Here is a 114,204-nt window from a genome sequence, read left to right as displayed (position 1 = left end):
AGCTGCTGCTCGCGATCATGACCAGTGGCGCAGAGAATCCGCGCGACATCACGCTTGCCACGATCAACGATGATGGCACGGGCATGCGCGTCTTCTTCAAGCAGAAAATTCCCGAGCGGGCCAAGGATAACGGGCTGCGCTACATGGTTTTCGCCGACAATCGGCGGATCTTTACCGGTGATTTCATCATCGAATGCCGCCGGAGCCTCGAACGCTGCCGGAATCCTGAAATCCTTCCCGTAACATTCCCGCCGGAAGTTGCCGACGGCCCGAACATCGCGCACCGATGGTCTGAAATTGTCGTTGCACCCGACAACCGCACGATTTCCTGGACGACCTTGCTGTCGAATTACGCGGCGGTTGTGATGACCGGCGAACTGGTGAAAACGGGCAAAGGCTATGTGATTTCCAAACCGCAAATCATCAGCACGCTCGAGCCTTTCAAGCCGGACCCGCAGCATCCAGATGGCGTGATTCCCGAACCGCTCCGCGGCGGGGAGGTCAAGCAATTCGTCAACGGAGGGGCCGCGTTGTCGTTCGCCGGTGGCCTCAATCGCGTTCTGGCCAATTCGACCATCCAGGATCTTGCGACCGGTGCCGTAAAGCCCGTCACCGACACGCCAAGCTACACTGAAACGACGATCTTTTCGCCCGACGAAAAGCTGGGCATCACCATGTCGACGCGCTTCTCGCCTGCAACCGATCTGGCGATACTGGGTCTGGTGCCGCGCCCGCATCCGGCAACGCTCAACATGGGCCTGAACATGTTCGCCTACACGCACAGCGTCACCGGTGTTCGCAAGGCGCGTGAGGGCAATGTCGGTCCCGCGCTGATCGATATCAAGACCTCGATGACGCAGCCGGGCTATCAGGGCACCAATCTGAATACGAGCCCTGACTGGGTATTTTATTCGCCCATGTCCTGGCATCCCGGCAGCAAACGCGCCTCTTGGGTGGAGGGCTTGAGAGGACGCACCGCCAAGCGCATCCAGATCGTCGAGTTGCCCGATTACCGCGCCGGCCCTGCCGTGCCGGCCAAGGCAACGCCAAGCGAACTGCCTTATGCATCGTCGGACATGTCGGTGATACCCGCGCTCGTCGGCCGCTCGCAGGATATCGATGTCAAGGTGTTCGGAAGGTCGTCCGGTCACATCACCTTCCGACGCACGGCGGCAAGGATCGAAAAGACCTATGTCGACTACAGCGACGACGGCCGCAATGTCTGGAGCGGCAGCGAAACCACGGACGTCAATCCGCGCGGAAATTCGACCTATTCCGCCAAGCTCACCCTGACCGGCGAGACAGCGGGCGCAATGGACCTGACCGTGACATTCGGGCCGCTGGGTGGCGACCACCCCGCAGGGCTGATCTTCGAACCCGACGCCGCCGGCAATCCGCAGACGCGCGGCTTTGCGGAATACCAGGGGCAGCGCCTGACGGTTGCCGGGCTCGTGCCCTAGCGCAGGAGCCTGCCCCCTCAACGATTACACAACAGCCATCCATTTTTTAGGAGAAGACCAAATGGCCGAAGCCAAATTTCCCAAGATCACCGAGCAAGGACTGGATGATTTGCGCACGCGTATCGGCGTGAAGATCGAAAACACCGTCGAGCCGTGGAACTATGAGGCAACGCGAGATGCTATTCGCCACTACGCCCATGGCATTGGCGACGACAATCCGCTGTGGTGCGACCCGAATTACGCCAAGACCACCAGATATGGCGATGTCGTCGCGCTTCCCAGCTTCCTGTTCACCACGAGCCGCCTAATATCGGGCTATTGTGGCGGCCTGTCGGGCGTGCATGCGATGTGGGCCGGAGCCGACTGGACCTGGCACAAGCCGGTGATGCGCAACGATACCATTCGCACCGAGGCGTATCTCAAGGACCTGATCGAGCATCAGACCAAATTTGCCGGACGTTCATTCCAGCAGATCTATCACGTCGATTTCTTCAACCAGCATGGCGACATGGTGGCAGAAGCCGACAGCTGGGTGTTTCGCACCGATCGTGATATCGCGCGCGAACAAGGCACCAAGTACACCGAAAGCCGCGGCCGCGTCGAACAGCTGAGCGACGAACAGCTTGCCGAGTGGGGCAAACTCTACGCCAACGAAGAAATCCGCGGCGCAAACCCGCGCTATTGGGAAGACGTCAAGGTCGGCGACGAACTGCCGCGCATGATGAAGGGGCCGATGACGGTCACCGGTTTCATCTGCTACGCGCAGGGCTGGGGCGGTCTTTACATCCGCGCCAACAAGCTCGCCTGGCAGATGCAGCAGGCGCACCCCGGCCTGGGGATCAAGAACCGCTTCAACGTGCCCGATTGCCCCGAGCGCGTGCACTGGGACGAAGCCTTCGCTCTCGAAGTGGGCGCTCCAGGTGCGTATGATTACGGCCCGGAACGCAATAGCTGGCTGACACACCACATTACCAACTGGATTGGCGATGATGGCTTCCTGCACAAATCCAAGTGCCAGATCCGCCGCCACAATCCCGATGGCGACGTAATCTTCATCGACGGTCAGGTGATCCGCAAATTCGAGGAAAACGGCAAGAAGTACGTCGAAATCCAGCAGCAGGCCGTTACGCATCGTGACGAGGTTTCAGCCTTTGGTACTGCTATCGCGGAACTGCCCAGCAAGCCTGCCTGAAATTGATCCGTCTGCAAAGAGCCAGTCCGGGCAAGCGCAAGGGCCGGGCTTTTACCCCAGACGCGCTACCCACAGTAAATGAAGAGGGCCGCAGCATCGACATGCTGCGGCCCTCTCCTGTTTGAGCGTGATGCCCCGCCTTTACCCCATGGTCGGGATGATGAACGCGTTGCTGGCATCATCACCGCCATCGGGCCACCTGGCGGTCACGGTCTTGACCTTGGTCCAGAAGCGGACGCCTTCCATTCCGTACTGGTTCTGATCCCCAAAGCCGGACCGTTTCCAACCGCCAAAGCTGTGATAGGCGACCGGAACGGGGATCGGCACATTGATGCCGACCATGCCGACATTCACACGCGCAGCGAACTCCCGCGCTACGTGGCCGTTTCGCGTAAAGGCTGCGACACCGTTGCCATATTGGTGCTGGCTTGGTAGCGCGAGCGCGGTTTCGAAATCCGGCGCGCGCACGATCTGCAAAACAGGTCCAAAAATCTCCTGCTTGTAGCTTTCCATATCTGCAGTGACATGGTCGAGCAGCGTCGGGCCGATGAAAAAGCCCTGCTCTTGCCCCTGCAGCACCAGATTGCGACCATCGATCACCAGCTCGGACCCCTCGTCCACCGCAGTCTGAATCCAGCCTTCGACCTTCGCCTTATGCTGCGCTGTGACGACTGGCCCGAAATGCGCATCGGCATCGGTCGAGATGCCGACCTTCAGCGCGTGGATGGCCGACACCAGCTTTTCGCGCAGCCGTTCGGCGGTTTCTTCGCCTACCGGGACGACCACGGGTAGCGCCATACAGCGCTCGCCCGCCGAACCGAATGCTGCGCCGCAGACGTCATTCACCACCTGATCCAGATCGGCATCGGGCATGACGATGCCATGGTTCTTCGCCCCGCCCATGGCCTGGACACGCTTGCCTGCCGCGACGCCCCGCGAATAGACATATTGGGCGATATCGGACGATCCCACGAAGCTGACTGCGGCGATGGCCGGGTGGTCCAGGATGGCGTCAACCATCTCCTTGTCGCCATGAACCACCTGGAAGATTCCGGCGGGAAGCCCTGCCTCCTGAAACAGTTCGGCAAGCCGATTGGGCACGCTGGGATCACGCTCGGAAGGCTTCAGGATGAACGCATTGCCGACAGCCACGGCGACCGCGCCCATCCATAGCGGGATCATTGCCGGGAAGTTGAACGGCGTGATCCCTGCCCCGATGCCGATGGGCTGGCGCATCGAATACACATCGATCCCCGGCCCCGCCCCTTGCGAGTATTCACCCTTGAGAGCGTGAGGAATGCCGCAGCAGAATTCCACCACCTCAAGGCCACGCTGGATGTCGCCGCGGGAATCGGCGATCACTTTCCCGTGCTCGGCTGACAGCATCTCCGCCAGTTCGTCGATGTGTCTTTCGATCAGCGCCTTGAAACGGAACATGACACGCGCACGGCGCTGCGGGTTAGTGGCTGCCCAGGCAGGCTGCGCAGCCTGCGCCGCCGAAACCGCCTGTGCCAGCACGGCAGCATCGCCCAGGCCTACCCGTGCTTGAACGCCGCCGTTGTTGGGATCAAGGACATCGCCAAAGCGCGCGGCCGGGGGCATTTTTCCGACGATGAAATGATCGATCTGCCGCATGTCTCTACCTCGCATAACCCACGTTACATGCCGCGTTGCACAATGCTTCGGCTCGCGTCCAGAAGGCTGGCGAAAGCATCGATAGGGCGATGCGGAGCGGTCGATTCATTCATGATCTCCGCCCGATGGTTAAAAAAAGGGGCCGATGGTTCACCATCGGCCCCTGGGCAGGAGAAAAGACTGAAGGCTGAGTGTCAGAATTTGCGGGAAACCCCGAGCTTGATAACTCGACCAAGGGTAAAGTTGTTGTAGCTCAGATTGTTGGTGTTGGCGCGGCGGATCGTCTGCGGCTCTTCCTCGAACACGTTGTCGACAATCAATCTGAACGACGTGCCATTAAGAACACCGCCCGACTCACCGATGTCGTAGCCAAAGAACAGGTTAGCTGTAACGAATGGATCGACCACTTCGACCTGCCCCAGATTATTGACCGCCTGGTCCCGGAACTTGCCAGAATAATTGAGCGTTACCCGAGCGGAAAACGCCCCGTTGTTCCATCCGACAAAGCCGGTTGCAGAAAATTCGGGCGATCCAATGCCAAGCTGGTTGGTAGTCACGCCACCAGTGGTCAAGATTGCCTTGGTCTGCTTGGTGCCGCTGACGCCAAACGCCAGGCGACCGATGCTGCTTTCGGTCTGGTAGGACAGATTGAAGTCGATTCCTTCAATCGTTGCGGCGTTCAGGTTGGTGATCCGGGTATCAACTACCAGACCGATATTGGAGGCCACTTGCTGAGCACCCAAAGCCGCCCCGTTCGTCAAACTATCCAGGATTGCTGCATACTGAGAAGCGGTAACATTGTAGGTATAGAGTTCAGGGTTGGTAGTATAGGTGCTCACGATAGAGGGATTGAGCGCACCAAGCGCGTTATCGAGATCGATCGAGTAGAACTGACCGCCGAAACGAAGCCCCTGCATCGGCGTGGCGTTGAAGCCAATCGCATAGCTTTCTGCGGTCTGTGGTCGCAGATTAGGGCGTGAACCCTGGAGCACCAGGGCGCAGGTGCCCTGTCGGCTTGTGTCGCGACCGAGCGGATCGACCGGCCGCTGCGCCGGGTTGGTGCTGCCCGCGACGTAGATGCCGCAAGCAAAACGGCCAGTTCCTATGGCCAGATTGTCAATCGCGGTTGGAGCATTGAATGACGTGTTCCAGTGTCCATAGATGCTCAGCCACGATACGGGTTTGAGGTCGAACCCGATGCTGGGGTTCGTCGTCGAACCGAAGTCGCTATAGTCGTCAAAGCGGAGCGAACCGTTTAGATCGATAAACGAGAAGACCGGCAGTGAAACTTCAGCAAACACCGATTTGGCGTTGCGCACGGACTTCATGAACGGCACCGCCGAAATCGATCCAAATGGCCCCTGCGACAGGCGGCTTTCGGCGTTGTTGTCCTGATATTCGATGCCGACGGCAAGCTTCGCATCTCCGCCGGGAAGAGCAAACAGAGGACCATCCGCAACAGTCCGGAACATGAAGAGTTCCTGCGTCGTCTCCTGGGCATTGGTGAAGTTGGTGATGCTGTTGATGACGTCCGCACTCGCCGCAGCGACGTTGCGCGGATTGAGCAAACCTGCGTTTACCGCAGCCTGCGCTCTCACCGTGTCAACATTGGGAAACGACTGATAGTTGGTCGAACGACCGAAATGCGCACTGGAGCGCACCAGCCACTCCCCACCGACGTCGAAGGTCAGTTCAGGTGTCACGCCCCACGTTTCAAAGCCGACCTCGTTCGGCGTGTTCTCATAGGCTGCATTCGGGCTAAACGAAAAGCTGGTGCCGCCCAGAATTGTAACGATCGTGCCGGGAGGCGGGTTGTTTGCCGGAGGGACAAACACCTGTGCCGCTGTGGTGAAGCCGCGCGGGAAAACCGCAATGTCGGTATCGCGCTTGGTGAAGTAGGCAGTGACACGAAGATCGATGTTGTCGGCAACCTGCTGGGACAACGCCGCAAAAACGCTCGTGCGCTCTTGCTTTGGCAGATACGTCGCACCAGCCGTCGCATCGCAAGGCGTTCCGATCGGGAAGGTCCCTGCTCCGGGAGCCGCAGGGTTGCTGGTAAACTGGTTGGCCGCAGGCCCGAACTTGAAGAAGCGGACTTCGGTACCGACCGGATTGGGACACTGGGTGAAGCTGAACCGCGCATTACCCTGGGCATCGAAAACCTGGCCGGATGCCCAATCGGTTTGTCCGTTGAGAATGCCATTGCGCTCAGAATGGGTCACCGAAACATAAGCATTGCCCGTTGCCCAGCTTTGCCCGGCCGTTATTGAGGCATCCCAGACGTCATAGGCATCGATTGTCGTGCCAAAGCCGTAGTTTGCATCGACCTTGATACCTTCAAACTTCCGCAGCGTACGGAAGTTGATGACACCGGCGACCGCATCGGCACCGTAAAGCGACGACCCGCCGTCGGTCACCACATCGAGACCTTCGATCACGGCAGCGGGGAGGACGTCAGGATCGATCGATGCCTGGTTTACACCCAGCGGCGTCGCGCGCATGCCGTCTATCAGCACAAGCGTAAGGCCGCCCGACGTCTGGTTGACCCCTGGCAGATTGCGCAGATTGGGGCGGTTGATCGACGTGCCCGAGCCAACGACGCCGCGTGGATCAACTTCGAAACGGCCGTTGAAGGCATTTGAGATTTGCGGGATGGCACCCAGCAGTTCGTTGGTGGAGCTTGCGCCGCGCTCGATGATTTCCTGGGAATCAACGCTGAGGGTCTGCGATCCGACGGCGGTGGTTCCGCGGATGAGTGTACCGACGACGACGATGTCTTCCTTCTTGCCGCCTTCGTCGGCGGCTTCGTCAGCTTCCTGTCCGAATGCAGGTATTGCCCATGCTGCGCACAACGCGGTTGCAGCATATAAAGACTGCCTGGCGCAAGATCCCCTCATCACACTCTCCCTTTTTGTCATCTTGCCGGAACTTGAACGACCGGATTTGAGGCCAGGCCTACTGGAGATATGGAGGATTTGCTATTGCCGCTGCGACGCTCATCGCCCCAGCGAAATGTTAAACGACACAGGTGTTGCTTAGCGCGCAGGTCTGTCGTGGATTCCGATCAATTATCAGCCATGTTTCTATAGCCTTAGTTCTGATTTGTGGGTGTTTTCGCAGGCTACTACGCCACAGCGATATGCGATTGCGAGCCTCGGTCCGCATGGACAGTATCCGGCGCAATCGTCAGGATTGCTGCATGAAAATGACGATCGAAGACATTATTGCCCGCGAGGAAATCCGGGCCTGCATTGCTCGTGTAGCCCGCGGCGAAGACAGGAGAGACGCCCTCATGATCGAGTCGTCCTTCTGTGCGAATGCGCGCCTTGATTTTGGCGTCTTTGCTGGTGCGTTCGCAGACTATCTGTCTTGGGTTATCCCAGGATCGGAGGCCATCAGCAATACCCAGCACCAGTTGGGCCAGAGCCATATCGAACTTTGCGGCGATACCGCGTTGGTTGAGACGCAGGTTACTTCCTACCACCGCATCGACTACGGCGCTGGTGAAGAACATGATGTAGTCATTGGCGGGCGCTATCTTGACCGGCTGACACTAAGGGAAGGTTTCTGGCGGATCGCAAGCCGGACGATGCTATACGACTGGCATCAAGACTGGGGTAAGTCCGTCGACTGGTCGCAAGGGCTCCTGGGTATGCAATTTAGCGCCCCGCATTTTTCCGGCCGCGCAAAGGGCGACTGGAGCATGGATTTTTTCAATGCAGATTGAGTGTCTTGACCTACAGAGTTGACATCATAGCCACATTTACGAGTGCCCAGGATAAGGTAACATGCCTGGCGATACGAACCAACGACCATGCCGAGAGTCATCTGGCTCAGCTTCCCAAGCCGTCGATAATGAAGGCGCGATAATCGCTGGCATTCAGGCGGTAAGGTAATGCGGCCTGATACTCTGCACTGTTATACCAGGCCCTGGCTTTCGCCATGCTCGGAAATTGCAGGATCACCGTCCCATCCGGTGCCTTCCCTTCCAAAGCCTCCGTCGCGCCATAAACAGCGAGCGGCTTGATACCAAAAGGCAAAGAGGAAGGCACGCTTTGCCGGTTCATCGCCTGATAAACCGACATTTGCTCAGGATCGTGCGGCGGCTGATCCCGGATGAACACAACATAGGCAGGCATCACATTATCCCTCTGCTCATACAAAGCTGGCAAGCGCTTGGACATCAAACGGGCAAAGCTCATCCACGCGGCCGTGCTGCACCTTGCTTGCCCAGTCAGGATCAACAATCAGCGCTCGTCCGACCGCAAAAAGGTCGAATTCTCCACGCTCCATCCGCGCGACCAGCCGATCAAGGCTGGCCGGTTCGGAACGCTCACCGGAAAAGACATTGATGAAATCGCCCGACAGGCCGACCGAGCCGACACTTATGGTGGCAGCGCCGGTCAGCTTTTTGGCCCAACCGGCAAAGTTGAGTCCTTCCGGGCCATCTATTTCGGGAAATTCCGGGGTCCAGAACCGTCGCTGCGAACAGTGCAGAACATCGACACCCGCTTCGACAAGCGGCAACAGCCAGTCGGCCATCTGCGCAGGGGTTTCGGCCAGACGCGCGGAGTAATCTTGCTGCTTCCACTGGCTGACGCGCAATATGATCGGGAAGTCCGGCCCGACCGCCACGCGAACAGCGGCAATCATCTCAGCAGCAAAGCGCGACCGCTGCTTCAGGGTCGCACCGCCATACCCGTCGTCTCTCAAATTGGTGCCACTCCAGAAAAACTGGTCGATCAGATAGCCATGCGCGCCATGCAGTTCGATGACGTCGAAGCCGAGCCGCTTTGCGTCCGCAGCGCCTTTTGCAAAGGCCGCGACGGTGTCGGCAATGGCCTCCTGGGTCATCGCAACGCCGCGCGGAAAGCCGGGAGCTGAAAGACCGGATGGGCTTTCAACCGGGCTCTCGGGTGCCCAATCGCTGGTCTTGCTTTCGACCGAAGACGCATGCCAGAGCTGCGGGCCGATGGCACCGCCTGCTCGATGAACTGCCTGGGCAACGGGCCGCCACTTTTCCAGTGCGGCGCCGTGAAAGAAGGGAATACCCGGCTCGTTGCGGGCAGCCGGTCGGTCAACCACTGTTCCTTCGGTCAGGATCAGGCCGACGCCACCCCTGGCCCGGCGCTCGTAATAATCAACATGCGCGGTGCCTGGCATGCCGCCTGTCGCGAAGCCTCGGGTCATCGGTGCCATGACAATACGGTTGCGCAGGGTCAGCTGACCCAAGCGCACCGGTTCGAACAGGACATCGGTGTTGCAATGTGTCATGTGCTTTTCTCGCTTATGTCTTTGCTACTTCCCCAAACCGGATATGCGCCGAGCGATATGATGAGCCCGCTGCTCACGATTGACGCGACAATGCCGATCACCAGGAACGGGTCATAAGAGCCATAGCTGTCGAATATCAGACCTGCAGCGACAGGCCCGAGCCCGGAACCCGCCGCGATCAGGCTGGCCATCACACCGAACATCGCGCCGAAGTTGCGCAAGCCCCCATAAGCTGAGGTGAGATAGCTTGCGACCTGAAGCTTGGTTCCGGCCGAATAGCCGTTCACCACCATTGCTGCGACGATGATTGGAGGGGAAAGATTCGGCAGCAGCAGCAGGGCGAACGCCACCGTCGTCATGCCCAAAGTGAGGCCGCCGACCCAGCGCACGTGATAGCGATCCAGCAATGCGCCGGTAATCAGCTTGCCCGCAATACCGGCAAAGCCTGCGATGCTGGAGTAATAAGCGGCAGCGGTGCGGGTTATGCCGGTTGCCCGCAAAATCTCGAACTGGTGGACGTTGAGCGCGATCGTTACGACCATCATGATGAATGTCGAAAGGCCGATGCGCCACAGTGCAGTATCACGCCATGCCTGCGCAATCGACAGGCCCGGCACATCGAGCAGCGGCCCCTTTGCCTTTTCTCCCGTCATTGCTTGCTTCGATCTGGCGATGGCATAGCCATCAATGAAGAAGAACAGGCAGATCACGAACGTGAATGCGCCCCCACCCAGCCCCAGCCCGATCCACGCGCCGCGCCAGCCGTAGGTGTTGATCAGCCAGTCGGTCAGCGGCGGGAATATGATCTGCGCAACCGCCGTACCCGATAACGTGAGGCCGAGCGCCATCCCCCGGCCTTCCTTGAAGACGCTGGAAATCGCGGCTGTCCATACGGTGGATTTTATCATCACCCCAGCAAAGGCATAGACCGCCCACAACATCATCCACTGAACGGGAGATCCGTTTGCCAGGCTGAAGCTGCAGATCACAAGACTGGCAAAGACGATGCCGACCAGTGCCATCCAGCGTGTTCCCCAGCGGTCAATGAGCATTCCGAAAAACGGCGACATCGCAAAGGTCAGCACCGCCGTGATCGACGCCCCCGATGCCTGAAGCGCCCGTCCCCAGCCAAATTCATTGCCCAGCGGCTCCATGAACAGGCCGGTGGTCACGGATACCATGGCGCTGAACCCGAAACCGGCGGAGGCCGCCATGACCAGCGGCCAGTGCTTGCGAAACTCTCCGGGTGAGACGTTAACTCGCTCAGCTATAGTCATCCTGCCGTTATCCCATTGTCCATCTGGATGATCGCCCCGTGGAACCCGCGCGCCGCATCGGATGCGAGATATGCGATCATTTCGGCCATATCCGCGACCTCGACCAGTCCCCTGATCGGGCGGAAACGCGCGAGCAATTCCGCATCGGCTTCGGCGGGCGGCACGAAACTCGCGCCGATTGGGGTGGCCATTCCGCCCGGAGAAATCGCGTTGATGCGGATCGGCTGCTTCAAGAATTCCATTGCCCTCGACTTTGTCATCTGCACCAGCCCTGCCTTTGACGCGCAATACGCCGCAGCATAGGCCTCGCCGATATGCGCCGCGAGCGACGCCACGTTGACGATTGCGCCGTTGGATTTCAGCAGGTGCGGAATGGCAGCCTGGCTGAGCAGGAACGGCGCGGTCAGATTGACGGCCAGTACCAGGTTCCAGTCCGCCAGCGGCATATCATGGCTGTTTGCCAGCCTGAGTATCCCGGCGACATTGCACAGCGCATCCAGTCTACCCAACCGGTCCACCGCTGCTGTCACGCAGGCAGCGCAATTTTCCGCGACGCCAAGATCGGCAATATGCACGACGGCTTGCCGACCCGATGTCTCGACGAGTGCGGCAGTCTGTGCAAGCCCATCGGCCTTGATATCGACGATGCACACATCGGCGCCAGCCCTCGCAAGCGCAACAGCTGTGGCTTGCCCCAGACCGCCGCCCGCACCCGTTACCAGCGCCGCCTTTCCTGTCATGTCCGATGGCATTCCCACAAACGCCTCCCAGTTGCATTTGTACGATGCCGCCATCGTCGCCAATTTCGCTGCTACCGAGCCATCGTCTTACAGAAGCAAGGGCCGGCGCAGGGGGATAGTTTGAGCAAAGGCTTCTAAATCGCCGGCGCGATGCGGCGCTGTCCCCGCATGCCAGTGCTTTACCGCACCGGCGATTTCACCCGCGCAAAAGGGCTTTCAGGTGGATTCGCCACCGCGCCCGATACATGACGATGCCCTGCATGAAAGACCGAGACACCAGATGACCTGCCAGCCAACCACCACCCCGCCAGCCGATGGAATCGATTTCGGCGCCTTGCGCGAGAAGTATCGCGTCGAGCGCGAGCGGCGGCTGCGCAGCGAGGGGCAGGCACAATATGTCCGGCCGACAGGCGCATTCGTGCCCGACTATTCGGTCGACCCCTACAAGCCGGTCGAACCGCGCGCACCCATCGACGAGGACATCGAGACGATCGTTCTGGGCGCCGGCTGGGGTGGCATCATGGCGGGCCATCATCTCACTAAACAGGGTGTTACGGACTTCCGGAACATCGATACCGCAGGCGACTTTGGCGGCGTGTGGTACTGGAACCAGTATCCCGGCGTGCAGTGCGACAACGATGCCTATTGCTACCTGCCGTTCCTCGAAGAAATGGGCTTCATGCCTTCGCGGAAGTTCACCGATGGCCACGAGATCCAGGCCTATGCCCGCCAGGTCGCCGAACGGTCGGGCTTTGCCGAACGGGCGCTTTTCCACACCCAGGTCACCTGCCTGACCTGGGACGATACTATCCAGCGCTGGCGGATCACCACCAATCGCGGCGACACCATCCGCGCGCGCTTCGTGATCGTCGCATCGGGCGTGCTCAACATGCCCAAGCTGCCCAATGTTCCTGGCATCGAGCAGTTCAAGGGCAAGATATTCCACACGTCGCGTTGGGACTATGGCTACACCGGCGGCAGCTACGGCAACCCGCAGCTGGACAGGCTTGGAGACAAGCGGGTCGCCATCGTCGGGACCGGGGCCACGGCAATCCAGACGGTTCCGCCACTGGCACGCCACGCCAAGCATCTCTACGTCATCCAGCGCACGCCCTCGACCGTCGACAAGCGCCCCAACCCGCCCACCGATGTGCAATGGGCCAGCTCGCTCCAGCCCGGCTGGCAGAAGGAACGGATCGCCAATTTCCACCGCGGTGCGCAGGAGGTTTTCCGCCCCGGCGAGGCCGACCTGATCTGCGATATCTGGACCGAAATAAACCGCAACCTCCAAGCGGAGGTCGCAGCTTTGGGCCGCGAGCTGACGATGGACGAATTCCTCGCCAAGCGCGAGGAGATGGATTTCCGTGTCATGGAGCGGCTGCGCGCGCGCTGCGACGAACTGGTCGATGACCCCGAAACGGCCGAGGCGTTGAAGCCTTACTACTACCACATGTGCAAGCGTCCGCTCTCCAGCGACGAATACTATCCCGCGTTCAACCGCCCCAACGTCACGCTTGTCGACGTGTCTGAGACGCAGGGGCTAGAGGCGATGACCGCGGAAGGCTTCATGGCTGGCGGGGTCGAGCACGCGGTCGACTGCATGATCTTTGCCAGCGGCTTTGAGGTGACGTCCGATCTCGAACGGCGCTGGAGCATCCCGGTTTTCGAGGGCCGCGACGGGCTGTCCATCTATGACCACTGGCGCAACGGCCCTTCGACGCTGCACGGAACGATGACCCACGGTTTCCCGAACATGGGCTTTATCGGGTACATCCAAGGCGGCATCAATTCATCTGTCACCGAGCATTTCGGCAGCCAGTGCGCCCATATTGCCTGGATCGTCGGCGAGGCAACACGACGCGGGGCGCGGGTGGTTGAGCCGACCAGCGAGGCACAAGCGGCCTATGTCAGGGCCTATACTGAAATCCGGATCGACGTTTCGGCGATGCAGGCGCGCTGCCCGCCTGGCTATTTCAACAACGAGGGTGAAACAATGCCCAAATGGGCGCTCTTCCCCGGCTGGGGCCATGGCTGGGATCATTTCGAGGCGATGCTGGCGCAATGGCGCGAGACTGGCGCGATGGAAGGGATGGCGTTGACGGCATGAGCATAAGCAACATCACGCCGGCAGATCTGGATGCCGAACGCGCCGTCACGTACGGGACCGAGCCGTTTCTCTCCGCCGACTACGCGCGGGCCGAGAAACAGCGGCTGTGGCCGCGCGTCTGGCAGATGGCGGGTCGCGAAGAAGACATTCCGACCGTCGGCGACTATATCACCTACGACATTTGCGATGACTCGATCATCATCATCCGCACCGCCCCAGACACCATCAAGGCATTCTATAACGTGTGCGCGCACCGGGGCCGCCAGCTGATCGACGTGCCAGAGGGCAGCAATGGCGTGCGCGGCCATGCCCGCAACTTCATCTGCGGGTTCCACGGCTGGACCTATGACATCGAGGGCCGCAACACCTACATCCTCGACGAGGATGACTGGCATGGTGCCCTCAACCCCGAATGCACCTCGCTCACGCCCGTGCGTGTCGATACCTGGGGTGGGTTCATTTACGTCGACCAGCGCGAGGAAGAGGCCGAGAGCCTTCAGGACTTCCTGGGCGATGCGGGCCGCATCCTGTCGCACTTCCAGTTCGAGAAGATGCGCTACAAATGGCGGCAGTGGTGCATCTATCCGGCCAACTGGAAGACCTCGATCGAGGCGTTCATGGAGCCATACCATACCACCGCAACCCACCACCAGCTGACCGCCTTTGCCGAATTCTACGCCTATTCCAAGCAGTACGGGCTGCACAGCGTATCCGGCTTCGACCAGCGCAAATCGGCTGAAACCACCAGTCAGGGCGGCTCGGTCAGCCGCGCCGGCAAGGGCGCCGACCCGCGCATCTCGACATACGAGCTGGCACACGAGAACTACACCACGATCAACTATGCCGCGTCCACCGACACGCTGATCAACGCTGCACGAAGATTGCAGGACGAGTTGCCCGAAGGATCCACCGTTGGCGAGGTGATGGCGCACTGGATGGCTTCGGCAAAGGCCGACGACGCCGCGCGTGGGGTCATCTGGCCCGAAATCCCGCCCGAAGTCATGGCAGAAGCTGGCCTCGCCTGGACGCTGTTTCCCAACCAGAACATCCTGCAGGGTGTGACATTCGCGCTGGCCTATCGGGCGCGGCCCTATGGCGACAACCCCGACCTGTGCATTTTCGAGGCTTATGCTCTCGAACGATTTCCCGATGGCGAAGAGCCTGCGACCGAATGGGTCATGGCCGAGCCGACCGAAGAGCAATGGGGCAAGGTCCTCGCCCAGGACTTTGCCAACATGAAATGGGTGCACAAGGGCATGAAGTCGCGCGGTTTCAAAGGCGCGCTACCCAACCCGCACCAGGAACAGAAGATTATCAACGCCCACCGCAACCTTGCCGAGTTCATGGGAACCGGCGGTCCGAGGATTATCACATGAGCTATGAAGACCCCCAGCCGGCTAACACCAAGCCCGTCACCGCAACGTCAGAACTGAAGGTCAAGGCAGGCGGAACGCCGGTCTACAAACGGATTCTGGATCTGCTGGAGGCCGAGGGCATCAAGACCCTGTTCGGCATTCCCGACCCCAATTTCGTCCATCTGTGCCTGGAGGCCGAAGCGCGGGGATGGACCGTGGTTTCGCCGCATCATGAGGCCGCAGCCGGCTTCATGGCAGAGGCAGCCTCACGGATCACAGGCAAGCCTGCGGTCTGCTTCGGCACATTGGGCCCGGGCCTCGCCAACATGATGCCCGCCATCCAGTGCTGCAAGGTCGAGAACTCGCCCGTGATCTTTCTGGGCGGCCAGCGCGCCCGCGTGACCGAACGCCGCGTCCGGCGCGGCCGCATCCAGTTCGTCCGGCAGGAGCCGATGATCGAGGACAGCGTCAAATACTCAGGCGCGATCGAATATGCAGACCAGACCGACGAAGTGATCCGCGAAGCGATCCGCGTTGCGATGTCCGGCACGCCGGGACCTACCTATGTTGAATACCCCTCGCACATCATCCTTGAAGAACTCGACGTACCCGAGGTGCTGCCGCCGCACCGCTATCGCCTGACCAACCAGGGCGCGGACGGTGACCGCATCGCGGAAGCCGCCGAGCTGATCCTGAAGGCTAAGAACCCGATCCTCCTGGTCGGGCACGCGGTCCACACCACCAAGTCCGGCGATGCCGTGCGCGAGCTAGCCCTGAAGATGAACTGCCCGGTCATCCAGACATCGGGCGGTACCAGCTATATCAAGGGCATCGAGGACCGCACGTTCCAGTACGTCTTTTCCGATGCATCAATCGAGGCGGTCGAGGCATCGGACCTTGTCGTTGCGCTGGCCACGGAGCTGGGCGAGCCGGTTCATTTCGGCAAATGGCGGCACTGGTATGCAGGCGAGGCCAACCGCAAGTGGATCTATGTCCAGCAGGATCCAACGGCGATCGGCGTCAACCGGCCGATCGACGTGCCGCTGGTCGGCGATGTCCGCGCGGTTGTGCCGCAGCTGACCCGCGCGCTGGGCGAAGGCCGCGCGGCGGGCGAGGATCTCGCCCGCTTCATGCACGATGGCCAGGCGGAGCTCGACGAACTCGCCGCAGAATCACTGACCAAGAGCGACGGAACCGGCAATGTTGCGGTCCACACATCGCGGTTCATCGTCGAGGCGACCAAGGCCTTCCCCAAGGATGGCATCATGATCCGCGATGGCGGGGCATCCGTGATCTTCGGATGGACCTATAACCAGTGCAAACCCAATGATGTCATCTGGAACCAGAATTACGGCCATATTGGCACCGGATTGCCCTATGCGACCGGCGCCATGCTGGCGGACATTGCCGAGACCGGCAAGACCCGCCCCGGTATGCTGGTGACATCCGACAGCTCCTTCCTGTTCCACATCGCAGAGCTGGAGGTTGCGGTTCGCCGTAACCTGCCATTGGTCTGCATTGTGGCGGTCGACTTCCAGTGGGGGCTGGAAGTCGGCGTCTACAAGCGCACCTTCGGTCAGGGCACGGCGGAGACCGGCACCCATTGGAGCGACAAGGTGCGGTTTGACAAGATTGCCGAAGGTCTGGGCGCCTATGGCGAGTACGTCGCGACGGCAGACGGGATCGGCCCTGCCATTGCCCGCGCCTATGCGCGCGGCGGGCCGACTGTCATCCACGTTCCCATCGATCCCAAGGCCAATTCCGAGGAAATGCCCAAATACGACAAGTTCCGCACCTGGTACGCCGAAGGAACCCAGTAAGCCGCTTCCGGCGGCTTTCCTGCCTCAATCCGGAGTAGGAAAGCCGCCAAAATCCTTGAGCATCGCGACAAACTGATCGACCTGCCGCGGCGAATAGCGACCAAGTTTCGACAGGATGTCGCGCGCCATGGCCGCGCGCGCCTCACCACAGACCCGCTCACCAGCCTCTGTCAGAACCAGGGCAGTGCGACGCTTGTCGTGCGGATCCTGCTCGGCGTGGATCAGGCCGGCGTCCTGCAACCGCGTGATTTCCTTGGTGATCAGGCTGCGGCTGACCTGCAGCGCCGATGCTAGTTCGACCGGATAGACCAGTCCGCCCTGTAGCAGGCTGAGGATGAAGGGGGATTGCTGGGAGATGCCATGCTTCTGCGCGACCTTCTGCGCGGCGGCGCGGATCGGCCGCTGGGCAAAGACCAGGCCCTCGATGATCGCGCGCAGGTCCTGCCACTGCGCATCGTCGAGCCCGGCGGCGGGTAGCGGGGCATGGCTTTCCTGTTCGTGCCTTGCCGAAAGGACACGCGCGAGTATCTTGTCCCTGGGTTCTTTTGTCACAGCCACAAGCCGTTGCTTACACTCCACGCGAGCAACACTGCAACCCCGGCGGCGAAAGTCGCGGCGACCATTTTCGAAGGACGTGGTTCTGCCATCGCCTCATCTATTTGCCGATCTCGTCCGCTGATCATGGGTGTCAGATAGTCCCTGCGCCTTGCCAACAAGTAGAACAGCACGGCAGCGACATGCAGGCCGGTGAGCCAAAGCAAGGCGTTGAAGGATGCCTCGTGCCAAGCAGCAGCGGCCCGGCCGGTATCGAACGAGACCAGGAAGGACAGCGGTCCCGATTCAAGCCCGTCGACATCGGTTGCAAACAGCCCCGTGCCAATTTGCGCACTCAGCGCCAGCAGCATCGCAACGACACTCAGCGCAGACAGCGGAGAGTGACCCACTGATGGCTGGTGCAGCCTGCCGCGCAATTGTGCCACCACTGCGCCGGGGCCCTTGACGAACGACGCGAACCGCGCGGTATCGCCGCCGATCAGACCCAGGATCAGGCGGAACGCGAGCAGTGCCAGCATGCACAGGCCAGACCTGTAGTGCAGGTCCATCCGCCCGTTTTCCGCGCTCCACCATGAGAAGGCGAAGCAGCCAACCGCCAGCCAATGGAAGCTTCTGACAGACAGGTCCCAGACGCGCACGCCCCTTGACATTGCCTTACCCGGGCTTCCGCGCAAACGACCCGCAGACACCGCCGGCAGCAACCGGACCCCCGGTCAACAGCTGGCACGTACCGCAGGCGCCGCTGCCGGCAGTGAAAAAGGCGCATTCGCGGCACTGCTTGCCCGCATCGCCCGACACGTCAACATAGCCGAGCGAGCGCCGCCGGTTGCGCTGACTAAGGCCGAGGGTTGCCGGGTCGTAGCATCTGGCTGGTGCGGCCTGTGCGAAGACGCTTGGCGACGTCGCAGCGAGCATCACGAGCCCGACCTGGGCGATCAGGCCGCGCCGTGCGATCAGAGGCATGTCACTCGCCACCGTCAAGCAACCAGTTCGCTGATGGTCTTGCTGGTCTCAAGGCTCTTGGTGCCCCAGCGGTCGAGAGGCACGCCCATCACCTGCTGCAGCGTCAAGCCGACGCGGCTGACCGGTGACCCCAGACCATCCACATAGATACCGGTCTTCAGCTTTCCACCGCCGCTGCCCGCCGTCATCATCGGGATGTTGTCGATAGTGTGGAACTTGGCAAACTCGGTCTCCGAATGGGCCAGCACCAGGGTATTGTCGAGCAGGGTCCGGTCGCCCTCCTTAACCTGATCGAGCGCGCCGACGAAGTAGACCCAGGCCTCCATGATCCTGGTGAGGAAGTAGGTCGCCTCGGGCTGATAGCCCAGCGTGTTGTCCAGCGGCTCCTCATGGGTCAGCTGGTGGTGGGTGATGGTGCTGCCTATCCGCGTCAGCGACGACGCGCCGTTGTTGAACATCATGTTGAACACCCGGGTCTGGTCGCAGGCTAGCGCCATTACCACCAGATCCGCCATCAGCTTGTGGTTGATCAGAACATTTTCGATCTCGGCATTAACCGCGCGATTGGGTGCGCCTTTGGGAACGGCGCACGATTGCAATGGTTCGGGCCTGGTCAGTTCGACCTCGAGCTGGTTTTCCAGCTGGCGCACAGAGGTGTAATACTGGTCGAGCTTGTGTCTATCTGCAGCCCCGACCATCTTTTCCAGGTCCTTGCGCTGATCAGTGACCGAGGACAGCACGCTCCGACGCGCCATGACCAGCGGATCGGGTGTGAACACGCTGTTGTTGGGGTCCTTGAAGCCAAGTCCGAAAATGCGCTCGTACAGCCCGGCAGCCGACACCTCCGACGGGTTGAGATTGCCGCCGCCCCGTCCGCTCAGCGAATTGCGCGGATCGCCGGACGATGACATCTCAAGGCTGCGGAAGCGGGTGCGGGTACCGATCAGGTCGCTAATCGTGACATCGAAGCTTTCGCCTGGAAGCCCGCGTTCGGCGGTCAGCGCTCGGCCGGTGCGGATCGCCGGGCCACCCGAGGAGTGCGGCAGATTGGGCGCACCATCGAGCGGCACGTTGAAATTGCCCAGAACGTTGATCTTGTGCGCATAGTCGCGGATCGGAGCCAGTTCGGGCTTCAGATCGTAATTCGGACCGGCGACATCGGGAAACCATCTGGTCGGATTGACGCCGAGCCCCCAGAACCACGTTCCGAAGCGCACCGGAACCGGCGCGCCGGTCGCTGCCAGCGCCGTGCCATTATTGTCGAGAAAGGCATCCAGCAGGGGCACGCCTACCGCCACCGCTGCGCCATTGAACATGCCCTTGAGTGCGGTACGCCGCGTCAGCCGCTGCTTCATCGCCTTTGCTCCTTCTTGGAAAAGTTCAGTGCAACGGTGGTCGCAGGCGTGCCCAAGGCCGGGTCCGGCCGGACCCGGAACGCCTCGGGCATCGTTGCGATCTTCAGGAAGAGGTTCCTGATGCGATAACCGCCTCCGGCAAAGCCGTTCATCAGCGATTCCACCTGCGCTTCGTCATCTGCGGGGTGCCCGGTAGCATATTCCAGCGCCCGCGAGGCAAGGCACATCGTGGTGTCGGGACTTTCTGCCAGCGCCTTGCCAAGGCCCGATGCGCCTTCGAACTGCGCGCCGTCCATGGCTCCTGAAATATCGATTGGCGTCGCGTTTTCGGCGGTACGGAAGGCACCGATGCCGTCGAAGCGCTCGAGCGTCAGGCCGATCGGGTCGGTTATCTTGTGGCAGGCGGCGCAGACCGGATCGGTGTTGTGCGTGGTGAGCCGGATGCGCGCGGTCGGCATCGCCTTGTTGGCAACGTCCTGCACGGCGGTGAAGTTGACGTTGCCTGGCGGATTGGGCACCGGCTGGCACATCAGCACCTCACGCACCGCACGCCCCCTGAGCGTCGGCGAACTGCGTCCGGAGTGTGAATAGATTGCCAGAAACCCGGCCTGGCCAAGCAAACCGGCGCGGTCGCTACCATTGAGAAATTCATACGGCTCCCAATCTCGGCCGGACTGTACCGGCACCTGGTACAGCGCGCCGAGCGCGCGGTTCATCACCGTGCGCGGCGTTGTGAACAGGGCGCGATAGTCGCCGTCGTCGACCAGCAGGTGGTTGGTAATCGTTCGCAGGGTCTGTTCGGGAAGGGCCTGGGCAACATCCGGCGTGAAATACGGATAGATCACCGGGTCCTTGGCCAGCTCGTCGAACTTCTCGAACAGCAGCATGTCGGCAAAGAATGCGCGGATGCCCTGTTCGAAGCGCGGCGAGTGCACCATCCGGCCTGCCAGCGCTTCCAGCTCCGCCTGGCTTTCCAAGCGCCCCTGCTCCGCTGCCTGCAGCAACATCTCGCCCGGCGTGGTGTTCCAAAGCACGAAGCTCAGCCGAGCGGCGCGCGAATAGCTGTCGAGCTGCCACGCACCGGGTTCGTCCGGGTCAGGGCGAGCGGTCTCGACAATATAGAGGAACCGTGGCGAGACCAGCATGGCAGCCAGTGCAAGCTCGAGCCCCTTGGTGAACGATCCCGTCGCCCGGCTGCTGCGTCCGGCGATGTCGACGAACAGCGCCTTTTCCGCTGCGCTGGGGGGGCGCCGGAACAGATAGCGCCCGATCGGCGTCAATATCCGCGCGGCACAGCCATCGTCGAACACCGCGCCATTGGCAGGCGTGCACGTGACGAACTGGGGACTATGCGCGGCGTCGAACACCTGTGCGGCGATGCCGCGGCCGATCGCATCGAACTGTTCAAGTCCCGCGGGCGAGATGCTGGCATCGCTGGCACCGCTCGCGATCAGCTCGTGCGCAGGGCGGACGATGGGCTCGAACCTGCCCGCCACCCGGATGTCGGGGCCGAAGATATCGGCAATCGTGTTGCGATACTGCGCCTCGGTCAGGCGGCGCATCCCGACGATGCGGGGGCCTTCAAAATCCGGTGCGCTGCTCGCCTGCGTCTCAGGGCCGGTCAGCGCCTGCAGGGCACTTCCAGCGCCAACGACGCCCGCTCCCAGCAGGGCGAGGGTCAATAGGGTCGAAAGTCTGATCTTCATGGCTGCATCCCTTGCCCAGACGTTGCCTCTGCCCCCGCCCCCGCCCCTGCCCCTGCCCCTGCCACGTCGTTGACATATGCAGGGATGGCATTGACTTGCATCGCGCTGGATACAGCGGTGCACTGCCCGGTCTTCGGGTCAGGAATGCCGTCGGCCAGCTTTTTGAGTGTCGCCAGATGCGACGCGCAATCGATACCTGCGCTCACCGCCGCCCCCAAGCCGCCGATCGCGGGACTCTGTATCTGTTCGAAAACCGGCCGGTAGCCACCGATCAGCCCGCTCAAGGACCCATCGGGTTTGAACTGCAGCTTCAATCTTCCTGCCCGGAAGGTGAATTTGGTGCGATGACCCCGGATGTCGCGGGCACCGCCCTGGCCCCAGGTCTGGGTCAGGATGATGTCCGCCGGGCGCGTGATCAGCACGCCATCGACAATGCTGCCCCTGAGGGCGTTGCGGTTGCGCGGTGCCACATCGCTGATGGTGAAGCTGGTTCCGCGCAGGAACTGCCCCTTGGTATCCAGTACCGGGCGATCGGGAGTGTTGCCATAAATCACTTCGACATCAGGATCGTTCTCGAGGCTGTCCACGCCGCGCAGCAGCAGCACCTGGGTCCATTCGCCCGATGCAAAGAACTGGCGGTGCCCCCGCACCAGCTCGCCTTCTGTGCCATCACGCGAGCGTCTTTGGGCGAGGCATCCCATGGCGCGGTATTCCTGGTTGTCGATGCCCGTCTCACCCGAAGGCGAGGTGAATTCCTCATGGGTACAGCTTGGCGCACCGCCATCCAGGTCAAGCCCCCAGCTGACCTTGCTCTGCACGGTCCTGAGCAACGGACGGTCGAAAAGGTCTGGCTGTGAGCAGATGTTGGTGCCATTTGGGCCAAAGGCCTCGGCCTGCCAGCGGTCCTTCAATTCGGCCTCGTTCTCCTGACGAAGCAGCCGCGTGCGCTCCTCGGGCGGGCGAGCTTCCAGATAGGCTTCGCGCATCGTGGGTGACAGGCCTTCCGGACAGGCGTCCATGCCCGGCACGATTGGCGCGTAGAACTGGTCCACGACGAAACCCATCGTGCCGTCTGCAGGCGGCCCGGGCAGGCGCGCCGAACCCTCGCCGGCTCCGTCCTGCGCGCCCAGATGGGCCGCACTGGAAATGCCGAAGACACCCAGCGCAAGAACGGTTGCCGCTTTATGGCGCAGGCGAATGGCGCCACCATGAAATGTTGAAACCATAAAGTCGATATTCCCCATCATGGCCGCAGCGCGGTCGCGCCCGGGGGCAGCGATCGTCCCGTTGCGCCGACAAACACCGGCTGTCCGGCGAACGTCCACTGCGGCTCGTCCCCCGATGCCTGCACTTTCCATTTGCCGATTCCCTGGCTTGCCAGGGCTGCGGCCAGCGGGGTCCAACCTGTGCAGGGGTCCTTGCAACTGCCGGTAAACAGCGGTCGCCCCGCAGCATCGGCCAACAGGTATCCGCCATCGGCATAAACGGCACTCACGCCTGGCGGGGCGACGACCTGCGGCGGTGGAGGCAGATATTTCAGCGTGTTCCACGTGAGGCCTTCGGCGCCCTCGAAGGCCGTCGAACCAGGCCTCTCCCCCTTGCGGATGAAGACCATGTGCCAGCCCTTGTAGACCCATTGCGGCCCCATTGGTCCGCGGATGACCGTCCAGTCGGGCGCCTTGCGGTTATCGATCATCGCTTTGGCATCATGGCCCGGCGCGTCGGGAAATCCGATATCGGGCACCATGCCCTTTGGTACCAGCACCGGCTGCCACAGCTTCAGGCAATCGGCAGCACAATAAAACGCAGCATCTGGTGCCCAGCGCAGCACCGTCCGCATGTCCAGACCGTACAGCGTTCGCCCCTTCGCATCGGTATAGACGGGCACCGGCAGCGCCCGGTTGATCGATATTCCGGAAGGGAGCTGGGTGGTGGTCGCGGGCGGGATGGGCAGATCGGCAGGCTGTGCCCATGCAACTGTTGCTCCGGTCGCCAGCAGGGCACCGGCACAAATATGGGCGAGCGCGCGTTTCATGTCTCAGTCCACCTTCGACCGAAACTGGTCGTGACACGCCTTGCAGGTCGCCCCAAGCTTGGCTGCCTCGGCGCGGATGGTGGCCGGACTGCCCTTGGTGGCTGCCGCAAAAAAGCGGTCTGCCGCAACCGAAAACGCATCCTGCGCGGCCCGGAACGGCTTTGGCTTGGTCCAGATTTCTGCCTTGGCGTTGGTCTTCAAGCCTGCGCGCGGTCCAGACCCTGCAGGGAACAGCTGGTACTGTGCCTTGGCCGCATTGCGGATCTGGCGGGCGGACTGCGCAATCAGGACAGCCTGGACATCTCCTCCGCGCAGCCCGTCGTTCACGGCCTTGAAGGCAGCGCCGAGCTCGCGATAGGAATCGATGCGGGATTTCACGATATCGGCGGAGACCGCGAACGCCGGAGCAAAAACGAGACCCGACGCCAGCGCGATCATGACACCTTTTCGTATCGACATCTGCAAGGCTGCTCTCCTTTCTGACGACTGGAATCGTTCACTTGGTGAACTATCTCGCACAGCGCTTGGACGGCAGCAAGCCCAAAATGCGTCTTGCCGATCTGGACAGGGGCAGCGCCTTGAACGTCGCTGGGGCGATGTCGGCAGCTGCCGGTGACAAGCATGACGCCACCGGATAATGACAGCGTATCATTTTTTGGAGACGCCGAAATGCGCAGCTGCACCCAGTTCTACATCGACGGCCAATGGGTTGACCCTGCGATCCCGGCTACCGCCGATGTCATCAACCCGGCAACCGAGGCGGTGTCCGGCACGATATCTTTGGGGTCTGCGCAGGATGTGGATGCCGCTGTGGCCGCCGCGCGCCGGGCTTTCGACGCCTGGTCGCACAGCAGCGTCAAGGACAGGCTGGACCTGCTGCGCGCGATCCAGGTCGTTTATGCCCGGCGCATGCAGGAGCTCGGCGAGGCTGTTTCCGAGGAAATGGGCGCGCCGCTTTCGCTTGGCTGCGGCTTCCAGGCCGGCCTCGGCGCAGGACATCTGCAGACCGCGATCGAGGTTCTGGAGACTTTCCGGTTCGAAGAGCAGAAGGGTCCGACGCTGATCGTCCGGGAGCCGATCGGTGTGTGCGGCCTGATCACGCCATGGAATTGGCCGCTCAACCAAGTCACCGTAAAGGTCTTCCCGGCGTTGGCCACGGGTTGCACCATGGTGCTCAAGCCCCCTCAGCTCGCGCCGTATTCGGCCCAGATCCTCGCCGAGATCATGCATGAAGCGGGAACGCCTGCGGGTGTGTTCAACATGGTGCAGGGCCAGGGCAGCGTTATCGGAACGGCGCTGTCGAGGCACCGGGATGTCGACATGATCAGCTTCACCGGATCGGAGCCGGTCGGAATCCAGATCACCAAGGATGCCGCCGATACCGTCAAGCGGGTCGGGCTGGAGTTGGGCGGCAAAAGCGCCTGGGTCATTCTGGACGATGCCGCCATGGCGGAAAATGTCGCAGCGGCAACGGCGGGCATGATGGTCAATGCCGGCCAGACCTGTTCCGCAGGATCAAGGCTGCTGGTCCCGCGCGCTCGCCTGAATGAGGCCCTGGCTGCGGCGAGGAGCGCGTGCGAAGGCGTCACCGTGGGCGATCCGCACGCCGATGTTGCGATGGGGCCCGTGGTCTCCAAGGCGCAGTGGACCATCATCCAGGATTATATCCAGAAAGGTCTGGACGAAGGCGCGACACTGGTCGCCGGCGGTCCGGGACGGCCCGAAGGGCTGACCCGCGGCTTTTATGTGAAGCCCACTGTCTTTGCCTGCACCAACGATGCCGTCATCGCACGCGAGGAGATATTCGGGCCGGTGCTGGTGATTATTGCCTATGATGATATCCATGATGCCGTGGCTATTGCCAACGACAGTGTCTTCGGGCTGGGCGGCTATGTGAGCGGGCAGGATCGCGATACCGCGATCGCCGTTGCCCGCCGCCTGCGCACCGGGGCGGTCTGGGTCAACGGCGGGTTCGATTTCCACGCCCCCTTTGGCGGCTACAAGCATTCCGGCAATGGCCGCGAATGGGGCGAGCACGGCTTCCACGAATATCTCGAAATCAAGTCCATCGTTGGTTGATGCCGCCAGAAGGAGAGCTCGCATGACCTGCACGATGAGCCGCTATTCCGGTACTCCTGCCATCATGGCAGAAGGCTGGACATGCTCGCGCCTGACCCCCGCCAGCCGCCTGCATGGCGCAAACGGCATCCGCGCGGCGGCCGATGGCCGCATCTGGGTGGCACAGGTGCCGGGCAGCCTGATCAGCGCGGTCGATCCCGACAGCGGCGCAATCGAGGTCATCAGCCCGATCGGCGGCGACATCGTCGCACCGGACGATCTGGTGTTCGACGAGGCAGGCAACCTGTATTGCACCGAGATCACCGAGGGCCGCGTCAGCATGCGCACGCCCGCTGGCCAGGTTTCGATCATTCAGGGCGACATGCCGGTCGCCAATCCCATCACCTGGCATCAGGGGCGATTGATCGCGGGCGAATGCCGCATGGGTGCGCGCATCATGGAGCTTGACCGCAACGGCGGCGCGCCGCGCATCATCAAGGCCGATATCCCGATGGCCAACGCGTTCGAGGTTGGCCCGGATGGACGGCTCTACGCGCCGGTCATGGGGGCAAACGAAATCTGGGCGATCGATCTGGCAACCGGCGAGCATCAGGTCGTCGCAGGTGACCTTGGCGTTCCCGACTCGGTAAAGTTCGACAGCAAGGGCCGCATCGTCACCACACAGGTAATGTCGGGCCAGGTCCTGCGCATCGATCCGGTGAGTGGCAGCCGTGAGGTTCTGGCCGAGCTTGGTCCCGGCCTAGACAACGTGACTTTTCTAGGCGACCGCATTTTCGTCTCGTCGATTCCCGGCGAGATCACCGAAATCATCGCACCAGGGCAAACGCGATCGGTCATTCCGCGCGCGCTGCAATGGCCGCTGGGGCTGGCGGTGGGTGACGACGGATGCCTGATGGTCGCCGATGGCGGCTTTTCGTACACGCTGACCCATGCTGGCAGTCTCAATCTCGCCTTCATGCTGTTCACCCATAATGGCCCCGGATACGTCCGCGGCGTTTGCAGAGGAAGCAAGCCGGGCGAATGGATTTTCACCACCGGCATGGGCGGGGTCGCCCGCTTCTCTCCGGCGGACGGCGCGATCGAATGGATCACCAGCGGCCATGACCAGCTGATGGATGTTGCCATCTGTGGCGATGCGGTGACTTACGCCGAATACGGCACCGGCAGAGTGCTGAGCGCAGAGAACGGCACCACCACCGAGCTTGCTGCTGGTCTGGACCGGCCCATGGGTATTGCTGTCGATGCGAGCGGCGCGGTCTATGTTGCAGAGGCGGGTGCCGGACGGGTGCTCAAGCTGAGTTGCGGCGGATGCGAGACGGTGCTGGACGGGCTTGAGCGCCCGGAAGGACTTTGCATCAGCGGTGGCAGGCTCCATGTGGTCGATACGATCGCAAAATCGCTGATCCGGTGCGATCTTGCCGGTGACAATCGCACCGTTATCGCCAGCCGCCTGCCAGTCGGTCCGCCCCCGGGGTGCGTCGCCCTGCCCTTTCTGGGACCCATCGGCGACATGTCCGGCCCGATGATCAACTTCGCGGGCATCGCAGCCGGGGCAGACGGAACGCTCTACCTCTCCGCCGACGCGGAGGGCAGCGTGATGGCGATCCGGGCGGGCTAGGCGCCTGCCCGGCCGCGCCCGCTCCGGCAGTGGAACGCCGCGTCAGAACGGCAGGCGGTACATCCGCGTCGCATTGTCCTGAAGCACCTTCTTCTTGGTCGCAAAGTCATAGCCGCCCAGCACATCGACGATATGGGCCTGGACGCCGGGATACAGCGACGTGGGATGCGGGAAGTCGGTTTCGAACATCACATTGTCGACGCCGATAGTTTCCAGCAGCAGCTTGGGGCCGACCTTCTCGAACCAGAAGGTGCAGAAGAAATGGTCGCGGAAATAGTCCCATGGCCGCTTGTTCAGCATGCCCTTCTTGCTGGGCAGCATCTCGTCGAACTGGTGCTCCAGCGCCTCGATCGCGAACGGAAGCCAGCCCATACCGCTCTCGATCAGTCCGATCTTGAGGCCCGGGTGACGATCGAGCCGCCCTGATACCATCCAGTTGCCCAGCGTGGCAGCATTGCCGATCGAGAACATCGTCGCGACCACCGCCAGCGTCTGTTCGAAACCGAAACCGTCCCAAGTGATGGTGTTGGGATCGACCGCGCTGTTGAGGTGAAAATTGATCGGCGTGCCGGAGGCGTCGCACAGCTCAAGAAAGGGCGTCCAGTAATCGTGCAGGAAGCTGGGCACGCCGACGCGCTCGGGCGTATCGGGCAGCACGAAACCGCGAATGCCGCCATCGATGCACCGCTTTGCCTCGGCCATCAGCTCCTGGGGATCCCAGAACGGAAGATGACCCATATTGAAGATCCTGTGGCCGGAATCTTCCATATATTCCATCGAAGCATCGTTGAAGATCTTGACGATGTTGAGCGCCAGATCGGGATCGCCCAGGCTCATCAGCGATCCAGCCTGCGTCACGCCGGAATTCTGGTAACAGATTTGGGCATAGACGCCCATGTCATCCATCGCCTGCAGCCGCTCCTTCATCAGGTGGCCGCCCGGATGCGCCTGTTCGAGCTTGGGGAAAGCCAGCCGTCCCAGCAACTTGTTGTTGTCGGCGCGGATGACGTTGCCGCCCATCGATCCGAAATTGCGGTCACCGACATACCAGCGCTCGACGCCATCCTTGTCGAGGCGGACATGGGGGACCTTGTCCTTGTACTTCGCAGGCGCACGGCTAGTGAACAGGTCCGGGGCCTCGGTGATATGTGTATCGGTATCGACGATCTTGATCCCCGCCAGCGAGGGGTGCAGCCCGCCGGACTGCGACGCATAATCGACTTCGCGGATCACGCCGCCTTCAGTGTATCCTTCGGCGGACCAGTACTTGCGCGCGTTCTCCGCAATGTCCTGCTTGTCGGTGGTAGCCATGGGTGTTCTCCGGGTGAATCCTTGACTTGGTTTTTCGCAGGGATGGCGAAGCGGGGCAACCGAAGGCACAAATCATCGCTGCAGCGGTGATCGGCTTATTCGGGGTCGCTCCACACTGAATTGAGGACGCGCGGCGAGAGATACTTGGTCTTGGTCCAGCCGCCATCGACGGTGATCGTCTGCCCGTTGATCATCTCCCCGCCAGGCGAGCACAGAAAGGCGATGGTGCTGGCGACGTCCTCGACCTCGCTCAATCGCGGGTAGGGCGTGGTTTCAATGTTGACGCGGCGAAAGGTCTCGTCCTCGAAGCGGTGGCGCACCATGTCGGTCATCGTCACGCCTGGCGCGACGCAATTGGAGCGGATACCGCGCGGACCATATTCGCAGGCCATGTGCTCGGTCAGGGACTTGAGGCCTCCCTTCGCGGCGGAATAGGCCCCTCCCCGCTTTCCGCCGATCATCGCGAAGGTCGAGGTCACGTTGACCACGCCGGAACCCGGCTTCATGTGCCCGATCGCCTCGCGGCACAGGCGAAACGGCGCGCGCAGCATGACGCCCAGAAACTCGTCGAGCATCGCATCATCGGTCTCATCGAGCGGCTTGGGGCTGCCAAGCCCCGCATTGTTGATCAGAAAATCGATACGGCCAAAGCGGTCGAGCGCGAGCTGCACGATCGCCTGCGGTGCAGCATCGGCGGCGATGTCGACCGCGATCGTCGCGAGGCGGGCGGGATCCGCAATCGCCTCTTTCAGCGCCGCCAGCTTTTCGGGGTTCCGCCCCACGCCGACAACCGCCATGCCTTGGCCATGCAGCATCCGCGCCGTCTCCAGCCCGATCCCGCTGCCGGCTCCGGTGATGATCGCGACCTGTCTGTCAGAAGTCATAGTCGTGAATCCTGCCATCGAAATTGCCGCCCAGCGTGTGCGTTGCCGAGGCCAGCCTGTCGGCTGGCTTGCCCTCCAGGTGACCGTCGATGATGCGGTTGTAGTTGCTGATCAGCCCTTCGATGGTGCTCGACAGCCGCATGAATTCGAACCCCTTGGCGTGCAGCCCCTTCTGCTGGATCGGGATATTCGAATAATCCTGGCGCGGGATCGGCGGAAACAGGTCGCTGTCATAGGGCAGCGCGGTGGGTTCCATGACAGGCTCGGGCTCTTCGCCGGGCGCGAAATGGGTGAGCGACCAAATCTCGAAGATGCAGCTTTCGGGCCCTGTCGGACGAATGCGATAAGCCGATGTGCTGGTGAAGAACGGCAGCAGGAAATAGTGCGGGAACAGGAACTCGACCGCGTTCAGCGGATCGGACACTGCCAGCGCGTTGAGATCGGGCACGTTTTCACCGCGCGCGGTCAATTGCTCGTGGATCTGGTGCTGGACGATGCCGAACCACGTCATCAGCGCCTGTTGCGGGTCCTCGGGCAGCGGAACATCGGCAAGCTGGCGGGCGATCGCCACCTCCTTTTCATGCACCATGCCGGACATGCCCTCGCTCAGCAGTCCCAGATGCTTGATCTGCGCCTGGATGTTGTCCTTGATCGAAAGATTGGGGTTCATCGGCACACCGATGCCGCCGGTGTCCATGCCATACATCATGTTGTAGAGCATGGGGGCTGCCTGTTGCAGCTGTGGGTGGGTGCGCATGACGTGATAGCCTTCCATGAAGGCCTCCATCGCCGTCTTCCAGTTGGCGGGAAGCTCGGTCGCATACCACCATTCTGCGCGCTGGTTGCTATGCCCGCGTTTTTCCAACCGGCCGAGCACCGGGCCGATGGTATCCGCGAAGCTGGGTGCGTCGTCATCGAAGTTGATGAACACGCATCCGATTGCCTCTTCGTGACGACAGGGCCTGAGCGCAAGATCCGCCTCGTCGAGCTGACGCTCCTCGAACAGATGGCGGCCATAGACGAAGGTGTTCTTGCCCTCGATGTTCCAGCGCCAGCCATGGAACGGGCAGATGAACCCCGCAGTCTTGCAGTTGCCATGCCCGCCCGCCTCGGTCAGGGGCAAACCGCGATGGCGGCAGGCGTTATGGAATGCCCGGATGCCTTTGCTGGTGCGCACGACAATGACCGACTGGCCGAGATTCGAATACTCGATCCAGTCGCCGACATTGGGCAGCTGCTCGGTCCGGCAGGCCATCTGCCAGACATGCGGCCAAAGGTTTTCGCACTCAAGCTTGTAGAATGCTTCGTCGTAATAGCGTTGCGATGGGATGCGGTCCGCTTCGACCACCTTGAACGGAATCGGCAGCTTGGGGTCGGCCTCGGCCATGATACACCTCTCTCCATCGGTCATTTGACGCAAGGATTAGACGCTCACCCGGCACACGCAACAGCACGCGGCTTTAAGCGCCGGAGCGATGAAGGTTCAAATGATCCCGTCGGTCTTGAGCCGATCGATACGGTCAGCTGTATAGCCGAGTTCGGCCAGCACATCGGCGTTGTGCTCGCCCAGCATCGGTGGCGGGCGGCGGATGGTGGCGGGGGAAGCCGACATCTGCGCCAACGGACTGGCGATCAGGTCAACCGATCCTGCCTTGGCCCAGGGATGCGGAGTCGTCGCACGCAGGTTGCGATGCTGGACCTGCGGTTCATCCCAAACCTGGGCGAGTTCATTGTACTTGGCTGCCGGAATGCCTGCCCCATCGAGCATGGCCAGCAGATCGCCCACGCTGAACCGGCTGCTCCACCGGCAGATTATGTCGATCAGTTCCGCCTGCCCGGTGCGGCCGCGCTTGAAGTTGGTGTCGAAGCGTGGATCGGTGAACAGCTCGGGCTGCTCCATGAGCACGGTGAGCCTGCGGTAATGCTCGTCTGTGCCCGCGGTGAGATAGACGATCCCGTCGCTCGCGGTGATCAGGTCGGCAGGGCCGCCGCCATTGCCGCCATTGCCCAGGCGTGGAGGAGGAAAGCCGCTGATCAGATAATCCTGCATGATATGGCTGACCATTGCGACCGAGGTATCGAGCAGGGCAATGTCAATATACTGGCCCTCGCCGGTGGTTCCACGGTGGATCAGCGCAGCCATGATCGCGAGAGCGGTGTTGTGGCCAGTGACGAAGTCGACGAGGCTGGGTCCGGCCTTCAGCGGCCCTGCCCCCGGCTTGCCATCGGGAATGCCGGTCACCGCCATCATCCCGCCAGTGGCCTGAAACAGGCCGTCATATCCCGGCAGCGCCGCCATCGGTCCGGTCTGCCCGAAACCCGTCACCGAGCAATAAATGAGGCGGGGATTGATCGCCTTGAGGCTTTCGTAATCCAGACCGAAACGCTTGAGGTCGCCGACCTTGAAATTCTCGATCAGGACATCGGCATCCTCTACCAGCGCGCGAATGATGTCCTGGCCTTCCGGCTTGCTGTGATTGACCGTTATCGAGCGCTTGTTGCGGTTGGCAACGGTGAAGAAGCTCGACTGCCGCGTCTCGATGCCGTCCCTGCCCTCGACCCAGGCGGTGCCATAGCCACGGCCGTCGTCGCCGGTGCCGGGCCGCTCGACCTTGATGACGTCGGCGCCAAGATCGCCAAGGATCTGCGCACCGACCGGTGCGGCAAACACCCTGCTCATGTCGATTACCCGAATACCCTGTAGCGCTGCGTTCATTTGAAATTCCATCTCGAAGGTTCGGATGCGATCTACCAAATCCCGGGCGACACCGTCAGGCCCGCCCTACGCTATCGCGGGCGCGATAGGTGCCGTCGCGCACCTGACAGCTACCATGCCCGCGTTGACATTGATGCCTGGCATATTGAACACAGGTTCAAACATTGAGAGGAAGACGGATGACACGATCGCTTCAAGGGCGGGTAGCGGTGGTAACGGGTGCAGGATCGGGCATCGGAAGAGCCATCGCGCTGCGTCTGGCAGAGGATACGGCCAAGGTGGCGATCTGGGACATCAACGCTGCAGGCGCCGAGGAAACCGCGCAGCATGTTCGCGATGCTGGGGGAACTGCACTCGCTATTGATGTGGACTGCTCGGACAAGGCGGCAATCAAGGCAGCCGCAGACCGCACGCGCGCCGAGCTTGGTCCTATCGCAATCCTGGTGAACAACGCTGGCATCGCTCCGTTCACACCTTTCCTCGATACCGATGACGAGTTGTTCGACAAGGTGATCCACATCAACCTGCGCGGACCCTGGCTGATGACCAAGGAATGCCTGCCTGACATGCTGGCGGCAGGCTGGGGCCGGGTTATCAACATCACCTCTTCCTCGGTTCAGACCGGATCGCCCGCGCAGGGGCATTACGTGTCGTCCAAAGGCGGCCTGTTGGGGATGAGCAAGGCGCTGGCGCTGGAGTTCGCGGCCTCGGGCGTGACCTTCAACATCATCCCCCCCGGCTTCATTGATACCCCCATGCTGCGCGCCGCGCCGATTGATGCGGAAGCTTTTGCGCAGACCCTGCCGATGAAGCGCATCGGCAAGCCCGAAGACATAGCCGCTGCTGCTGCCTATCTAGCTTCGGAGGAGGCTAGCTACATCACCGGCCAGACGATCAGCACCAATGGCGGGCGGTACATGGGATCGCATTAAAGGCAGACGGACATGCGGCTGGCAGGCAAGATTGCCATCATCACAGGCACCGCAGGTGGCATGGGCCAGGCAGCGGCTGTGCTGTTTGCCCGGCACGGGGCCGCAGTCGCCTGCGTCGATCTGTCAGAAGACGCCAATGCCGAGACGATGGCGCTGGTGGCCGCAGAAGGTGGCAAGGCTATTTCGATCGCCGCCGATGTCACCCGGACCGTCGATGTTGTGCGAATCGTAGCCCGGACCGTCAGCGAGCTTGGCCTGCCCAATATCCTGTTCAACAACGCCGGTGCCGATACGGAAAACAAGCAGTCCATCCTGAAGATCGACGAGGCGGCATTTGACCGGGTGGTCGAGGTCAATCTGAAGGGACCATGGTTGATGATCAAGCACGTGGCCCCCAGGCTGATCGAGGCCGGCGGCGGATCGATCATCAACACCGCGTCGATCGGCGCGTTCATCGCAGCGAGTTCGGCTGGTTATTGCGCGTCCAAGGCGGGGTTGGTGGGGTTGACCAAGGTGGCGGCGGTCGAGCTTGCCCGCCATAAAATCCGGGTCAACGCGCTCTGCCCGGGCGCAACCGAAACTCCGATGGCGCGGCACCAGCGTACCGAAATGCAGACGGCTGGCCTGCCGACATCGAACAGCATCATCGACCGCATGGGGGTTATGGGCCGGATGGCGGACCCGCTGGAAATGGCCAACATGGCTCTGTTTCTGGCGAGCGATGAGTCGAGCTTTGCCACGGGTGCGAATTTCATCAATGATGGAGGCTGGCTAGCCATGAGCGGCCTGCCTACCCAGGCAGGATGAGACAGCCTTGAACGCAACGACACAGCAGATGCCGAATGCCTCGGCCAAACGGCGGGTCGGTGCCGAAACGTCGGAGACACGCGCGCTGATCGTCGACACGGCCGAACAGGTGATACGCGATGAGGGCTATGCCGCCGCCAGCACCCGCAGAGTGGCAATGTATGCCGGGCTAAACCCATCGCTGGTGCATTATTATTTCCCGACCACCGACGATCTGCTGCTGGCCGTGTTCGAACGCGGCGCTGCACAAAGCGACAGCATGATCGAGGGGGCAATCGCCACAGGCGATCCGGTGCGCGCATTGTGGCGCTTTTTCTGCGATGACAGCCGCACCGCATTGTCGGTCGAATATCTGGCGCTGGCCATCCGTCGCCCGGCAATCCGCGAGAAAATCGCGGCTCACAGCACGGCGATGCGCAATCGGCAGGTTGACCTGTTCCAGACGGTTCTGGGCGAGCAGTTGGCGTCAACAACGCGGTGCAGTCCCGAGGCGCTCAGCGTCATCCTTGCCGGGATCGGACGTGCACTGTTCATGGAATCCGCACTTGGAGTCACTGCAGGGCACGAAGAGGCTATGCAGTGGGTGGCCGCATGGCTTGATCAACTCCTGCCCCCGCCGCCAGAACCGGATAATTGACATAGTGTAGTTTTTGTGCTGAACAGGTGTTCAATAACATCGGATCCAGGAGAGCAGCGATGGCCGTCACCGATCTTGCGCAGACCGAGTTGCACTTTGAGGTGATCAAGCCGAAAATCGGCGCGCGGGTGCTCAACAGCAAGGCGGAGCTCCTGTCGGGCGCACTGTCGTCCAGGATCAATGCGCTGCTGGAAACAAGCGGCGTGCTGATCTTCCCGCAGATCAATTTCACCGATGAAGAGCAGATCCAGTTCACAAACCTGCTGGGCGGAAACGTCAACGAGATCCGCGGCGAAGCGATGTTCAAAGTGACGCTGGATGAGAAGATCAACCAGAAGATCGCCGAATACCTCAAGGGTTCGCTGTTCTGGCATATCGATGGCACGATGCACTCCATGCCGATCCGCGCCTCGATGCTCACCGCCATAGTGCTGGCAAGCGAAGGCGGCGACACCGATTTTGCCAATACCGCATCGGCCTATGATGCCCTGCCGCAAGAACGCAAGGACGCGATCGCCGATATGCGCGTGGTTCACTCGCTCTGGCGTTCGCAACTGTATCACACCCCCGAACCCTCGATGGAACAGCTCGAAGACTGGATCGACAAGGGCGAGGCTGAGTTGCCGCTGGTATGCACGCACAAATCGGGGCGCAAGTCGCTCGTGCTGGGCAATACCGCGCATTATGTGAAGGGTCTGGACCCTAAAGACAGTTACCGCGTCCTTCACGGCCTGCGCGAGTTCGCAACAGGCGAGGCGTTCAGCTATCGCCACAAATGGACCGTTGGCGATACGGTAATCTGGGACAACCGGACCTCACTGCACCGCGCCACACCTTATGATCCAGCGTCAGGACGGATGATGCACCGCACGATCCTGAACGGAACCGAAGCCTGGGAGAACTGAACATGGCCACCGCATCTACAACCCTCACCCAACTGCGTCACGAAGCGCTGCGCCCCGTGATCGGCAGCCGCGTTCTCAACAGCAAGGCGGAACTGCTGTCGGGCGAGCTTGGCCCTGAGATCCGCGAGTTGCTGGAGGAACGCGGCGTGCTGGTCTTCAAGCAGGTCAACTTCACCGACGAGGAACAGGTCGCCTTCACCAAGACACTCGGCGAATTTGCGCCCGAGCGGATGGGAGATGGCGAGAATGTCAGCAAGATCACGCTCGACATCAAGGAAAACCCAGGTGCAGCCGAATATCTCAAGGGCTCGCTGTACTGGCATATCGACGGCACAATGAACGACGTGCCGATCCTTGCATCGCTGCTGTCGTGCAAGGTCGCCGCGCCCAAGGGCACGGGCAACACCGGGTTCTGCAACACCTATGCAGCCTGGGATGCGCTGCCCGAAGAGCGCAAGGCCGAGCTCAAGGACCTGCGCACCATCCATGGGGTGTGGCCGACAGTATTCTATTACGACCCCGAACCCAGCCTCGCCAAGCTGAAGGGCATGCGCAGCGTTGGCGAGAACGAGTTGCCACTGGTGTGGAAACACCGCTCGGGGCGGGAATCGCTCGTCATCGGCTGCACGACGCTGACGGTGCTGGGCAAAAACCACTTCGAGAGCGCCGAGATCATCCACGGCCTTCGCGAATGGGCGACGCAGGAACAGTTCAGCTACAGCCATGCATGGGATGAAGGCGATCTGGTGATGTGGGACAACACCGGCACAATGCACCGGGCCGAACCCTATGACCTCACCTGCGGCCGCATGATGCACCGCACCAAGCTCAAAGGCGAGGAACCGTTTGCCTGACGATGCTGCCCCGGTCGCCCCGATCGCGTTGGTCACCGGCGCAAGCCGGGGCGCGGGCAAGGGTATCGCGGTGGCGCTGGGCAGACAGGGATGCACGGTCTATGTCACCGGACGATCCACGGATGCCGCCGAAAGTGCAATGCCGGGGACAATCTTCGAGACCGCAAGTGCGGTAACCGAAGCTGGCGGAACCGGCATTGCCGTGCGATGCGACCATAATGTCGATTCCGATGTCGCTGCCCTGTTTGATCGCATTGCCCACGACCATGGCCGGCTGGACATTCTGGTCAACAACGCCTGCGCTATCCATGATCAGCTCGATGCCCCCGGCCATTTCTGGGAAAAGCCGCTCGCCATAGGTGACATGATTACCGTCGGCGTGCGCAGTGGGTTTGTCGCCAGCTGGTTTGCAGCGCAGTTGATGGTGAAACAGCGGCGCGGCCTGATTGCGTTCACGTCATCACCCGGAGCCGTGCATTATTGTTTCGGCCCTGCCTATGGCGCGCACAAGGCGGGCGTGGACAAGATGGCGGCCGACATGGCAGTTGACCTTGAAGGTACCGGCGTGGCAGCAGTTTCGATCTGGATGGGGGCGTTGGCGACCGAACGCCTGCTGGCAATGATCGCAGCTGACCCCGCCCGTTATGGACAGCTATCCCAGGGCCTCGAAGACCCAGGTTACACGGGCGATGTCATCTGGGCTCTCTTCAACGATCCACGGATGTCAGACCTGTCCGGCCAGACGCTGATCGGGGCAGAGGCCGGCAAGCGGTGGGGCATCCGAGATGCGCGGGGCGGGTTCCCGCCATCTGCCCGCGATACGCACAATGTTGCGCCGCACACGCAATATCCGCTTGTCATCAGATAATTACCGGTCCTGCATCTGCTGCTGCCAACGCTCACCATCGGCCCCTATGACCACCGGACGCGCATACGAAACGTCGGCAGCGTCCCATGTCCCTTTGAGAAACCCCTTCAGCGCCGGCGTGGCAAGCCATTCGGCGCTGCCTTCGAGCGCCATGTCGACGATCGTCCTGCGTGCCTTGATACGCCACTCGCCCTCCCGGCGCTGCATGTGATCGATGTAGCGGCCAGGCGAGAGGATGCAGCGTGAACCGTCCTTTGAGAGCAGAGCACCCAGAACATAGGTCTCACAGACCGCATCATCCCCATCAAGCTCGCAGCTGTGGTTGGTCAGGCTGTGGCTGGTTGCGCTGAAGAACGCGGCGTGCCCGGCATTAGCGCGCTCGGGATATTCAGATGCTCCGGTAATCGAAGGGCCATGCTCATCCCATCCATCGGGCCAGTAGCAGCTGGCAGTCAGCGCACTATCGTGACGGTCGCGGCCCCTCGCCTCACGGACGATGCAATCAAGGATGTCCTGCCGGTCCTGCATCTTGCGGACTGTGGCTCGCAGTTGGCCGATCTCTTCCTGCTCCATGTCAGTCGCGCGCCACGGGCGCTCCAGCGCCCATGAACTTCGCCAGATTCATGTGCAGGCTGGCCGTCGACCGTTCCATATAGGGGTTGGGCTGCGTGCCCTTGAAGCCTGCGCTCTTCATGCCCTGCTGCACTGCAGCCATGTTGGCGAAATCCTGTTGCAACACCGGCGGCCAGTTGTCAGGCTCAGTGTATTCCCATCGCGTCTCGGGCGCCTCTCCTTCAGGGTAGAGTTCGTAGACGGCGGCCTCGAAAATGCACCTGTCGGGATCGTTGCCCCAGGGCCGCGCCATGTAGCACAGCATGTTGTTGACCGCGTGGCCGATCTGGAAATTGGGGAAGATCTGCCAGGCTGTTCCTGCCTTCGCGGTATGCATCGGATCGACGGTGGGCCAGACCACCCCGCGCCTTTCATCGTCGGCGCGCGCGGTGGAGATCCAATGGCGCGACACTTCGCTGGCAGGCGTATCCTCGGGCAGTTCATCGATCAGACGCTTGGCCGCGTTCACCAAGGTCATCGTGGTGTTGGTGTTGGCGTTTTCCCAGGTGAACATCTGCATTTCCGCCGTTGACCTGCGCGGATCGGCACCGGTGCCGGTGCGCATTTTGCCGGCGTCCTCTTCGAGCCCCTTGGGGGCTTCATAGCCGATATGCGTGTGCAGCCCCTGAATGCGCGCCCAGCCGCGGAACTGCCCGAAGGCGTTGAACTCCGGATGGGTGGTAGCGACATGATAGGTCTCGTTGAACGCTTCCATCGCCACTTTCCAGTTGCAGTCGAAGACGATCCACTTGCGCCAGCGCGCACGCATGTTGTGCAGTTGATAGGGATCGAGCATCTCTGGCACGACGCCCAGCCACGCGTCCAGAGACACGCTTTCGGGGTCCATGTTGATCCAAAGCCACCCACCCCATGTCTCGCATTTGACGCCAGAGAGCCGGGTGCGATCATCGGTCAGAGAACCTTGCCAGTCTTCCTTGTGCGGAATGTACGTGCAGTTGCCGTCCAGCCCGTACGACCAGCCGTGAAATCCGCAGATGAAGCTGCGGCGGTTGCCGCGCGCGTTGCGTTGTCCGGGCGGCGTATCGACCAGCTTGCGCCCGCGATGCACGCACACATTATGAAACGCCCGGATGGTCTGTGCATCCTCCCGTACGATTATGATGGAGTCGTCGTGGATGTCGAAGGTCACGAAATCGCCGGTTTCCGCAATGTCCTCGATCCGGCCAGCCTGCAGCCATGCCTTGCGCCACAAACGGTCGCGCTCTGCCCGCGCATAGTCTGGCGAAAGGTACGCCTCGGTGCCGATGATGACCGGTGCTTCCAGTTGCTCGACCGATGCGACGGTTCTGGTGGCATCATTCATTGCTGGCTTCTCCATGCATTCGCTCCCGACCATGTGCAGGCAAGCGCACTGCGCACTCAAGCGGATTATGCCGGGTCAGCATCGCTGTGGCGCTAATGCGCCTGCGGCCATGTGCGCCGCGCGCGCGCCGTGGCAATACGGGGCGACGATGAACGCAAGGAGCCCTGTTCGATGACCGACCCGATTGCCGCAGATGTCGGCATCCGGCAGTTGCACGCTCGCTTTGCCGATGCGGTGTGGAGGCAGGATGCACTGGAGTTTTCCGCATGCTTTGCAGCCGACGGACTGTGGAAGATCGCAGGAATGAATATCGTCGGACGCGAAAAGATCGCCGAGGCCTGCCGCAGCATGCTGGGCCGGTGCACGCACATCCACATCATAACCGGACTTCCGATTCTGGAGATCGGCAAGGGCACGGCGAAAGGGCGGCTCAACATGACCGAGTTTGCCCGGATGCAGGACGGCAGCACCGCGATGACCATCGGCTGGTATCATGACGATTATGTCGAGGAAGACGGCCTCTGGCGTTTTGCAAGGCGCCACTGGAGCATGAAATATCGCGGGCCCCCCGACTTGACCGGTCATTTTGCCGACACCCCCAATTACGGGGCCTTTCCAGATGGCCCAGCGCCCGACGAGGCCACCTATGTCCGTCCGGCCAATGCCTGACGCGCACGCGCTCGCAGGCAAGGTTGCGCTCGTCACCGGGGCCAGCCGCGGAATCGGCAAGGGTATCGCCATCGCCCTCGCGCGGCAGGGAGCCACGGTCTACGTGACCGGCCGCAGCGTGACCGAGGGCGATTACTACCTTCCCGGCACTGTCGGACAGACCGCCGACGATTGCGATGCAGCGGGCGGCAAAGGCGTTGCCGTTGCCTGCGACCATGCCGATGACGCGCAGGTCGAAGCCCTGTTTGCGCAGCTGCGGCGCGATCATGGCCGCCTCGACATCCTGGTCAACAATGCCTTCCTGCTCTCCGACGATCTGATCGAACCGGGCAGCTTCTGGGAGAAGCCGTTGTCCAACCTGGAAATGTGGGATGTCGGGGTCCGGTCCAACTTCATCGCTGCCTGGCATGCCGCGCAAATCATGGTTCCGCAGAAATCGGGGTTGATCGTTGCGATCTCGGGCTATGCGGCGACCACCTACACCTACGGCGTCATTTTCGGAACATCGAAGACTGCGGTAGGACGCATGTCACGCGACATGGCGGTCGAACTGAAGCCGCACAGCGTTGCGGCGCTGACGCTGTGGCAGGGCCTGACGATGACCGAAAAGGCGAAGGACAATTTCGCCCGAATGGCGGACAAGATGACCGCAACGATCACCAGCCAGCAGGGCAGCTCGACCGAACATCCTGGCCGCGTGATCGCCGCGCTGGCGCTGGATCCTGCCATCATGGCGCGATCGGGTGGCGAGTTCATTACCGCGGAACTGGCCCAGGACTACGGGATAGCCGACGTCGATGGCGCAATGATCCCATCTGCACGTGCCACGCGTGGATCGCCTATCTGGCAGCCAATCGCATAAGGAGAACGAACCCATGGATACCCTGCGTTTCGATGGCCGGGTGGCCGTGATTACCGGCGCGGGTCGCGGGCTGGGGCGCTCCTATGCCCTGCTGCTCGCTGCTCGGGGCTGCAAGGTCGTGGTTAACGACAATGGCAGCGCATCGCGGGGCGATGATATCATCTCCAACCCGGCAGATGAGGTTGTTGGCGAAATCCTCTCGTCAGGTGGCGAGGCGGTCGCCTGCGCTGAATCGGTGGCAACGGCCGCCGGAGCCGCCGCGATCATCCAGTGCGCGATCGACACCTGGGGCCGCATCGACATCCTCATCCACAATGCGGGCAATGTCCGCTACGGCACCATCGCCGAACTCAGCATTGAGGATTTCGATGCGGTGACCGACGTGCATTTCAAGGGTGGCTTCTATCTTGCCAAGGCCGCAATGCCACACATGATCACGGCCAATTATGGCCGGGTCGTGCTGACAACGTCCTGCAGCGGGCTCTATGGCAGCAAGACCACTGTCAATTACGGCATGTCGAAGGCCGGCCTGATGGGGCTCAACAATGTCATCGCGCTGGAAGGCGGCGACCACGGCATCCTGTCGAACACAATTGCGCCAGCCGCCGTAACCCGCATGGCCGATGGCCTAGATACCACCGCATATCCTCCGCTTGAGCCAGAGCTTGTTGCCCCGATGGTGGCCTGGCTGGCGCACGAAAGCTGCAGCGTATCGGGCGAGCATTATGTCGCGGGCGGAGGACGGATGGCGCGCACCTGGACGGTCGAGAGCAAGGGGGTGTGGCAGTCCGACTGGTCGCCCGAGGCCGTCGCTGGCAATCTCGATGCGATCCGCAAAAGTGCGGACCAATGGGTCTTCCCGCCCTATCCCTCAGGCATGGCCGATCATCTGGGCGAAACCTTCAAATGGGCCCATGCCGAACGGACAAAGGCATGACAGATGACGCCCGACTGCTTATGCTGGTCGACCGGCAGGACATCCATGACTGCCTGCTCCGGTTCTGCCGGGGCATGGACCGGTTCGACCGCGCGCTGTTCCTGTCAGCCTTCCACACCGATGCGGTGATTGCCGCCGGGCCTTATGTCGGCGATGTCGCTGGCTGCTGGGAATGGGCCAAGCCACTGCACGAGGCAGGTCAGGTGCTGACACACCATGTCCTGCTCAACCACTATATCGATATCGCCGGGGATACCGCGCACAGCGAATGCTATTACCAGTTCATCGGACGCAACCACCCCTGGGAAGAGGGCGGCGGCGAAACGGTGACGCTGGCAGGCGGCCGCTATATCGACCGGTTGGAAAGACGCGATGGCAGCTGGCGGATCGCGCTGCGCACCAACGTCATCGAATGGAGCTGCATTCAGCCGTCGCTGCCGCCACCCTTTGGCGATGTGCCGGATATTTCCGCCAACGGCCGGTCAGCGCGGGACAGCAGCGATCCGTCCTACCAGCGCCCGCTGGTCAACCATCGCGCGCCGAGCAAGCCTTAGCGCCCTTTCCACACCGGTTTGCGCTTCTCGGCAAAGGCGCGTGGTCCTTCCTGCGCGTCCTTGCTGTTGTACGCCTCCTCATGCGCCGCCCACGCCGCATCGAGCGCGGCTGAGCGGCCCATTTCCGTCGCCAGCATCACGCTCGCCCGGGCTGCTGCCACAGAAAGCGGCGCGCCTTCGATTACCTCACGCGCCAAGTCGAGCGCGGCGTCGATCAGCGCATCGGGTTCCGCAAGGCGGTTCACCAGACCGATCTCGTACGCGCGCTGGGCGGTGATCGGCTTGCCGGTGAGCACGATCTCCATGAAGATCCGCTGCGGGATCATGTGGATGAGCGGCGCCGCCCAGGGCGACCCCCTGCCCACCTTCACCTCGGTAATCGCGAAGCGTGCGGTGGTCGAGGCGACGCACAGGTCGCACCCCTGCGCGATCATCCAGCCGCCCGCAAATGCCACGCCGTTGACCGCCGCGATTGTCGGCTTAGAGAGCGTGATCGTCTCATACGGCACTGGAAACATGTCGCGTGGGGGAACCTTCATTCCGGTTTCCACCATTTCCTTCAGATCACCACCCGCGCAGAAAGCCTTTTGCCCGGTCCCCGTCAGGATGGCGATCTTGGCTGCATCATCTTCTTCGAACTGTTGCCATGCCGCGCGCAGCCCCTCACGAACCTCCCGGGACAGGCAGTTGCGCTGTTCGGGCCGGTTGATGGTGATGACCCCGATGCCATCGCCATCGACCGTGTAGAGAACCGCATCAGACATAGCCTAGAATCCCCGCTGCTCGATGCCATGCGCAGCGCGCGCCAGCGCCTCGCGAAAATCCGGATGCGCGATTGCCACCATCCGGCGTGCCCGCTCCGCGAGCGGCTGGCCACGCAATTGCGCCGCGCCGAATTCGGTCACGATGATGTCGACCTCGCTGCGCGCGGTTGTGACCGGCCCGGACAGTGCCGCAACGATCTTGCTGATCGTCCCGCCCCTGGCAGTTGCGGGCAAGGCGATGATCGAATGCCCGCCGGGCGAGCGCACCCCAGCCCGCACGAAATCGAGCTGCCCGCCCGTGCCGCCGAGATACATGTCGCCCGACTGCTCGGCATTGACCTGCCCGGTCAGATCGACCTCCATCGCGGAATTGACCGTCACCAGCCGTGACAGCTGTGCCAGCACTGTGCTGTCATGAGTGTAGGCCGTCCGCGTCATGCGCACGGATGGATTGCGATGCGCAAAATCGTAAAGCCGCCGGGTGCCGATCAGCGCGCCGTTGATCGATACGCCGCGATCGATTTCCTTGCGCGCGTTGGTCAGAACGCCTGCATCGGCCAGATCGACCAGGCCATCGCCCAGCATGCCCGAATGCACGCCCAGATCCTTGCGGTCATGCAGCAGCCGCAGGATCGCATCGGGCACCGCGCCGACACCGGTCTGGATGACCGCGCCATCCCCGATGAACTCGGCACAATGGCGGGCAATAGCCTCGTCGGTCGCAGAAATCGCGGCGGGCATCACCTCGACCGGCGGGCGATCGACATGCACCGCTACATCGATCCGCGATGCCGGCAGCGTCTCGCCCAGCGTGTACGGCACCTGCGCGTTGACCTCTGCGATAACGACACGCGCCTTCGCCACCGCGGCTTGGACGTAGTCGCTGATCAGACCGAAGCTATGGTTACCCTGTGCGTCGGCGGGGCTGACCTGCACCATCGCGACATCGCAGCCGATGATCCCCCCCTCTATCAGCGGCGCGACCTGCCCCACATGGCAGGGGATAACGCCGAGCCGATGCGCCTTGCTCATGGATCGCAACGCGCTGATCGCCCCCATGCTGGACAGGCGGAAGGCATCTGCCGTCGAAGGCGTGAAAATGCCCGAAAAGCTTGTAGCAATGAAGGCGTCAAGACCGCCAATGCCCTGCCCCTGCGCGATCAGCGCCTCGATCAGCGTGGTCGGCTCGCCGCACGCCTGGCCCAGCATGATGGCATCCCCCGGCTGGACGAACCGGGCAAGTTCGAGCTCCGCAGCGCTGATGCTGATCGTCACGCGTCTGCCACCTGCGCCAGCAATTGCTGCGCGCGCGACAGATACGGCCTGTCGAGCATCCCGCCCTTGTAGCCGATCGCCCCGACCCCAGGGTTGGCATCGAAAATCGCGACGATCTCGCGGGCTTGCGCAATTTCCTCCGCGCTCGGCGTGAATGCGTCATTGATGACATCGACTTGCGCCGGATGAATCGCGAGCATCCCGCGAAATCCATCACGGCGCACCTTCTCAGCACGCAGACGCAAGGCATCAAGATCCCTGAAATCCGCCGAAATCGTCTCGATTGCCGCAACGCCGGCGGTCGCTGCGCCCAGCACGGTCAGACTGCGCGCCAGTTCATAGGTAAAGCCATAGCTGCCATCGGGATTGCGATTGCTGCTCGCGCCGATCGACTCGGCCAGATCCTCCGCACCCCAGGTCAGCGCCACGACCCTTGGAGCCCCTTTGTAGCTGCCGGTATGGAACATCGCCTCTGCCGTCTCGGTGATCAGCACGATGACCGGGGTGGATCCTTCTTTGATGCCGTTGGCCACCTCAAGCGCTGACAGGCAATGATGCAGTCTGTCGACATCGGCGCGGCCATAGACCTTGGGCAGCATGATGCCACCGGGATGCGCGGGCATGACGGCGGCCAGATCAGCCAGCGTGTACGGGCCGTCGAAGGGGTTGATCCGCACCCACAAACGCGCGCGGTCCCCAGCGTTGGCTTCGAGGAAATCGTGGACCATCCGGCGCGCCAGCGGCTTGTTGTCTGTCGCGACGGCATCCTCAAGATCGAATAGCGCAATGTCGGCGTTGCTGGCTGCGGCCTTGGCCATCTTTTTTGCGCTGTCGCCCGGTGCGAATAGCCAAGAGCGCATCTTGAGGGCTGGTGGCGTCGGCATGGTCATCTTTCTCCCTGACCTTTCAATAAGATTTCGGCAGTTCGAGAACCTTCTCGGCCAGGAAGTTCAGGATCATGTGCGGGCTGACGGGAGCCGTACGCGGGATCAGCACTTCGCGAAGGTATCGCTCGACATGATATTCCTTTGCATAGCCCATGCCGCCCATCGACAGCATCGCTGTGTGGCATGCCTCGAAGCCTGCCTCTGCTGCCAGATACTTGCCCGCGTTGGCCTCGACCCCGCAATCGTCGCCCTTGTCGAACATCGTTGCGCCTTTGAGCACCATCAGGTTGGCAGCCTCCAGCTGTGCCCAGCACTTGGCAAGCGGATGCTGGATGCCCTGGTTCATGCCGATGGGCCGGTCGAAGACAATGCGTTCGCGGGCATATTGCGCCGCGCGCTTGATCGCCACCCGGCCAAGCCCCACCGCCTCTGCCCCCAGCAGGATGCGCTCAGGGTTCAGGCCCTGCAGGATGATCTTAAAGCCATCGCCCTCGTTGCCGATCCGGTCCTCTTCCGGGATGAAAAGATCGTTAATGAACAGCATGTTAGACCCAACTGCATGCCGCCCCATCTTCGGGATCAGCCGGTGCTCGATCTTGCTGCGGTCTATTGACGTGTAAAACAGTGACAGGCCCTCGGTCTTGCGTTTGACCTGATCGAGCGGCGTGGTGCGCGCCAGCAGCATCATCTTGTCGGCGACATGCGCGTTGGTGATCCAGATCTTCTCGCCGTTGACACGATAGCCGCCATCACCCCGTTCGGCCCGGGTCTTCAGCTTGGTGGTGTCCAGTCCGACGTTCGGTTCGGTCACCGCAAAGCACATCTTCTGCGCACCGGACAGGATTGGCGGGATCATCCGCTGCTGCTGTTCCTGCGTCCCGAATGCGATGATAGGCTCCATGCTGAACACCGGGCCATGGATGGATGATGCTGCGGTCATGCCGCCACCCGATTCCGCTACCGCCTGCATCATGATCGCCGCTTCGGTAATGCCCAGCCCCGATCCGCCACAGCCTTCGGGCATCGCGATGCCGAGCCATCCGGCCTGAGCCATAGCCTGATGAAATTCGACCGGAAACTCCCCGTCATTGTCGCGTTCCAACCAGTAGTCATCAGAGAACTGCGCGCACAGGGCAAGCACCGCGTCGCGGATGGTCTGTTGATCGTCTGTCAATGAAAAGTCCAAGGTGATGCTCCGACCGGCGCCCAAAAATGCAGCCGTCAGCGGGCTAGCAGCCGCCCGGAGCCACCTCAACACTCCGCCATGACGATATCGGCGGGGCGAAGCTGCAACGGCGTTGGTTTGCCCGGATTGATCGGTTAGCGCTTGCCCCGCACATGGAGGCATGAATGTCGGTTAGACCCAAGCATGGCGGACCATTGGATGGTATTCGCATCATCGATCTGACCAGCATGGTCTTTGGCCCTTATGCCACGCAAATCATGGCGGACATGGGCGCCGACGTCATCAAGATCGAACCGCCGCAGGGCGATGACACCCGCAACATCTCGCAAGGCCCGGTGCCAGGAATGTCGGGCGTGTTCGTCAACGTCAATCGCGGCAAGCGCAGCGTCGTGCTCGACATGAAAAGCGACGAAGGCAAGGAGGCGCTGACCCGGCTTATCGCTGGGGCAGACGTCTTCATCCACTCGATGCGCGCCAAGGCCATTGGCCGGCTCGGCTTCGATTATGCGTCCGTCGCGGCGATCAGACCCGACATCGTCTACACAAATTGCTACGGGTACAGCCGCCGTGGACCGGATGCCGACAAGCCGGCTTATGACGACACTATCCAGGCCGAATGCGGCATTCCGCATGTCCAGCAGCTGATGACCGGAGAGCCTGGCTTCGTGGCCACCATCATGGCCGACAAGGTCGCCGGGCTGACCGCACTCTATGCAACCATCCTTGCACTGTTCCACCGGGAACGCACCGGCGAGGGGCAGGAAGTGGAGATCGGCATGTTCGAGACGATGGCCAGCTTCATGCTGGTCGAACATGCCAACGGCGCGATGTTCACGCCGCCGCTAGGCCCCGCGCATTATCACCGCGCCGCATCACGCAACCGCAAGCCCTACAGGACGGCCGACGGTTATGTTGCAGCGCTCATTTACAACGACAAGCACTGGAAGCTGTTTACCGAAGCGGTGAAGCCTGCCTGGGCAACGCCCGATATGGCAACTCTGCAGCAGCGCGCAAAGCAGATCGACACGGTCTACAGCCTGCTGGGTGAGACGTTTCTGCAGCGCACGACGGCGGAATGGCTTGAGCTGCTGAACGCGCTCAACATTCCGGCCGCGCCATTGCGCACCACCGATGAGTTGATGGACAATCCGCACCTCAATGCCATCGACTTCTTTGAGACGATCGAGACCGACCAGGGGCCGGTCCGCTATCCGGGCGTTCCGACCTGGTTTTCCAGAACACCCGGAAAGGTCGCCGGCCAGACGCCGCTGGCAGGCGCGCATACCGACGAAGTCCTCGCGGAAATCGGTATGGCCCGGGGCGCGTCGTGAACCAGGCCGTCTTGCCCGGCGCAACAACCGAATGGCGTCGCCATTTCATGCTGCCGGTGGCGGCGATGTTCGGCTATTCGGTCAGCGTTATCCACATTTATGGCATCTATCCCTATATCCTTCCGGTCACCAAGGAGTTTGGCTGGACGCGCGGGCAGTTCACCGGGGCGTTCACCTTTGCGATATTGGTGCAGGCACTGCTGGCCGTCCCGGTGGGTATGCTGGTCGACCGGTTCGGCTCGCGCAGGCTGGGGCTTGCCGGTGTGGTTCTGGTGTGCCTGGGCTTTGCGCTGTTCAGCACATCCTCCGGCAGCCTGACGAACTGGTATCTGATGTGGGGGATCATGACGCTGGTTGCCCTCCCCGTCCAGGCGACGGTGTGGACCAGCGCGGTCGCCACGCGGTTCACCGCCTCACGCGGGACGGCATTTGCCATCACCCTGTGCGGCGCATCGGTCGCGCAATTCGTGTTCCCGCCGCTCGCGACCCGTCTGATCGGCGACTATGGCTGGAGGACCGCATTCGTCTGGCATGGATTGATCTGGATGGCGGTCGTGCTGCCGGTCGTATTCCTCTTCTTCAGAGGCGCGCGCGATGCCGGTCGCACGGCCAAGGCATCACCTTTGCCACGTCCACCTGCGGCGAGCGGCGTCGGTTTCCGCGATGGCCTGCGGTCACCGGTCTATGTCCGATTGTTGTTGGCCAGCCTCTTTTTCACCTTCACCATCGTTGCCCTGAACTACCAGTTCATGCCGATCCTTGCTGGATGGGGGATAGAGCCGACCAGAGCAGCGTGGCTGGCATCGCTGATCGGTCTTTCGTCGGTGGTCGGCAGGCTGGTGACCGGATATCTCATCGACCGCTTCCGCGCTTCGCATGTCGGCGCAATCGTGTTCCTGCTCCCCATTATCGCGGTCCTGATGCTGCTGTTTGGGGAGGATTACGCTCCTGCCCCCGCGCTGGTCGCGATCATGCTGGGGCTGACACTGGGCGCGGAGGTGGATGTCATCGTCTATCTCACCACCCGGTTCTTCGGGCTGAACAGCTTTGGCGCGCTATATGGCGGGCTTCTTGCCGCGCTGTCGACCGGAACTGCCATCGGCCCTCTGGCCGCCTCGCTCATTTTCGACGCGACGGGCCGATATGACCGCTTTTTCTGGCTGGCGATCGCGCTCCTGCTGCTCAGCAGCGCCGCGCTTTTCAGCCTGCCCAAGCCAGCAGATATAGAGGAGGATACCAGTGTTTGAGACGATGATAACGGGCGAGAAGGCCCTGCAGATATGGCTTGCCCTGTTCGTCGTCACCGGGCTGCTGGCCGGGATCTTCACCGGATTCTTCAAGGCCCGCAAGATCCAGCCAAGGGGCTTCAAATGGTCGGTTTTCCGGAACGAGGCGATGTTCGGGACGATCAATCTTGTTGTCTCCACACTGCTGATCGGTGGATCGACGCAGTGGCTGACCGCCAATGGCTGGATCAGCTTCAAAAGTGGCCCGGTGGAATGGTGGGTGATCGCGCTGGAATACGCTGCGTATTTTATCCTGTTCGACACATGGTTCTACTGGCTGCACCGGGGCATGCACAAGGAGCCGTTCTACAGCTGGATCCACAAGCTGCACCACAAGTCCACATCGCCCAACTTGCTGACGACGCTGTCGGTCAACCCGCTGGAATCGCTGATCAACGGCGGATTCGTGCCGTTGTTTACCGCGCTGGTGACAGTGCATGCCGAAACGATGCTGCTGATCGGCCCGACCAACATCATCATGGGGCTGTATGTCCATTCAGGCTATGAACTTTTCCCGCGCTGGTGGAACAAGAGCTGGGCAACAAAGTGGTTCATCACCGCAACCTTCCACGACCAGCACCACAAATACTTCACCGCCAATTTCGGCGGTTATACCACCGTATGGGACCGGCTGTGCGGCACCATGCGTCCCAAGTTCGAGGCGGATTTCGTGAAGATCAAGGACCGACCCGGCACGCCTGACAGAACGGCCACTGCGGAATAAAGGTAGACTCTCAGCCCCAAATGGAGCGGGCGGCCGCCAGCGCATTGTCGCCGCGTCCGCCCATTTCGCTGGCCAGCAGCTTGAGCCTGTAGGTCCACAAATGCAGTGGATGTTCGAGCGTCATCCCCATGCCTCCCATGAACTGGTGCAGATCATACACCACTTGGCGCGCCGACTCCTGCGCGTGGAACGCGGCCAGCGCAGCATCTGCCGGATTAAGGGTAGCACCCGCTCTCATCGCAAGCCAATAGACGCCGTTGGTCCGCACCTTGGCCTCTGCCAGACGGTGCCTCATCCCCTGGAAGCTGGCCAATGGCCGTCCGAACTGGTGCCGCTGCGCCGTATAGGCGCAAACGCTGTCCAGCGCGGCAGCGAGAAGCCCTGCGGATTCCGCAGCCAGCGCGATACGCCAGTGGGTCATGAATACGTCGCTGCCGACATCATGCTCTTCCCGGTCAGAAGGCATTTCCACCAATGTGCCGACGGGGTAGCCATATAGCGCATCAGGTTCAGCGCGGACTTGCGATGCTGTTGCGGTGAAGCTGCTGACGGTGTCCGTGACAACAACCACCGTGGCTCCTGCGCCCAAGAACCGCAAGGGGCGCTGCAATTGGTCACCAGCGACGATGCACAAAGGCGTCTGTGTATTCAGCTTGAGGATCGGGGCGATGATCGACGCAAGCGCCGCCCTTGTGGCCTGCGGCAATCGTGCCAGGCGTTCGACAACGATAGCAGCCGTCACCATACCCAGATCAGGGTCTGAGGCGACATCCAGAAACCCGCCCTGCTGGAGCTCGCGGTCAAGTGCGCCATCGGTCAAGGAGAAGCCGGTTTCGTGCAGGGACACGCCGGCATAGGGCCGCGTCAGCGATTCCAGCGAATCGAGAATGGCCACCTGATCGGCGTTGAGTGAAAGATCCATCAGCGCGTCTCGCCTGTCATCGGGGTTCGGGTCATCTTGGTTCCCGGGGCAGCTTCAGCACATCGTTGGCGATGATGTTAAGCTGGATTTCTGCAGCTCCGGCGGCAATGCCGGCGACGATGCCGCGCTGATGGTGCATCTTGAGATAAGGGTGCGCATCGGCAAGCGCCTCGGGCAGATATTCCACAACAAATTCCGCAACGCGACGCTCGGCCATCACCGTGGCAAAGCGTGCCACCGAACTTTCCGGGCCGACCTGCTGACCGCGTGCGCGGGTCGTGACGATGGCATAGCTTGACGTGCGCGCCGCTTCGCACAGGGCAGCGCAATGCGCCGCCTCGATCTTCACGGCATCGCTGCTCCAGCCACCGTTCTGCACCAGCACGCTAACTGCCCGGTCCAGCGCGGCACGCGCGAGGCTGTAGCGCGGAATGCCCAGGCGTTCGTTGACCAGGCTGTATGCAATGATTTCCCACGCCTGTCCCTCGGCACCGAACAGCGCGTCGGCAGGCACCAGCATGTCGTCGAAGAACACCTCGTGGATGTCGCCCTCGCCGATTAGCGAAGGGATCTGCCGCACGGTGATGCCCGGCGTGTCCATAGGAACCAGCAGGATGGAAATCCCCCGCTTGCGGTCTTCCGATGTCCGGCACAGCAGAAAGCACGTGTCGGCGAGCCCTGCATAGCTGGTCCAAATCTTCTGCCCGGTAACACGGTAATGCTCACCCTCCAGCACCGCGCGGGTGCGAAGCGAGGCAAGGTCGGAACCCGAACCAGGCTCTGAAAAGCCCTGGCACCACAGCGCACGCCCTTCGGCGATGGGCGGCAGGTAACGCTCCTGCTGCGCCTTGCTGCCGTACTTGATCAGCGTGGGGCCGATCCAGTTGATGTTCATGTACTGGCCACCGCGCGGTTCGCCGGCGACCCACATTTCTTCGGCCAGGATCGTCTGGTGCCAGGGATCAAGCCCTTCGCCGCCGATCTCCTTGGGCCAATGCGGAGTCAGCAACCGCTCCTGCGCCAGTTTTCCGCAGAACGTCTCGGCATACCGGGTCAGAGCAGGCGATGCGGGACCATGTTGCGAAAACCGCTCCCAATCCTCGGGAAGCGTTGTTGCGAGGAATGCCTGCAGACGCTTGCGAAAAGCGTCTTCTTCCGGGGTCCATTCGAAATCCATGTCGCATGGGGTAGCGTGCAGATCGCCACACCAGCAAGGCTTGCAACCCCGTGCCGGCGTAGAGATTGCCGGGGCGATGTCGCAGGGGGCTGGCTTTGCGACCGAAGCCGCGTGGATTATGCCAACCGGTATGGCAAATATGACATTCTGCGCCGCCCTGCCGCTGGCAGACCTGGGCGAAGGCGAGACCAGGCTCGTCACCCTGCAGGGCACCGACGTGCTGCTGTGCAGGGATGAAGGGGCGATATACGCCATTGCAAGCCGCTGCTCGCACCTTGAAGAGCCCCTGGCGTGCGGCAAGGTAAAATGGGGGCGCATCGCCTGCCCCGCGCATGGGGCACGCTTCGATCTTGCCACTGGCGAAGCCTTGAGCAAGCCTGCCACGCTTCCGATCCGCACATTTGCGGTGCGCGTGATCGGCGACATGATCGAGGTGGCGGCATGAGCGTGACGCTGGAGACGTTGCGCGACGAAGTGCGCACCTGGCTGGCAGGCAATGCGCCGAAAGACTGGCGTGAGGCCGCCACGCATGAGGCCTTCGTGACCGGCCAGCGGCAATGGTTCGGCAAGCTGGTGGCAGCAGGCTATGCCATCCCGCACTGGCCTGCAGGTTGGCAAGGCGGTGGCCGCAGCCTGGCCGAGCAGAAAGTGATCTATGAGGAACTGGCCCGCGCGGACGCCCCGCGGCTGCTTCTATCCTTCGTCTCGACCTATCATGCGTTTGCAACCCTTCAGGAGTGCGGCAACGATGCTCAGCGTGCACGCTATCTTCCCGCCATTCTCGAGGGGGAGACCTGGTGCCAGGGTTTCTCCGAACCGGGGGCAGGATCGGACCTTGCCGCGATCAAGACCCGCGGGGAGCGGCGCGGTGACGTATATGTTGTCAACGGGCAGAAGCTGTGGTCGACCATGGCGCAATATGCGGACAAATGCCTGCTGCTGGTGCGCACCTCGTCCGAAGGCGCAAAGCAGGCCGGGCTGACCTATCTGCTGATGGACATGAAGGCGCCGGGTGTCACTGTGCGGCCCATCCACCAGATTCAGGGCGATGAGGAGTTTGCCGAAATCTTCCTCGACAATGTCGAGGTGGCGCTCGCAGAACGGGTTGGCGAGGAAGGCGCAGGCTGGGCGGTCGCGCAGGCAACCTTGTCATCCGAACGGGGCCTGACGCTGATGGAACTGGGATATCGCATGCGCGGCAGCATGGGCCTGCTCACCGATCTTATCCGCAAATCCGGCAAGGCGGGCGACGCGGGGGTCCTGCGCGAACTCGGCCGGCTGTCGGCGCAGGTCGATGCGACCTGCGCGCTTGCCGACCGGTTCCTGCACAACCGGATCACCGGTGCCGAACAGGTCGGCGATGCCTCGATCGTGAAGAACAGCTATTCGCGCACCCTGCGCGCATGGGCCGACCTGGGCGTGCGTGTCGGCGGGCTTTTGGAACAATATCGCAAGCCGATCACGTTCGGCGATCTCAACACCGGCAACTGGATGGCCGATTTCATGAACAGCTATGCCTGGACCATCGCAGGAGGCAGCGAAGAGGTTCAACGCAACATCATCGCCGAGCGCATGTTGGAAATGCCGCGCGAACCCAAGAGTTGGGTGGCATGAGCATGGACCGCACCGAACTGCGCGACAGCGCGCGCAAGGCGTTTGGGGCATCCAGCGCGACAGGCGATGCAGCAGGCAACTGGGCGAAGCTCAGCGAAATGGGCTGGTTCATGATGACCGTGCCCGAGGCGCAGGGCGGGCTCGGCCTGGGCAGCGAGGCGCACGCCATTATCCATTACGAGCTGGGCCGGGCACTGGTGCCGGGACCGGTGATCGCCCAGATGATGCTGGTCGAGGCGCTAGCCGCGACAGGACAGTCAGACCTGCTGGACCGTGCGATGGCAGGCGGGAAGATGACCGCATCGCTGGCGCTGCCGACCGAGGACGATGTGATCGAGGCGGTCCCCGATGCGGATGTCGCCAGCCATGTCCTGGTGACCCGGCAGGGTTCAATCCGCGTTGTCCCGCTCGACCGATGCACAATCGCTGCCCAGCCAACATGGGACGAGACGCGGCGGCTGTTCGATGTGCGGCCGCCATCCGCCAGCGATGGTGTGGTCATCGCGCATGGGCAAGCCGCAGAGCAACTTCGGACTTCGCTGCTCCTGCAGATGCTGCTGGCCTTGTCTGCGGATTCGCTGGGCGGGGCGGAAGCGGCGCTGGCGATGACGGTCGACTATCTCAAGACACGCCGCCAGTTCGACCGGCCGCTGGCGATGTTCCAGGCGCTGAAGCACCGCGTTGCCGACCTCAAGATTGCCCACAGCGCCGCCGAAGCCCTGCTATGGGATCGCGCGGCTGGAAGGCCATCGCTGGCGCTGATGGCTAGCCTGAAGACGCACTGCACCGAAGCGTTCCGGCTGATTGCCGAGGATTGCATCCAGCTGCACGGTGGCATCGGGCTGACGCAGGAGCACCCCTGCCACCTGTTTTTCAAGCGCGCGATGCTGAACTGCGCACTGGGTGGCGACGCCTTCCACTGGGAAGAGATTGCAGGCCGTGCAGTGATGGAGACGACAGGATGAAGAACGGGCTTCTGGTTGCGGTGGCAGTCTCCATGACGGCGTCCCCTTTATGCGTGCAGCAGCAGCAGGACCCTGCGTCTGCCCCGGCACAAGACCCGATGTTCGCCGAACCTTATGTCGACGTCGACGAATGGCGCGCTGCGCCTGTCCGGCACCGTTATGTCCATGGCGGCTTCAAGGGAACCGACATGCGGTTTTCCTTCTATTTTCCGGACAAGGCACAATACCAGAACCGGTTTTTCCAATATGTCACGCCGGTGCCGGACAACGAAAACCTGGCCCAGGCACCGGGCGACGACAAGATCGGCTTCTCGATCAGTTCGGGCGCCTATTTCATCGAGACTAACGGCGGCGGCACCAGTGCGATCGCCGGCCCCGCATTCAGACCTGACCCTACCATCGGGGCGTTCCGCGCCAACGCGGCCGCCGCGATATTCTCTCGCACCCTTGCAGCGCAGATGTATGGCCCGCATCGCACCTATGGCTATCTTTATGGCGGCAGTGGCGGCGGATACCGGACCCTCGGCAGCATGGAAAACACAGTGGGGGTTTGGGACGGTGCCGTCCCATTCGTGCTGGGAACACCAATGGCCGCGCCGAATGTCTTTGCAGTGCGCATGCACGCGATGCGTATCCTGGAAGACCGGCTGGCGCAGATCGCCGATGCCATGGACGTGGGCGGTAGCGGTGATCCCTATGCGGGGCTGAACGCAGAGGAAGCGGGTGCACTGCGCGAGGTCACGAGAATGGGATTTCCGCTCAAAAGCTGGTTCGGCCACAAGACCATGGGAGTGCATGCGTTTACTGCGCTGTATCAAGGCATGGTGATGGCGGACCCAGGCTATTTCAGCGATTTCTGGACCAAGCCGGGGTATCTGGGATTCGATCGGCCCGAAGCCTTCAAGAATGCGCGTCTGCAGTTCGATACCACGGTGGAGCAACCGCTGGGGGAAGAAGCAGCCGTCGCGCGCGGCGTTCCCGATGTCCGCATTCCCGGGACGTCGCGGGGAACGGCGGAACTGGCATGGCAATCGGCAGTGAAGGACGGATCTGCGCGCCCTGTTGCCATTGCCTTGCGCGACACGCCGCCGGGCGTCGACTTCCTGGGCGGCGATCTCGTGATTCTGTCCGGCGAAGCCGCGGGCCAGCGGCTGGCGCTGCGCGCTATCAAAGGCAATATCGTGACCCTGGGCGTCGTCGACAGCAAGACATTGGCAAGGCTGAAGCCGGGCGATGCAGTGCGGATCGACAACAGCAATTTTCTTGCCGCGCAGACCTACCACCGGCACCAAGTGCCTGGTCCGGAATACCCTGTCTGGGATCAGTTTCGGCGACCAGACGGCCAGCTGGTCTATCCCCAGCGACCGGTCAATCTTGGCCCCCTGTTTGCGATGGGGGCAGCCGGCACGGTTCCGACCGGCAAGTTCAATGGCAAAATCATCGTGGTTGGCGCGACGCTGGACCGGGAGGCGTTCGCCTGGCAATCGGACTGGTACCGCCAGCGATTCGATCAGATTTACGGTGCGGATGCAGGCAACAGGTACCGGTTGTGGTACGCCGAGAATGCCCTGCATGGTGCCAGCGAGTGGGAAGGTGCACCAACCAGAGTCATCAATTACACGCCACTTCTGCAGCAGGCTCTGCGTGATGTGGCCACGTGGGTCGAGCGCGGCGTTCCGCCACCCGCCAACAGCGGGTACCGCGTCGATGACGGGCAGGTAATCTTGGCCGGGAACGCCAGCGATCGCAAAGGCATTCAACCGATCGTGACGCTCCGTATCGGAGGTGCAGACAAGGCTTATGTCAAAACCGGCGAGCCATTCGAACTGGTCGCAGAGATAGAGGTTCCGCCAGGCGCCGGCAAAATCGTAGACGCTTCGTGGGAATTTGAAGGCACGGGCCGCTTTGTTTCAGCTAATTTGACAGACACGCCCAGCCCGAAGATGCAGATTAGGAAGCAATGGCATTATGATACGCCGGGCACCTTTTTCGTCACATTGAAGGTTGAATCCGAGCGAGATGGTAATGCGTCTTCCACGTACGCTCGCATTCCCAATCTGAGCCGCGCGCGCGTGATCGTGTCGCCTTGAAAGCTTTTTCACATCGCCAGGTTCGCTGGTCTGGCGATTGGATAGCCTAGGTGTCCAGGACATCGGTCGAGGACCTTCGAACCCTCTCTCCCCGACCATTTATTCCGGCATCGATATAGAGCCGGAAATCGCGGTAGCTTGATCCAGCAAAAAGGGCGCTGCCCTTGCCGGGACAGCACCCTTCATCGCCATCATCTTTTGAGCTTGTCCAACTTCAGACCGCCCAAGAGCCCTCAGTGGGTCCTCAGCTTGCCGAAATGGCTTTCGAGCAGCGCCTGCATCTTGTCCGATGCATCACGCACCGCAGTTTCAGTCTGCCCTGCATTGCCCTTCACTGTCACCGGTTTGCCGCCCTCAGGGCGCGCTTCCAGGGTGCACACGATGTCATCGCTGCCACCGCGCGGGCCGTTGACATCGGCAAGGTGGATTTCGACCCGGCTGAGCCTGCTGGCGAACCGGTTGAGCCGCGTTGTCACGATCTCCTCCGCCTGCGCGGCCAGGTCCTCGTCACCGGTGATACGGTTGTCGGTATTGAACTGGATCAGCATCTGGGCTCACCTTACCTTTCTGGAACGCTCGAGAACGGGGCGATGCCCTTCAGCATCCAGCGCGCCCATCGGCGGGTTGTGGGCGCCGAGTTCGGCGATGCGCCCCTCTCCAGCGGTGTCGGTCTGGTGCTGCAGATATTCGGCGTTTTCGGCGGAATCGCCTTGCTGCTTGAGGTCTAGGGCCTTTTCCGACAATTCGGACTGGCCCGGCGGGGCTTTTTCGGTTTTCTTGCTCATGCCGCATTTACGCGCGGCAAGACGCAGAAGTTCCTGCAAAACCTCTGTCAACCAAGCGGTTAGGCTATGGACCGTGGCGTTCCGGCGCGGTGCTCAGGCGCCTGGTGCGATCACCCCGTAGAGGTCGTGCTCGTCGGCATCCTCGACCAGCACATCGACGAAAGACCCGGGCGCAAGGCCCTCTGGCACGTCGCGCAGATAGACATGGCCGTCGATCTCGGGCGCATCGGCCTGCGAACGCCCAGTGGCCCCGACCGAGCCGTCTTCCTCGTCGGGCTCGCCGACTTCGTCGATGATCACGGGCAGCGTGCGGCCGACCTTGGCGGCAAGCTTTGCAGCGCTGATCGCGGCGGTCTTTTCCATCAGCCGCTGGTAACGCTCTTCCTTGACCTCTTCGGGCACCGGATCGGGCAGGTCATTGGCGGCAGCGCCCTCCACCGGCTCGAAGCGGAAGCCGCCGACGCGGTCGAGTTGCGCTTCGTCCAGCCAGTCGAGCAGATACTGGAAGTCCGCCTCGGTCTCGCCAGGAAAGCCGACAACGAACGACGAGCGGATGGTGATATCGGGCGCGATGGTGCGCCACGCCTTGATCCGGTCGAGCACCTTGGCCTCGTTCGCCGGGCGCTTCATGCGCTTGAGCACCGCAGGGGCTGCGTGCTGGAACGGGATATCAAGATAGGGGGTGAGCAGACCTTCGGCCATCAGCGGGATGACATGGTCGACATGCGGGTACGGGTAGACATAATGCAGCCTCACCCAGGGCGCCTTGCCCTCGGGGGTCCGCAGGCCGCCGAGCTCGCGCGCAAGATCGGTCATGTGCGCACGCACCGGACGCCCCTTCCAGTCGCGCGGTTCGTGCCGGGTATCGACGCCATAGGCCGAGGTGTCCTGGCTGATCACCAGCAGCTCGCGGGTTCCTGCCGCGACCAGCTTTTCCGCCTCGCGCAGCACCGCATCAATTCGGCGGCTGACGAGGTCGCCGCGCAAGGACGGGATAATGCAGAACGAGCAGCGGTGGTTGCAGCCTTCGGAAATCTTCAGATAGCTGTAGTGGCGCGGGGTCAGCTTGATGCCGCCTTCGGGAACCAGATCGATGAAAGCGCCGCGCGCAGGCGGAGCGGCATCGTGGACGGCCTGGACGACATCCTCATACTGATGCGCGCCGGTGACCGCGAGCACATCGGGAAAACGCGCGCGGATGACATCGGCTTCGTTGCCCATGCAGCCGGTGACGATGACACGGCCGTTCTCGGCCATCGCCTCGCCGATCGCCTCGAGGCTCTCCTCCTTGGCGCTGTCGAGAAAGCCGCAGGTGTTGACCAGCACGACATCGGCGCCCGCGTAATCGGCGGACATCTGATAGCCCTCGGCACGCAGCTTGGTGAGGATGCGTTCGGAATCGACCAGCGCCTTGGGGCAGCCAAGCGAGACCATGCCGACTTTCGGCGGGGCGGGAATAGTGATGGGGGTGGTCATGATGGCTGCGGCAGATAGGCGTTTGGCGGCGATTTGTCATCGGAGAAGTGCAGCACCGCCGCCGGTACCCGCACAGCTGCGGTTTCAGTCCTCGACGAACAGCACGCGCCCGACCGCCCATGCCGCGATTGCGCCGGCAAACTGCATGACGACGAACATCGGCACATCGGCAGGGGCAATGCCTGCAAAGCTGTTCGACAGCGACCGTGCCACCGCAATCGCGGGGTTGGCAAAGCTGGTCGAGCTGGTGAACCAATAGCCTGCCACGATATACAGCGCGACAGCGGCTGGCACGTTGTCCGGCCGGTATCGCACACTCCCCAGGATCGTCAGCAACAGGCCGAAGGTCGCGACGAACTCGCCGGTCCAGTTGCCGATCCCGGCGCGCGTTTTGAAAGACATCTGCAGGATCGGCAGGTCGAACATCAGATGGGTCACGAAGATGCCGATGATCCCGCCGGTCAACTGCATGACGACGAACGCCAGCGCCTCGCGCGTGCCGATCTCTCCGCGCAGCCGCATCACCAATGTCACCGCCGGGTTGAAGTGCGCGCCTGAAACCGGGCCGAAAATGGTGATCAGCACATACAGAATCGCGCCGGTGGCCAGCGTGTTGCCGAGCAGCGCGATGGCGACATTGCCCCCGGACAGCGCCTCGGCCATGATCCCGGATCCGACGACACAGGCAAACAACAGCCCGGACCCGAGCCCTTCTGCAATGAGCCTGCGCCCCTGTCGCCCCATGGTCACTCCTCTCGAATCGCTGCGCAGCGATAGGGGCAACGCTGGAGCGATTGCCCCTCGGCTGCAAGCGCGAAGCGCTGCGAAGATCATGCTAAACTTTTTCTGAACCTTTCTGCCCCAGACTTGGCACGATGTTCCTGCGCCCCGGATTCTTGCCCGTTCTGGCCTGTGCTGCTGCCCTGACCATCGCCTCCCCGCAATCGGAGGCGCAGGAGCCGCTGCTGCAATGCGTGCCCTATGCGCGGCAGGTGAGCGGAATCCAGATCTATGGCGACGCGCACAGCTGGTGGCAGCAGGCCGACGGTCGCTATGCCAAGGGACAGCGCCCCGCGCCCGGCGCGGTGATGGCGTTCAAGCCGCATCGCGCGATGCAGCTGGGCCATGTCGCGGCGGTGAGCAAGGTCATCGATTCGCGCCGCGTGTTGCTCGATCACGCCAACTGGTCGCCGATCAACGGCCGCAAGGGCCAGATCGAGCGCGATGTGCTGGCCGAGGACGTGTCTGCCGCGAACGACTGGAGCGAAGTGAGGGTGTGGTACACGCCGATCGGCGGGCTGGGCACGACGCGATATCCGGTGCATGGGTTCATCTATCCGCAGGGCCGCGCGCCCCGGCAGCTGCAGACGCCGCCGGTGCAGATCGCCTCGAACGCTGAAGCAACCCGCGAACTTTCGCGCGACGAGCGCAAGGCGCAACGCAAGGCCGAGCGGCTCGCCGAAAAGGAAGCGCGCAAGAAGCTCAAGCAGATCGAAAAGCAGCGCCGAGACTATGCGCGCTATCTCAGGCAGCAGGACAAGGCCCGGCGCGAAACCGTGCGCATGTCACCGCCGCCGCTTCCCGCTCCGCAGGCCGATCCGATCGGCGACCTGATCAGCAGGATCGGCGGCTAGCTCAGCCTGCCTTGGCGACCGGAGCGTCGTCGCCCAGATCCTTGTACCAGGCTTCCACCGGGCCGCTCAGTTTGAGCGTCAGCGGCTGTCCCTTGCGGTCCATGGTCTTGCCAGCCTGGACGCGGATCCAGCCTTCGGAGATCGAGTATTCCTCGACATTATTCTTCTCGACGCCCTTGAAGCGGATGCCGATGCCGCGCGCGAGCAGATCGCCGTCGAAATGCGGGCTGCGTGGGCTGATCGCCAGACGATCGGGCGGCACATCGCCGCTGGCCGCTGCTGCGGGGGTGGTCTGTTCGGCGGTTTCGGGCGTTTCGGTCATCGCGTGTGTCCAGTCATCATGGGCTTTGCGCGCCCATAGCCAGCCCTAGCGCACATCGCAATAGACCTGCCGGATGATCCCCTGGTCGAGCAGGACGCGGAACAGCGATGCGGCGCTGGCGGGGGTCGAAAGATTGGTGATCTGGCCTCGGTCGTCCACCGCCGCGCTCGCCTGCACCAGCCGCCCGATCGCCACAGGATCGGTGGTGAGCACCCGGCCACGGCGCGGCGTGGATGCGGCGTTGACCCCGACCACCCTGCCCTGTTCGTCAAAGGTCGGCCCGCCGCTGATCCCGCCCAGCGCACCATCGGTCGGAGGCAAGCGGTCGCCTTCGGCCCAGGCGAGGATCGGTTCGGCAACTCCGCCAGGGCCGCCGCGTTGCGCAAAGGTCTGGCCGATATAGCGCGACACAACGACCGAGGGTTCGCCTGCCGGAAACCCCATATGATAGCCCAGCGCACCCTCTTCGGGCAGATCCTCGGTCAGCGCCAGAGCGAAGCGCGCCTGCGGACCCTGGCGTATCACCGAGACATCGGCCTCGGCGCTTTCGAGGACATCGACCAGCGGATCGATCGCTCCATCGGAGACCATCCCCAACCGGTCGCACCCGTGCGTGACATGCTGCGCGGTCAGCCAGGTCCCGTCGCGATCCACCGCAAAGGCCGTGCCCTGGCTATCCTGCTGCGGGCCGGGATCAGCAATGACGAAACTCTCGCCGATCTCTGGCATTGGGCGGCGCGGGTTGCGCGGATCAAATTGCTCGACCACCAGCGCGCCGTCCTGCCACTGCGGATCATCACCGCTGAACCAGACCCACAGCAACACGCCCCCCAACACCCAGGGCAGGCAGCCGCGGCGATTGCTGGTGCGCTTGCTGCTCATGAACACTCCGGATTGTGGGAACCAATGGCGGCATCGCGCATACTCCCAAGGCTAGTGGTTGGGCCACCGGAATCAAGTGCGACGGGACGCTTGCTGGCTCAAAGTCATGTCCAAAGATTCTCATGTCTTCGATGATGACTCAAATGAACAGATGATAACGGTGTTATTAATCAGCCATTCATGTCATCATTTGTGACAAAATGAGACTGTGACAAATCGGCAACGCGTTATCCACATTATCAAATTACTTGGAACCGGGATCACATCTGTTGGTTTGGCAAGCGTCTGAATTAAAAACGCAAGGACGCGAACATATGACTACCCCCATCAAGTTTTCCGCAGTTTCTGCCATCGCCATTGCGATGCTGGCAACCCCTGCCTTCGCCCAGACCGTCAAGGAAGATACCGATTTCGACGGCGTCTATGTCGGCGGCCATTTTGGTTATTCGGCGCAGTCGAGCGATCGCCGTGAGGGCGTGGTGTTCGACACCAACGTCGATGGCGATTTCGGTGACGGAGTGTTTACCACCTCGGGCGCCAACGCATTCGCACCTGGCTTCTGCAAGGGCGCGGCTCAGGCCAACAACGCGGCTGGCGGCTGCCGTCAGGACCAGAACGGCATCGAGTATGGCGTTCGCATCGGTGCCGACAAGCGTTTTGGCAACTTCGTGCTCGGCGCACTGGTTGAAGGCAGCCGTTCGGAAGCCAAGGATTTCACCACCGCATTCAGCAGCACCCCTGCCAACTACACCTTCACGCGTGAACTCGATTACGCCGTGTCTGCCCGTGCCCGCGCAGGCTACACCCCCGGCGGCGGCATCCTGTTCTATGCAACCGGCGGCGCGAGCTATGGTCGCATCGAAAACAGCTTCCAGACCTCGAACGGCGCCAACTCCTTCACGCCGCGCAACGGCAAGGATTGGGCATGGGGCTGGCAGGCCGGTGGCGGCGTCGAAGCCAAGATCGCTCCGAACATGAGCATTGGTCTGGAATATCTCTACAACACCTACACCAACGACGATTACGTCGTGAACGTCGGTCCGGGCACCGCGCCTGCGACCAACCCGTTTCTGCTGGTGTCGGGCCAGACCGACATGCGTCGCAGCGATCCGAACTTCGATTTCCACTCGGTCCGCGTCACCACCGCATTCCGTTTCTAATCAGCGGACGATCCTCGCGGATGTGAATTTGCGATGATCCGAAACCTGGCGGGGCGCCTAACGGCGCTCCGCCATTTTTTTATCCGGCGACCGCTGCTGCGTTGAGGCAGGCCAATGCGATCTTGGTCATCGCCAGAAAGGTCGCCGCAGCCACTTCGTTCTCCTCGATCCGTTTCGACAGGTTTCCGATCAGCAGATCGACCGCGCGAAAGGCGATGAGCTGGAGGATCAGCGTGACGCTGCCCCAGATCAGCACGTCCCAGACGTTCACCGAGGCAGCCAGGCAGAACGCCAGCGGCAGCGCGAGGCCGATCGCCGCGCCGCCAAAGGACACGGCCGCCGCCATATTGCCTTCGCGGATCAGTGCGAATTCGCGATGCGGGGTGATCCAGACATACAGCGCCAGCGCCGCGGCCCAGGCCAGCGTCGCCGATCCCAGATGCAGCATGAAGATGGGCAGCCCGGCAAACAGGCTCTGGATTACGGGGGCAGGATCGGTCATGGCGCGAACTGTTGACTCGAAACCGCCGGGCGATCAAGCCTCAACGCCTTGCCCCTGCCAAACTGACCGAGTGCCTCCATGTCCATCTGCATCCTGATCCCCGATGATGCCGACCTCAGCCGGTATGACGACTGGCGTGATCAGGCACGGCAGATAGAGCCGTTGCTGGCGCGCCACGGCAAGTCCGTCGAATGGCGCGCATGGACCGATACGCGGCCGCTGGCGCATGATCTGGTACTCCCGCTGATGGCGTGGGGCTATCATCGCGATCTGCCACGCTGGCATGCGCAGCTCGACAGCTGGCACGGCACACGCTTTCTGAATCCGCTCGAGATACTGCGCTGGAATACCGACAAGCGCTATCTGCTCGAACTCGCTCGCAAGGGCGTCGCCATCGTTCCGACCCGGTTCCATGAGGCGCTGGACGAAGCCGCGCTGGCCGAGGCGCGCAGCCATTTCGCGACCGGCGAGATCGTCATCAAGCCGCCGGTGTCGGCAGGATCTGACCATACCTGGCTGCTGCGCGACGGCGCGCCCTGTCCTGCAGATGCGCTGGGCCGCACGATGCTGGTGCAGCCAATGATGCCGTGCATCACCAGCGAAGGCGAACTGTCGCTGTTCTTCCTGGCGGGAACCCTTGCGCATGCCATCGTCAAGCGCCCCGCCAACGGCGATTTTCGCGTACAGGGGCAGTTCGGCGGGATTTCAACCGCGATCGATCCCCCGGCGGCGGCTCAAACCTTGGCCGCGCAGACCATCGCGGCGGTTGGCAGCGATGTGCTCTACGCCCGCGTCGACATGGTCGGAGATGGCCATGGCGGCTATGTGCTGATGGAAATCGAGCTCATTGAACCCTGGCTGTCGCTCGATCGGACCGCCGATGGCGGGGAGGCCTTTGCCGCAGCGATCGCGGCGGCTTGCGCCGCCCCGGCCAGCCACGGTTAAGGTCCGCACCGCCATGCGCTGCTCCGACCTCCAACAGGATATGGCTCCATGACCCTGCCCCTCATTTCTGCACTGATGCTGCTTGCAGCCGCGCAAACCGCACCCGGCGAAAGCGTCGCCCCGCCAGGCGGGCAACCGGCACAGCCCGAGCAGCCGGCACAGCCCGTCGCGGCAGGACAATCCGGCGAGGCGCCCGCGCAGCCTGCGGGACCCGCTGCACCGGCGTTCGTGGCGCCGCTCAACGACGAGGCCCGGTTCGAGGCGTGCATGGACATGGCCACCGAAGATCCGGCGAGCGGCATCGTCGCGGCGAATGAATGGCTGATCGGCGGGGGCGGCTATTTCGCACGGCACTGCCTGGGCTTTGCCTATGCCAAGGACGGGCGCTGGGGGGCCGCTGCCGACGCGTTCGTATCCGCCGCACGCGATGCGGAGCGCGCACGCGACAACCGCGCTGCGAACCTGTGGACCCAGGCGGGCAACGCCGCGCTCGCCTCGGGTGACGCAGCGCTCGCGCTTACTTATTTCGATGCAGCGATGGCGCGAGGGGTCAGCGAGGGGCTTTTGCTCGGCGAACTGCATCTCGACCGCGCCCGCGCCCTGGTGGTGGCAGGCAAGGCCGAGGAAGCCGAAGCCGCTTTTGCCGAGGCGCACCGGCTGGTGCCCGAAGATCCGCTCGCCTGGTTGCTGTCGGCGACGCTGGCGCGCAGACAGGGTAAGCTCGACCGTGCGCAGGCCGATATCGACATCGCCACGCGCCTCGCCCCGCGCGATCCCGAAGTGGCGCTGGAGGCTGGCAACATCGCTGCGAGCGCGGGCAAATACGACATCGCCCGGCGCAACTGGACGCAGGCGATCGATATCCGCCCCGACGGACCGATCGCCAAGACCGCGCGCAACCATCTGACCCAACTCGACGAGGCGGAGGCCGGGGCAAAGGGCGCCGAGCCAGCCAAGGCGCAGTAAGGACCAGTCACCTCCCCTCCCGCAAGCGGGAGGGGAGAGATCGCCGCAATCAATCCAGGTAGAAGTCCACCGTGGTGACCACGCGGACCTTCTTGTAGGGCGTATCGCTTACGCCCCAACCGCCGCCGGTGTCGCCATCGCGCGATTCGACCGAGAAATAGCCTTGGGTCGCGCTCTTGATCCCGCCCACGCCGGTGCCGCTGTCCTGAGCGAACTGTTCGGCAGAGGCCCGCGCATCCTTGGTCGCTTCGGCCACCATCTTAGGCTTGATGTCGTTGAGCTTGGTGAAGCTGTAGGCCATGCCTGAGCCTTCCTCGAGCACCACGCCACGCTTGATCAGGTCGAACTGCCGCTTGACCGCCGCCTGTGCCTTCTTGATGTCGTTGGTCCGCAGCGAAAGGCGCTGGCGGATGGTGTAGGTGGTGGTGCCGTAGTTGTTCTGGAACTGCGAGACGTTCGCGCCGGTCGGTTGCAGCGCATCGCCATCAAAACCCAGATCGGTGAAGAAACCGCGCAGCGCCTTGGTGTCGGCATCGATATCGTCCTGCGCTGCAGCCAGATTGTCCGCCTGCGCCGAATAGGCGATGGTCCAGGTGGCAAGGTCTGCGGTCACATCCTTTTCGGCAAGCCCGCGCACCGTGACCGAGCGATCGGCCTGCTTGGCACGGAGCAGGCCGTCACCCAGCAGATAGCCGCCTGCGACCATTCCCAGTGCAAGGATGCCGGCCCCTGCCAGCAGCACGTTGTTCGCCACCCAGCCACGTTTGCCCGCGCCGTCCGATTCCCCGCCCTCAACCATTCCCATTGTCCTTTCAATGCCACACGCAGCGCCTATATTCGGCAGGTAACCCCACCTGACGGCACGACCCATCGATTAGCCTTGCTGCGATGAACCGTGCCTTAACTGAGATGAATTGAGTAGAGTATAATGACGAAATATCTGCACACCATGATCCGAGTCACTGATCCGGAGGCCACCGTCCGGTTTTTCGAGCTGATCGGCCTGAAAGAGACCAAGCGGTTCGACAGCGAGCAGGGCCGGTTCACGCTGATCTTTCTCGCGGCGCCCGGGCAGGAAGGCGTGGCCGAGGTCGAGCTGACCCATAACTGGGACCCGGAGGTGTACACCGGCGGGCGCAATTTCGGGCATCTGGCCTATCGCGTCGAGAACATCTACGAAACCTGCCAGCGGCTGATGGACGCAGGTGTGACGATCAACCGCCCTCCGCGCGATGGCCATATGGCCTTCGTTCGCAGCCCCGACGGCATTTCGGTCGAACTGCTGCAGGAAGGGCATCTGCCGCCTGCCGAACCCTGGGCCTCGATGCCCAACACCGGTGCGTGGTAACGGTCTGGCAACGATGCTGGATAGAGTGTAAACTGACGCCCGGAGTCAGGGGGCGAATGAAAGGATGACGGACGTGCGTACACTTCCAGTTGCACTCGCTTTGGCGGCTATCATCGGCTCGGCGCCGCTGCTCGCTGCTGACAGCCGCCAGGACGAACTGCGCGATAACACGCTCGCTGCTATCGCCGGGCTGGATGAGCGTGGCCAGAAGATCGCGCAAAATTATCTCAAGGATCGCGTCGCAGGCAAGCCGGTCAGCTGCGTTCCGCGCATGCGGCTCCGCCGCTCGGCGGCTGCCAGCGACGATGTGCTGATGTACGACGACGGCGCGGTCGTTTATGTCAACACGCCCTATCTTGGCTGTCCGCGCGCGCGGGACAATGTGCTGATATCGGTTTCGCCAAGCGCGCAGATGTGCTCGGGCGACATCATCCAAGTGGCCGATGTTCAGGTCGGAATCCCGCTGGCCAGTTGCACGCTCAACCAGTTCGTCCCGTTCCGCAAACCGAAGACAGGCGGCTGACCCGCATACCGCGGGCGCTCAGCCCTTATAGCCGAACGCGTCCCTCGCCATGGCGACCAACACAGGATCGGCGTCTGGCAGGTCCTTCGGCACGCTGGCATCCAGCCGGTCGGCCAGATAGGTCAAAGCGGCGATGCGCGCGGCTTTCTTGTTGTTTCCGTCGAACACCGCCCAGGGTGCCCAGCGCGTGTCAGTCTGCTTAAACATGGCGTGGATTGCCGCGAGATACTCATCGCGCTTGGCGCGGTTGCGAAAGTCTTCCTGCGTCACCTTCCAGCGCTTTTCGGGAACCGACAGGCGGTCGGCGAGCCGTTTGTCCTGGGTCGCCTGGGTGACATGCAGAAACATCTTGATAATCGTGGTGCCGCCATCGACCTGCTGCGCCTCGAACTCGTTGATCTCGTCATAGCCGCGCTTCCAGTCGCGCTCGCTGCAGAAGCCCTCGACCCGTTCGACCAGCACGCGGCCGTACCAGGACCGGTCGAACACGCACACCTCGCGGCTGCCGGGCAGCTTCTGCCAGAACCGCCACAGGAAGTGTCTGTCACGCTCATAGGGTGTCGGTGCGCTGATCGGCCAGACCTGGAAGTAACGCGGATCCCATTCGGCGGTCATCCGCTTGATGATGCCGCCCTTGCCCGCCGCATCCCAACCTTCCAGAACGATGATCGCGCGGCGGCCGTGGACGATGTGCCGGGCGTGTGCGTGCGACAGCCGCTCCTGCAGCTTCTTGAGCACTTCGGCATAATCACCGTCGTACGATGCGCCCTTTTCGTAATCGGAAAGCTGGATGCTCATGGACGGCTCCCTGAAAGTCTGTCTTCGCGCGTGGCGTAATCGGCTTCGGCGGCGCGGCGCGCGCCGATCCGGTCGAAGGCGGCGACAATCGCGCGCTCGCGCGGCAGCAATGTCTGCGCCTGGCGGTAGCGCACCAGCGCCTCATCCAGATCGCCGCGCTGCTCGGCGCACAACGCCAGGTTGAACACGACCGAGCTTTGGCCCGGCACTTCGCCATCCAGCGCCTGCCAGATATCGCATGCACCCTGGGGGTTGCGTGCGGTGGCCTTGAGCGCATCGCGGAAGCGGTTAGACTGGTCCTTGTCGAGCCCCTTGCGCACCTCGAGCACGCGGATGACATCGCTGCGATAGACCGGCGCGATGTCCAGGCGGACTTCGGCCACGGCGCTGCCGATCAGCGCAGATACGGTGTCCTCGACGCTGCGCGCCGCAGCACGATCGGGGCACCAGACGATCTGGTCGCGCTCCTGCAACTGACGCTGATAGACAATTGCGCCATCATCGAGCCGCGCCATGCGCAGCGACGGGTTGAATGTGACGATGCGGCGCTGGCAGCGGATCTTCTGGTTTTCCTCGCGCACGCATTTGTCGTTGTCGTCGCGCTCGACGCAGACCTTTCGGTCCTCCTCTACCGGCTGGTTCTGCACCGCGGCATTGGCGATTCCCGACAGGATCGCATCGGCAGGCGCACTCGATCGCTCGGCCACCACGCGGAAATAGGGTTGGCCGTAAATCGCGAGCTCGGCCAGCATGCCTTCCAGCGCAAACGACAGTTCACGCCCGTCCCTGCCACCGAAGCGTTCCACCACCAGCGATCCGACCGCGGCCGCCGCGGGCGAGCGCGCCGGATACAGCCCTTCCACCGTGAGCGTTTCGGCCGAGGCGGGCACGGCAGCAAATCCGCTCGCCAGCGCCATTGCTGCAGCCAATACCCGCGCCGTGACCCCGCGTGAATGCTTACCCCGTTTCACGACACCCCCCATCGCTCGCCATTCCCACTCATGGATCGATTCCGCTGAAATGTAACATGTTTCTGGGCCAAGTCATGGCCCAATGCTGTGCGCTTCATCACCGCCTTCTGTGTCAGGCAGGGATGCAGCGGACGCCGTAGACCGGAAATTTCGCATCGTCGGTGATGACAACCGCACGCTCGGCAAGGGCCTGAGCGATGATCAGATGATCGAATGGGTCGCGATGATGCAATGGCATGGCTTCGAGCACGCGAAGATGCGCAGGTTTCAGATCAACCATCGCGATGCCCTGATCGAGCAGCGCCTCCATGATCGCAGCACCGCTGTCATCCATCTTGCCGACCCGGTGCTTGACCGAGATCTCCCACAACGTTGCCAGGCTGACGAGCACCTGGTTGGCCGAATCGGCGATCAACGCGCGTGCGGGTGCACCTAGTCTGGGATTGTCCTGCAGCCACCACAGCAGAATATCGGTGTCGAGCATCAGGCGCATCGTCGCGAGCCTTGTCTAGTCGGCAGGCCAGAACTTGTCGTCGTCCTTGCCCTCCATGGCATCGATCAGCCATTGCGGGGTTTCACAGAAATCATCCGTCATCCGGTTCTGCCCCCGCAGTGCGCCCGGCTGCCGGGGCTTTTTCAGCGGCACGAATTCGCTCACCGGAGGCAGCGAAGGCGCGGCAACGCAGGTCTGCGGCATTTCTCGCGCTCCGGCTGGCGGCGGCGCGGCAGGAGCATCGCCCGCCGCGACGCCCTGCAGATACGCCTTGACCATCGCCGAGAGCGACGTGCCCAGTTCGGCGGCGCAGATGCGCGCCAGCCGGTGGGTCTCGTCATCCAGTGCGATGGTCACGTTCTTCATGACCAGCACAGTATCACAGTTTCACAGTTTTTTCAATCTGCGCCCGTGGGACAGAGTGTCATCAGCCCTTGGGCGTCTCTGCCACCCGGATGTTGAGCTCGCGCAGCTGCTTGAGGCTGACCGGCGACGGTGCGCCCATCATCAGGTCCTCGGCCTTCTGGTTCATCGGGAACAGCACGACCTCACGGATGTTGGGCTCGTCGGCGAGCAGCATCACCATGCGATCGACACCCGGTGCCGAGCCGCCATGCGGCGGCGCGCCGTACTTGAACGCGTTGATCATTCCCGAGAAGTTCTTCTCGACATCTTCCTTGCTGTAGCCGGCGATCTCGAACGCCTTGTACATGATGTCGGGACGGTGGTTCCGGATCGCGCCCGAGGACAGTTCGACGCCGTTGCAGACGATGTCGTACTGCCAGGCGAGGATATCGAGCGGGTCCATCGTCTCCAGCGCTTCCATCTCGCCCTGAGGCATCGAGAACGGGTTGTGGCTGAAGTCGATCTTCTTGGCGTCCTCGTCATATTCGAACATCGGGAAGTCGACGATCCAGCAGAACTTGAACACGCCCTGCTCGATCAGGTTCAGCTGCTCGCCCACGCGCGTGCGCGCCGCGCCTGCGAGCTTCGCCGCCTGCAGCTCCTTGCCCGCCGCGAAGAACACGCCATCATTGGGGCCGAGGCCGAGCTCTGCGATCAGCTTGGCGGTGCCTTCCTCGCCATGGTTCTTGGCGATCGGGCCGCCGGGGACACCGTCGCGGATGTTGATGTAGCCAAGGCCAGCATGGCCTTCGCCGCGCGCCCAGTCATTCATGTCGTCGAAGAACTTGCGGCTCATCGCGCCGGCGCCGGGAGCGGGGATTGCGCGCACCTTGCCGCCCGAGCCCACGATCTTGTCGAACAGGCCAAAGCCCGATCCCTTGAAGTGGTCGGTCACATCGCTGATCACCAGCGGGTTGCGCAAGTCGGGCTTGTCCGATCCGTATTTGAGCATGGATTCGCGATAGGGGATGCGCGGGAATGCGCCTTCGGTGACGGCCTTGCCGTTGGCGAACTCGCGGAACACGCCTCCGAGCACGGGCTCCAGCGCCGCGAACACATCGTCCTGCGTCACGAAGCTCATCTCGAGGTCGAGCTGGTAGAATTCGCCCGGGCTGCGGTCGGCACGCGCGTCCTCATCACGGAAGCACGGCGCGATCTGGAAATAGCGGTCGAAGCCCGCGACCATCAGCAGCTGCTTGAACATCTGCGGTGCCTGGGGCAGCGCGTAGAACTTGCCGGGGTGGACGCGGCTGGGAACCAGATAATCGCGCGCGCCTTCGGGCGACGATGCGGTGAGAATCGGGGTCTGGAATTCGGTAAAGCCCTGGTCGACCATCCGCTTGCGCAAGCTGGCGATGACCTGCGAGCGCAGCATGATGTTGCGGTGCAGGCGTTCGCGGCGCAGATCGAGGAAGCGATAGCGCAGGCGAATATCCTCGGGATATTCCTGCTCACCCGCGACCGGCATCGGCAGCTCTTCGGCAGCCGACTGAACGATCACCTCGCCTGCGCGCACCTCGATCTCGCCGGTAGGCAGGCCCGCGTTCACGGTCTCGGCCGAGCGCGCGACAACCGTGCCGGTCACCGTGACGACACTCTCCACGCGCAGCCGCTCGAGCGCGGCGAAAGCGGGGCTGTCGGAATCGGTGACGATCTGGGTCAGGCCGTAATGGTCGCGCAGGTCGATGAAGAGCAGATTGCCATGGTCGCGCTTGCGATGGACCCAGCCCGAAAGGCGGACCTGCTGGCCAACATCGGATGCGCGAAGCGCGGTGCAACTGTGGGTGCGATATGCGTGCATGGAAAACCGTCAATCCTGATCGAGACAAGAGGTGCCAGGGCCCTGCACGGTGCAAGGCAGGCCGATGGTGCGGCTAACACCGCGCCACCGCCATTTTGTCAAGCTTTGTGCGCCCGCCCCACACCCCTTTGCCGCGCGCTGCCCCGTTTCAGATCAGCCCCAGATGCGTCAGGCAATCGCTGCCGAACACGGCAAGATCGCCGGGATCGGGCATCATCCGGCGTTGCGCGGCCCTGAACCGGTGGTAATCCGCGCCATAATCATGCGCCACCCGCGCCGCATCCAGGTCGTTGGTCTTGCCCCAGTGCCGCGTGAAGCGGATGCCCAGCGCATCGAGCCTGGCGACGACCGCGCGATAGCTGCGGTGGCTGACATCGCTACGGGGCCCGTCGAAATCGATGACGACATTCTCGTCGAACCGTGCGGGCGCGAGCAGGCCCGCCGCGCGCTTCATGAAGCGCAGCGTCACCACGGTGCCCCCACCCCCGCTCAGAAACGCCTCGATCAGCGGATCGAATGCCCGTTCGAGGTCCGCGCGCGCCATGGTCACCGATCCGTTGAACAGATTGGCGATCGGGTTGTGCGGCTCGGTAGTGTTACCCCAGGTCGCCACCGCTTCGGGATCGTCGACATCGCGCTGGACGGCATAGCCTGCGCGCATCGCCAGCTGCAGGACATCGGCGCGGAACAGATCGAACCCCGCCATCGCCTTGCCGATCAGCGTCAGCGCGTCATAGCCTGCCCCTGCCAGCGGCCGTGGCGGTGGCGGAATCGCAGGGTCGTAGGCGCGGCGGTAGAGCAGTCGCAGCAACGCGTCCTTGTCGAAGGGGTCAAACGGATTGAGAATCACCTGTGCAAAGTACGGGTCCTCATCCAGCCCCAGCTCGCGCGAAAACCCGCGAAAATCGCCGTCGGCGAGCCGGGTGACGTGTTCACGCGTCAGCCGGGCGCGCTTCTGGATGTTGCGCACCATGTAGATAGGCTCGCATGCGATCACCATCGCGGTGACGAAGCCCATCGCGCCGACCGCGACGACGCACGCGGCAAACACATCATCGTCGCGCAGGATGGTGCTGCCGGTGTTGGCAACGAAGCCCGGAGTCATCAACGGTTGCTGCGGCTCCACCCAGAAAATGCCCGAGGGCGTGACCACCTGCAGTGCGCGGATATGGTCCTGGATACCGCCTGCGCTCAGCACGCTGCCATGCGTGCCGGTGGCCGCCGCACCCGCCAGCGTCTGGCCGTTGCTGGCGCCGCCGGTGACCAGGGACAGACCCATTTCCTCGGCGCTGTCGTTGACCTCGTCGACCGTGGCACCGGCCTGCACCAGCATCAGCCGCGATGCATCCACGCCCGACGCGACATCGTCGCTGTCCAGGCGAAAACAACGGTTGATCCGGCGAGTCTCGACCAGCCAGCCGCCATGGACAATGCTGATCGGCGAAGGCGACCAGCCCGATCCGAGCGGGCGGACATGGATGCCGGCTGCACGCGCCTGCTGCAGCAGTGCCAGCACATCGCGCGCCACCTCGCGCAAGGCGTCGCGCCCGGATTCGGCGGTGCTGTTGGTGAGTTCGACCAGATCGGCAAGGTCGGCGGATTCGGTGCCGTGATAATTGGTCCAGCGCAGCGCGCCATGACGGTGCGGCGCGGGCATCAGGCCTCCTCCACCGGGCTGTTGCCCGCGAACATGCGGTAATCGATGTTCACCCGGCGGACGATGCCCAAGGTCACCACCGAAAGCAGGATCTGGCCGAAGTTCATCGAGAAGCGCATGTCGTTAATCCCGCGCCCGGCCGGATCGCTGATGCAGGCGCTGCGCCCGGCGCGGGTCGCGAACCCCCAGGCCAGTATTGTCAATACTTCGCGATCACCTCCTACCGGCCTTGAATTATCAAGAACCAGAAAGGTATCGCCACCTGCAGCCAGCATCTGCCCTATTAGCATCAAAATGAGAATAATTATGACCACATGATAAACCCACATGACTTTTCCCCCGCGCCCAACGAGGCACGCATTACATGATGGATGGATGGATGTTTGTTCCGATCGGCGTCAGGGACAACTATCCTTGCGCTGATTCATTATGGACCCGCTCGCAGTTTGCGACATTCTTCGCACGCTGTATAGGTTCAACATGCAGATTCACCCACTGATTACCGACACCGATTCCCTCGCGCGGCTATGCACGCGTCTGGCCCAATCCGACTTTGTCGCGGTTGATACCGAGTTCATGCGCGAGAACACCTATTGGCCCGAGCTGTGCCTGGTACAGATCGGCAATCTGGAAGAGGCTGCGGCCATCGATCCCAAGGCACCGGGAATCGATCTGAGCCCGCTGCTCGACCTGCTCACCGAGAATCCCGAGGTCCTCAAGGTCTTCCATGCAGGACCCCAGGACATCGAGATCATCTTCAACCTCACCGGCAAGACCCCCACCCCGCTGTTCGACACCCAGGTTGCCGCGATGGCGCTCGGCCAGGCCGAGCAGATAGGCTATGCCAACCTTGTCGAAAGCTGGCTGGGACTGACGGTCGACAAGGGTGCGCGCTTCACCGACTGGTCGCGCAGGCCGCTAGAGGCCCGCCAGATCGACTATGCCATCGGCGATGTCACCCATCTGGCCAAGATCTTCCCCAAGATGCTCGACAAATTGCGCCGCACCGGGCGCGGTGCGTGGCTGGATATCGAGATGGAAAAGCTGGGCGATCCGCGCCAGTACAAGCCCGATCCCGACACTTTGTGGCAGCGTATCCGTCCGCCGGGCCGCAGCGCGCAGATCCTCGGCCGCATGCGCGCGCTCGCCTGGTGGCGCGAGACCGAGGCGCAGGACAAGAACCTGCCGCGCGGGCGCATCATGAAGGACGAGACGCTTGCCGACATCGCGGCGCATCCGCCCTCGCACCAGTCCGATCTGGGCAAGGTGCGCGGCCTGTCCGCGGCGTGGCGCGAAAACGATATCGGCGCGCGGATGATGGATGCGCTGATCGCCGCGCGTCCGCTCAGCCCGGCGGAAATGCCGCCCAAGAGCCCGCGTGGCCCTGCACTGGGAAAGGAAGGCGCGCTCGTCGCTGACCTGCTCAAGCTGCTGCTCAAGATCCGATCGCGCGAGATCGATGTCGCCGCGCGGCTGCTCGCGCGCAGCGACGATCTGGAAGCGCTGGCGGCGGGTGTGCGCAAGAACCTGCCGATCCTGGAAGGCTGGCGGTTCGAACAGTTCGGCCGCGATGCGCTGGCGCTGGTCGAGGGTCGGATGGCGTTTGCCATCGCCGATGGCCGGATCAAGATGACGCGCACCGAACTTGCGGCAGAAGCCGAGCCGGATGCCGATGCCGCTGTCGCCGCTGCGCTTGCGGAGCAGCCATGACGTCATATCTGCCCACTCTCAAACAGCTGCAATATCTCGTCGCGCTGGAAGAGCATGGTCATTTCGGCAAGGCGGCAGATGCCTGTTACGTGACGCAGTCGACGCTGTCGGCGGGGCTGCGCGAGCTGGAAACGCTGCTGGGCGTGGTGCTGGTCGAACGGACCCGGCGGGTGGTGCGATTCACGCCGCTGGGCAACAAGGTCGTGGCCAAGGCGCACCGTATCCTGCGCGAGGCGGAAGAGCTCTCCGACCTCGTGCGCTCATCGGGCAAGCCGCTGTCGGGCGATCTGCGGATGAGCGTCATCCCCACTATTGCCCCGTTCCTGCTGCCCCGGCTGCTTCCCGGCCTGCGCCGCGAGCAGCCCGAGCTCAAGCTGTTCCTGCGCGAGGAAGTCAGCAGCGCCGCAGTCGAGTCTCTTCATCACGGCCAGGTCGATTGCGTTCTGCTTGCGCTCCCCTTTCCGGCGGGTGATGTCGAGCACGAAACCCTGTTCGTCGATCCGCTCTACGTAGCCTTCCCCAAGGATGACCCGCGCGACCCGCCCGAATTCGTGCGCCCCGAGCTCATCGACGAATCTCGGCTGCTGCTGCTCGAGGATGGCCACTGCCTGAAGGACCACGCGCTTGCCGCGTGCAACCGCCCCGAACTGCGCGCCAGTGCGATGATGTTCGGCACATCGCTGCACACGCTGGTGCAGATGGTCGACAACAAGCTGGGCCTCACATTGCTGCCGCAGATCGCGATCGATGCGGGGATATTGAACAACACCGATATCGTGGCGCGGCCGTTGCTGGCGGATCACGCCTCGCGCGACATTGCGATCATCTGGCGCCGCAACAGCCCCCGCGCCGAGGAGTTCCGGATGCTGGCGGACATCCTGCGCCGTGGCCATGCCGAAGGGAAGTGCGCGGGGTAAATGCCTCATCTCCCCTCCCGCTTGCGGGAGGGGTGTCTGAGCCGAAGGCGAGGACGGGGTGGGCCTGCGCCACAACCAATTGTGCTCCCAGCCCACCCCGGTTCAGCAAGCTGAACCTGCCCCTCCCGCAAGCGGTAGGGGAGAATTTGGGCTAATCCATGTGCTTCAGGCCGACCCGCAGATAATCCCAGCCGGTGACCAATGTCAGGATCGCGGCGGTCCACAATGCGGCGATTCCCAGCTGCTGCATCCACAGATGCTCGGGAAAGCCGCCGGCAAAGATCAGGGTGCCAAGCGCGAGCAGCTGCAGCGTGGTCTTCCATTTGGCCAGCTGCGACACCGGCATCGAGACCTGCAGCCCCGCCAGAAACTCGCGCAGGCCCGATACGGTGATCTCGCGCAGCAGGATGATCAGCGCGGCGATGACGTGCAGCCCGTCGATATCGTTGTTGGCGCACAGGATCAGGATGACCGCCGCCACCATGATCTTGTCGGCAATCGGATCGAGGAAAATGCCCAGCCGCGACACCGCCCCCTGGGCACGTGCCAGATAACCGTCGAAATAATCGGTGATGCCCATCAGGCAATAGACGACAAAGCCCAGCAGATAGCCGGTCGCCCATTCAGGCCACCACAACAGGGCGGCCAGCAGAGGCACGGTCACGATGCGCGAGAGGGTCAATATGTTGGGCAGTGTCAGCATAGGGTGCGAGCCTCTTAACGGCATTTGCGCAGGATGGAAATGGCTTGACCGGCCCGGCATCCATCCCGATACCCCGGCCACGACCTGCCGCTGCCCGGCCACCCGCATCGGGATGGAGCGCAGCGCAAGGTCGGCGGGTTAATCGCAGAGGAATTGACGGCATGGCATCCGCTGGTGCGCTTTTGAACAAGAGGCGCTTTCTCCCCCTGTTCGTGACCCAGCTGCTCGGGGCATTCAACGACAATCTGTACAAGAACGCGATGGTGCTGTTCGTCGTCTACAGCGTGTACAACGACGAAACCGCCGAAACCTGGTTCAGCGCGATCGCCACAGCGGTGTTCATCCTGCCGTTCTTCCTGCTCTCGGCGCTCGCCGGGCAGCTGGCCGATACGCGCGACAAGGCTGCCATCATCCGCATCGTCAAATTCTGCGAAATCATCATCATGCTGGTCGGCGGCACGGGGCTGTACATGGCCTGGGCCGGCATGGCCGTGCACAGCATCGCCATCCCGCTGATGATGCTGGCGCTTTTCGCGATGGGGATCCACTCGACCTTTTTCGGCCCGATCAAATACGCCATTCTGCCGCAGCACCTCAACGATGACGAGGTTCTGGGCGGCACCGGGCTGGTGGAAGCGGGCACCTATATCGCCATCCTGCTGGGTACCATCCTGGCAGGCTGGATCCCGGTGGAGGTCGCAGGCATCGCGGTCGTGATAACCGCGATGATCGGCTACATGACGGGGCGACAGGTGCCCCCTGCCCCGGCCATGATCGAACGCACCAAGCTCGACTACAACTTCATCCGCGCCTCGGTCGCGCTGATCAAGGCGACGATGAAGGTGCGCCGGGTGTTCCTGGCCATCGTCGCGATCAGCTTTTTCTGGACCATCGGCGCGGTGCTGTTCATCCAGTTCCCGCCGCTCGCCAAGAACGTGCTGACCGCGAGCAAGGAGGTCGCCAGCCTGTTCCTGGTGGTGTTCTCGATCGGTGTGGCGATCGGATCGGTTGCGATCAACGCGCTGCTCAAGGGCACCGTCTCGGCGCGCTATTCGCCCGTGTCGGTGATCGTGATGGGGCTGTTCGTGGTCGCCTTCTTCTTCGTCTGCCGCCAGTGGGTGCCCGACACCGCCGGATCGCTGTTCACCGTGGGCGAGTTCATCCGGCACTCCATGGCCATTCCGCTGCTGCTCTCGCTCCTGGGGATCGCGGTGGCAGGCGGCATGTTCGTCGTCCCGCTGTACGCGTTCCTGACCACCACGGTGCACAAGAGCGAGGCTGCACGCACCATCGCGGCCAACAACATCGTCAATTCGGGCGCGATGGTGATCGGCTCGCTGATCGCCATCGGGCTCAGCCTGGCCGGGTTGCAGGTGATTTATCAGCTGCTGCTCAGCGCGGCGATGTGCGTGGTCGCGGCCTGGCTGGGGCATCTGCTGCACCAGGCGAGCCTCGAGCCGCATGGCGATCACGAACTGGACGGCTGAGCGAGAGGCGCGCGCTATTCGACGACGCGCACCAGCTTGCGCTCGAGCGGGGCAAGCACGCCCGATAGCTCGTGCCCGCGCTTTAGCACCGCACCGCCTTCGCCGACCAGCGCCCACATGCCCTGCTTGCGGCGCAGCGCAGGACGCTTTTCGATGCGGAATTCGGGCCGTTCGGTGGCCCTGCGAAAGCATGAGAAGATCGCCGCATCGCGGCCTAGCTCGATCGCGTAATCGCGCCACATTCCGGCGGCGACCATGCGTCCGTACAGATCGAGAATGCGATTGAGTTCCTGCCGGTCAAAGCCGGTCTGGTTCGCCGTTCCGCCGGTCAGCGGAAACAGGGAGACGTTGCCGCCCGGGTTCAAGCCGCGACCTCGGTGTTACGGCTCATGTCAGGCTGCGGTCCCGCTATCGCGATCGGGCCCCTTGAGCTCGGCGCCGCGGACGGCCTTGCGGGCCTCGTCGCGTTCTTCCATCAGCTGGCGGATCCGCTCCTGCATCTGCAGAATCTCGCACTGCAGCAATTCCAGCTTCTGCGTGGACGGGTCGAAGGTCTGGCTGCACGGCGTGCCGTACTGCACGAAGCCGCGCTGCTTTTCCGCCGCATCGACCGGCGTGGGGCGCGCCGGAATGCCGACCATTACCGACCCGGGGGCGACATCGCGGGTGACGACGGCGTTCGCACCGATGCGCGCACCCTTGCCGACGGTAAGCGGGCCAAGGATCGCCGCGCCCAGGCTGACGATCACGTCATCCTCGATGGTCGGGTGGCGCTTGCCGCCCACGCCATCGGTGGGGTTGCGCCCGCCCAGCGTCGCGCCCTGATAGATGGTCACATTGTCGCCGATCACCGCGGTCTCGCCGATCACGACAAAGCCGTGGTCGACAAACAGGAAGCGACCGATCTGCGCGCCGGGATGGATGTCGATCGCGGTGAGAAAGCGCGAGATGTGGTTGACCAGCCGCGCGAGGAAATAGAGCTCGCCGGTGAACAGCCAGTGCGCGACCCGGTGCAGGCCCAGCGCCAGCACGCCAGGGTACAGCAGAATCTCCCACCGGGATCGGGGGGCGGGATCGCGCGCGCGGATGGAATCCAGATATTCGCTCAATGCGCTGAACATGCGCCGTTCCTTCGCCTGTGGTAGCTGCCTAAATAGAGGATGGTGGGTCGATTTACCAGACCCCGGCCCAATCAACTCAGGCTAAGTCCTGCCCGAAGGCCCATGAACTGCGCCAGACGCCGTAGCCGCCGCTCGACGACCTCGCCGTACAACGCCCGGTCCGCGGGATCGAGCACAAGGTGCAACGCGTCACCAACCCGCTGCAGATGGCTGCGCTTGAGGACATCGTGCGTGCCCGCACCCAACCGCTGCGCCAGGCGCATCGCCAGTCCCCAACCGATCGCACGTTCCAGCATCTCGGGCGTGGCGACGTGGAAATCGAGCGGGAACGGGCGCGGACCTCCGCCAAAATTGGTATAAAGTGCCTGGCCGATCATTGAGCGTCCGACCACATCGATCCCCACCCAGTTGCCGTGCAGCGCGATCTCGAGCCCACGTTCGGCGCGGAAATCGGGGCTTGCCTGCCACGCAACATCAGAAAGATGGCACGCCGCCTTGAGCCAGCGCTGCCAGTGCGGCGGGTCCTCGGGGAATATCCGCGAAATCCAGTCGAACAGCGGCTGCGAATCCTCGCCGAAGCGCGACTGGAGCTGGCCGTAGCGGTCCGCCGCCACCAGCAGCGGATCGCGCTGGCGCACGTCGTCATCCATCCGTGCGTAGAGCAATCCTTCGCGCAGGCCATAGGACGACACGATCAACTCGCTGGGGCTGATATGATCGCGCATCAGCCGCAGCAGCGCGATCGCATCGGGCAATGTCTCGATGCGCGAGGGCGCGAGGCCCGTCGCCTGGCGCACCGCGTCGCGATCCATGGCGCGAAACCCGGTGAGCACCGCTTCGGGCCGCGCGATATCGATCCGATACTCGTTGAGCACCCGCAGCGGATAGGCGGTAAGGTGCATGTCCAACCGGGCAAAGGCACGCCATGACCCGCCCACCAGATAGAAGGGCTTGCCCGGATGCTCGCGCAGCCACGCATAGGGCGCGACCATCTTGCGGAAGGCCGAGGCCAGCGTCATGCCATCGCCCTGCCGCACCGCCGCGGCGCGCAGCACGCCCAGCGGCAGCGTCGCGGTTTCGACCACCGTGCCGCCGCTGACCCGTGCAAGGTCGAGGCTGCCGCCCCCCAGATCCCCCACGATGCCGTCGGCGTGCGGGATCGCCGAGAGCACGCCGAGCCCGGAGATCCGAGCCTCGTCATCGCCCGACAGGATGATGATATCCAGCCCCAATGCCCGCGCCTTTCGCGTGAACTCGTCGCCATTGCTGGCATCGCGCACTGCCGCGGTCGCGACGCACACGGTCTCGTCGACATCCATTTCGCGCGCGACGATGCGGAACCTCTCGAGCGCCTCGATCGCGCGCGTCATCGCGGCGGCATCGATCGTGCCGGTGTCCGCCAGCGACCGACCCAGCCCCGCCATCACCTTCTCGTTGAAGATGAGCGCCGGGTTGCGGCGCGGCCCCGAATAGACGACCAGACGCACCGAGTTCGAACCGATATCGATGATCGCCGTGCGATAGAGATGCGCCGGCTGGTTCTGTTTGCGGATGAAAAAATCCATAAGGGTCCGGTCAATCCTCGCGTGGGGCGCGGCGATGGAGGCTGAGCTTGGGCACCGCATCGCTGTTCTTGAGCGCAGTGCCGCGTCCGGACAGCGACGGGTTTGTCATGAAATAGCGGTGCAGGTTGAACGGCTTGTCGTCGGGACGGATGCGGATGTAGCGGCCATCGCCGTCCAGCTCCCAGCTTTGTTCGTTGTCCAGCAGATTGGCGACCATCACCTGTTCGAGCACCTGATCGTGCACCGTCGGGTTCTGGATCGGCAGCATGTATTCCACCCGCCGGTCGAAATTGCGCGGCATCCAGTCGGCCGAACTGATGAACACCTTGGCCCGGTCGTTGGGCAGCGCATCGCCGTTGCCGAACGCCCAGATGCGACTGTGCTCAAGGAAGCGCCCGACCACCGACTTGACGCGGATGTTGTCGGAGAGGCCCGCAACGCCCGGGCGCAGGCAGCAGATACCGCGGATGACCAATTCGATCTGCACGCCCGCGCTGCTCGCGGCATAGAGCTTCTCTATCATCGCCGGATCGACCAGCGAGTTCATCTTGGCCCAGATCGCGCCTTTACGCCCGGCGCGTGCCTCTTCCATTTCATGATCGATCAGCGCGATCAGGTCGCGGCGCATGTCGCGCGGCGACATCGAAAGCAGTTCGAGCTGCTCGGGCTCGACATAGCCGGTGATGTAGTTGAACAATTGCGCCGCATCGCGGCTGGCGCGGGGATCGGCGGTGAAGAAGCTGAGATCCGTGTAGATCCGCGCGGTCACCGGGTGGTAATTGCCGGTGCCAAAGTGGCAGTAAGTGCGGAAGCCGTCGGGCTCGCGGCGCACCACCATCGAGATCTTGGCGTGGGTCTTCCACTCGATAAAGCCATAGACCACCTGCACCCCGGCCCGCTCGAGCGCGCTCGCCCAGAGCAGGTTCTGCTCCTCGTCGAAGCGCGCTTTGAGCTCGACCACCGCGGTGACCGACTTGCCGGCCTCTGCCGCCGCGATCAGCGCGTTGATGATCGCGGACTGCTTGCCGGCGCGGTACAGCGTCTGCTTGATCGCCACGACATCGGGGTCTTGCGCTGCCTGTTTGAGGAACGCGATGACCACCTCGAAGCTCTCGTACGGGTGGTGGACGACGATGTCCTTGCTTCTGATCGCTGCAAAGCAATCGCCGTTATGTTCTCGGATTCGTTCAGGAAATCGTGGCGTGAAGGCGGGGAACTTGAGATCGGGCCGGTCCTCTTCGACCAATGCGGCGAGATCGCCGATCCCCAGAAAGCCATCGTCGGACGACTTGTTGCCGCCCTCCTGCAGCAGATTGTCGTCCAGCAGCTCGGCCAGCCCCTTGTCCATCAGCCGCGATGTTTCCAGCCGGATCACCTGCCCGCGCTTGCGCCGTTTGAGCGCATTGCGGAAGTACAGCACCAGATCCTCGGCCTCTTCCTCGACCTCGATATCGCTGTCGCGGATGATGCGGAACAGGCCCGATCCGCGCACATCATAGCCGGGAAAAAGCTTGTCGGCGAAGGCGACGACGATCTTTTCGAGCGCGACATGCCAGCCCTTGTCGCCCGCGATCCGCACGAAGCGCGGCATGGTGGCGGGCAGCATCACGAGCTCGCGCACCGTCTTGCCGTCCGACCGGCGCTTGAGGTCGAATATCAGGCTCAGTCCCTTGTTGGGGATGAACGGAAACGGATGCGCCGGATCGAGCGCCTGTGGGGTGAGCACCGGGAAGATCTGGGTGACGAAATGCTCGCGCAGCCATGCCTTGTTGACGTCGTCGAGATCATCGACATCGGCCTCGACCACGCCATTGGTCGCCAGTTCGGCCCGCAGATCGCTCCAAACCTGTTGCTGAGCGGCATTGAGCCTGTCGACCGCGCGCTCGATTTCGACCAGCTGCTGCGCAGGCGTGCGGCCGTCGGCGGAGCGCTCCTCGACATGCTCTGCCACCTGCCCAACGAGCCCAGCCACGCGCACCATGAAGAACTCGTCGAGATTGTTTCCCGAGATCGACAGGAAGCGCAGCCGCTCGAGTAGGGGGTGGCGCGGATTGCACGCCTCTTCCAGCACCCGGTCGTTGAACGCCAGCCAGCTGAGTTCGCGGTTGAAATAGCGGCGGGCCGATTCGGCAGGATCTGCCGGGCCAGATTGTTCAGTCTGTGTCGGATGAGCCGCCATCGGTTCCTGCCAAGTTTGCCAGTGCGTCGCGCACCAGTCTTTGGCCGATTGGGCGCTGCATTGCCAGCGCCATCTCGTCGATCATGTGCGCCAGCCGGCAGATGGCCGGATAGGATCGCTCGACCCTGAGCGCGGCATAAGCGGCCAGCGCATCGGGCAGCGCAAGCCCTGCCCGCGCCAGCAGCTTCTGTAGCAGCAGTGCGGTCATTTCCTCGTCGGGTGGCGGAATTTCGACCAGCAGCGATGCGCCCAGCCGCGACAGCAGGTCGGGCAGCCGGATGCCCCACTGCGCGGGCGGGAGGGACGCGGCGAACAGCACCGGCGCGCCCTGGGTCTGCGCCCGGTTCCAGGCGTGGAACAGCGTCTCGTCGCTTTCGCCATCGGCATTGTCGATGAAGCAGCCGCCCGATCCTGTGACGAACGCGCGGCCGATGGTGGTCTTGCCCGATCCGGGCGGGCCGATCAGCACCGCCGCACCAAAGGGCAGCCGGGTCCAGTCGAACAGCCGGTCGATCGCCGCACGATTCGATTCGGTGACCAGAAAATCGCTGTCGCCATCCGGTCCGGCTGCCGCAAAGGGCAGTACGAACTGGCCCGTCATCGCGTGTTATCCCCCGCCGCCGGGGGCCGCAGCCGGTGCCTGGGCGCGCGAGATGCGCAGCACGCCCGCGCCCTGCTGCACCCGCCAGCCACGGGCTTCGAGCGCGCCGCGCAAGGCGTCGATATCGATGTTGGCGTTGACCTGCATCACTGAGGTGCCGCCCAGCGCCAGGCTGGCGGTATTGGCCGATTGCACGCCGGGGATACCACGCACCAGCCGCTCACCCGCCTGCACTGCGGCGACATCGGGGGTGTCGAACTGGATCGAGATGATCTGCGGCCCGCTGGTCAGTCCACCGGCTTCGAGCGGCACGTCCTCGGCCAGGCTTTCGTCGAGCAGTTCCTCGACGATCTCGACCGGCTTTTCGATGATCAGCGACGAATCGGGGCGCAGTTCGCCCGAGCGCACCGCGCCGGCATAGATCCGATCGAGCCGCTGGATCGCCTCATCGAGCATCGCATTGAGGCCGTCGCTGTTGCGCGCGCGCAGCGTGAACGATCCCAGCAACCGGCTGTCGGGGCCAAAGCGCGCGGCAAACCGTCCGGTGATCGGTCCGCCGGGATATTGCCGCTCGATATGTGCAACAGGCACCACGACGTCCGCCGCGCCGAACTGGTCGAGGATCAGCCGCCACCACGTGCGGCTGCGGCGACCCGACTGCGCGGCGTTGACCAGCAGCGAATCCGCACCCGAACCGTGCGGACGGATGTAATCGACAATGCTTTCTGAGGTGCGATAGCGCGCCCAGGCCGCCTGCCATGGCGTGCGGTTCTCGAACGTCTGCGCCGATCCGCCCGAGACGTAGATCGGAATTACCAGCATCGGTGCCGAGCGCAGCACCGATCCGCTGACGCCGAGCAGTTCCCCTGCGCGCGCGCGATCGAACAGTACGCCCAGTGTCGCGATATAGCGGCGCGGGCCGATCTGTTCATATTCCACCACGATGGCCGAGACGATTCCGTCGAGCACCGAGTCGCTGAGCTTGGGCGCTGCGCCCGAGCGGTTGGTCTGCATCCACAATTTCTGCCAGCCCTTGCGCTGCGCCTCGCGCCACGCGTTCGAGCGAGCCTCTTGCGCATTCTTGCCCGATGCGTCGACCTTGACGCCGCTGACCTCGAAATCGCCGCCGCTGGCAACCGGCGGAATTCCGCGGTCTCCCTCGATCTGGGCGTACACGATTCCCGCTAGCACCAGCAGCAGCGGGAGCAGGATTGCGGCGATCCACGCGCGCGATAGTCTCGGCGCTGGGCGGCTCAGGGTCAGGCTGTTGGTCAAGATATCCTTAGCTTCAATCAACCGTATAAAATGATGATCCCCGGCGCATTGATCGCTGGCGGTGGTTTGGCGGCCCCTTTTGGCGACAATGGCGTGGAAATCCAAGCGAGAAGTCGCTAACCGCTCAGCCCATGACTGACAAGACCGGCGCGACGCCACCTCACGACTCCTACAGCTATGCCCAGGCCGGGGTTTCGATCGCGGCGGGCAACGCACTGGTCAAGGCGATCGGTCCGCTCGCCAAGGCGACCGCGCGGCCCGGCGCCAATGCCGAACTTGGCGGATTTGGCGGGTTCTTCGACCTCAAGGCTGCAGGCTATTGCGATCCGTTGCTGGTCGCGGCCAACGATGGCGTTGGCACCAAGGTCAAGCTCGCCATCGACCACGACCGGCATGATGCGATCGGCATCGATCTGGTGGCGATGTGCGTCAACGATCTGATCGTCCAGGGCGCTGAACCCTTGTTCTTTCTCGATTATTTCGCAACCGGCAAGCTGGACACGGGGATTGCCGAACGCGTCGTCGCCGGGATCGCCGATGGCTGCAAGCTGGCGGGCTGCGCGCTGATCGGCGGCGAGACCGCGGAAATGCCCGGCATGTATGCTCCGGGCGATTACGATCTGGCGGGCTTCTGCGTCGGCGCAGTCGAGCGCGACGAGGTGCTCACCGGTGACAAGGTGAAGCCCGGCGACGTGCTGCTCGGCCTTGCCTCGTCGGGCGTCCATTCCAACGGCTATTCGCTGGTGCGCCGCCTGGCGGCGGACAAGGGCTGGAAGATGAACCGCCCTGCCCTGTTCGATCAGGATGTGCTGCTCATCGACGCGCTGATCGCGCCGACACGAATTTACGTCTCCTCGCTGCTGCCCGTGGTCAGATCGGGCCGCATTGCCGCGATGGCGCACATCACCGGCGGCGGACTGCTCGAAAACATTCCGCGCGTGCTGCCCGATGGCGCGCATGCGCATGTCGATGCCGATGCATGGGTTCAGCCGCGGCTGATGGCGTTCCTGCAGGCGCAGGGACATATCGAACCCGAGGAAATGGCGCGCACCTTCAACTGCGGAATCGGCATGGTGCTGGTGGTTGACGAGAGCCACGTGGCCTCGGTAACCGCAGACCTCGAGGCAGCGGGCGAAACCGTCCACCGCATCGGTCGGATCGACGCTGGCGACAAGGGCTGCACTGTCAGTGGTTCGGTCGAGACCTGGAGCGCCAAGGCGGCGTGGAGCGCCATCCATGCGGGGTGATGCAACCCCTCTCCCCTCCCGCAAGCGGGAGGGGCAGCGCGGCTCGCCGCGCGGGGTGGGCCTGAAATTTGCGCAAGACAGGCCCACCCCGGCCTCGCCTGCGGCTCGTCCACCCCTCCCGCTTGCGGGAGGGGAGAAGTGACGAAGGCCCGCGTCGCCATCCTGATCTCGGGCAGCGGCACCAACATGGCGGCTTTGCTCTATGCCTCGCGCGCGGCCTCGTGCCCCTATGAGGTGGTGCTGGTCGCCTCGAACAATCCCGAGGCGGGCGGGCTGAAGCTCGCCGCGGCAGAAGGCGTGCCGACCTTTGCGCTGTCGCACAAGGGCATGGACCGCGAGAGCCACGACGCCGCGATGGACAAGGCGATTCGCACATCGGGCGCCGATCACGTCGCGCTCGCGGGCTATATGCGCATTCTCACCCCCGGCTTCGTGCGCGGGTGGGAGGGGCGGATGCTCAACATCCACCCCTCGCTGCTGCCCAGATACAAGGGCCTGCACACCCACCAGCGCGCGCTCGATGCAGGCGATGCACAAGCCGGGTGCAGCGTGCATCTGGTGACCGCAGAGCTCGACGATGGCCCTGTGCTGGGCCAGTGCGCAGTCGCGATCCAGCCCGGCGACACTGCAGACACGCTGGCGGCGCGGGTGCTAATCGCCGAGCACCAGCTTTATGCCCGCACGCTGAGCGATTATGTAAGCCGCGAGGCCGATCCCGACTGGATCGTCGCCAAGGTCGGGGAACTGGCGCTCGCATTGCCCGAGACCGACGCCCGCCCTTCGCACGGCGCACCCGGCTGGCGCGTCGGCGGCGACAAGACCGGAAAGTATTTCGCCTATGTCTCGGTCCACCATCATGGCGAGGAAGCGATCGCGCTGTTGGTCAAGACCAGCGGTGCCGACGAACAGGCCGCGCTCGTCGATCAGGATCCGGAGCTGTACTACCTGCCCAAATTCTACGCGCCCTCGGGCTGGATCGCGATCCGCCTCGACACCGGCCGCACCGACTGGGAGCACATCGCCGACTGGCTTGCCCGCAGCTGGCGCAGCGTCGCGCCGAAACGGCTGACAAAGATGATGGATATTGCGGCGGAGTTTTGAGAGGCGGGCCATGCGAACTCGCAGGAGACCCGGTTAGGCGGCAGGCGTTGCGCGTGCCCCGGCCCACAAACGCCCCAGCATCAGATCCAACTCCGGCGGATCGAACGGATCGAGCCCCGAACCCGGATAGAAGGTCATCTCGCCGAACCGCGGTTCGCCTGCGATCTCGTAGAAATCCACGCGGACAAAGTCGAAGCCCTGCCCCAGCGTTTCGGCGGCCTCGATCATCCGGTCCAGCGAGACGGGCGCGGCAGGGTCCGCATCGGCGGTGGGAGACGACATCCGTTGCCAGTCGCGGGTCAATAGAAGCCAGCGGTGCCGGGTTTCGCGCTCCAGATGCACCTGGACGCAGGCGACCTTGCCGCCGAAGACGTAGAGCTTGTAATCGACCGGAAGCTGGCCGTCGCTGCCGATGAATGGCTCGACCAGCAAGCCGCGCGGGATGCGGGTATACAGCCACTCATCGAGCCACCGCCCGTAGGATTGCCGCATCCACCTTGCGCTGCGGCGGCAGATTGCGTCCCAATCATCGTCGCCCGATCGCACGAAGGCGCGCTGGTTGCAGCCGTGGCGGGACTTGACCACGAACGGGCGCGGCCAGGGCGGGTCGGCGGGCAGCGTGGTGCCGTACCACAATGTCGGGGTGACCCAGTGCGCGCCGATCCGGTCGGCGACGAACTGCTTTACGGCAACCTTGTCGGAAAACGCCGCAAGCCGCGGATCTCGGTCGAACAGCTTGCGGTGCTGGACGAACTCGGTGAACGTCGCGGGGCGGGCAATCCGTGGCAGCCGGTGGTGCCGCCACAGATAGGTCAGCGCGATCCTGAGCCGTGCGTTCAGCAGCACGGCTCAGCCTCCGCGACGTTCCTTCGCCGATCAGCCGACGATTTCTTCGGGCTTGAAGAAGTACGCGATCTCGATCGCTGCGTTCTCGTCGCTGTCCGAACCGTGCACGGTGTTGGCTTCGATGCTCTCGGCCAGTTCCTTGCGGATGGTGCCGGGTTCGGCATTCGCGGGGTTGGTGGCGCCCATGATGTCGCGGTTGCGCTGCATGGCGTCTTCGCCTTCCAGAACCTGCACGACGACAGGGCCGGAGATCATGAAGTCGACCAGTTCACCGAAGAAGGGACGCTCGCGGTGCACGGCGTAGAAGCCTTCGGCCTGTTCGCGGGTCATGTGGATGCGCTTGGAGGCGACGACGCGCAGGCCTGCTTCTTCCAGCATCTTGGTGACCGCGCCGGTCAGGTTGCGACGGGTGGCGTCGGGCTTGATGATCGAAAAGGTCCGGGTGACGGCCATGATGAAGTGCTCCTGAAGTTTGACGATGGGCACGCGCACGCATGGCGCGATTCGTCGCCGCCCCTAGACGGACCGATTGTGCGCTGCAAGAAAAACCCGCTTTTTCCGCCCTGCTCGCAGGGTTCTGAGGGAGCGTCAGCCCTCTCCGGCGATCAGCGTGATCGACGATCCGCTCTCGGCAGGCGCCACCTGAAGGCTGAACGAGCCGCCATCCTTGGTGCCCGAAATGGCACGCATGTCCTGCGTGGTGATCTCGCTTTCGATCTTGAAGCCCTTGGCCTCGACCGCCTTGCGATACCAGGCGACCACGGTGTCGCGGTCGGCGCTGCTTTCCATCACCACCATGCCGCCCGACTTGCCATCCGCGTTGGAGGTCATGGTCGAGACGACCTTGGCGCCGGGATAGACCGCAAGCCCCAGCGGCAGCTTGGCATCGGTGCCGCCGCTGTCGATGTTGACCGTCGCCGATCCGTCGGCACTGGTGATCTTGATCTCGGACGCATCGCCATCGCCTTCGCGGGTGACCTTGACCTCATTGCCCTCGGCATCGCTGTAGACCGTCTTTTCGCCGCCACAGGCGGTGAGCGCCAGCGTTGCCGTCGCCATCATCAGGAAGTTGCGCATCATGCTCGTGTCCTTTGTCAGTCGGATTGATCCTGACGCCTGCCGGACGTCTGTTCAACCCATTTGCCGCCGTCCTGCTTCCAGTAATGCCTCTCGAGCCCGTCATGTGTGCCCAGCGTCACCCACGCCTTGCGCGCATCGGCGATCGTTGCATCGTTAAACAGCAGGAATGTCCGCGCAAAGGCCAGCGCTTCGTCGCGCCACTGGCCATCGGCCAGCACGACGAAACCCGCGCCATTGGCGGCTTCGACCCGATCGGCGAGCAACAGCGGCTGGACCTGCGGATTGGGTGCATCAATGTCGCCATGCGCCAGAAAGCTCTCGGGCGTGTGCGTCCACAGCGCCTGGCTGAGCGAGGCGCGGTGACCTGCATCGGCCGACACGATCAGCATCCGCTCGCCCAGCGCCAGCGTCCGCGTCGCCAGCACCGGCACCACCCGCTCGGCGGGATCGCGGGTGAGGTGATAGAAATCGACCTGCATCTGATGCCCCCCTAAGCTTGTTCCGTCATTCCCGCGAACGCCGGAATCCCGCCTTTGCTCAACGGCTGCGCATAAGCGGGACCCCCGCTTGCGCGGGGATGACGAGCGATCCTTCCAAACCAGCAGACATAGGCCAGCTAAGACTCAACCTTCAAAGTTATCCGCAATCCACTGATTCAAAAGGCGAACACCATAACCGGTCGCACCCTTGTCCCACACGGGGCCGGGCTTGTCGGCCCAAACCATGCCTGCGATATCCAGATGCGCCCATTTGACGCCGGGCTTGATGAAACGCTGCAGGAACTGCGCCGCGGTGATTGATCCGCCGCCGCGCGGGCCGACATTCTTGATGTCGGCAATCGGGCTGTCGATCAGCTTGTCATAGGCCTTGCTCAGCGGGAAGCGCCACAGCGGGTCGCCCGCCGCCTTGCCCGCCGCGGTCAGCCTGTCCGCCAGGCCGTCGTCGTTGCTGAACAGCCCGCCATGCTGGTCGCCCAGCGAGATGATGATCGCGCCGGTCAGCGTCGCCAGATCGACGATGTATTCCGGATCATACTGCTCCTGCGCCCAGTGCAGCGCGTCGCACAGCACCAGACGGCCTTCCGCATCGGTGTTGATCACCTCGATGGTCTGGCCGGACATGCTGGTAACCACGTCGCCGGGGCGCTGCGCGTTGCCATCGGGCATGTTCTCGACCAAGCCGCAGATGCCGATCACGTGCGCCTTGGCCTTGCGCCCGGCCAGCGCCTTCATCGTGCCAGCGACCGCGCCTGCGCCGCCCATATCCCACTTCATGTCTTCCATGCCGGCAGCAGGCTTGATCGATATGCCGCCGGTATCGAAAGTCACGCCCTTGCCGACCAGAACGACGGGCTTGGACTGCGCATCGCCGGTGCCATTCCAGCGCATCGCGATCATCCGGGGCGGCCGCACCGAACCCTGCGACACGCCGAGCAGCGCGCCCATGCCGAGCTTTTCCATCTCGTCCTGGCCCAGCACGGTGATCTCGACGCCCAGCGCCTCGAGCGGCTTGCAGCGTTCGACGAAGCTTTCGGGGTAGATGATATTGGCAGGCTCGGTGACCAGCTCGCGGGTCAGCGCGACACCTGCGGCAACCGCTGCGTGGTCGGTCCAGCCGGCCTGCAGTCCCTTGGGACCACCGATGACGGCGATCTCGGTCAGCGTCACCTTCGACTTGGCGGGAAGCTTGGTGCGGTACTGGTCGTGCGACCAGCTTCGCAGGTCCGCGCCGAACAGGAACTGTGCGGCAGCATCGCGGTTGGTGGCGATCGCGCCATGGGTCATGTCCACCGCCAGCGATTCGACGCCCGAACGCTGGTATTTGGCGACCAGCTGGCCGCCGGCTCGCTCCATGTCGGCGCGCGCGCCGGCGCCGGTGCCCACAAGCGCGACCCGCAGCGTCTTGCCGCCCTGGCTGACGAACACGTCGAACACTTCGCCCGCGCCTGCCTCGAACCGTGCCGCCCTTGCGCCATCGCGCACCACCTGGCCAGCATCGAGCGGCAGGTTCAGACTGGCAAGCTCATCCTTGGCAACCGGAAAGGCAACCACGGCATAACTATCGGCAGACGCGTCAAAAACTATCTTCATCAAGGGATCCCCGAGCGGCAGGCGGCGCTGCCTGGTTAATCGATTATGCACCATATCGCCTCTATGCCATGGCTTTGAGGCGGCAGATGGCTGCGCCCGACATATCGGTGCTGCAGCCAGACTTGCAAGCGATAGGACAGGTTCATCGTGTTTGCCAGCATTTGCCGCAGCGTTACACGGGCTGTCGAAAGCGGTTTGCAGTTGCGTCATCGCAGTGCGATAGGGCCGATTCTGGCGAGAGGCCGGTCGACGATTCTTGACCGCGAGCCCCACCGGATAGAGCGATGGATGGACGGCTTGCAGGTTAAACGGGCATATCTTCTGCTGGGATCAGCTTTGCTGACAGCCAATGCGGTGCCTGCCATGGCAGCGGATCAGCAGGTGTGCACGCGCACCAGCTATCTGCTGGGCGAGAACCTGACCTTCAACCGCAAGGACATCGTGCAATATGCCGATGCGCAGGATGATGCCCCCGGCGTCAGCGGCGCGCAGCCCGAGGCCGAGCAGGTGATCGAGTTCACCGCCGACCGGCTGGATTATGACAGCAACGCCGACGTCGTCACCGCGACCGGCAACGTCCTGCTGGTCCGCGCCGACCAGTCACTGGTCGCCGACAGCGTCACCTGGGATCGCAAGTCGGGCGAGGTCCGCGCCAACGGCGAGGTCCAGATCACCGACCCGGAAGGCAACAAGCTCTACGGCGATTCCATCGAGCTTACCGAGACCATCCGCGACGGCGTGATCGAGAACATCCTGGTGGTGCTCGAAGCCGGTGGCCGGATGGTCGCCACCCGCGGCGTGCGCGACGATGGCGTCATCACGCTTGAGAATGCCGCCTATTCCGCCTGTCTGGTCGAAACCCCCACCGGCAAGCCCAAGAACCCGAGCTGGCAGCTGCGCGCGATCAAGGTCGTCTACAACCCCGTCGACAAGCGCGTGCGCTATCAGGGCGCGCGCCTGGAGCTGTTCGGGCTGCCGGTGATCCCGATGCCCGGCCTCAGCCACCCGGTTGGCGAAGGCAGCGGCGGCGGCCTGCTGGTTCCCGACATCCGCTTCAGCCAAGCCAATGGCGTGCAGTTGAGCGTGCCCTATTACTTCAACCTTGCGCCCAATCGCGATCTTACGGTGACCGGATCGGTCTTCACCGAGGCGCTGCCGATGGTCAACGCGACCTATCGCGCGCTGACCGATCGCGGCGCCTACCAGATCACCGGCTATGCGACCGCCGGGTCGCGCATCCCGGTGGGTGCAGGCGGCATCGCGGCGGACAGCCAGGATGACTTCCGCGGCTATTTCGACGCGACGGGGCGGTTCCAGCTCAGCGAGGCGTGGAGCGTCAGCGGGTCGATCCGGGCAGTCACCGACCGCACGTTCCTGCGGCGTTATGATGTCAGCCGCGACGACCGGCTGCGCTCGACCGTCGAGGCCGAGCGGATCGGCCCCAACAGCTATTTCTCGCTCGCCGGCTGGGCGACGCAGACGCTGCGAGTCAACGATCCGCAGGGCCAGGTGCCCATCGCGCTGCCGGTGGTGGACTGGCGGCTGCGCTTGCCCGAGCAGGTTGCCGGCGGCAAGGTCGAGTTCCAGATCAACACGCTCGCCATCACCCGCACCGCCGGGCAGGACACGCAGCGAGCCTTCGCTCAGGCGCGCTGGGACCTGCGCCGGCTGACCGGGCTTGGACAGGAATTCACGCTGACCGCGCTGGCGCGCGGCGACGTCTATAACAGCAGCGACAACGCGCTGACCAACACGCTGATCTATCGCGGCGAATCCGGGTTGCAGGCGCGCGCCAGCGGATCGGTGGCGGCTGACATGCGCTGGCCTTTCGTCGGCGAGGCGTTTGGCGGCACCCAGGTGCTCAGCCCGCGTGTCCAGGTCGTCGCGACGCCAACGACCGGAAACCTCGAGCTCCCCAACGAGGATTCGCGCGCCGTCGAACTCGAAGACAGCAACCTGTTCGCGCTCAACCGCCTGCCCGGCTATGACCGGTTGGAAGAGGGCGTGCGGGTCGTCTATGGCGTCGAGTGGTCGCTGCAGCGCCCCGGCATGCAGCTGAACGCCGTGGTCGGGCAAAGCTATCGCTTCGATGACGAGCGCGATTTCCTCCCCGAAGGCACCGGGCTGGGCAACCGCACCTCCGATGTCGTCGGACGGTTCGACCTCAAGCTGCGCAACTTCATCCGCTACACCCACCGTTTCCGGCTGGACAAGGACAATCTGGCTGTGCGCCGCAACGAGGTCGACATCACCGTGGGTGGTCGGCAGACCTATGCCCAGATCGGCTATCTGCGCCTCAACCGCGACATCGGCCCCGAGGTCGAGGATCTTGCCGACCGCGAGGAACTGCGCGTGGCAGGCCGCGTCCGCTTGGCGCGCTACTGGTCGGTGTTCGGCGCGGCGGTGGTCGATCTCAGCAATGCCGAGGAAGACCCCCGGTTGCAGTCCGACGGATTCGAACCGATCCGTACGCGGCTGGGCGTCGCTTATGAGGATGACTGCCTGGAACTGGGCGTCACCTGGCGGCGCGACTACATCCCGGTTGGCGATGCGCAGCGCGGCGATACCTTTCTGCTGCGGGTTGCCTTGCGCAACCTTGGCTTTTAAGCCCAAAGGCGATATTCACCGCCCCGCTCATCCACGGTTAACGGAAAGATGGGCACAGGGTCGCTTTTCTCCATTCAGGAAGATATGAGCTTGCACGCATTGAACACCATCGCGATCCGTACCCGTCAGCTGGCGAAAAAGACGCTGTTGCTGTCGCTGATTGCGGGGATCTCCTTGCCCGCAATCGCCCAGACCGTCAGAGACGACGCGGCCCCGCCCGAAACCACGCTCGACGTGCCCGAAGGTCTGACGATCTTCGGCAAGCAGGACCCCAATGTCCGCCGCGCCACCGCCATCGTCAACAGCGAGATCATCACCGGGACCGATATCGACCAGCGTGTCGCGCTAATCCTCGCCGCCAATGATGCCCCCGTTTCCGAAGAGGAGCGCGCGCGGCTGCGGCTGCAGGTCCTGCGCAACCTGATCGACGAGACACTGCAGATTCAGGAAGCTGCGGCCAACGACATCACCGTGGAAGAGGCGCAGGTCGAGCGCACTTATGCGCAGGTCGCTTCGCAGAACTTCCGCCGCGACACCACCGCGCTGGACAAGTATCTCGACAGCATCGGCTCGTCGTCGCGCTCGCTCAAGCGGCAGATCCGCGGCGAGCTTGCCTGGCAGCGGCTGCTGGGGCGCAACGTCACGCCGTTCATCAACGTGTCCGAAGAGGAAGTCAAAGAGGTCATCGAACGGCTCAAGGCGTCCAAGGGCACCGAAGAATTCCGCATCGGTGAAATCTATCTGTCGGCCAATTCGCAGAACCGTACCGAAGTCGCCCAGAATGCCACGCGCATCGTCGAGCAGCTCCAGCAGGGCGGATCGTTCGTCGCCTATGCCCGCCAGTTCTCCGAAGCCTCGACCGCTGCGGTCGGTGGCGATCTGGGCTGGCTGCAGCTTGGCCAGCTTCCCCCGGCGCTCGCCGTGGTCGCGCGCGACATGCAGGTCGGTCAGCTCGCCGGACCGATCGAGATCCCCGGCGGCTTTTCGCTGATGTATCTTATCGACAAGCGCCAGATCCTCACCGCCAACCCGCGCGATGCGCTGCTGGGGCTCAAGCAGCTTTCGATCGCCTTTGCGCCCGGCACCACCGAGGGTGAAGCGACGCGGCGTGCATCCGAATTCGCCTCTGCAACGCGTGCGATCAAGGGCTGCGGCTCTGCCGACGAGATCGCCGCGAAGCTTGGCGCGACGGTGACCAACAACGATCAGGTTCCGGTGCGTGATCTGCCCGCGCCGCTGCAGGATACGCTGATCGCGCTGTCGATCGGCGAGGCGACCCAGCCTTTCGGGTCGGTCAAGGATGGCGTGCGCGTGCTGGTGCTGTGCGGCCGTGACGACCCGCAGACCGAGGGCGGCCCCAGCGCCGAACAGCTGATGGCCAATATGGAAGAAGAAAAGGTCAACCGCCGCGCGCAGATTTATCTGCGCGATCTTCGCCGGGACGCGGTGATCGAGTACAATTGATGCTGCCTGCGGACCTTGTCCGGGCGTGAGCGGGTTGCTGGCCATATCCGCCGGTGACCCCGCCGGCATCGGCCCCGAGATCATCGGGAAAAGCTGGCAGGCGCGCGACGAACACGGGTTGACCCCGTTCTTCGCAATCGGCGATCCGCGCGCGTTTGCAGGCGTGTGGAGCGGCCCGATCGCGGTGATCGACACGCCGTCGGATGCGCCCGCGCACTTCGCCACCGCGCTGCCCGTGCTGCCGGTGATCGACAGCGGCGTTGTGGTTCCCGGCCAGCCCGATCTGGATGGTGCGCGCTGTGCGTTGCAGGCGCTGGAGATGGGCGTGGGTCTGGCGCGCGCCGGCACCGCCTGTGCCATCGTCACCGGGCCGATCTCCAAGATTCAGCTGCAGAAGGTCGGCTTCAACTTTCCCGGCCAGACCGAGTTTATCGCCGAAGCCTGCGGCGTGGCGCGGCAGAATGTCGCGATGCTGCTTGCAGGACCCTCGCTGCGGGTGGTGCCCATCACCGTGCATATCGGCATCGCGCAGGTGCCTGGCGCATTGTCCATTGAACTGATCGTCAACCGCGCGCGCGCCGCCGCCAAGGGCATGGCGCGCAATTTCGGCATCGAAAGCCCACGCCTTGCGATATCGGGGCTCAACCCGCATGCAGGCGAGCAGGGCAGCATGGGAAGCGAAGAGGCCGAGATCATCATTCCCGCCATCGACCAGCTGCGCACCGAAGGGTTCGATGTCGCAGGTCCGCTGCCCGCCGACACGATGTTCCACGCCGCCGCCCGCGCCCGCTATGATGTCGCCTTGTGCCAGTATCACGACCAGGCGCTGATCCCGGTCAAGGCACTGCACTTCGACGATGCGGTCAACATGACGCTCGGCCTGCCGATCGTGCGAACCTCGCCCGACCATGGCACCGCCTTCGACATCGCCGGCAAGGACCGCGCCAGCCCCAGCTCGATGATCGCCGCAATCCGCATGGCGAGCGCCGCCTGGCAGCACCGCAAGACCTACGAAGGCTGATGCGCAATCCCGTGACGGCCCTGCCCCCCTTGCGCGACGTGATCGCGCGCCATGGCCTTGCCGCGAGCAAGGCGCTGGGCCAGAATTTCCTGCTCGACGAGCAATTGCTCGACCGGATCGCCGCAGTTCCGGGCGATCTCGATGGCCAGGATGTGCTCGAAATCGGCCCCGGTCCCGGCGGCCTGACCCGCGCGCTGCTGCGCGCCGGCGCCAGGGTCACCGCGATCGAACGCGATCGCCGCTGCCTTCCCGCGCTTGCCGAACTGGCAGACGCTTTCCCCGGCCAATTGACGGTGATCGAGGGCGACGCGCTTGAACTGCCGCTGGGCCAGGTGATGCCCGGGCCCTGCCATATCGTCTCCAACCTGCCCTACAATGTCGGCACCGCGCTGTTTGTCGGCTGGCTGGGGGGCAAGGCCTGGCCGCCTCAATGGCTCTCTTTGACGCTGATGTTCCAGCGCGAAGTTGCCGACCGCATTGTCGCTGCCACCAACGACGATGCCTATGGCCGCCTCGCCATCCTCAGCCAGTGGCGCTGCCATGCGCGGCTGGCGATGAAGGTCCACCGCAGCGCCTTCACCCCGCCGCCCAAGGTTATGTCGGCGATCGTCCACCTCACCCCCGCGCCGATGCCCGAGGGCGTCGCACCGTCGCGGCTCGAAGCGCTTACCGCAGCGGCGTTCGGCCAGCGCCGCAAGATGCTGCGCCAGAGCCTGAAGGGTCTGCCCGGCGCACTTGCGGCACTCGAAAGCGAGGGCATCGACGCCTCGCGCAGGGCCGAGACCTTGAGCGTGGAGGATTTCGTCCGCGTGGCCAGGGCGATGGACGCGGTTTAGGACGCTTAGGCTGCACGACGCCCATCGCCGCAAATCGCTGCAACCCCCTTCCCTTTCCGTGCAGGTAAGCTAGCATTCCCTCCAAACCCGCGCAGCCCGGCATCACACTTGGGCGCGGCGGAACGGATGAGGAGCTTTGAGATGTACGATCTGATCATTCGCGGCGGCACTATCTATGATGGCTTGGGCGGCGCGCCTTTTGTCGGCGATATCGCGATCAGCGGCGATACCATTGCCGCAGTGGGATCGGTCAGCGGCCCCGCGCGCGAGGAAATCGACGCAAGCGGCCACATCGTCACCCCAGGCTTTGTCGATATCCACACCCATTATGACGGCCAGGCGACTTGGGATGACGTCATGGCGCCTTCGTCCTGGCACGGCGTCACCACCGTGGTCATGGGCAATTGCGGCGTCGGCTTTGCGCCCGCTGCGCCCGACAAACACCAGTGGCTGATCGGCCTGATGGAAGGCGTCGAGGACATTCCGGGCACAGCGCTTGCCGAGGGCATGACCTGGGATTGGGAAAGCTTCCCCGAATATCTCGAATCGCTCGAGAAGCTCCCGCGCACCATCGATATCGGCACCCACGTGCCGCATGGCGCGGTGCGCGCCTATGTGATGGGCGAGCGTGGCGCGCGCAACGAAGAGCCGACCGACGCCGATATCGCCGCGATGTCGCGGATCGTCGAGGACGGTCTGCGCGCAGGGGCACTCGGCTTTTCGTCTTCGCGCACCGTCTTGCACAAGTCGATCGACGGCGAGCTGGTCCCCGGTACCACGGCGACTGCGAAGGAACTGATCGGCATCGGTCGCGCAATGGGCAATGTCGGCTATGGCGTGTTCGAGATGGCGTCCGACCTGGTACCCGAATGGAACGAGTTCGACTGGATGACCGCTTTGTCCAAGGAGACCGGACTGCCGGTGACCTTCGCCATGCTGCAATCGCCGATGAAGCAGATGACATGGACCGAGCAGATGGCGGCGTGCGAGCAAGCCAACCGCACTGGCGGGAATGTCGTGGCGCAGATTTCGCTGCGCGGCACTGGGGTGGTGATGAACTGGCGCGGCACGGTGCACCCGTTCGTCCAGCGGCCCAGCTGGCGCGCGATCGCAGAACTTCCTTGGGATCAGCAGCTCGCAAAGCTCAAGGATCCCGCGTTCAAGGCGCAGTTGCTCGCCGAAGACAATCTGCCCCCGCCCTCGCTCGATATCGCGGCGCTGTTCATGCTGGTGACCGCAGGCTTTGCGCTGCAGTTCGCCATGCACGATGATTTCACCTACGAGCCAACCCGTGATGACAGCATCGCGCTGCAGGCGGACGCTGCCGGCAAGGACGCAGCGGAATTTGCCTATGATGCGCTGATGGCGGATGACGGCAACGGCTTCATCTATCTGCCCATCCTCAACTACCAGGACGGTAATCTCGATTTCATCAAGGGCCTGCTCGAGCGCGACGACACCGTCGTGTCGTTGTCCGATGGCGGCGCGCATTGCGGCACCATCTGCGATGCTGCTGCCCCCACCTTTCTGCTGAGCTACTGGGCGCGCGACCGCAAGGCGGGAACGATCCCGGTGGAGCTGGCGGTCAAGCGCCAGTGCCATGACACCGCGCGGCTCTATGGCCTCAACGATCGCGGAGTGCTGCGGCCCGGCTATCTCGCCGACCTCAACATCATCGATTTTGCGGCGCTGCGCCTCAGTCGCCCGTGGCTGGCGTTCGATCTGCCCGCAGGCGGCAAGCGCCTGTTGCAAAAGGCGGATGGCTATGTCGCGACGATCAAGTCGGGCGAGGTCACCTTCCGCAATGGCGAGGTGACTCAGGCACGCCCGGGCGGGCTGATCCGTGGCCCGCAGAATGTCGAGCAGCGGGTCGCCGCGGAGTAACCCGCCCGGCGCCCGACGATCAGAACGGCTTCACCGTGCCCAGGAAGCATATCCCGGCAATGGTGATCCAGTAGACATAGGCCATCAGGCGGCCATAGCCGATCTCCCGCGCCAGCGCGGCCTCCTGCGCGGGATCGGGGCCCAGCGCCAGCGCCCGGAAACGCGTGGTCCAGCGCCGCATAATCCAACGCAGCCCCAGCCCGATGCACAAGGTAAAACCGTAGAGCGTCAGCTTGGCTGCGTACCAGCGCATCCCCTCGCTCGCCTCGAAAGGACCATGTCCCAGCAGCGAGGAAATTCCGGTGATGAAGATCGCGGGGATCAGCAGATAGCGGATCGCCTCGTCGGCCTTGGTCAGCCTGATGCCTGTGTCGGTTTCGCGCGCGAAGAACGCCCCCCAGCACAGCCCCAGCCAGCCCGCGACGAACAGCCACATCGCGGTGAGATAGCCACCGCCAAAGGGCTGCAGGCCATAGATATTCCCCATGTGCAGACCCAGCGGCAACAGCAGGATGATCCCCGTGCGCGCCAGGATGTCGATGCGATAGGCGGTTTCCATGTGCCGCCTGCGCTCGTCGAGCGACAAGGCGGGGTTGGTGACATTGTAGCTCGACTGAAAGACGCCCCATTCGCCCCCCAGCCAGTACACCATGGCCAGGATATGCACCCAGCGCAGCACGAGAACTTCTTCTATCACCCTATCCCCCCGATTTGTTTGATTTGCCTCCAGCCCGCCATCAGGGCCGGGTCAGTGCCTCGACCACATCCATGATCGGCGGATCGGGATGCTCCATCGCTTCGACCTCCTGCTGAAAGCCGCGCATGATCCGCGCGATATAGGCGCGCGTCGCCTCGCCGCGTTCGTGCCCGGTGGCGCGGTCGGGGGCATACGCCTCCACATCCTCGCGTCTGAGACTGCCGCCGGCCTCGAGCAGCCGCTCGACCGTATCCAGCCGTTCGCGCGTCGCGGACAGTTCTGATGCCAGCGCCAGCGTCAGCGAATAGAGCCGGTCGACCGCAGGCTCGTCGAAAAATGCGGGGCGGCGGCCCTTGGCGCGCGCGCCTGAGCGCTCGATCCAGTCCAGTCCCTCGGTCATGCCGCCATCTCCTGCGCCCGAGCAGGCTTCCACGCACCATAGGCGTTCCAGATAGCCGCGCGGCCATAATCCTCCGACGCGCCATCGGGCGACGGCGGGAAGATCGACGGATCGACCACCGCGCGCACGCCGACGGAAAACTGCTCCGCCCGATCAAAGCCCGCCTCTTCCATCGCCTGCTCCATGTTCACGCCATGCATCGCCGACCAGAATGGCTCATTGTTGTTGAAGGCGTCCCAGTCGCGCATGAACTGTTCGAACAGCGGCATATCCGGGCCATATTGCGGCTGCTCGACATGCAGCATCAGCCCGCCGGGCTTGAGCACGCGGTACGCCTCGCGAAGGATACGCGGCAACGATGCGGCGGAAAGCTCGTGCAGGAACATCGTGGTCTGCACCCAGTCGAAATGATCGTCGGCAAAGCGCGACAGGTCCTCGCCATTGGCCTGAACGAAGCGGATGTTGCGCACTCCCAGCCCCGCCGCGCGCGCTGCTCCATAGCGCAGGCTGGGCGCGGCGGTGTCGATCGCGGTGACATCCGCATCGGGATAGCCCTGCGCGATCGGCACCGCATTGTGGCCAATGGTGCACCCAATATCGAGGATCCGCCGGGGTGACCAGCCGGGCCTGTTGGCCTTGGCCCAGGCGACCACCGCCTGCCCGCCGCCATCGTTGAGAGCGCCCAGCGCGCCGCCGGTGGTGGCGAACAGCCCGACATCATAGTTCGCCCCAACCGTGACATCCCCGGGCCGTTCCTCGCCATGATAGCCGCCGGGCTGGCAGTGGATGTCGACGCAGGTCTGATATTCGGGCTGGACGATTCCGGAATCGAGCTCGAGCTGGCCCGAATGCTCGTTGTACTGGCGCGCCTGCGAGTCGAGCGCGTCGAGCTGGCGCAGCACCGCCTGGCGGCCGTTCATCTGCCGCATCTCCATCGAATTGCGCTTGAGCGCCGACCATGTGCGGTGAAACGGATCGCGGTTCATCCCCTCGCGAATCTCGTCGCGGTGCTGCGGATCGCGACCATGCTCCGCGCGAAAGGCGGGCAGCACGCGGGCATCATAGGCCAGCTGGTTGCCCCGCCCCAGCGTGCCGGACACATAGCGGTTGAAGTGGGTCAGGAAATTGAACCGGGCAGCCTCGTCGTGGCTGGTGCGCGGCATCATCGGGTGGCGCATCAGCGCGGTATAGGCAGGTGGAAGATCGCTGGTCATCGTGTCGGGCCTTTCCATCGGGCCGGAAGCGGCAGCGCACTCCGGACTTCGGGCTCACCAATATCGTCACGCCCCTTCCCTGCGCCGGGTGCCGGAGGAAGCGATCTGACACGACAGTTGTACGGACAACTTTGCGATCGGGATTTGATCCCGGTCAAAATTCGGCCAAGAAAATGATGCGCTGAAACGCCTAGGCGGTGCGTCCGCTCCAGTCGCGTACTGCGGCATCCAGCACGGTCATCGGCATCGGCCCGGATGCCAGCACCAGATCATGAAAGCCGCGCACGTCGAAAGCTGAGCCTTGCGCCTTGCGGGCGGTTTCGCGCGCGGCAACGATGGCATTGGCGCCAACCTTGAAGCTGCACGCCTGGCCGGGATAGACCGCGTAGCGGGTGACCTCGCGGTCGGTCGCCTCGGGCTGCTCGCCTGCATTCTCGACCATCCATGCGACCGCCTGGGCCTTGGTCCAGCGGTGGTGGTGCAGCCCGGTATCGACAACGATCCGCGCCGCGCGGAACAGGTTGGACTGCAGATAGCCGATCCGCCCGAAGGGATCGTTCTCATACACTCCCAGTTCGTCGGCGACCTGCTGCGCATAGAGCGCCCAGCCCTCGGTATAGGCCGAAAAGCGCACGATGCGGCGGAACAGCGGCAGCGCGGGCGCATGCGCAAGCGCGCTCGCCTGATAGTGATGCCCCGGAATGCCCTCGTGATGGGTCAATGTCGGCAACCGCCAGGTGACATGCTCGCCGGGGTTCTTGAGGTTGAGCGAATAGACCCCGGGCTGGCCAGGCGCGCCTTCGGAATAGAACGCACCCGGAGCGCCCGCCTCGATCGCCGGGGGAATGCGACGCACGACGATCGGATTGATCGTCTGGCTGTTGAACGCGCCTGGCAGCAGCGCCTTGATCGTGTCGAGCTGCTGCGTGGCGAGCGCAACCAGCGCGTCGCGCCCGGCATCATCGGCGCTGACCCGGAAGCGCTCGTCGGTATTGAGCGCGGCGATCCGCGCGATCACGCTGCCCTGTATCAGCCCCTGCTTGCGCAACAGCCCGTCGATCTCGGCGGTGATCGCGCGGCATTGCTCCAGACCGATGCGGTGCAGTTCGCCGGGCGATGTATCCACCGTGGTATTTGCTCGCACCGCTGCGGCATAATAGGCCTCGCCGTCAGGCAGCTTCCACACGCCCGCGCGGTCGTCCGCCTGCGGTGCCAGCGCCTCGAGCGCGGCGATCTGGCGGCTGAGCGCGGGCTGGATCTCGTCGCGAAAGACGGCGAAGGCGCGTGCGCTTACATCGCCAAGCTGCTGCGCGCGGATCCGCTTGAGCGCAGGCGCAATCAGCGCGGAATCGCCCGGCGCGCCATCACGCAATCCCTTGATCTGCGCGATGGTGCGCACGAGAACGAAATCGGGCGGGATGACGCCGATCCCGGCATCATGGCGGATGCGCTCGCTTTCCTGATTGATCGCATGCGCAAAGGCCGACAGCCGGCTGAGCCACGCGTCCACATCACCTGCGGTCTCAATGGGGTGACGGCTGCCGATGAAGTCCGGCAACCAGTAATAGGCGCCGTTCATCTGGCTGACGACATAGGGGCTGGGCCGCAGATTGCCGTCGACATAGCCATAGCGACCAAGAAGATCGGCCAGCGTCTCATAGACATAGCGCGCGACGGCATGGTCGAGTCTGGCGCGGGGCGACAGCGCGCTCACATTGATGCTGTCCAGATTGCCAAGTGCCATCTTGATGGCCGTGCGATCGGTTGCCCGCGCCGCCATCGAGCGATCGTCGAGCCGGCCGCGCAGCGCCGCATCGGCCCCGACATCGAAATTGCTGCCGGTCGCCTCCTCGGGCGATCGCCGCAGAAAGGCCTCGCTGTGTCTCTGCAACAGCGCGGCAAGCGCGCTATCCGCGCTCAGGCCCTGCGCCAACAGGGCTTCGGGCACGATGCCCGCAAGACCGCTCGCCGCGGCCATTCCCATGAAGCCCCGGCGATCGATCATTGTCCTGCTCCAAAATGCTGTTCGGTCCTGTCCTGGAGTAAGCCAAGGGGACGGCCGCGACCAGAGCCGTCCCCTCAGGCGATGTCAGAACTTGTAGCCCAGGCTCGCGCCAAAGACGCGGAACGAAGGCTCGACCTGTACGCCGCTGTAGAACGCCTTTTCGTAGGCATTGGCATAGAAATCCGCCTTGAACAGGTTCTCGACGAAGATCACCGCGCGGATGTTTTCGTCCTCGATGCCGAGGCGCAGGTTGACGTTGTGATAGCTGGGGCTTTCAAACGGTTCGCCCGCGACGTTCTGGTAGAGATAATAGAAGGGGTTGGAGATCATCGACGAGCGGAAATTCCATTCCGCGCGCGCAAAGGCATCGAACCGCTCGCCGATCGGCACGGTATACTGGGTCTGCGCACCCAGCGTCCACTGGGGCGCGTTGGTGAGGTCCTCGCCCGAAATATCGATGATCACGCCGTCGATCAGCGCATTGGGATAATCGACATATTTGGTCTTGTTGTATCCGACATTGCCGCTGAGATTCCAGTTGTCGGTCAGCCGCGCGTCGAAGCTTGCTTCGATACCATAGCTTTCCGCCGAGGCCGCGTTGGCGATGCCGCTCACCCCGCGCAGCAGCCCCGTGCCCGGATCGATGAACTGGAAGCGGATGGTCTGCTGCACGTCCTTCCAGTCCATGTAGAAGGCGGTGATGTCGACCCGCAGCCGGTTGTCGAACAGATTGAACTTCGAGCCGAATTCATAGTTCCACAGCGTTTCGGGCGTGAACTCGTTGGTCAGCGCCGCGCTGTTGGTGGTTTGCGTGCCGCCCGACTTGAACCCGCGCGAGGCGGTGGCGAAGAACATGAGGTCGGTGTTGGGCTTGTAGGTCAGCGTGAACTTGGGCGACAGGTCCTCGAAATCGGCAGCGCGGTCGTTGTTGCCGGTGACGATCGTGTTCGACCGGGTCTGCGAGACGTTGGTGACCTTTTCCCAAGAATAGCGCAGGCCCGCAGTGGCGGAGAACTGTTCGGAGAAGTTGACCGTGCCCTGCGCGAAGATCGCGAAATAGCGGCTGGAGCTGTTGCCGTCGGCGCCTGTCACCTCGAGCCCGCTGCAATTGCCCGCCCGTGCAGCAGGACACAACGGGCTGGCCGCGCCGTGGAAGGTGGACTGGTCGCTGACGCCGGTGTCCTTGCCGAGCGACGTGCCGATGCTCCAGTCGAACACCTGCGTGCCCGTCGATTGCAGCCGCAGTTCGCCGCTGGTCGACTTGCGGGTGAGCACCAGGTCTTCATAGAAGAAGTCGCGGCTGCCGCCATCGACATCGCCGAAGTTGAACGAGTCGGCGACAAGATGCCCACCGACCGCCGTCAGCTCTGCAATGCCGAAATCCCACACGGCGCGCGTGCTGAAATATTCGAACTTGGTGCCGACGCTTTGCGGGCGGTTGAAGTTCACGCGGCTGTTGTTCTGCGGGAAGAAGCCGACGCCATCGGGATCGCCGATCAGCCCGGCGGTCCTGCCATAATAGACCGAGGCCCAGGTGCGGGTGACGAAACCGGTCGGCACGCCGTTGCGCATGCCCACCTCTTCATCCGAATAATTGTACATGAAATCCCAGGTGAGATCGTCGATCGGAGTGAAGCGCAGCTGGACGCGGCCCGTATAATATTCGCTGTCGTTGCCGCCGCCGATCCGGTTGATGTTGCGGATATTGCCGTCGGACTTCTCGAACTGGCCCGATGCGCGCAACGCGAGGACACCGGGGATGATCGGCACGTTGATCACGCCCTGCGCACGCTTGGTGTCGAAGCTGCTGTACCCGACCTCGAACTCGCCCTCGAACCTGTCGACGGGCTTCTTGGTGATGACGTTGATCGCGCCGCCCACCGCGTTGCGCCCGAAATACGTGCCCTGCGGCCCGCGCAGGATCTCGATCCGCTCCAGATCGACGATCTGCGGGTTGCTGGTGCCCGCCGCGACGTTGAACTCGTCGACATAGAAGGCGTAGCTCGACTGGCGCACATCGGCAAAGGGGTTGAGCTGGTTCGAGATGCCGCGGATCGCGAGATCCTTGCGGTCGCGCGAACCGTTGGACTGGAAGCTGACATTGGGCGTCATCGCGAAATAGTCTTCGACGCTCTGGATGTTCTGGTTCTTGATCGTCTCGGCGCTGAGCGCGGTGATCGCGATCGGCACATCCTGCAGGCTCTGCTCGCGGCGCTGCGCGGTGACGACGATGTCGTTGGCGCCCACCGATTCCTCAGCCTCCTGGGCATAAGCGGGCATGGCCGAAAGACCTGCGATCAACGCCGTTGCGGCAGCGCTGATGGTGAAACGGCGAGCGCCGCGCGTGCGATAGATGCTGTATGTCATGTCAAAAACCCCCTCTTCGCCGGCGGTGATATCCGCCGGTTCCAATGATCCAATCCTCTCCGAAGTCGCAGCTTTAAGGTGTCAGTCCGTCCAGCACTGGGCGTCGAGCGGGTCTTTGCCCGCTTCGAGCGTGTGCCGCACCAGAACGATCGAGGCGATCTTGCCGCCCTTGAGCTCTGCATGGCCTGCCGCGAGCGAGCAGCCCGTCTTGCCATCGCGCCGCGAGCGGATGACGTGATAGGTGTACACGCGGTCCTTGGCCTCGAAGACATCCTTGAACGGCACGACGATCTCGACATCGCCGCCGCCCGACTGGATCTTCTGGAAATGGGTCGCCCACTGGTCCACGCCGTTGATGACGGTGCGACCTTCGAGCACCAGAGTGGCTTCAGGCGTGAAGAACTTGGAGAAATTTTCGGGCGTATAGGCACCGGGCGTCTTGAACGCCTCGTTCCACCAGATGAACATTTTCGAGACGATATCGGTCGCGGGCTTGTCCTGAGCCACGGCGGGCGTCGCCATGCCAAAGGCGGCGACGATGGAGGCGACGAGCAGCGTTTTCTTCACATGAGGCTCCCTGTAATTTTGTTGCTTGATCGGCGACCGATTGACCGTGCCGTTACGTGAATTGTCCGTCAGTTGAAGCGTTGTTTCAACAACATTGTAAATCCGCTTTCGTTGCGCTGGATGCAAACTAGACGCGATATCGTTGGACTGGCCGAGCCAAACTGCCTCCCACGGAGAAACAGCTGCGTCTTTCAGCGCACTGACAATCTGTTTTTATTCAGTACGTTGTTCGACAGGCCAGTCGGCTTCCCGAGCTTGCCCAGGCCGCCTCAACGCTGGCGATCATCGCGAATCACCTTGCCGCCCTTCATCACGAACCCGATGGTGCGCAGCGCGGCGATATCGGCGGTGGGGTCGGCATCAAGCGCGACGATGTCGGCATAATAGCCGGGCTTGAGAACACCGACCTCGTTGTCGACGCCCAGCATCCTTGCAGGCTCGATCGTGGCTGCACGCAGCGCCTGTGCGGGTGTCATACCGGCATCGACATAGATCTCCGCCTCGCGCACCGTCGCCGTCGTGCCTTCATTGGGCTCCCAGGGATATTGGTCCGTCCCCAGCGCGATGCTGACGCCTGCGGCAATCGCATCGCGCAGCGACTGGATATGCGCCTTGCCGACCGAATCCACTCGGTCGAGATACCAGGGCGGCGACCCGATCTTGCGGTAAAATTCCCTTGCGCCGCTCTGCGACACGACGATCGTCGGGATGAACCACACCCCCTTCTGCTTCATCTTCCTGAGCACCGGCGGGGTCAGGAAATAGCCGTGCTCGAACGCGTCGATCCCTGCATCGATCGCGACCTCGGACGCGATCGGCGAGCCGGTATGGCCGGTGACCTTGACCCCGTTGCGATGCGCGACCTCGATCGCGGTGGTCAGCTCGGCATCGGTGAAGGGGGATGCCCCGATATCGCCATGCGTGTCGGAAATGCCCCCCGATATGCCCAGCTTGATCCAGGTGGCCCCGGCCCTCACCTGCTCGCGGACCGCGCGCGAAAACTCGGCCGGGCCGTTGACCTCGGTCTTGCCATGCCCGCCGGTGGCGACGATCGAAGATCCTGCGGTGTGGATGCGCGGGCCATCGAACATCCCGGCATCGATCGCGCGCTTGAGCGTGAAATCGACCCCCGCATCCGATCCGGTCAGGCGGATGGTGGTAACCCCCGAGTGCAGCGACTTTTGCGCGTTGTGGAGCGAGCGCAGCACCATCGAATCGGGGGTTTCGTTGTAGATCCGCGATGCCCCCGGAAGGTTGAGCGCGAGGTGGACATGCATGTTCATCAGCCCGGGGATCAGCCAGCGGCCTTCCATCGGGATCACCCTGGCGCCGGATGGCACGCTGGTCGATGCACGCGGCCCGATCGCCTGGATGCGCTCATCCTCGATCACCACCACCGCATCGCGGATCGGCGCCTTGCCGGCGAGATCGACGACCGTGCCGCCGACCAGCGCAATCGTCTCCGCAGAGGCAGGCGAGGCAAGCGTGGCACACAAGGCGGTGAAGGCGAGCAGAGGATATTTCATGGGGCGTCCCTTGTGTGACCGGTTCAGCGCGCGATGGTTTCAGGCGCGGTGTCGTTGCGATAGATCACCCCGCCCTTCATCACGAAGTCGAGCGTGCGCAGCGCCGAGATGTCCTTGGTGGGATCGGCTGCGACCGCGACGATATCTGCATATTGGCCCGCAGTGATGCGCCCGACCGATTTGTCGACACCCAGCATCGCCGCCGGACGGATGGTTGCGGCCTGCAGCGCCTGCAGATGCGTCATGCCTGCCTTGTGGTAGAGCTCGGCCTCGGCCACCGTGGCGGTGGTGCCGCCATTGGGCTCGAACGGGAACTGATCGGTCCCCAGCGCGACATTGACCCCCATGCGGATCGCCTTTTGCAGCACCGCCCAATGGTCCTTGCCGGTCGATGCAACCCGTTCCAGATACCATTCGGGCGAACCGATCTTGCGATAGAACTCATAGGCACCGGGCTGGCTGACCACGATGGTCGGGACCAGCCATGTCCCCTGTTTCTTCATCTCGGTGAGAACCTGATCGTTGAGGTGATAGCCATGCTCGAAGCAGTTCACGCCGAACTTGAGCGCCTGCATCGCCGCCTCGGACGAACCGTTGTGCGCGGTGACCTTGACGCCGTTGCGATGCGCGACCTCGATGATCGTCGAGAGCTCTGAATCGGTCATCGGCGCGGCGGAGATATCGCCATGGGTGTCCGATATGCCGCCCGAAATCGCGATCTTGATCCAGCTGGCGCCGGCCTTGATCTGCAGCCGCGCCGCCTTGCTCAGCTCGGCGGGGCCGTCGGCCTCGAGCGAGCCATGACCGCCCGTGGGCACGATCAGTTCGCCTGCCGATTCGATCCTCGGCCCGATCGCCTGACCCTTGCCGATGGCGCGCTTGAGCATGAAGTCGAGCCCGCGGTCCTCGGCCGTCAGGCGCACCGTGGTCACTCCGGCGAGCAAAGTGCGGTGCGCATTCGCCGCCATCCGCAGGATCTGTTCGCCATCCTTCTCGTTCATCAGCTCGGCACCCTCGGCACCGGGTAGCTTCAGCCCGAAATGGACGTGCATGTTCATCAGACCCGGCACCAGCCACTTGCCGTCCATCCGCACGACCTTGGCGGACGGCGGCACGGCGATGCTCGCGGACGGGCCGACGCGGACGATCTTCTCGCCCTCGATCAGCACCACCGCATCGCGGATCGATGCACCGCTGTCAATGTCGACCACCGAGCCGCCGACCAGCGCGGTCATCACGGGCGCATCGGTCCGCGGCTGGGCTGTAACCGGAGTGGCGGCCAGCCCCAGACTTGCGGCAAAGGCAGCCAAGACATGCGGTCGATTCATTTTCGGGACCCTCCATAGGTGTGTGGCGCCAAGCCTGAGGCAATGGCTGTGGAAAACAATGCGCTAGACCGCGCAAATTCATTGCGCCAGACGCAACGTAACGACGATAAGGCTACGCCAAAGACAACGACATGCCTTGCAAATGCCCGGATTACCGCGCTTTTGGCTCTTTCACGGGGTTTTGCACCCTCCCGCCTCTCCGGCTTGCATTATTGCGCTGGTGCGACACGATCAGCAACAAGCGAAAAGCAACTCGGGGACCCGCCATGCACAGTCCGTCTTTCCAACTCTCGCGCCGGACGCTGATCGGCGCGATGGCCGCCAGCACGCTGACGCCGCTGCCCGCTATAGCGCAGGGTTCGTCCGCGTCCCAGGCGTTGCGCGCGTTGCTCGAACGCAGCGAGGCCGCCGATGCCGCGCTCAACCCGCTGCGCGCCGCGCGCACGGGCAAGAGCGCAGGCGCGTTGTTCGTCGATCCGCTGGGCGATGATTACGCCAAGGCGTTGCGCGCCAACAAAGTGGTTGCGCTGGCCGATCTCAAGGCGATCGATCGCACCGGCCTGCCCGCAGCCGATCGCATCGCATATGACGTGTTCGACTATCAGACCCGGCAGACGCTGACCCTGTTCGACAGCGGCCTGTTCGAGGTCCAGCGCATGGCGCCGCTCAACCCCTCGTTCGGGCTGCACATCGAGTTCCCCGATTTCCTCTCGAGCGGGGCTGCGCCCTTTGCGACACCTGCGGATTACGACGCGGCGCTGGTGAGGATCGATGGCTTTGTCGGGTACATGGACAGCACGATCGCCCGGCTGAAGCAGGGCCGCGCCCAGGGCTATCTGCAGCCCAAGGTGATCGTCGCCAACGTGCTGGCGCAGGTCGATGCGATGCTGAAGCTGCCGGTGGAGCAGAGCCCGTTCTGGACGGGCATCACCCGCATGCCCGACAGCATTGCAGCCGACGAGCGCAAGCGGATCAATGCGGCGTTCCGCGCGGCGGTGGAAGGCAAGGTCTACCCCGCCTATCGCAGCTGGGCGACCTATCTGCGCGACACCTATCTGCCCAATGCGCCCGAAGCGCCGGGGCTGTGGGCGATGAAGGGCGGCGATGCGCTTTATGCCTGGGATCTGGCGCGGCATACCACCACCACGCGCTCGGCCGACGACATCCACCAGCTCGGCCTGTCCGAAGTCGCGCGCATCCGTGCGGAGATGGAGGCGGTGCGCGCCAAGGTCGGCTTCGACGGCGACCTCAAGGCATTCTTCGAGCATGTCCGCACCGACCCGCGCTATTACTGCAAGACGCCGGAAGAGCTGCTCGGCCGGTTCAAGGCGATCGAGGAGCGGATCTGGCCGGCGATCCCGCGGCTGTTCCACGCAAGGCCCAAGGCGCCGTTCGAGGTCCGCCCGCTGCCCGCACTGGGCGACCAGCGCGGCACCGGCTATTACCGCGTCGGCCCGCCCGATGGCGTTTCGCCGGGGATCCTGTTTTTCAACATGTCGATGCTGGGCACCCGGCCGATCCCGACGCTCGAGACGCTGACGTTGCACGAGGGCATTCCGGGCCACCATTTCCAGCTGACGCTAGCGGCCGAGAATGCCGACCTGCCGCCGCTGCTGCGCCACGGCCAGGCGACCGCCTATACCGAAGGCTGGGGGCTGTATGCCGAATCGCTGGGGTCGGAGCTCGGCATGTTCACCGATCCGATGCAGCTGTTCGGGCATCTCGACATGGAAATGCTGCGCGCGGTGCGGCTGGTGGTCGATACCGGCATCCATGCCAAGCGCTGGGGTCGGCAGCAGGCGATCGATTATATGCTCGCCAACACCTCGATGGCACCGCGCGACGTGGTGGTCGAGATCGACCGCTATATCGCCTATCCCGGCCAGGCCTGTTCGTACAAGATCGGCGAGTTGAAATTCCGCGAACTGCGCACTGCCGCCGCCAAGGCGCTGGGCCCGCGCTTCGATATCCGCGACTATCACCATCAGGTTCTCTCCACCGGCGCGCTGCCGATGGACGTGCTCGACGCGAAGATCCGCAGCTGGATCACCGCGGGCGGCGGAAAGGCCTGAGCATGGCGCCTGCTTCCCCGGCGGTTTCACGCCGCCATCGCTGGCTGCTGCTGATTCCGTTCCTCTGGCAGATCGGCGGCATTCCGCTGGTCAACGACATCGCCTGGCGACCGTTCTCGCTGCCCTTTCCGATGGTGTGGCAAATGGCGGGGATCGTGATCACGTCGCTGGTCATCGCCTTCATCTTCTCGATCGATCGGAAGCACCCCGAGTTCGAGGGCCCGGATGATGACACCCCGGCCACGGGAGAAGCCGCATGATCCTCGCGCTGACCCTGGCGGTGGTGCTGGGCACGATGGCGGGAGCGCTGCTCTCGGCGCGGCGGCATGCCAAGGCCAAGACGCTGGCCGACTGGGCGGTGGGCGGTCGCCGCTTTGGCGTGCTGGTGTTCTGGTTCCTGAACGCGGGCGAGATCTACACGACCTTTGCGGTGCTGGGCATATCGGGCTTCGCCTGGGCGCATGGCGCGCCGGCCTATCTTGCTCTGACCTCGGTCTCGCTGTCGGCGACCATCGGCTATTGGCTGATGCCCAACATCTGGAACGCTGGCCGCAGGTTTGCCCTGGTGACCCAGGCGGATTTCTTTGCCAGCCATTACAACGCAACCTGGCTCGGCGTGGTCGTCGGCATCGCCGGGATCGCCGCGCTGGTGGTCTATGTCCAGATCCAGATCGTCGCGCTCAGCCTGATCGTGCGCCTCACTTTGGGGCCAGAGGTCTCGACCATCGCAGCAGCGTTGATCGCCGCGGTGGTGATGCTGGCCTTCGTCTATTTCGCAGGCCTGAGATCCGCTGCGTTTGCCGCCGGGGTCAAGGACGTGCTGATGGTGGTGATCGTGATTTGCCTGTGCATTACCGTTGCCTCCAAGGTCGGTGCCACCTCGATGCTCGATGTCTACCGCCTGGCGCAGGATCAGTATCCCGGGATCGGCCGATTGCCCGGATTGCAGCCCGAGGCCGGTCTCTCGACCATCTGGCTGATGACCGCCGCGCTCAATGTTGCGCTGGGCAACTGGATCTTGCCGCACCTGTTTCAATTGTGTTTTTCCGCCGGGACAGAGGCAACCATCCGGCGCAACGCGATCTGGCAACCGCTGTATTCCCTGTCCTATTTCTTCATCATCCTGCTGGGGCTGGCCGCGCTGCTTGCAGGCACCCAGCCCGAGGGCGGCGATACCAATGCGGTGCTGCTGCAGTTCGTGTCGGACCGGTACCCGCCCTGGGCGATCGGCATCTTTGCGGGCACCGCGTGCCTGCTCGCGCTGGTTCCGGGATCGGTGCTGCTGCTCACCGCGGGATCGATCTTCAGCCGCAACATCCTGCTGCCGATGATGCCAAGCCTGTCCGACCGCGCCTCGCTGCTTGCCTCGCGGCTGTCGATGATCGTGTTTGCCGCGATCGCGGTGTGGCTCACTTTGGGGGGATCGCGATCGCTGGTTGAGATCGGACTATCGGCGTATGCCGCGATCGGCATGCTCGCGCCGGGCGTGTATTTCGCCTTCCTTTGGCCACGCGCGCATGCCTGGGGCGTGCTGGCGGGGATCGTGGTGGGCTATGCCGCGCTGCTGTTGCCGCAGGCACAGACGCTGTGGAGTACGCTGCTGCCCGACTGGGACCATGGGCTGGTGGCGATGGCCATCAACGCTGTGGTGACCGCAGCCGTCTGCCTCGCCTGGCCGCGACCCACAGCGCTTGCAGCGCAGCCTGCCTGAGCCGGAATCTTGGCATCAGCTCCAGCTCTTCAGCCGCGTCTCCAGCACCCCCATCAGCCGCGCGGGCGCACCCTCGAGCTGGCGGCCCAGCCTGTGGATCAGGCTCACCGTGCTGTGCTCGATGGCATCGTCGAGCAACGGCCGCGCGACCAGACTGCCTTCGTCGAGCTCGGCCAGCGCGGAAATTCGCGGCAGCACGGTCAGCGCGCGCCCGGCCTTGGCGATCTCGCGCATCATCTGGATCGATGTGGTGACCAACCGCGGCTCAAGCCACACCTGCGCGCGCTTTTCGGCGTGGTTCAAGGTGCTGCGGATGCGGAACCCCTGCGGTGGCAGGCACAGGTCGAAGCGGCCGAGATCGGCGATGGTCAGCGCCTCCATCGCAGCCGCAGGATGATTGGGCGCGCACAGCACCATCAGCGGTTGTTCCACCGTGCTGCGCGTGCGGATCTTGGGTTCGCTCGTCGTGTGCAGAATCATGCCGATATGCGCCTCGTCGTCGAGCACCATGCGGATGATCTCGGAGCTGGCACAGCTGGTGACGGTGATCGATATCCCCGGATTGCGCCGCTGGAAGCTCTCGATCAGCGCGGTGAACGAGGGTCCGAAGAACCCCTCGCCGATCGCCAGATCAATCCGTCCGGACTTGACCTCGCGCAGTTCTTGGATGCGGTTGAGCAGAGCTTCGCGGTCGGCCATCTGATTCTTGTGATAGTCGAACGCCAGTTGCCCCGCCTCGGTCAGCCGGATCGAGCGACGGCCACGCTCGATCAGCGCGATACCCATCTCGCTTTCCAGCTGCGCGATCTGGCGGCTGATCGATGAGGTGGCGACCCCGATCTTGTCGCTCGCCAGACGCATCGAGCCGAGGTTCGCGGCCTCGTAAAAATAGTGCAGCGCATTGTCCCACATTCTCGCAGTTCCTCGGCAACCGTTGCAAATCCGGAACTCAAAATGCCATTCGTTGCGATAAACGCAACCATTTTCGTCTTTTGATGTCCTTGCTGCCAAGGCAGCTTGGCCTATCGGGGTGCTATGCTGTATGTCCGGAACAGGGGAGCCGAATTGATGAACAAAAGATCGCGCGCCAGTTGGCAGGGATATATCCCGGCGATCACCACACCGTTCGATGTGGATCGCAATCTCGATCTCTCCGCGTTGGGCACGCTGCTCGAATGGCTCCACAGTGAAGGGATGCACGGGCTCCTCATCGCCGGGACGACCGGCGAATGGCCCAGCATGTCGCCCGAGGAATGCAAGACGCTGTTCTCGGCGGCAGGCAACCAGCTCGGCGGCAAGCTGCCGCTGCTCGCCGGGTGCACCGCGTTCACCGCCGAGCGGGTGCTGGACCTCGCCGATCACGCCGCAGATAGCGGCTTTGACGGCATCGTGGTGACACCACCGCCGTATTACCGGCCGCTTCCCGACGAGATCTTCGGCTTCTATCGCGACATTTCGGCACGGAGCCGGCTGCCGATCTGCGTCTACAACTGGCCCCCGGGCACTGGCATCGACATGCCGCTCGACCTGCTCAAGCGCATCGCCGGGCTCGACAATGTCGTCGCGATCAAGCAGTCGACCAGCGATCTGCGCAAGTTCCTCGACACCTTTTTCGCGCTCAAGGACGAATTGCGCATCTTCGGCCATGCGA

At 63.3% G+C, this 114,204-nt stretch carries 107 protein-coding genes (2 of these 107 cut by a window edge); 45 read left to right on the top strand and 62 right to left on the bottom strand.

All coding sequences use genetic code 11. The annotated features are described in order from the left end of the window. Both BSY18_RS04785 and BSY18_RS04780 read left to right on the top strand, forming a co-directional pair. Positions 1-1,460, top strand: the 3' portion of a protein-coding gene (locus BSY18_RS04785) for a hypothetical protein (protein WP_069049834.1). The gene continues 163 nt to the left of window position 1, outside the view; only the last 1,460 of its 1,623 coding nucleotides appear in the window; the start codon falls outside the window, past its left edge; the stop codon is at positions 1,458-1,460. Positions 1,461-1,521: 61 nt separating this feature from the next. Then, the gene (locus tag BSY18_RS04780) at positions 1,522-2,652 is read left to right on the top strand and encodes an FAS1-like dehydratase domain-containing protein (RefSeq protein WP_069049833.1); all 1,131 of its coding nucleotides are present in this window, start codon (positions 1,522-1,524) and stop codon (positions 2,650-2,652) included. 141 nt (positions 2,653-2,793) lie between these two features. On the opposite strand, the gene BSY18_RS04775 is transcribed toward BSY18_RS04780, so the two are convergent. Further along, entirely contained in the window at positions 2,794-4,287 is a 1,494-nt protein-coding gene (locus BSY18_RS04775) for a CoA-acylating methylmalonate-semialdehyde dehydrogenase (RefSeq protein ID WP_069049832.1), read from the bottom strand. A gap of 194 nt (positions 4,288-4,481) precedes the next feature. Next, positions 4,482-7,205 carry a TonB-dependent receptor domain-containing protein gene (locus BSY18_RS04770; protein ID WP_083231309.1) on the bottom strand — a complete coding sequence of 908 codons (2,724 nt, stop codon included), beginning with the start codon at positions 7,203-7,205 and terminating at the stop codon, positions 4,482-4,484. 281 nt (positions 7,206-7,486) lie between these two features. On the opposite strand from BSY18_RS04770, the gene BSY18_RS04765 reads away from it, so the two are divergent. Further along, positions 7,487-8,014 (top strand): nuclear transport factor 2 family protein, encoded by a 528-nt coding sequence (locus BSY18_RS04765; RefSeq protein ID WP_069049830.1) that lies wholly within the window; start codon positions 7,487-7,489, stop codon positions 8,012-8,014. Positions 8,015-8,120: 106 nt separating this feature from the next. Here BSY18_RS04765 and BSY18_RS04760 read toward each other — a convergent pair whose 3' ends face one another. Genes BSY18_RS04760 through BSY18_RS04745 form a run of 4 tightly spaced genes read right to left on the bottom strand, consistent with a single transcriptional unit; the run spans position 8,121 to position 11,578 of the window. After that, complete coding sequence (locus tag BSY18_RS04760) at positions 8,121-8,471, bottom strand: DUF1330 domain-containing protein (protein ID WP_236823450.1); 351 nt, start codon at positions 8,469-8,471, stop codon at positions 8,121-8,123. Continuing rightward, positions 8,443-9,561 carry an NADH:flavin oxidoreductase gene (locus BSY18_RS04755; RefSeq protein WP_069049828.1) on the bottom strand — a complete coding sequence of 373 codons (1,119 nt, stop codon included), beginning with the start codon at positions 9,559-9,561 and terminating at the stop codon, positions 8,443-8,445. The genes BSY18_RS04760 and BSY18_RS04755 overlap by 29 nt, the downstream gene beginning before the upstream one ends. Continuing rightward, complete coding sequence (locus tag BSY18_RS04750; RefSeq protein ID WP_069049827.1) at positions 9,558-10,838, bottom strand: MFS transporter; 1,281 nt, start codon at positions 10,836-10,838, stop codon at positions 9,558-9,560. The genes BSY18_RS04755 and BSY18_RS04750 overlap by 4 nt, the downstream gene beginning before the upstream one ends. Continuing rightward, positions 10,835-11,578 (bottom strand): SDR family NAD(P)-dependent oxidoreductase, encoded by a 744-nt coding sequence (locus BSY18_RS04745; RefSeq protein ID WP_236823449.1) that lies wholly within the window; start codon positions 11,576-11,578, stop codon positions 10,835-10,837. The genes BSY18_RS04750 and BSY18_RS04745 overlap by 4 nt, the downstream gene beginning before the upstream one ends. Positions 11,579-11,858: 280 nt before the next feature. Here BSY18_RS04745 and BSY18_RS04740 point away from each other — a divergent pair, with 280 nt between their 5' ends. Genes BSY18_RS04740 through BSY18_RS04730 form a run of 3 tightly spaced genes read left to right on the top strand, consistent with a single transcriptional unit; the run spans position 11,859 to position 16,860 of the window. After that, complete coding sequence (locus BSY18_RS04740) at positions 11,859-13,685, top strand: flavin-containing monooxygenase (protein WP_069049826.1); 1,827 nt, start codon at positions 11,859-11,861, stop codon at positions 13,683-13,685. Then, positions 13,682-15,061 carry an aromatic ring-hydroxylating oxygenase subunit alpha gene (locus tag BSY18_RS04735; protein ID WP_150126207.1) on the top strand — a complete coding sequence of 460 codons (1,380 nt, stop codon included), beginning with the start codon at positions 13,682-13,684 and terminating at the stop codon, positions 15,059-15,061. The genes BSY18_RS04740 and BSY18_RS04735 overlap by 4 nt, the downstream gene beginning before the upstream one ends. Beyond that, positions 15,058-16,860: a thiamine pyrophosphate-binding protein gene (locus BSY18_RS04730; protein ID WP_069049825.1), complete on the top strand. Its 1,803-nt coding sequence runs from the start codon at positions 15,058-15,060 to the stop codon at positions 16,858-16,860. Before BSY18_RS04735 ends, BSY18_RS04730 begins: the two co-directional genes overlap by 4 nt. A gap of 24 nt (positions 16,861-16,884) precedes the next feature. On the opposite strand, the gene BSY18_RS04725 is transcribed toward BSY18_RS04730, so the two are convergent. The 8 genes from BSY18_RS04725 to BSY18_RS04690 are packed head-to-tail and all read right to left on the bottom strand — an operon-like array spanning position 16,885 to position 23,933. Beyond that, positions 16,885-17,412: a MarR family winged helix-turn-helix transcriptional regulator gene (locus BSY18_RS04725; protein WP_171900172.1), complete on the bottom strand. Its 528-nt coding sequence runs from the start codon at positions 17,410-17,412 to the stop codon at positions 16,885-16,887. Continuing rightward, positions 17,409-18,053, bottom strand: a complete 645-nt coding sequence (locus BSY18_RS04720; protein ID WP_236823448.1) for a cytochrome b/b6 domain-containing protein — start codon at positions 18,051-18,053, stop codon at positions 17,409-17,411. The genes BSY18_RS04725 and BSY18_RS04720 overlap by 4 nt, the downstream gene beginning before the upstream one ends. A 16-nt stretch (positions 18,054-18,069) precedes the next feature. Then, entirely contained in the window at positions 18,070-18,378 is a 309-nt protein-coding gene (locus BSY18_RS04715) for a high-potential iron-sulfur protein (RefSeq protein ID WP_069049822.1), read from the bottom strand. A gap of 14 nt (positions 18,379-18,392) precedes the next feature. Continuing rightward, positions 18,393-19,733 carry a DUF1552 domain-containing protein gene (locus BSY18_RS04710; protein ID WP_069049821.1) on the bottom strand — a complete coding sequence of 447 codons (1,341 nt, stop codon included), beginning with the start codon at positions 19,731-19,733 and terminating at the stop codon, positions 18,393-18,395. After that, on the bottom strand, positions 19,730-21,439 hold the full coding sequence (locus tag BSY18_RS04705) for a DUF1588 domain-containing protein (RefSeq protein WP_069049820.1): 1,710 nt from the start codon (positions 21,437-21,439) through the stop codon (positions 19,730-19,732). The genes BSY18_RS04710 and BSY18_RS04705 overlap by 4 nt, the downstream gene beginning before the upstream one ends. Then, positions 21,436-22,665, bottom strand: coding sequence for a hypothetical protein (locus BSY18_RS04700; protein WP_216094718.1), 1,230 nt, complete (start codon positions 22,663-22,665; stop codon positions 21,436-21,438). Before BSY18_RS04700 ends, BSY18_RS04705 begins: the two co-directional genes overlap by 4 nt. Before the next feature lie 17 nt (positions 22,666-22,682). Next, positions 22,683-23,474 (bottom strand): hypothetical protein, encoded by a 792-nt coding sequence (locus BSY18_RS04695; protein WP_083231307.1) that lies wholly within the window; start codon positions 23,472-23,474, stop codon positions 22,683-22,685. Positions 23,475-23,477: 3 nt separating this feature from the next. Next, positions 23,478-23,933, bottom strand: coding sequence for a c-type cytochrome (locus BSY18_RS04690; protein ID WP_069049818.1), 456 nt, complete (start codon positions 23,931-23,933; stop codon positions 23,478-23,480). Between the two features lie 210 nt (positions 23,934-24,143). On the opposite strand from BSY18_RS04690, the gene BSY18_RS04685 reads away from it, so the two are divergent. After that, positions 24,144-25,553, top strand: a complete 1,410-nt coding sequence (locus tag BSY18_RS04685; RefSeq protein WP_069049817.1) for an aldehyde dehydrogenase family protein — start codon at positions 24,144-24,146, stop codon at positions 25,551-25,553. Between the two features lie 22 nt (positions 25,554-25,575). Next, on the top strand, positions 25,576-27,171 hold the full coding sequence (locus BSY18_RS04680; protein ID WP_069049816.1) for an SMP-30/gluconolactonase/LRE family protein: 1,596 nt from the start codon (positions 25,576-25,578) through the stop codon (positions 27,169-27,171). 42 nt (positions 27,172-27,213) lie between these two features. On the opposite strand, the gene BSY18_RS04675 is transcribed toward BSY18_RS04680, so the two are convergent. From BSY18_RS04675 to BSY18_RS04660, 4 genes are all read right to left on the bottom strand, one after another. Continuing rightward, entirely contained in the window at positions 27,214-28,482 is a 1,269-nt protein-coding gene (locus tag BSY18_RS04675; protein ID WP_069049815.1) for an amidohydrolase family protein, read from the bottom strand. Between the two features lie 95 nt (positions 28,483-28,577). Further along, positions 28,578-29,366, bottom strand: coding sequence for an SDR family NAD(P)-dependent oxidoreductase (locus tag BSY18_RS04670; protein WP_069049814.1), 789 nt, complete (start codon positions 29,364-29,366; stop codon positions 28,578-28,580). Continuing rightward, positions 29,356-30,753, bottom strand: a complete 1,398-nt coding sequence (locus BSY18_RS04665; protein ID WP_069049813.1) for an aromatic ring-hydroxylating oxygenase subunit alpha — start codon at positions 30,751-30,753, stop codon at positions 29,356-29,358. The genes BSY18_RS04670 and BSY18_RS04665 overlap by 11 nt, the downstream gene beginning before the upstream one ends. 96 nt (positions 30,754-30,849) lie before the next feature. Continuing rightward, positions 30,850-32,082 carry a CaiB/BaiF CoA transferase family protein gene (locus BSY18_RS04660; RefSeq protein WP_069051696.1) on the bottom strand — a complete coding sequence of 411 codons (1,233 nt, stop codon included), beginning with the start codon at positions 32,080-32,082 and terminating at the stop codon, positions 30,850-30,852. 179 nt (positions 32,083-32,261) lie between these two features. On the opposite strand from BSY18_RS04660, the gene BSY18_RS04655 reads away from it, so the two are divergent. Genes BSY18_RS04655 through BSY18_RS04630 form a run of 6 tightly spaced genes read left to right on the top strand, consistent with a single transcriptional unit; the run spans position 32,262 to position 37,085 of the window. Further along, the gene (locus tag BSY18_RS04655) at positions 32,262-33,014 is read left to right on the top strand and encodes an SDR family NAD(P)-dependent oxidoreductase (RefSeq protein ID WP_069049812.1); all 753 of its coding nucleotides are present in this window, start codon (positions 32,262-32,264) and stop codon (positions 33,012-33,014) included. A gap of 12 nt (positions 33,015-33,026) precedes the next feature. Beyond that, the gene (locus BSY18_RS04650; protein WP_069049811.1) at positions 33,027-33,821 is read left to right on the top strand and encodes an SDR family NAD(P)-dependent oxidoreductase; all 795 of its coding nucleotides are present in this window, start codon (positions 33,027-33,029) and stop codon (positions 33,819-33,821) included. Between the two features lie 7 nt (positions 33,822-33,828). Next, positions 33,829-34,458: a TetR/AcrR family transcriptional regulator gene (locus BSY18_RS04645; RefSeq protein ID WP_236823447.1), complete on the top strand. Its 630-nt coding sequence runs from the start codon at positions 33,829-33,831 to the stop codon at positions 34,456-34,458. A gap of 59 nt (positions 34,459-34,517) precedes the next feature. Continuing rightward, the gene (locus tag BSY18_RS04640; protein WP_069049809.1) at positions 34,518-35,363 is read left to right on the top strand and encodes a TauD/TfdA dioxygenase family protein; all 846 of its coding nucleotides are present in this window, start codon (positions 34,518-34,520) and stop codon (positions 35,361-35,363) included. Between the two features lie 2 nt (positions 35,364-35,365). Beyond that, positions 35,366-36,217, top strand: coding sequence for a TauD/TfdA dioxygenase family protein (locus tag BSY18_RS04635; protein ID WP_069049808.1), 852 nt, complete (start codon positions 35,366-35,368; stop codon positions 36,215-36,217). Further along, complete coding sequence (locus tag BSY18_RS04630; protein WP_216094717.1) at positions 36,210-37,085, top strand: SDR family NAD(P)-dependent oxidoreductase; 876 nt, start codon at positions 36,210-36,212, stop codon at positions 37,083-37,085. The genes BSY18_RS04635 and BSY18_RS04630 overlap by 8 nt, the downstream gene beginning before the upstream one ends. Here the strand turns inward: BSY18_RS04630 and BSY18_RS04625 are convergent, their stop codons facing one another. Beyond that, a complete protein-coding gene (locus BSY18_RS04625; RefSeq protein ID WP_069049807.1) occupies positions 37,086-37,658 on the bottom strand; it encodes a nuclear transport factor 2 family protein in 573 nt (190 codons plus the stop codon). Position 37,659: 1 nt separating this feature from the next. Further along, positions 37,660-39,036, bottom strand: a complete 1,377-nt coding sequence (locus BSY18_RS04620; RefSeq protein ID WP_236823446.1) for an aromatic ring-hydroxylating oxygenase subunit alpha — start codon at positions 39,034-39,036, stop codon at positions 37,660-37,662. A gap of 156 nt (positions 39,037-39,192) precedes the next feature. Here BSY18_RS04620 and BSY18_RS04615 point away from each other — a divergent pair, with 156 nt between their 5' ends. From BSY18_RS04615 to BSY18_RS04600, 4 genes are read left to right on the top strand one after another with little or no spacing between them, the layout of a single operon-like run. Beyond that, complete coding sequence (locus BSY18_RS04615) at positions 39,193-39,690, top strand: nuclear transport factor 2 family protein (protein ID WP_150126206.1); 498 nt, start codon at positions 39,193-39,195, stop codon at positions 39,688-39,690. Next, positions 39,683-40,552 carry an SDR family NAD(P)-dependent oxidoreductase gene (locus tag BSY18_RS04610; protein ID WP_069049804.1) on the top strand — a complete coding sequence of 290 codons (870 nt, stop codon included), beginning with the start codon at positions 39,683-39,685 and terminating at the stop codon, positions 40,550-40,552. Before BSY18_RS04615 ends, BSY18_RS04610 begins: the two co-directional genes overlap by 8 nt. A 13-nt stretch (positions 40,553-40,565) precedes the next feature. Then, complete coding sequence (locus BSY18_RS04605) at positions 40,566-41,489, top strand: SDR family NAD(P)-dependent oxidoreductase (protein ID WP_069049803.1); 924 nt, start codon at positions 40,566-40,568, stop codon at positions 41,487-41,489. Further along, positions 41,486-42,043, top strand: a complete 558-nt coding sequence (locus tag BSY18_RS04600; RefSeq protein ID WP_069049802.1) for a nuclear transport factor 2 family protein — start codon at positions 41,486-41,488, stop codon at positions 42,041-42,043. The genes BSY18_RS04605 and BSY18_RS04600 overlap by 4 nt, the downstream gene beginning before the upstream one ends. Here BSY18_RS04600 and BSY18_RS04595 read toward each other — a convergent pair. From BSY18_RS04595 to BSY18_RS04580, 4 genes are read right to left on the bottom strand one after another with little or no spacing between them, the layout of a single operon-like run. After that, positions 42,040-42,807 carry an enoyl-CoA hydratase/isomerase family protein gene (locus BSY18_RS04595; RefSeq protein ID WP_069049801.1) on the bottom strand — a complete coding sequence of 256 codons (768 nt, stop codon included), beginning with the start codon at positions 42,805-42,807 and terminating at the stop codon, positions 42,040-42,042. The genes BSY18_RS04600 and BSY18_RS04595 overlap by 4 nt on opposite strands. 3 nt (positions 42,808-42,810) lie before the next feature. After that, complete coding sequence (locus tag BSY18_RS04590; protein ID WP_083231306.1) at positions 42,811-44,082, bottom strand: acetyl-CoA hydrolase/transferase family protein; 1,272 nt, start codon at positions 44,080-44,082, stop codon at positions 42,811-42,813. Further along, positions 44,079-44,972 carry an HpcH/HpaI aldolase/citrate lyase family protein gene (locus BSY18_RS04585; protein ID WP_069049800.1) on the bottom strand — a complete coding sequence of 298 codons (894 nt, stop codon included), beginning with the start codon at positions 44,970-44,972 and terminating at the stop codon, positions 44,079-44,081. The genes BSY18_RS04590 and BSY18_RS04585 overlap by 4 nt, the downstream gene beginning before the upstream one ends. Positions 44,973-44,988: 16 nt before the next feature. Then, positions 44,989-46,143, bottom strand: a complete 1,155-nt coding sequence (locus tag BSY18_RS04580; RefSeq protein ID WP_236823445.1) for an acyl-CoA dehydrogenase family protein — start codon at positions 46,141-46,143, stop codon at positions 44,989-44,991. Between the two features lie 176 nt (positions 46,144-46,319). Between BSY18_RS04580 and BSY18_RS04575 the strand changes: the two genes are divergently transcribed. The 3 genes from BSY18_RS04575 to BSY18_RS04565 are packed head-to-tail and all read left to right on the top strand — an operon-like array spanning position 46,320 to position 49,496. Beyond that, complete coding sequence (locus BSY18_RS04575) at positions 46,320-47,486, top strand: CaiB/BaiF CoA transferase family protein (RefSeq protein ID WP_069049798.1); 1,167 nt, start codon at positions 46,320-46,322, stop codon at positions 47,484-47,486. Then, positions 47,483-48,733 (top strand): MFS transporter, encoded by a 1,251-nt coding sequence (locus BSY18_RS04570; protein WP_236823444.1) that lies wholly within the window; start codon positions 47,483-47,485, stop codon positions 48,731-48,733. Before BSY18_RS04575 ends, BSY18_RS04570 begins: the two co-directional genes overlap by 4 nt. Continuing rightward, a complete protein-coding gene (locus tag BSY18_RS04565) occupies positions 48,726-49,496 on the top strand; it encodes a sterol desaturase family protein (protein WP_069049797.1) in 771 nt (256 codons plus the stop codon). Before BSY18_RS04570 ends, BSY18_RS04565 begins: the two co-directional genes overlap by 8 nt. Positions 49,497-49,506: 10 nt before the next feature. Here the strand turns inward: BSY18_RS04565 and BSY18_RS04560 are convergent, their stop codons facing one another. Then, a complete protein-coding gene (locus BSY18_RS04560) occupies positions 49,507-50,418 on the bottom strand; it encodes an acyl-CoA dehydrogenase family protein (protein ID WP_069049796.1) in 912 nt (303 codons plus the stop codon). A 31-nt stretch (positions 50,419-50,449) separates the two neighbouring features. Continuing rightward, the gene (locus tag BSY18_RS04555; RefSeq protein WP_069049795.1) at positions 50,450-51,595 is read right to left on the bottom strand and encodes an acyl-CoA dehydrogenase family protein; all 1,146 of its coding nucleotides are present in this window, start codon (positions 51,593-51,595) and stop codon (positions 50,450-50,452) included. 130 nt (positions 51,596-51,725) lie between these two features. Here BSY18_RS04555 and BSY18_RS04550 point away from each other — a divergent pair, with 130 nt between their 5' ends. The 4 genes from BSY18_RS04550 to BSY18_RS04535 are packed head-to-tail and all read left to right on the top strand — an operon-like array spanning position 51,726 to position 56,264. Then, positions 51,726-52,040 (top strand): Rieske (2Fe-2S) protein, encoded by a 315-nt coding sequence (locus BSY18_RS04550; protein ID WP_069051692.1) that lies wholly within the window; start codon positions 51,726-51,728, stop codon positions 52,038-52,040. Beyond that, positions 52,037-53,209, top strand: coding sequence for an acyl-CoA dehydrogenase family protein (locus BSY18_RS04545; protein ID WP_069049794.1), 1,173 nt, complete (start codon positions 52,037-52,039; stop codon positions 53,207-53,209). The genes BSY18_RS04550 and BSY18_RS04545 overlap by 4 nt, the downstream gene beginning before the upstream one ends. Next, positions 53,206-54,174 carry an acyl-CoA dehydrogenase family protein gene (locus tag BSY18_RS04540; RefSeq protein WP_069049793.1) on the top strand — a complete coding sequence of 323 codons (969 nt, stop codon included), beginning with the start codon at positions 53,206-53,208 and terminating at the stop codon, positions 54,172-54,174. The genes BSY18_RS04545 and BSY18_RS04540 overlap by 4 nt, the downstream gene beginning before the upstream one ends. After that, the gene (locus BSY18_RS04535) at positions 54,171-56,264 is read left to right on the top strand and encodes a hypothetical protein (RefSeq protein WP_069049792.1); all 2,094 of its coding nucleotides are present in this window, start codon (positions 54,171-54,173) and stop codon (positions 56,262-56,264) included. The genes BSY18_RS04540 and BSY18_RS04535 overlap by 4 nt, the downstream gene beginning before the upstream one ends. Positions 56,265-56,497: 233 nt before the next feature. Here BSY18_RS04535 and BSY18_RS04530 read toward each other — a convergent pair whose 3' ends face one another. The 4 genes from BSY18_RS04530 to BSY18_RS04520 form a co-directional block, all read right to left on the bottom strand. Then, a complete protein-coding gene (locus BSY18_RS04530) occupies positions 56,498-56,812 on the bottom strand; it encodes an HPF/RaiA family ribosome-associated protein (RefSeq protein WP_069049791.1) in 315 nt (104 codons plus the stop codon). 6 nt (positions 56,813-56,818) lie between these two features. Further along, positions 56,819-57,088 carry a hypothetical protein gene (locus BSY18_RS20600; protein WP_216094716.1) on the bottom strand — a complete coding sequence of 90 codons (270 nt, stop codon included), beginning with the start codon at positions 57,086-57,088 and terminating at the stop codon, positions 56,819-56,821. Positions 57,089-57,142: 54 nt separating this feature from the next. Further along, complete coding sequence (gene rimO / locus BSY18_RS04525; protein ID WP_054133039.1) at positions 57,143-58,525, bottom strand: 30S ribosomal protein S12 methylthiotransferase RimO; 1,383 nt, start codon at positions 58,523-58,525, stop codon at positions 57,143-57,145. 84 nt (positions 58,526-58,609) lie between these two features. Continuing rightward, positions 58,610-59,269, bottom strand: coding sequence for an aquaporin (locus tag BSY18_RS04520; RefSeq protein ID WP_069049790.1), 660 nt, complete (start codon positions 59,267-59,269; stop codon positions 58,610-58,612). Positions 59,270-59,400: 131 nt separating this feature from the next. On the opposite strand from BSY18_RS04520, the gene BSY18_RS04515 reads away from it, so the two are divergent. Further along, positions 59,401-60,159, top strand: a complete 759-nt coding sequence (locus BSY18_RS04515) for a CHAP domain-containing protein (RefSeq protein ID WP_069049789.1) — start codon at positions 59,401-59,403, stop codon at positions 60,157-60,159. A 1-nt stretch (position 60,160) separates the two neighbouring features. On the opposite strand, the gene BSY18_RS04510 is transcribed toward BSY18_RS04515, so the two are convergent. Together BSY18_RS04510 and BSY18_RS04505 are read right to left on the bottom strand one after the other, a co-directional pair. Next, positions 60,161-60,481 (bottom strand): DUF3297 family protein, encoded by a 321-nt coding sequence (locus tag BSY18_RS04510; RefSeq protein WP_054133042.1) that lies wholly within the window; start codon positions 60,479-60,481, stop codon positions 60,161-60,163. Between the two features lie 45 nt (positions 60,482-60,526). After that, on the bottom strand, positions 60,527-61,363 hold the full coding sequence (locus BSY18_RS04505; protein ID WP_069049788.1) for a S1 family peptidase: 837 nt from the start codon (positions 61,361-61,363) through the stop codon (positions 60,527-60,529). Positions 61,364-61,677: 314 nt separating this feature from the next. Here BSY18_RS04505 and BSY18_RS04500 point away from each other — a divergent pair, with 314 nt between their 5' ends. Next, on the top strand, positions 61,678-62,523 hold the full coding sequence (locus tag BSY18_RS04500; protein ID WP_054133044.1) for an outer membrane protein: 846 nt from the start codon (positions 61,678-61,680) through the stop codon (positions 62,521-62,523). 79 nt (positions 62,524-62,602) lie between these two features. Here the strand turns inward: BSY18_RS04500 and BSY18_RS04495 are convergent, their stop codons facing one another. Beyond that, the gene (locus tag BSY18_RS04495) at positions 62,603-63,025 is read right to left on the bottom strand and encodes a DUF350 domain-containing protein (RefSeq protein ID WP_054133045.1); all 423 of its coding nucleotides are present in this window, start codon (positions 63,023-63,025) and stop codon (positions 62,603-62,605) included. Positions 63,026-63,103: 78 nt separating this feature from the next. Between BSY18_RS04495 and BSY18_RS04490 the strand changes: the two genes are divergently transcribed. Together BSY18_RS04490 and BSY18_RS04485 are read left to right on the top strand one after the other, a co-directional pair. Continuing rightward, positions 63,104-63,970: an ATP-grasp domain-containing protein gene (locus tag BSY18_RS04490; protein ID WP_069049787.1), complete on the top strand. Its 867-nt coding sequence runs from the start codon at positions 63,104-63,106 to the stop codon at positions 63,968-63,970. Positions 63,971-64,018: 48 nt separating this feature from the next. Then, positions 64,019-64,936: a tetratricopeptide repeat protein gene (locus tag BSY18_RS04485; RefSeq protein WP_150126205.1), complete on the top strand. Its 918-nt coding sequence runs from the start codon at positions 64,019-64,021 to the stop codon at positions 64,934-64,936. 49 nt (positions 64,937-64,985) lie between these two features. Here the strand turns inward: BSY18_RS04485 and BSY18_RS04480 are convergent, their stop codons facing one another. After that, the gene (locus BSY18_RS04480) at positions 64,986-65,735 is read right to left on the bottom strand and encodes an SIMPL domain-containing protein (RefSeq protein WP_054133047.1); all 750 of its coding nucleotides are present in this window, start codon (positions 65,733-65,735) and stop codon (positions 64,986-64,988) included. A gap of 129 nt (positions 65,736-65,864) precedes the next feature. Here BSY18_RS04480 and BSY18_RS04475 point away from each other — a divergent pair, with 129 nt between their 5' ends. After that, complete coding sequence (locus BSY18_RS04475; protein ID WP_054133048.1) at positions 65,865-66,284, top strand: VOC family protein; 420 nt, start codon at positions 65,865-65,867, stop codon at positions 66,282-66,284. A 73-nt stretch (positions 66,285-66,357) separates the two neighbouring features. Beyond that, complete coding sequence (locus tag BSY18_RS04470) at positions 66,358-66,807, top strand: hypothetical protein (protein WP_150126204.1); 450 nt, start codon at positions 66,358-66,360, stop codon at positions 66,805-66,807. Between the two features lie 18 nt (positions 66,808-66,825). On the opposite strand, the gene BSY18_RS04465 is transcribed toward BSY18_RS04470, so the two are convergent. The 7 genes from BSY18_RS04465 to BSY18_RS20925 all read right to left on the bottom strand — a co-directional run bounded on the left by BSY18_RS04465 (position 66,826) and on the right by BSY18_RS20925 (position 73,261). After that, entirely contained in the window at positions 66,826-67,605 is a 780-nt protein-coding gene (locus BSY18_RS04465) for a polyphosphate kinase 2 family protein (protein WP_069049785.1), read from the bottom strand. Beyond that, positions 67,602-68,576, bottom strand: coding sequence for a hypothetical protein (locus tag BSY18_RS04460; protein WP_171900171.1), 975 nt, complete (start codon positions 68,574-68,576; stop codon positions 67,602-67,604). The genes BSY18_RS04465 and BSY18_RS04460 overlap by 4 nt, the downstream gene beginning before the upstream one ends. A gap of 112 nt (positions 68,577-68,688) precedes the next feature. Next, positions 68,689-69,069, bottom strand: a complete 381-nt coding sequence (locus tag BSY18_RS04455) for a type II toxin-antitoxin system VapC family toxin (RefSeq protein ID WP_069049783.1) — start codon at positions 69,067-69,069, stop codon at positions 68,689-68,691. Positions 69,070-69,084: 15 nt separating this feature from the next. Next, on the bottom strand, positions 69,085-69,435 hold the full coding sequence (locus tag BSY18_RS04450; RefSeq protein ID WP_069049782.1) for a hypothetical protein: 351 nt from the start codon (positions 69,433-69,435) through the stop codon (positions 69,085-69,087). Between the two features lie 61 nt (positions 69,436-69,496). Further along, positions 69,497-71,275 (bottom strand): aspartate--tRNA ligase, encoded by a 1,779-nt coding sequence (gene aspS, locus BSY18_RS04445; RefSeq protein ID WP_069049781.1) that lies wholly within the window; start codon positions 71,273-71,275, stop codon positions 69,497-69,499. Positions 71,276-71,423: 148 nt separating this feature from the next. After that, positions 71,424-72,932 carry an FAD-binding oxidoreductase gene (locus tag BSY18_RS04440; protein ID WP_069049780.1) on the bottom strand — a complete coding sequence of 503 codons (1,509 nt, stop codon included), beginning with the start codon at positions 72,930-72,932 and terminating at the stop codon, positions 71,424-71,426. Beyond that, on the bottom strand, positions 72,932-73,261 hold the full coding sequence (locus BSY18_RS20925; protein WP_150126203.1) for a hypothetical protein: 330 nt from the start codon (positions 73,259-73,261) through the stop codon (positions 72,932-72,934). Before BSY18_RS20925 ends, BSY18_RS04440 begins: the two co-directional genes overlap by 1 nt. Positions 73,262-73,412: 151 nt before the next feature. On the opposite strand from BSY18_RS20925, the gene rnd reads away from it, so the two are divergent. Together rnd and BSY18_RS04425 are read left to right on the top strand one after the other, a co-directional pair. Beyond that, positions 73,413-74,642 (top strand): ribonuclease D, encoded by a 1,230-nt coding sequence (gene rnd / locus BSY18_RS04430; RefSeq protein WP_054133236.1) that lies wholly within the window; start codon positions 73,413-73,415, stop codon positions 74,640-74,642. Next, positions 74,639-75,559, top strand: a complete 921-nt coding sequence (locus tag BSY18_RS04425; protein ID WP_054133057.1) for a hydrogen peroxide-inducible genes activator — start codon at positions 74,639-74,641, stop codon at positions 75,557-75,559. The genes rnd and BSY18_RS04425 overlap by 4 nt, the downstream gene beginning before the upstream one ends. A gap of 151 nt (positions 75,560-75,710) precedes the next feature. Here BSY18_RS04425 and pgsA read toward each other — a convergent pair whose 3' ends face one another. Further along, on the bottom strand, positions 75,711-76,262 hold the full coding sequence (gene pgsA, locus BSY18_RS04420) for a CDP-diacylglycerol--glycerol-3-phosphate 3-phosphatidyltransferase (RefSeq protein WP_054133058.1): 552 nt from the start codon (positions 76,260-76,262) through the stop codon (positions 75,711-75,713). Between the two features lie 161 nt (positions 76,263-76,423). Here pgsA and BSY18_RS04415 point away from each other — a divergent pair, with 161 nt between their 5' ends. Beyond that, positions 76,424-77,749 (top strand): MFS transporter, encoded by a 1,326-nt coding sequence (locus tag BSY18_RS04415; protein ID WP_054133059.1) that lies wholly within the window; start codon positions 76,424-76,426, stop codon positions 77,747-77,749. A gap of 14 nt (positions 77,750-77,763) precedes the next feature. Here BSY18_RS04415 and BSY18_RS04410 read toward each other — a convergent pair whose 3' ends face one another. The 6 genes from BSY18_RS04410 to BSY18_RS04385 all read right to left on the bottom strand — a co-directional run bounded on the left by BSY18_RS04410 (position 77,764) and on the right by BSY18_RS04385 (position 84,490). Next, positions 77,764-78,114: a DUF2794 domain-containing protein gene (locus BSY18_RS04410; RefSeq protein ID WP_054133060.1), complete on the bottom strand. Its 351-nt coding sequence runs from the start codon at positions 78,112-78,114 to the stop codon at positions 77,764-77,766. A gap of 27 nt (positions 78,115-78,141) precedes the next feature. After that, positions 78,142-78,870: a serine O-acetyltransferase EpsC gene (gene epsC, locus BSY18_RS04405; RefSeq protein ID WP_054133061.1), complete on the bottom strand. Its 729-nt coding sequence runs from the start codon at positions 78,868-78,870 to the stop codon at positions 78,142-78,144. Positions 78,871-78,941: 71 nt separating this feature from the next. Further along, positions 78,942-80,435 carry a Ppx/GppA family phosphatase gene (locus BSY18_RS04400; RefSeq protein ID WP_069049778.1) on the bottom strand — a complete coding sequence of 498 codons (1,494 nt, stop codon included), beginning with the start codon at positions 80,433-80,435 and terminating at the stop codon, positions 78,942-78,944. 10 nt (positions 80,436-80,445) lie between these two features. Then, the gene (locus tag BSY18_RS04395) at positions 80,446-82,614 is read right to left on the bottom strand and encodes an RNA degradosome polyphosphate kinase (protein WP_054133063.1); all 2,169 of its coding nucleotides are present in this window, start codon (positions 82,612-82,614) and stop codon (positions 80,446-80,448) included. Further along, positions 82,589-83,215, bottom strand: coding sequence for a DnaA ATPase domain-containing protein (locus BSY18_RS04390; RefSeq protein WP_054133064.1), 627 nt, complete (start codon positions 83,213-83,215; stop codon positions 82,589-82,591). The genes BSY18_RS04395 and BSY18_RS04390 overlap by 26 nt, the downstream gene beginning before the upstream one ends. A 6-nt stretch (positions 83,216-83,221) precedes the next feature. Next, positions 83,222-84,490 carry a heavy-metal-associated domain-containing protein gene (locus BSY18_RS04385; RefSeq protein WP_150126202.1) on the bottom strand — a complete coding sequence of 423 codons (1,269 nt, stop codon included), beginning with the start codon at positions 84,488-84,490 and terminating at the stop codon, positions 83,222-83,224. Between the two features lie 131 nt (positions 84,491-84,621). On the opposite strand from BSY18_RS04385, the gene purM reads away from it, so the two are divergent. Next, positions 84,622-85,737: a phosphoribosylformylglycinamidine cyclo-ligase gene (gene purM, locus BSY18_RS04380; RefSeq protein ID WP_069049777.1), complete on the top strand. Its 1,116-nt coding sequence runs from the start codon at positions 84,622-84,624 to the stop codon at positions 85,735-85,737. Positions 85,738-85,875: 138 nt separating this feature from the next. Continuing rightward, complete coding sequence (purN, locus tag BSY18_RS04375) at positions 85,876-86,838, top strand: phosphoribosylglycinamide formyltransferase (RefSeq protein WP_069049776.1); 963 nt, start codon at positions 85,876-85,878, stop codon at positions 86,836-86,838. A gap of 33 nt (positions 86,839-86,871) precedes the next feature. On the opposite strand, the gene BSY18_RS04370 is transcribed toward purN, so the two are convergent. The 5 genes from BSY18_RS04370 to BSY18_RS04350 form a co-directional block, all read right to left on the bottom strand. Beyond that, positions 86,872-87,684 carry an ATP-grasp fold amidoligase family protein gene (locus BSY18_RS04370; protein ID WP_236823443.1) on the bottom strand — a complete coding sequence of 271 codons (813 nt, stop codon included), beginning with the start codon at positions 87,682-87,684 and terminating at the stop codon, positions 86,872-86,874. A 30-nt stretch (positions 87,685-87,714) separates the two neighbouring features. Beyond that, complete coding sequence (gene ndk, locus BSY18_RS04365) at positions 87,715-88,137, bottom strand: nucleoside-diphosphate kinase (protein WP_017671330.1); 423 nt, start codon at positions 88,135-88,137, stop codon at positions 87,715-87,717. A 135-nt stretch (positions 88,138-88,272) separates the two neighbouring features. After that, positions 88,273-88,764 carry a hypothetical protein gene (locus BSY18_RS04360; protein ID WP_069049775.1) on the bottom strand — a complete coding sequence of 164 codons (492 nt, stop codon included), beginning with the start codon at positions 88,762-88,764 and terminating at the stop codon, positions 88,273-88,275. Positions 88,765-88,778: 14 nt separating this feature from the next. Further along, the gene (locus tag BSY18_RS04355) at positions 88,779-89,243 is read right to left on the bottom strand and encodes a DNA polymerase III subunit chi (RefSeq protein WP_069049774.1); all 465 of its coding nucleotides are present in this window, start codon (positions 89,241-89,243) and stop codon (positions 88,779-88,781) included. 144 nt (positions 89,244-89,387) lie between these two features. Next, positions 89,388-90,854, bottom strand: a complete 1,467-nt coding sequence (locus BSY18_RS04350; protein WP_069049773.1) for a leucyl aminopeptidase — start codon at positions 90,852-90,854, stop codon at positions 89,388-89,390. Positions 90,855-91,217: 363 nt separating this feature from the next. Here BSY18_RS04350 and BSY18_RS04345 point away from each other — a divergent pair, with 363 nt between their 5' ends. The 5 genes from BSY18_RS04345 to BSY18_RS04325 all read left to right on the top strand — a co-directional run bounded on the left by BSY18_RS04345 (position 91,218) and on the right by BSY18_RS04325 (position 98,666). Further along, positions 91,218-93,461: an LPS-assembly protein LptD gene (locus BSY18_RS04345; RefSeq protein WP_236823442.1), complete on the top strand. Its 2,244-nt coding sequence runs from the start codon at positions 91,218-91,220 to the stop codon at positions 93,459-93,461. A gap of 84 nt (positions 93,462-93,545) precedes the next feature. Beyond that, positions 93,546-94,925: a peptidylprolyl isomerase gene (locus tag BSY18_RS04340; RefSeq protein ID WP_083231305.1), complete on the top strand. Its 1,380-nt coding sequence runs from the start codon at positions 93,546-93,548 to the stop codon at positions 94,923-94,925. Positions 94,926-94,950: 25 nt separating this feature from the next. Then, positions 94,951-95,946 carry a 4-hydroxythreonine-4-phosphate dehydrogenase PdxA gene (gene pdxA, locus BSY18_RS04335; RefSeq protein WP_069049772.1) on the top strand — a complete coding sequence of 332 codons (996 nt, stop codon included), beginning with the start codon at positions 94,951-94,953 and terminating at the stop codon, positions 95,944-95,946. Further along, a complete protein-coding gene (rsmA, locus tag BSY18_RS04330) occupies positions 95,946-96,782 on the top strand; it encodes a 16S rRNA (adenine(1518)-N(6)/adenine(1519)-N(6))-dimethyltransferase RsmA (RefSeq protein ID WP_069049771.1) in 837 nt (278 codons plus the stop codon). The genes pdxA and rsmA overlap by 1 nt, the downstream gene beginning before the upstream one ends. A gap of 141 nt (positions 96,783-96,923) precedes the next feature. After that, positions 96,924-98,666 (top strand): N-acyl-D-amino-acid deacylase family protein, encoded by a 1,743-nt coding sequence (locus BSY18_RS04325; RefSeq protein ID WP_069049770.1) that lies wholly within the window; start codon positions 96,924-96,926, stop codon positions 98,664-98,666. 19 nt (positions 98,667-98,685) lie between these two features. Here the strand turns inward: BSY18_RS04325 and BSY18_RS04320 are convergent, their stop codons facing one another. The 8 genes from BSY18_RS04320 to BSY18_RS04285 all read right to left on the bottom strand — a co-directional run bounded on the left by BSY18_RS04320 (position 98,686) and on the right by BSY18_RS04285 (position 108,770). Then, a complete protein-coding gene (locus BSY18_RS04320) occupies positions 98,686-99,363 on the bottom strand; it encodes a hypothetical protein (protein WP_216094715.1) in 678 nt (225 codons plus the stop codon). A gap of 40 nt (positions 99,364-99,403) precedes the next feature. Further along, complete coding sequence (locus tag BSY18_RS04315) at positions 99,404-99,763, bottom strand: hypothetical protein (protein ID WP_069049769.1); 360 nt, start codon at positions 99,761-99,763, stop codon at positions 99,404-99,406. Next, on the bottom strand, positions 99,760-100,977 hold the full coding sequence (locus tag BSY18_RS04310; RefSeq protein WP_069051686.1) for a class I SAM-dependent methyltransferase: 1,218 nt from the start codon (positions 100,975-100,977) through the stop codon (positions 99,760-99,762). Before BSY18_RS04310 ends, BSY18_RS04315 begins: the two co-directional genes overlap by 4 nt. 190 nt (positions 100,978-101,167) lie before the next feature. Then, complete coding sequence (locus BSY18_RS04305; RefSeq protein ID WP_069049768.1) at positions 101,168-102,982, bottom strand: DUF885 domain-containing protein; 1,815 nt, start codon at positions 102,980-102,982, stop codon at positions 101,168-101,170. A gap of 84 nt (positions 102,983-103,066) precedes the next feature. Continuing rightward, positions 103,067-105,349 (bottom strand): TonB-dependent receptor, encoded by a 2,283-nt coding sequence (locus tag BSY18_RS04300; RefSeq protein WP_150126201.1) that lies wholly within the window; start codon positions 105,347-105,349, stop codon positions 103,067-103,069. Between the two features lie 81 nt (positions 105,350-105,430). Continuing rightward, positions 105,431-105,916: a hypothetical protein gene (locus BSY18_RS04295; RefSeq protein ID WP_231683597.1), complete on the bottom strand. Its 486-nt coding sequence runs from the start codon at positions 105,914-105,916 to the stop codon at positions 105,431-105,433. A 269-nt stretch (positions 105,917-106,185) separates the two neighbouring features. After that, the gene (locus BSY18_RS04290) at positions 106,186-107,442 is read right to left on the bottom strand and encodes an amidohydrolase family protein (RefSeq protein WP_069049767.1); all 1,257 of its coding nucleotides are present in this window, start codon (positions 107,440-107,442) and stop codon (positions 106,186-106,188) included. A gap of 23 nt (positions 107,443-107,465) precedes the next feature. Next, complete coding sequence (locus tag BSY18_RS04285) at positions 107,466-108,770, bottom strand: amidohydrolase family protein (RefSeq protein WP_069049766.1); 1,305 nt, start codon at positions 108,768-108,770, stop codon at positions 107,466-107,468. A gap of 266 nt (positions 108,771-109,036) precedes the next feature. On the opposite strand from BSY18_RS04285, the gene BSY18_RS04280 reads away from it, so the two are divergent. Genes BSY18_RS04280 through BSY18_RS04270 form a run of 3 tightly spaced genes read left to right on the top strand, consistent with a single transcriptional unit; the run spans position 109,037 to position 112,553 of the window. Next, positions 109,037-110,842 carry a DUF885 domain-containing protein gene (locus BSY18_RS04280; protein ID WP_069049765.1) on the top strand — a complete coding sequence of 602 codons (1,806 nt, stop codon included), beginning with the start codon at positions 109,037-109,039 and terminating at the stop codon, positions 110,840-110,842. Between the two features lie 2 nt (positions 110,843-110,844). Beyond that, positions 110,845-111,102 carry a DUF3311 domain-containing protein gene (locus BSY18_RS04275; RefSeq protein WP_069049764.1) on the top strand — a complete coding sequence of 86 codons (258 nt, stop codon included), beginning with the start codon at positions 110,845-110,847 and terminating at the stop codon, positions 111,100-111,102. Next, positions 111,099-112,553 carry a sodium:solute symporter family protein gene (locus tag BSY18_RS04270; RefSeq protein ID WP_069049763.1) on the top strand — a complete coding sequence of 485 codons (1,455 nt, stop codon included), beginning with the start codon at positions 111,099-111,101 and terminating at the stop codon, positions 112,551-112,553. The genes BSY18_RS04275 and BSY18_RS04270 overlap by 4 nt, the downstream gene beginning before the upstream one ends. A gap of 15 nt (positions 112,554-112,568) precedes the next feature. On the opposite strand, the gene BSY18_RS04265 is transcribed toward BSY18_RS04270, so the two are convergent. Next, positions 112,569-113,465: a LysR family transcriptional regulator gene (locus tag BSY18_RS04265; protein WP_054133083.1), complete on the bottom strand. Its 897-nt coding sequence runs from the start codon at positions 113,463-113,465 to the stop codon at positions 112,569-112,571. Between the two features lie 156 nt (positions 113,466-113,621). Between BSY18_RS04265 and BSY18_RS04260 the strand changes: the two genes are divergently transcribed. After that, positions 113,622-114,204, top strand: the 5' portion of a protein-coding gene (locus tag BSY18_RS04260; RefSeq protein WP_054133242.1) for a dihydrodipicolinate synthase family protein. 338 nt of this gene lie beyond the right edge of the window; 583 of the gene's 921 nt are visible here — the first part of the coding sequence; its start codon is at positions 113,622-113,624; its stop codon lies beyond the right edge, outside the window.

The sequence above is a fragment of the Blastomonas sp. RAC04 genome (assembly GCF_001713435.1).
In the GTDB taxonomy this organism is placed as follows: domain Bacteria; phylum Pseudomonadota; class Alphaproteobacteria; order Sphingomonadales; family Sphingomonadaceae; genus Blastomonas; species Blastomonas fulva.
Note: the sequence above shows the minus strand (reverse complement) of the source record. Positions and strands in the feature narration are given on the sequence as shown.

Coding starts and splice junctions, on each gene's coding strand:
- BSY18_RS04715 (WP_069049822.1), bottom strand. CDS start 18,378: ATGCCTCTGATCGCACGGCGCGGCCTGATCGCCCAGGTCGGGCTCGTG.
- BSY18_RS04660 (WP_069051696.1), bottom strand. CDS start 32,082: ATGAACGCAGCGCTACAGGGTATTCGGGTAATCGACATGAGCAGGGTG.
- BSY18_RS04455 (WP_069049783.1), bottom strand. CDS start 69,069: ATGCGCCTGATGCTCGACACCGATATTCTGCTGTGGTGGCTGCAGGAC.
- BSY18_RS04450 (WP_069049782.1), bottom strand. CDS start 69,435: ATGAAGAACGTGACCATCGCACTGGATGACGAGACCCACCGGCTGGCG.
- BSY18_RS04740 (WP_069049826.1), top strand. CDS start 11,859: ATGACCTGCCAGCCAACCACCACCCCGCCAGCCGATGGAATCGATTTC.
- BSY18_RS04595 (WP_069049801.1), bottom strand. CDS start 42,807: ATGTCTGATGCGGTTCTCTACACGGTCGATGGCGATGGCATCGGGGTC.
- BSY18_RS04780 (WP_069049833.1), top strand. CDS start 1,522: ATGGCCGAAGCCAAATTTCCCAAGATCACCGAGCAAGGACTGGATGAT.
- BSY18_RS04575 (WP_069049798.1), top strand. CDS start 46,320: ATGTCGGTTAGACCCAAGCATGGCGGACCATTGGATGGTATTCGCATC.
- rsmA (WP_069049771.1), top strand. CDS start 95,946: ATGCGCAATCCCGTGACGGCCCTGCCCCCCTTGCGCGACGTGATCGCG.
- rnd (WP_054133236.1), top strand. CDS start 73,413: ATGCAGATTCACCCACTGATTACCGACACCGATTCCCTCGCGCGGCTA.
- BSY18_RS04605 (WP_069049803.1), top strand. CDS start 40,566: ATGGATACCCTGCGTTTCGATGGCCGGGTGGCCGTGATTACCGGCGCG.
- BSY18_RS04735 (WP_150126207.1), top strand. CDS start 13,682: ATGAGCATAAGCAACATCACGCCGGCAGATCTGGATGCCGAACGCGCC.
- BSY18_RS04440 (WP_069049780.1), bottom strand. CDS start 72,932: ATGCCCGCGCCGCACCGTCATGGCGCGCTGCGCTGGACCAATTATCAC.
- purM (WP_069049777.1), top strand. CDS start 84,622: ATGACTGACAAGACCGGCGCGACGCCACCTCACGACTCCTACAGCTAT.
- aspS (WP_069049781.1), bottom strand. CDS start 71,275: ATGCACGCATATCGCACCCACAGTTGCACCGCGCTTCGCGCATCCGAT.
- BSY18_RS04705 (WP_069049820.1), bottom strand. CDS start 21,439: ATGAAGATCAGACTTTCGACCCTATTGACCCTCGCCCTGCTGGGAGCG.
- BSY18_RS04610 (WP_069049804.1), top strand. CDS start 39,683: ATGCCTGACGCGCACGCGCTCGCAGGCAAGGTTGCGCTCGTCACCGGG.
- BSY18_RS04765 (WP_069049830.1), top strand. CDS start 7,487: ATGAAAATGACGATCGAAGACATTATTGCCCGCGAGGAAATCCGGGCC.
- BSY18_RS04340 (WP_083231305.1), top strand. CDS start 93,546: ATGAGCTTGCACGCATTGAACACCATCGCGATCCGTACCCGTCAGCTG.
- BSY18_RS04515 (WP_069049789.1), top strand. CDS start 59,401: ATGTTCCTGCGCCCCGGATTCTTGCCCGTTCTGGCCTGTGCTGCTGCC.
- BSY18_RS04520 (WP_069049790.1), bottom strand. CDS start 59,269: ATGGGGCGACAGGGGCGCAGGCTCATTGCAGAAGGGCTCGGGTCCGGG.
- BSY18_RS04285 (WP_069049766.1), bottom strand. CDS start 108,770: ATGAATCGACCGCATGTCTTGGCTGCCTTTGCCGCAAGTCTGGGGCTG.
- BSY18_RS04530 (WP_069049791.1), bottom strand. CDS start 56,812: ATGCTGATCCAGTTCAATACCGACAACCGTATCACCGGTGACGAGGAC.
- BSY18_RS04555 (WP_069049795.1), bottom strand. CDS start 51,595: ATGGATTTCGAATGGACCCCGGAAGAAGACGCTTTTCGCAAGCGTCTG.
- BSY18_RS04775 (WP_069049832.1), bottom strand. CDS start 4,287: ATGCGGCAGATCGATCATTTCATCGTCGGAAAAATGCCCCCGGCCGCG.
- BSY18_RS04350 (WP_069049773.1), bottom strand. CDS start 90,854: ATGAAGATAGTTTTTGACGCGTCTGCCGATAGTTATGCCGTGGTTGCC.
- BSY18_RS04415 (WP_054133059.1), top strand. CDS start 76,424: ATGGCATCCGCTGGTGCGCTTTTGAACAAGAGGCGCTTTCTCCCCCTG.
- BSY18_RS04560 (WP_069049796.1), bottom strand. CDS start 50,418: ATGGATCTTTCACTCAACGCCGATCAGGTGGCCATTCTCGATTCGCTG.
- epsC (WP_054133061.1), bottom strand. CDS start 78,870: ATGTTCAGCGCATTGAGCGAATATCTGGATTCCATCCGCGCGCGCGAT.
- BSY18_RS04675 (WP_069049815.1), bottom strand. CDS start 28,482: ATGGCTACCACCGACAAGCAGGACATTGCGGAGAACGCGCGCAAGTAC.
- BSY18_RS04750 (WP_069049827.1), bottom strand. CDS start 10,838: ATGACTATAGCTGAGCGAGTTAACGTCTCACCCGGAGAGTTTCGCAAG.
- BSY18_RS04265 (WP_054133083.1), bottom strand. CDS start 113,465: ATGTGGGACAATGCGCTGCACTATTTTTACGAGGCCGCGAACCTCGGC.
- BSY18_RS04510 (WP_054133042.1), bottom strand. CDS start 60,481: ATGACCGAAACGCCCGAAACCGCCGAACAGACCACCCCCGCAGCAGCG.
- BSY18_RS04345 (WP_236823442.1), top strand. CDS start 91,218: ATGGCAGCGGATCAGCAGGTGTGCACGCGCACCAGCTATCTGCTGGGC.
- BSY18_RS04505 (WP_069049788.1), bottom strand. CDS start 61,363: ATGAGCAGCAAGCGCACCAGCAATCGCCGCGGCTGCCTGCCCTGGGTG.
- BSY18_RS04770 (WP_083231309.1), bottom strand. CDS start 7,205: ATGACAAAAAGGGAGAGTGTGATGAGGGGATCTTGCGCCAGGCAGTCT.
- BSY18_RS04650 (WP_069049811.1), top strand. CDS start 33,027: ATGCGGCTGGCAGGCAAGATTGCCATCATCACAGGCACCGCAGGTGGC.
- BSY18_RS04305 (WP_069049768.1), bottom strand. CDS start 102,982: ATGATCGATCGCCGGGGCTTCATGGGAATGGCCGCGGCGAGCGGTCTT.
- BSY18_RS04315 (WP_069049769.1), bottom strand. CDS start 99,763: ATGACCGAGGGACTGGACTGGATCGAGCGCTCAGGCGCGCGCGCCAAG.
- BSY18_RS04465 (WP_069049785.1), bottom strand. CDS start 67,605: ATGAGCATCCAGCTTTCCGATTACGAAAAGGGCGCATCGTACGACGGT.
- BSY18_RS04635 (WP_069049808.1), top strand. CDS start 35,366: ATGGCCACCGCATCTACAACCCTCACCCAACTGCGTCACGAAGCGCTG.
- BSY18_RS04355 (WP_069049774.1), bottom strand. CDS start 89,243: ATGCAGGTCGATTTCTATCACCTCACCCGCGATCCCGCCGAGCGGGTG.
- BSY18_RS04390 (WP_054133064.1), bottom strand. CDS start 83,215: ATGACGGGCCAGTTCGTACTGCCCTTTGCGGCAGCCGGACCGGATGGC.
- BSY18_RS04300 (WP_150126201.1), bottom strand. CDS start 105,349: ATGACATACAGCATCTATCGCACGCGCGGCGCTCGCCGTTTCACCATC.
- BSY18_RS04690 (WP_069049818.1), bottom strand. CDS start 23,933: ATGTCGATACGAAAAGGTGTCATGATCGCGCTGGCGTCGGGTCTCGTT.
- BSY18_RS04490 (WP_069049787.1), top strand. CDS start 63,104: ATGTCCATCTGCATCCTGATCCCCGATGATGCCGACCTCAGCCGGTAT.
- BSY18_RS04550 (WP_069051692.1), top strand. CDS start 51,726: ATGGCAAATATGACATTCTGCGCCGCCCTGCCGCTGGCAGACCTGGGC.
- BSY18_RS04495 (WP_054133045.1), bottom strand. CDS start 63,025: ATGACCGATCCTGCCCCCGTAATCCAGAGCCTGTTTGCCGGGCTGCCC.
- BSY18_RS04680 (WP_069049816.1), top strand. CDS start 25,576: ATGACCTGCACGATGAGCCGCTATTCCGGTACTCCTGCCATCATGGCA.
- pgsA (WP_054133058.1), bottom strand. CDS start 76,262: ATGCTGACACTGCCCAACATATTGACCCTCTCGCGCATCGTGACCGTG.
- BSY18_RS04670 (WP_069049814.1), bottom strand. CDS start 29,366: ATGACTTCTGACAGACAGGTCGCGATCATCACCGGAGCCGGCAGCGGG.
- BSY18_RS04755 (WP_069049828.1), bottom strand. CDS start 9,561: ATGACACATTGCAACACCGATGTCCTGTTCGAACCGGTGCGCTTGGGT.
- BSY18_RS04275 (WP_069049764.1), top strand. CDS start 110,845: ATGGCGCCTGCTTCCCCGGCGGTTTCACGCCGCCATCGCTGGCTGCTG.
- BSY18_RS04655 (WP_069049812.1), top strand. CDS start 32,262: ATGACACGATCGCTTCAAGGGCGGGTAGCGGTGGTAACGGGTGCAGGA.
- BSY18_RS04395 (WP_054133063.1), bottom strand. CDS start 82,614: ATGGCGGCTCATCCGACACAGACTGAACAATCTGGCCCGGCAGATCCT.
- BSY18_RS04640 (WP_069049809.1), top strand. CDS start 34,518: ATGGCCGTCACCGATCTTGCGCAGACCGAGTTGCACTTTGAGGTGATC.
- BSY18_RS04625 (WP_069049807.1), bottom strand. CDS start 37,658: ATGGAGCAGGAAGAGATCGGCCAACTGCGAGCCACAGTCCGCAAGATG.
- rimO (WP_054133039.1), bottom strand. CDS start 58,525: ATGACCACCCCCATCACTATTCCCGCCCCGCCGAAAGTCGGCATGGTC.
- BSY18_RS04760 (WP_236823450.1), bottom strand. CDS start 8,471: ATGTCCAAGCGCTTGCCAGCTTTGTATGAGCAGAGGGATAATGTGATG.
- BSY18_RS04600 (WP_069049802.1), top strand. CDS start 41,486: ATGACAGATGACGCCCGACTGCTTATGCTGGTCGACCGGCAGGACATC.
- BSY18_RS04730 (WP_069049825.1), top strand. CDS start 15,058: ATGAGCTATGAAGACCCCCAGCCGGCTAACACCAAGCCCGTCACCGCA.
- BSY18_RS04280 (WP_069049765.1), top strand. CDS start 109,037: ATGCACAGTCCGTCTTTCCAACTCTCGCGCCGGACGCTGATCGGCGCG.
- BSY18_RS04665 (WP_069049813.1), bottom strand. CDS start 30,753: ATGGCCGAGGCCGACCCCAAGCTGCCGATTCCGTTCAAGGTGGTCGAA.
- BSY18_RS04500 (WP_054133044.1), top strand. CDS start 61,678: ATGACTACCCCCATCAAGTTTTCCGCAGTTTCTGCCATCGCCATTGCG.
- BSY18_RS04425 (WP_054133057.1), top strand. CDS start 74,639: ATGACGTCATATCTGCCCACTCTCAAACAGCTGCAATATCTCGTCGCG.
- BSY18_RS04360 (WP_069049775.1), bottom strand. CDS start 88,764: ATGATGCGCAACTTCCTGATGATGGCGACGGCAACGCTGGCGCTCACC.
- BSY18_RS04545 (WP_069049794.1), top strand. CDS start 52,037: ATGAGCGTGACGCTGGAGACGTTGCGCGACGAAGTGCGCACCTGGCTG.
- BSY18_RS04480 (WP_054133047.1), bottom strand. CDS start 65,735: ATGGTTGAGGGCGGGGAATCGGACGGCGCGGGCAAACGTGGCTGGGTG.
- BSY18_RS04615 (WP_150126206.1), top strand. CDS start 39,193: ATGACCGACCCGATTGCCGCAGATGTCGGCATCCGGCAGTTGCACGCT.
- BSY18_RS04745 (WP_236823449.1), bottom strand. CDS start 11,578: ATGACAGGAAAGGCGGCGCTGGTAACGGGTGCGGGCGGCGGTCTGGGG.
- BSY18_RS04700 (WP_216094718.1), bottom strand. CDS start 22,665: ATGGTTTCAACATTTCATGGTGGCGCCATTCGCCTGCGCCATAAAGCG.
- BSY18_RS04400 (WP_069049778.1), bottom strand. CDS start 80,435: ATGGATTTTTTCATCCGCAAACAGAACCAGCCGGCGCATCTCTATCGC.
- BSY18_RS04585 (WP_069049800.1), bottom strand. CDS start 44,972: ATGACCATGCCGACGCCACCAGCCCTCAAGATGCGCTCTTGGCTATTC.
- BSY18_RS04710 (WP_069049821.1), bottom strand. CDS start 19,733: ATGAAGCAGCGGCTGACGCGGCGTACCGCACTCAAGGGCATGTTCAAT.
- BSY18_RS04270 (WP_069049763.1), top strand. CDS start 111,099: ATGATCCTCGCGCTGACCCTGGCGGTGGTGCTGGGCACGATGGCGGGA.
- BSY18_RS04475 (WP_054133048.1), top strand. CDS start 65,865: ATGACGAAATATCTGCACACCATGATCCGAGTCACTGATCCGGAGGCC.
- BSY18_RS04620 (WP_236823446.1), bottom strand. CDS start 39,036: ATGGAGAAGCCAGCAATGAATGATGCCACCAGAACCGTCGCATCGGTC.
- BSY18_RS04290 (WP_069049767.1), bottom strand. CDS start 107,442: ATGAAATATCCTCTGCTCGCCTTCACCGCCTTGTGTGCCACGCTTGCC.
- BSY18_RS04535 (WP_069049792.1), top strand. CDS start 54,171: ATGAAGAACGGGCTTCTGGTTGCGGTGGCAGTCTCCATGACGGCGTCC.
- ndk (WP_017671330.1), bottom strand. CDS start 88,137: ATGGCCGTCACCCGGACCTTTTCGATCATCAAGCCCGACGCCACCCGT.
- BSY18_RS04310 (WP_069051686.1), bottom strand. CDS start 100,977: ATGACCAGCGATCTTCCACCTGCCTATACCGCGCTGATGCGCCACCCG.
- BSY18_RS04695 (WP_083231307.1), bottom strand. CDS start 23,474: ATGAAACGCGCGCTCGCCCATATTTGTGCCGGTGCCCTGCTGGCGACC.
- BSY18_RS04685 (WP_069049817.1), top strand. CDS start 24,144: ATGCGCAGCTGCACCCAGTTCTACATCGACGGCCAATGGGTTGACCCT.
- BSY18_RS20925 (WP_150126203.1), bottom strand. CDS start 73,261: ATGTGGGTTTATCATGTGGTCATAATTATTCTCATTTTGATGCTAATA.
- BSY18_RS04540 (WP_069049793.1), top strand. CDS start 53,206: ATGAGCATGGACCGCACCGAACTGCGCGACAGCGCGCGCAAGGCGTTT.
- BSY18_RS04485 (WP_150126205.1), top strand. CDS start 64,019: ATGACCCTGCCCCTCATTTCTGCACTGATGCTGCTTGCAGCCGCGCAA.
- BSY18_RS04325 (WP_069049770.1), top strand. CDS start 96,924: ATGTACGATCTGATCATTCGCGGCGGCACTATCTATGATGGCTTGGGC.